Here is a 110,452-nt window from a genome sequence, read left to right as displayed (position 1 = left end):
CTGGGCGAGATGCACGTCGTAAGGTTTTGTCGGCTCCATCCAGACGCGTTCGGTGGCCTCGAACACCGCATCGAGCCGGTTCGACGCAGTCTCGTCCGGGCCCATGATGCGGAAGTTGCGGGCCTCGGTGTTGAGGCGGATGACGTCGCGCAGGAATTTCCCGAGCTCGCGGGTTGCCTCCGCCACGACGCCGCCCGGCTGCGCTACTTCGACGGCGAAACTGCGGAAGTCCGGCAGCTTCAGCTCCTTCTTCAGAAGGCCGCCATTGGCGTGCGGATTGGCGCCCATGCGGCGATTGCCTTCGGGCGCGAGCGCCTGGAGCTCGGCAATGAGCGCGCCGTTCGCGTCGAACAGCTTTTCCGGCTCGTAGCTGCGCATCCAGTCTTCGAGAATCTTCAGATGCGCTGGGTTCTCGCGACAGTTCGCGACGGGCACCTGATGCGCCCGCCAAAAGCCCTCCACCTTCTTGCCGTCGACTTCCTTGGGGCCGGTCCAGCCCTTCGGGCTGCGCAGCACGATCATCGGCCAGCGCGGACGTTCGACGCTCTTGCGGCCGTCGCGGGCGTGCTGCTGGATCGACCGGATGCTGACGAGCGCGACGTCGAGCGCGTCTGCCATGGCCCGGTGCATCAATTTGGGATCGTCGCCCTCGACGAACAGCGGCTCGTGGCCGAGCCCGCGGAAGAGATCGCGGATCTCGTCGTCGCGCATCCGGCCGAGCACGGTCGGATTGGCAATCTTGTAACCGTTGAGATGCAGGATCGGCAGCACCGCGCCGTCATGCGCAGGATTGAGGAATTTGTTGGAGTGCCAGGACGCGGCGAGCGGGCCGGTCTCGGCCTCGCCGTCACCGACGACACAGGCGACGATCAGGTCGGGATTGTCGAAGGCCGCGCCATAGGCATGCACCAGCGCGTAACCGAGCTCACCGCCTTCGTGGATCGAGCCCGGCGTTTCCGGCGCCGCGTGACTCGGGATGCCGCCGGGGAAGGAGAATTGCCTGAACAGCTTGCGCAACCCCGCGGTATCGCGCGCGATATCGGGATAGAGCTCGCTGTAGCTGCCTTCGAGATAGGTGTTGGCGACCATGCCGGGGCCGCCGTGCCCGGGACCGCAGACATAGATCACGTTCAGGTCCAGCGCGCGGATGACGCGGTTGAGATGGGCATAAATGAAGTTCAAACCGGGCGTCGTGCCCCAATGGCCGAGCAAACGCGGCTTGATGTGCTCGGGCCGTAAGGGCTCGCGCAGCAGCGGATTGTCGAGGAGATAGATTTGCCCAACGGAGAGATAGTTCGCGGCGCGCCAATAGCGGTCGAGCAGATCGAGGTTGCTGCTCGCTGCGGCCAATTGTTGTTGATTTGTCATGTTCTTGCCGACCTTCACCCAACGATCGTCATCAACCATGTTCCGCGACGATCGATCCCTCCCGTGATCAAACGGAATCGTGGTCACGCTGGTGTTGCGTGAAGTCAAAAACCCCCGCCCGAAATTTGGGCAGCTCGACTGTGCATGGGGTTGTTTTCACGTTTTTTGTTTGTGTTCTTGATTTGTTCCTTTGACATGCTATCTTGGCTTCATGAGTCCAGCATCCTCTCATGCTCTCAAGCACCCGCCGGTCACGGCGCCCTCCGAGCCGGCGGGTGCGCCTTCTGACTTCCCTGAGCTGGCGGTCGCCATCGACCGCCAGCGCAGGCGAGGCCGGGGCGCGCAGTCCAACGCCAGCGGCCGGTTTGAGGCCGAGGCGCGCGTCGCATTCGACGATGGCTGGCAGAGCCTTGAAGAACTGCCCCCGTTCAAGACCACGGTCGGGATCGACACCTCGCGCAAGGTGATCACCCGCAACGAATCTCCCGACATCGGCTTCGATCGTTCGATCAATCCCTACCGCGGTTGCGAGCACGGCTGCGTCTATTGCTTCGCGCGGCCGACGCATGCCTATCTTGGCCTGTCGCCGGGGCTCGACTTTGAGTCGAAGCTGTTCGTGAAGCCCGAGGCGCCGGCGTTGCTCGAGAAGGAGCTTGCGGCGCCGGGCTACGAGCCGCGGATGATCGCGATCGGCACCAACACCGATCCCTATCAGCCGATCGAGCGCGAGCGCAAAATCATGCGCGGCATTCTGGAGGTGCTGGAGCGCGCCGGCCATCCCGTCGGGATCGTCACCAAGTCGGCGCTGGTCGTGCGCGACATCGACATTCTCGCGCGAATGGCCAAACGCAACCTCGCCAAGGTCGGGATCTCCGTGACCTCGCTCGATCCGAAACTAGCGCGCACCATGGAGCCGCGGGCGTCCACGCCGCCGAAGCGGCTGGAGGCACTGAAGCAGCTTTCCGAGGCTGGCATTCCGACCACCGTCATGGTCGCGCCCGTGATCCCCGCGCTGAACGATTCCGAGATCGAGCGCATCCTGGATGCCGCCGCCCATGCCGGCGTCAAGGAGGCCTCCTACGTGTTGCTGCGGTTGCCGCTCGAGGTGCGCGATCTCTTTCGGGAATGGCTGATGGCGAACTATCCGGACCGGTATCGCCACGTCTTCACGCTGATCCGCGACATGCGCGGCGGCCGTGACTACGATGCGAAATGGGGCGAGCGCATGAAGGGCACCGGCCCGATGGCCTGGACCATCGGCCGCCGCTTCGAGATCGCTTGCGACAGGCTCGGGCTGAACAAACGGCGCGCCAAGCTGACGACGGATCATTTTGCCAAGCCGAAGCGGAACGGCGATCAGCTCAGCCTGTTCTGAGGGACGAAGTGAGAGAGGCGTCTATGAGTAAGGAACCGCCAGCTCCTATCCCGCGGCTGACCGTCATCACGCTGGGCGTGAACGACATCCGCGCCAGCATTGCCTTTTACGACGCGCTCGGTTTCTCGCGCCGGCTCAAGGTAACCGGCGAGACCGTTGCGTTCTATGACACCGGCGGTCCGGTGCTCGCGTTGTTTCCCTGGGATCAACTCGCGGTCGACGCCAAATTGCCTGATCATCCGAGGCCATCGACGTTCCGCGGCATGACGCTCGCCTGGAATTGCCGCGCGCGTGAGGAGGTGGATGCGGTGCTGGTCTTCGCCGTCAGCAAGGGAGCCGCGTTGCTGAAGGCAGCACATGAGACCGACTACGGCGGCTATTCCGGCTATTTCGCCGATCCTGACGGCCATCCCTGGGAGGTCGTGGTCGCGCCCGGCATCGACGTCGGCGAGGACCGGCGGGTGCATCTGGCGGAATAGGGCGGCTGGCTTGAATAACGGGAATTGTTCGAGGTTCCCGATTGCGCAGGCCATGCCGCTTGCGCACGATCCCGGCCATGATTCGGGATCAATCCGCAAAGAAGCCGGCCAAAGGCGCGCCCAAAAAGGCTGCGCCTAAGAGCGAGAAGGCTGCGCCTGAGAACAAGAAAGCTGCGCCCAAAAAAATCGCCAAGGCGCTGGCCGGCACAAAGAGCGCCATCATCGTTGCCCCAAGCTTCCGCCGTGAGCGCGCGCTGATCAAGCGCGGCGTTTGGCCGGTAGCGGGCTGCGATGAGGCGGGCCGCGGGCCACTGGCCGGTCCGGTGGTGGCGGCGGCGGTGATTCTCGATCCCGACCGCATCCCGCGCGGCATCGACGATTCCAAGCGCCTGACGGCCGAGGAGCGCGAAAGGCTGTTCGGCAAGATCTGCGCGACCGCCCAGGTCTCGGTGGCCGTCGCCTCGCGCTCCCGCATCGACCGCGACAACATCCTGCGCGCCTCGCTGTGGGCGCTGAAGCGCGCCGTGGTGGCGCTGCCCCAGCAGCCGCGGCACGTCTTCGTCGACGGCCGCGACCGGCTCGACACGGAATGCGATTGCGAGGCCGTGATCGGCGGCGACGGCATCGTCCTGTCGATCGCAGCGGCCTCGATCATCGCCAAGGTAACGCGGGACCGCCTGATGTGCGCGTTGGCGCAGGACTGTCCCGGCTACGGTTTCGAGCAGCATAAGGGCTACGCCGTGCCCGAGCACCTCGACGCGCTCAACCGCCTCGGTCCCACCGTCCACCACCGCAGCTTCTTCGCCCCCGTCGCCGCCGCACGCGCCAAGCACATGCCCTGGACGGTCGAGCCGGCGCAGGATCTGTTTGCGGTGACCGAGATCGAGCTGCAGGTGGACGCGAGCCTGGAAGTCGACGCGTCGGCAAATCTCTAGACGAGACTCAGTTGCCACGACGCGTCACGCCCTTTATCAAAACAGTCGTGAGCGAATAGGGCCGGCTTCACGGGTTGGCTGCATCTTTCGGACGTTGCATGCGGTTTACCTCCCTGGTCATCGAGCTCATTCGCGCGCGGCCGCGGCTGATCGTCTGGATCGCCGTGCTGCTCCAGGCCGCGATGTGGCTGTTCGTGGCGCTGGTGTTTTATCGCAGCCCGCCCGGCAGTCTCGCGACCCTGCTGGCCTTCGGCCGCGAATACCAGGTCGGCACCGATCTCGGGCCGCCCTTGCCGGTCTGGCTCGCCGACATCGCCTATCGCGCTGCCGGCGGCCACCTGTTCGGTGTCTACGTGCTGGCCGAGCTCTGCGGGATCGCGACGTTGATCACGCTCTATCATCTGTCCCGCGCGGTGGTCGGCCCCCAGCAGGCAGTGCTGGCCGTGCTGCTGACCATGACGCTGCTGGCCTTCTCCTCGCCCACACTCGACTTCGGCCCTCTGGTGCTGGCGCGACCGCTCTGGGCGCTGCTGCTGCTGCATTCCTGGCAGATCATCGGACAGCGCCGCGGCAACGCCTGGTTTGCCTGGTCGATCGAGGCCGGCCTCTTGCTGTTGACGACGCCGGCTGCGATCTTCCTGCTGCTGCTGATCGTCGTCTTCGCGCTCGCAACCGCGGACGGCCGCCGCACGTTGCGTGCCTTCGACCCGCTGTTTGCGCTGGTGGTCGTCGCCGTGCTGGCATTGCCCTATGCCGTCTGGCTGACGCGCGCCGAGGCGCTCGTCCTGCCGGCCCTGCCTGAGGTCGCCCAGCTCAATGCCCGTGCGCTGCACGCGGCCTGGCTGCTCGGGGGGCTCCTGCTCGGTGCGGCGGCGATCCCGGCGCTGACCGTCCTCAACACCGGCCTGTTCGTGCCCAAGAGCGAGGAGGCGCCGATCATCTACCGCCCGCCGGTCGAGCCGCTCGCACGTAATTTCGTCTATTTCTTCGCGCTGGCGCCGGCGCTCGGCGCGGTGCTGATCTCCGGCCTGCTGGGCCTCGACGCCGTCGTCGGCGGCGCCGGCGTCGTGCTGGTGTTGTCGGGGCTTGCCGTGGTCGTGGGGGCCGGCGATCTCATCGCGATGCGCCGCGCGAGGATGCTGCGGATGGTCTGGGCGGCTGCCGTCGTGGCGCCCGCAATCGGCGTCGTGCTCGCCGTCCTGCTGCTGCCGTGGACCGGTGCCAACGAGATCGCGACCTCGATGCCGGCCCGCGCGATTTCGGACTTCTTCGACGAGAGCTTTGCCCGCCGCACCAATCATCGCCTGCGCGCGGTCGCCGGCGAGACCCAGCTTGCGAGCTTGATCACGCTGCATTCCGGCCGGCCGCATCTCTTCATCGATGCCGAGCCCGCGCGTACACCCTGGATCAATCAGGCCAAATTCAGCGAGACCGGCGGCGTCGTGGTCTGGCGCGCTTCCGATACCGCCGGCACGCCGCCGCCGGACATCCTCGCGCGCTTTCCCGGCATCGTGCCGGAAGTCCCGCGCGCCTTCGAATGGCTGGTGACCGGACGCCAGCAACTCCTGCGCATCGGCTGGGCCATCGTGCGGCCGAAGGGGACTTAGTTGCTCGCTCTTTCGGTGGTCATTGCGAGGAGCCCTTGCGACGAAGCAATCCACAGCCGCCCCTCACGCCTCCGCCAGCACCTTCGCGATCGCGCGCAGATCCTGCCAGGCCAGCCGCTTGTACGACGGCGAGCGCAACAGATAGGCGGGATGGAAGGTCGGCAGCGCGCGAATGGTGCGCCCGCCCGTCTCGTAGTCGAACCAGCGGCCGCGGGTACGCATGATGCCTTCGCGGGTCGACAGCAGCGTCTGCGTCGAGGGATTGCCGAGTGTCACCAGCACCTCCGGATTCACCAGCTCGATCTGGCGCTGGATGAACGGCAGGCAGATTTGCGTCTCCTGCGGCGTCGGCGTGCGGTTGCCGGGCGGCCGCCAGGGAATCACGTTGGCGATGTAGGCCGTGGTGCGGTTGAGGCCTATGGCTCCTATCATCAAATCGAGCAGCTTGCCGCTGCGCCCGACGAAGGGCAGCCCCTCGATGTCCTCGTCGCGGCCCGGTGCCTCGCCGACGAACATGATGCGTGCCTGCGGATTGCCGTCGGCGAAAACCAAACGTGTCGCCGTGTGCTTCAGCGCGCAGCCGTCAAAGCTCTGCATCAGCTCGCGCAGCGCCTCCAAGCTTGGCGCGGTGCGTGCGGCCTCGCGCGCCGAGGCGATCGCGATGTCGGGCGCAGGTGCCGCCTCGCCGCGCATCACCGCGGGCGCGGCGACCGGCCGTGGGGCCTCGACTGGAGGTGGCGCGCGCGGGGCCGGAGGTGGAACATCCAATTCCGCCAGGCGGTCGATCGGTTCCTCCGCGAGCGTGCAATCGACTCCGGCCTCCAGATAGAAGGCGAGCAGCTCTCGGACCGTGGGTGCGGGTTCTGGGATCATCGGAAAGTCTGACTATTAGTCCAGTTTGGGGCGCCTTGCACCCCGGCGAAACGCATTTCCGAGGTTGTCCTACCCGGAAAAATCGGAAACAAGAGGGCGCAATCGACCAAGGACCGTCTCAAGGGCTGAGATCAGATGAGCACCGAAGAACTTCCCCCGCGCGAATCCATGGAATTCGACGTCGTCATCGTCGGCGCCGGTCCCTCGGGCCTGGCTGCGGCGATCCGGCTGAAGCAGATCAATGCCGATCTCAATGTCGTGGTGGTGGAGAAGGGCTCCGAGGTCGGTGCGCATATTCTCTCCGGCGCCGTGATCGATCCGGCCGGGCTCGACAAGCTGATCCCGGACTGGCGCGAGGATTCCGATTGTCCGCTCAAGACGCAGGTCAAGGACGACCGCTTCTTCTGGTTCACCGAGACCAGCGCGATCAAGCTGCCGAACTTCATCATGCCGCCGCTGATGGACAATCATCACTGCTATATCGGCTCGCTCGGCAATGTCTGCCGCTGGCTGGCGCGCAAAGCGGAAGCGCTAGGCGTCGAGATCTATCCCGGTTTTGCCGCGGCCGAAGTGCTCTATGACGACAATGGCGCGGTGCGCGGCATCGCCACCGGCGACATGGGGATCGGCCGGGACGGCAAGCCGAAGGACTCCTTTACCCGTGGCATGGAATTGCTCGGCAAGTACACGCTGTTCGCCGAAGGTGCGCGCGGCAGCCTGACCAAGCAGCTGATCTCGAAATACGCGCTCGACACCAAAAGTGAGCCGCCGAAATTTGGCATCGGGCTCAAGGAAGTCTGGCAGATCGATCCGGCCAAGCATCAGAAGGGCCTCGTGCAGCACGCGGTTGGCTGGCCCTTGAACAACAACACCGGCGGCGGCCTGTTCTTCTACCATTATGACGAGAACCTGGTGTCGATCGGTTTCGTCGTTCATCTCAACTACAACGACCCCTATTTGTCGCCATTCGACGAATTCCAGCGCGTCAAGAACCATCCGGCCGTCCGCGCGACGCTTGAAGGCGGCAAGCGGCTGGCTTACGGCGCGCGCGCCATCACCGAAGGCGGGTACCAGTCGGTGCCGCGGCTGAGCTTCCCGGGCGGTGCGCTAATCGGCTGCGCGGCCGGCTTCGTCAACGTGCCCCGGATCAAGGGCGTGCACAATGCCATGGGCACCGGCATGCTCGCGGCCGAACATGTTAACGTGGCTCTCGCTGCGGGCCGCGCCAATGATGAGCTGGTCGAATACGAGAACGGTTGGCGCGATTCCGTCGTCGGTAAGGACCTCTATCCTGTCCGCAATGCCAAGCCGTTGTTGTCGAAGTTCGGCACCTTCATCGGCGCCGGGCTCGGCATCTTCGACATGTGGTGCAACACGCTGTTCGGCGGCTCGCTATTTGGCACCCAGTCGCACGCGAAGCCCGATCGCGCGACGCTCGATCCGGCCAAGACCCACGCGCCGAGAACCTACCCGAAGCCGGACGGCAAGATTTCCTTCGACAAGCTCTCGTCGGTGTTCCTGTCCAATACCAATCATGAGGAGGACCAGCCGGTCCATCTCAAGGTCACGGACATGAACCTCCAGAAGACCTCCGAGCACGACGTGTTTGCCGGTCCCTCGAATCGCTATTGCCCGGCCGGCGTCTATGAGTGGATCGAGGAAGGTTCGGGCCCGCGCTTCCAGATCAATGCCCAGAACTGCGTTCACTGCAAAACCTGCGACGTGAAGGACCCCAACGGCAACATCACCTGGGTTCCCCCGGAGGGCGGCGGCGGTCCGAACTACGAGGCCATGTAGGCTGGGGTCAGCAAGTCACGATCCATGTGACCGAGGCCAATGTGACCAGAGTTGCGTGATCTTCGCCCTGTGACGCACGTTCGCGTGAGAACCCGGCCGCGGTCCCCGTGGTCACGATAAGGCCATACTGGCGGCGTCTTGGGGCGCTCTTGACGGGTCACTTGGCCGATTTGTGCCGTGCGGAGGGGATCGCCCGGCCCGAATCCTTGCGGTGAAGCGCCAAAAGCGGCATTGTCGGCCTGACGGTTCCGGGTCCCCATGCCACCGGCCGCGTTCGCTTGCGATACGGCCTTCTGCAAACCCAGGCACTACCAACTCAAGGCGAGCCCCGATGCTTTCAAATCGTTTCAACCGTTGGACTGTTGCCGCCATTGCCCTCATGGGCTCAGCGATGGCGACGGTCCCCGGCGCGGTCCGGGCGCAGACGCCGGACCATCCGTCCGACACGGCGGCGCAGTTTCCGACCCGAAACGATCTGAAGGCGCTGACCACCTCCGGCAGCTATCTCGCCGCCCGCCACGCCAGCGTCGAGCGCGACGCGGCCTCCGCCGCTGCATTCTATCGCTCGGCCCTGCGCACCGACCCCAAGAACAACGAGCTGCTCGACCGCGCCTTCATCTCCTCGGTCGCCGACGGTGACATCGACGAGGCTGTCAAGCTCGCCGAGCGCATCCTGACCATCGACAAGACCAACCGCGTTGCACGGCTCGTCGTTGGCGTGCACGATCTCAAGTTCAAGAAGTACGCGACCGCGCAGACCAACATCAACCAGTCGATCCGCGGTCCGATCACCGATCTCGTCGCCACGCTGCTGTCGGGCTGGGCCGCCTATGGTGCGGGGGATGCCAAGGGCGGCGTCGCCACCATCGACAAGCTGGCCGGTCCTGAATGGTATCCGCTGTTCAAGGATCTCCATGCCGGCATGATCCTCGAACTCGCCGGCAAGGAGAAAGACGCTGGCACCCGGTTCGAGCGTGCCTACAAGCTCGACGATTCCATGTTGCGTGTCACCGAGGCCTATGCGCGCTGGCTATCTCGCAACAAGGACTCGGCCGCCGCGACCACGGTCTACCAGGCTTTCGACAAGAAGCTCGCCCGCCATCCGCTGATCGTGGAAGGGTTGCGCGACACCAAGGCCGGCAAGAAGATGCCGCCGCTGGTCGATAGCGCGCAAGCCGGCGCCGCAGAAGCACTCTACGGCATCGGCGCCACACTGACCCGCCGCGGCGGCGAGGATCTGGCGCTGGTCTACCTCCAGCTCTCGCTCTACCTGCAGCCCACCCATCCCCTGGCGCTGCTCTCGCTCGCCGATCTCTATGAATCGGTGAAGCGGCCGCAGATGGCGATCAAGGTCTACGAGCGGGTGCCGTCGTCCTCTCCACTCAAGCGCAACGCCCAAATCCAGCTCGCCATCGATCTGGATTCCGCCGACCGCACCGACGAGGCGATCAAGATCCTCAAGGGCGTCACCACTGAGGATCCCAAGGATCTCGAAGCCATCATGGCGCTCGGCAACATCGAGCGCGGCCGCAAGAAGTTCGGCGAATGCGGCGCGACCTATTCGCAAGGCGTCGACGTGCTGCCGGCCGGCAACGATAAGGCCAACAGCGTCTGGTATTATTATCGCGGCATCTGCGAGGAGCGCTCCAAGCAGTGGGGCAAGGCCGAAGCCGACATGAAGAAGGCGCTCGAGCTGCAACCCGACCAGCCGCACGTCCTCAACTATCTCGGCTATTCCTGGATCGACCAGGGCATCAATCTCGACGAAGGCATGAAGATGATCAAGCGGGCAGTCGAGCAGCGCCCGGATGACGGCTACATCGTCGACTCCCTTGGCTGGGCCTATTACCGCATCGGCAATTACGAGGACGCGGTGAAGAACCTCGAGCGCGCCATTGATCTCAAGCCCGAGGATCCCACTATCAACGATCACCTTGGCGACGCCTATTGGCGCGTCGGCCGCACGCTGGAAGCCAAGTTCCAGTGGGCCCACGCCCGCGATCTCAAGCCCGAAGCGGATGAGCTTCCGAAGATCGAGGCCAAGATTGCAAACGGTATGACCGACGACAATTCGAACTCCTCGGCTGCGCAGGCGGAGAAGGAGAAGAAGAAGGACGACGGCAAGGGCGGCTGAGTGAGTTGAAGTTGGGGGCGTGTCGTCAATGCCGGCGTTGATTGAAGAAGGGCGCGCGAAGGTCAATCTGAGCCTTCGCGTGGTCGGCCGTCGTGCCGACGGCTATCATGATCTCGAAAGCGTGGTCGCCTTTGCCGACTGCGCCGACCGGCTCACGCTGGAGCCCGGCGGCGAGCTGAAGCTCACCACGACGGGGCCGCTCGCCGCGGCCTGCGGCAATATGGCCGACAACCTCGTGTTCAAGGCGGCCAAGCTCCTGGCCGAAGCCGTCCCGAACCTGAAGCTGGGCGCCTTCGCGCTCGACAAGGTGCTCCCGGTCGCCGCCGGCATCGGCGGCGGCTCGGCCGACGCCGCGGCGGCGCTGCGGTTGCTGGCGCGCCTCAACGATCTGTCGCTCGACGACGCCCGCCTCCAGAAGGTTGCGCTTGCGACCGGCGCCGACGTGCCGGTGTGTCTGTTCTCGCGCGCCTGCGACATGACCGGTGTCGGCGAGCAGCTGCTGCCCTTGATGCTGCCGAGCATGCCCTGCGTGATGGTCAATCCACGCGTGCCGGTCGCGACAAAGGACGTGTTCCAGGAGCTGGGCCTGCGCAACGGCGAACTCCTGGTCGGCGCCACGTCCGTCTTCGACGGCCCGGCCTGGCCAGGCGAGGGCGCCTCCATCGCCGACTGGATCGATACTCTCGAGACCGTCGCCAATGATCTCGAAGCGCCTGCGATGCGCATCAAGCCGGTGATTGGCGACGTGCTGGAAGCCTTGCGTGGCTCCGCCGGCGTCAAGCTCGCCCGCATGTCCGGCTCGGGGGCGACGTGCTTTGCGATCTATGGCGCATCTGCCGAGGCGCATGCCGCCGCCGAGAATATCCGCAGGGATCATTCCGGCTGGTGGGTGCACTCGGGAACGCTGAGCTAGATCTGCAATGACGCGGATGTTGCGGAGCTAGCCCGCAGCGTCCTCGCCAAGCCCGAGAAACCGCCGGATCTCACCCAACACCTCCTGCGGCTTGTCATGCTGCAGCCAGTGTCCGGCCCCTGCAATGGTCTCGACGCGCGCCTGCGGAAAGTAGCGCTCCAGCCCCGCGGCCCTCGCGCCAGCCAGAAAGCTTTCGCCGGCATTCAAGAGCAGCGTCGGACAGGTGATGCGCGACCACAGCGCGATGTGATCGTCCGGCCAGAGCCGGTGCGGCGCAGAGGCGCGCTGGTAGGGATCGAACTTCCAGCTATAGGTGCCGTCCTCGTTCTGCCGCGCGCCGTGGGTGGCGAGATGCAGCGCGAGCTCGCGAGACAGCCGCTTGTTGTGAAGGACCATCTGCGCCGCCGCGTCTTCGAGGGTCGAATAGCGGCGCGGTGCGCGGTCGTGCAACTTGTCGAGCTGACCGACCCACTTGCCGATCCGCTCATGCACCGGCGGTTTTGGTGTATCCGGCAACATCGTCACGCCGTCGAGCACGACCAGCTTCGAGACCTGTTCGGGGAATGCCCCTGTAAAGATCAGGCTGACCATGCCGCCCATAGAATGGCCGATGAGAGTGACTTGAGGCGCCGCGATGGCACGGACGAGCTGGGCCAGATCGTACACATACTCCGTCAGCGCGTAGCTGCCGCCCCTGGTCCGGTCGGAATCGCCGTGACCGCGCAGGTCCGGTGCGAGCACGTGAAAATGCGGCTGCAGCGACCGGGCGATGACGTCCCAGCTCCGGCAGTGATCGCGGCCGCCGTGAACCAGGATGGCGACCGGCGCGCCGTCGTTGCCCCAGTCGGCATAGTGCAGCCGCAGGCCGTGAGACTCGTAAATGCGGCTTTGCGGGGCGGGCATGGTGGCGCTATCCATTCACGGGCCGCCGCGCCAGTGCGAGCGACAGGCCGAGCCCTGCGATGAAGACGCCGGAGCCCTGGGTGAGACGTCGCATCAAATGCGGGCGTCCGATCAACTGCGTACGTGTCGCGGAGGCCATCAGCACCACCACGATATCGGCGAGCGTGTTCAGCGTCACCGAGAGCGCGCCCAACGTGATGAATTGCAGTGTCGGGTTCGATCCCGCCGGGTCAAGGAACTGCGGAATGAAGGCGAGGAAGAAGGCGGCGGTCTTCGGGTTCAGCGCCTCGACCAGCACGCCGTCGCGAAAGGCGCGCTTGTCGCCGACGGGCTTGCTGTCGAATGACGGCGCGCGGCTGGCGCTGCGAAAAGTCCTGATGCCGAGCCAGACGAGATAAAGTGCGCCGACGAATTTCACGGCGGCAAACAGCTCGGCGCTGGCAAGAATGATCGCGGAGATGCCGAAGCTGCCCGCGACCACATGAACCAGCCCGCCGAGCGCGGTGCCCGCGGTCGATGCAAAACCGCTGCCGCGCCCTTCCGATAGGGTCCGTGCCGCGACGTAGAAAATGCCGGGGCCGGGAACGGCGGCGATGAGACAAGCGGCGGCCAGGAACAGCAAGAAATTCGTGTTGATCATCCTGCTTTGGTAGCGATGCTTGCCGCGATTGCAAGGCCCGTCGACTAAGGCCCGTCGTTCAGCCCATCCGGCGGAAGATCACGCTGGCATTCACCCCGCCGAAGCCGAACCCGTTCGAGATCGCGTGCTGCATCGGCATCGGTCGCGCCACACCGGCGACGATGTCGATGCCGTCAGCGGCGGGATCAGGGTTTTCGAAATTGAGCGTCGGCGGTGCGATCTGGTCGCGCAGGGCGAGTACGGTGAAGATCGCCTCGAGGCCACCGGCTGCGCCGAGCAGATGGCCGGTGGCCGATTTGGTCGCGCTCACCGCGATGGAATTGTTGCGGCCGAACAGGGCGCCGATGGCGCCGAGTTCACTCTCGTCGCCGGCCGGCGTCGACGTCGCATGCGCGTTCAGATGCTGCAAATCCGCAGGCGCAAGCTCGGCCTGCCGGAGCGCGATCTCCATCGCGCGCCGGGCGCCGTCGCCGTCAGGCGGACCCGATGTCATGTGATAGGCGTCCGCGGTCGTACCGTATCCGACGATCTCGGCGATCGGCGTCGCGCCGCGCGCCAACGCATGCTCCAGCTCCTCGATCACCAGGATGCCGGCGCCTTCGCCGATGACAAAACCGTCGCGGTCGCGATCGAACGGGCGCGAGGCGCGCGCGTCGTTGAACCCGCTCGACAGTGCGCGGGCCGCGGCAAAGCCGCCGAGGCTGACGATGTCGATGCAGGCTTCCGCGCCGCCGCAGATCGCCACATCAACCTCGCCCGCGCGGATCATGCGCGCGGCATCGCCGATCGCCTGAACGCCGGCGGCGCACGCTGTGACCGGTGTGCCCAGCGCTCCCTTGTAGCCGTATTTGATCGAGACGTGGCCAGCCGCGAGATTGGCGAGGAAGGAGGGGATCGTGAACGGCGACAGCCGGCGCGGGCCGCGCTGTTCGGTGATGCGCACCGCCTCCGCCATGGCCGGAAAACCGCCCACGCCGGAGGCGATGATCGTCGCAGTTCGTTCCTGCGCCGCCGCGTCCTGCGGCGTCCAACCGGCCTGCGCAACCGCTTCCGCGGTGGCGAGCAGCGCGAACAGGATGAAGCGGTCCATCTTGCGCTGGTCTTTCGGCGCGGCGGCCTGCGCGGGATCGAAGCCGCCCTCCGCGTCATCGGCCTTGTCGGGCACGAGGCCGGCAATACGTGCGGGCAGCGCCTGCGACCATTCCGGCAGCGGGCGCAGCCCGCTTTGGCCGGCCAGCAGCCGGCGCCACGAAAGTTCGACACCGCAGCCAAGCGGCGACACCGCGCCCATTCCCGTCACGACGATACGACGCATGTCAGTCTCCAGCCGGCGCGACGGCCGGGTTCATGGCTTTGAGCGAGGTCAGCCGTTTACGCATGACACGGCTGGCGCGGGGGCCTGCGACGACGACCGCATTGGTGAGCGTGATCGGCTGCATGTCGGCGGCATCGACCACGACCGGATTGAACGGACGACAATCGTGCCGGTTCGCGAGCAGGATCGCTTCGCCCATCGGTGCGAGATGCTTGTTGCCCCAAGCGAGCAGGGTTGCGACCACGGGGAAGAAGTCCCGGGCCTTGTCCGTCAGCACATATTCGTAGCGCGGCGGCCGTTCATTGTAGCGGCGGCGGACGAACATGCCGCTTTCGGTGAGATGGGCCAACCGCCGCGACAGGATGTTCGGCGCGATCCCGAGGCTTTGCGAAAATTCGTCGAACCTCGTTGCGCCCTGGAATGCATCCCGCAGGATCAAAATGCTCCACCATTCGCCGACCGTCTCCACGGCGCGGCCGACCGGACATTCCTGAATGGAGGGGGATTTGGGCTGCATGAGGGGAAGGTAGGTGAGTAGCTTGCAAAATGCAAGTTAGTAGGCGAACCGTTAGAACACTCCGACGGAGGTGTGCCGCAAGATGGCGCACAGGATTTGAATGCAAGTTGGAAGGCGGCCCTCGCACACCTAGCTCGTCATTGCGAGCGAAGCGAAACAATCTAGAGTCCCTTTGCGGGAAGATTCTGGATTGCTTCGCTGCGCTCGCAATGACGCTGTTAATGCGGTGGTGGCGCGTATCTCAACGATGTCGTCCCGGCGAAGGCCGGGACCCAATAGCCACGACTGTTGTTGTGGTGCACGATGGTTGCTACAGGCGCTAAGACAACGCTGACCGAGGTAATGGGTCCCGGCCTTCGCCGGGACGACACTGAGGGTGTGGCTACCAGCAAGCGCTAAGGATGCAGGTAGCTAATGCGACCGAGCCAGGCAGAACGCCACGACCTGCTCCAGCGCGCTCTTCATCGGCGAGGACGGGAACAGCGCCAGCGCGTCCACGGCCATGGCGCCGTAGTGCTGGGCGCGGCTGCGCGTGTCTTCGAGCGCGCGATGCTTGTTCATCAACCCGATGGCGTGGTCGAGGTCGGTGTCGCCGATCTCACCGCGCTCCAGCGCGCGGATCCAGAAGGCGCGCTCGGTGTCGTTGCCGCGGCGGAAGGCGAGCACGACGGGCAGCGTGATCTTGCCCTCGCGGAAATCGTCGCCGGTGTTCTTGCCGAGCTTGGCGCTCTTGCCGCCATAGTCGAGCACGTCGTCGACGAGCTGGAAGGCGATGCCGAGATTCATGCCGACCGAGCGGCAGGCGGTCTGCTCCGCCTTCGGGCGGTTGGCGATCACGGGCCCGACCTCGCAGGCGGCCGCGAACAGCTCCGCGGTCTTGCCGCGGATTACGGCGAGATATTCGTCTTCGGTGGTCGCGGTGTTCTTGGCGGCGGCAAGCTGCATCACCTCGCCCTCGGCGATGGTGGCGGCGGCCGCGGAGAGAATGTCGAGCGCGCGGAGCGAGCCGACCTCGACCATCATGCGGAAGGCCTGGCCGAGCAGGAAGTCGCCGACCAGCACGCTCGCCTCATTGCCCCAGAGCATGCGCGCCGACAGCTTGCCGCGGCGCATCTCGCTCTCGTCGACGACGTCGTCATGGAGCAGCGTGGCGGTATGCATGAACTCGACGCTGGCGGCGAGTTTGATATGGCCGTCGCCGGTGTAGCCGGCGAGGTTGGCCATGGCCAACGTCAGCATCGGACGCAGGCGCTTGCCCCCGGAGGAGATCAAATGGTTGGCGACCTCCGGGATCATGGTCACGTCCGAACCGGTCCGCGACAGGATCGTGGCGTTGACGCGCTCCATGTCACCGGCGACAAGGGCAACCAGCTCTTCGATCGACGCGCCGGGGGTTTCGAAAGGTACGATGACGGCCACGCCGGTCTCCAATATTTGCCCCGGAAGGGCTATTCTGATGGAAAGACAATAGAAACTGGACGGGGATGCGGCAAGGGCCGTGGAACCATTGACATTTGGCGCTTAATCCCCGTCAGGCAGGAGGCTGTGTTTTGCGAGAACTGGTTCGGACCAACGATATGGTGCTGGTGTCGGCGATCGGCGCGCTGCTCGACGGCGCCAACATCCATCATCTCGTGCTGGACCAGAACATGAGCATCATTGAGGGCTCGCTCGGCATTTTGCCGCGGCGGATCCTGGTCCACGAGGACGACGCCATCGAGGCCCGGCAGCTTCTGACCGCGGCCGGCCTCAGCCACGAACTGCGCGGCGATGAGTGAAGCCCTGACAGACCTCACCGAGGACGCCTTTCTCGGCGGGCAATTGCGGCTGAAGCAGAAGCGGTCTGGCCATCGCGCCGGGCACGACGCCATTCTGCTCGCGGCGGCGACGGAGGCGAGGGCGGGCGACCGTGTCGTCGATCTCGGCGCCGGCATCGGCACGGCGGGCCTTGCGTTGGCTCGGCGCGTCGCCGGGATCAGGCTCGGCCTGCTCGAGATCGATCCGGAGCTGGCGGAGCTTGCGCGCGCCAATGCGGCCGCGAATGCGATTGCCGCCGAGACGATCGTGCTCGACGTCACCGCGGACGCGCAGGCCTTCGCAGCGAGCGGGCTTGCGCCCGACAGCGTCGACGTCGTGCTGATGAACCCGCCCTTCAACGATCCCGCTCGCCATCGCGGTTCGCCCGATCAGGCGCGCCAGATCGCGCATGTGGCGACGGATGAGACGCTGAATGCCTGGGTGCATGCGGCGCGGCGCATCCTCCGATCGCATGGCGCGCTGACATTGATTTGGCGCGCAGATGGGATCGCTGAGGTTTTGGCGGCGCTGTCGCGCGGCTTCGGCAGTCTCGCGATTCTGCCGGTTCACGGTGAAGCCGGGCGGCCCGCGATCCGCGTGCTGGTGCGCGCGGTCAAGGGCGGCAGGGCCCCGGCGCGATTGTTGCCGGGCCTCATGCTCAACGAGGAGTCACGCGTGTCGAAAAAAGAGGTGATGGATATTCTGGAGGGAAGGGCGGTTCTACCCCTGGTGGAACCGTGCTGAGCTATTGCGGAAGCGATTCCGACTGCTGCTCTTGCGGAGTCGTCAGGCGGATCGCCATGAACAGCGCACCGATCAGCAGCATCAGCAGATAGATTTTCATGGTGTTCTCCGCTGGCCCATTGCAGCCTCTCAACGGGTTTTCTGCAAAACACGTTCCGGGCCCTTCCAATGACAGTCGCGTGATAAGAAACGGTTAATCAGAGGTAATGGCATGGCCGAAAAATTGAACGATCGTGAGAGTTCCGGCCTGGCCGACAAGCTCATGCAATATCTGCCGGCGCGCTTCCGTCCCGGCACGGCCGTGGTGCCGGTGGTCCGGCTGTCCGGTGTGATCGGCGCAGTGACGCCGCTGCGCCCGGGCATGACGCTCGCGACGGTTTCGCGGGTTCTGGAGCGGGCGTTTTCGACGCGCAACGCCAAGGCGGTGGCGCTGGTGATCAATTCGCCCGGCGGCTCGCCGGTGCAGTCGCGCCAGATCTACCTGCGCATCAAGCAGCTCGCGGCGGAGAAGAAGCTGCCGGTGCTGGTGTTCGTCGAGGACGTCGCGGCCTCCGGCGGCTACATGATCGCGTGCGCCGGCGACGAGATCATCTGCGATCCGTCCTCGATCCTCGGCTCGATCGGCGTCGTCGGCGGAAGTTTTGGTTTCCAGGAGGCGATCAAGCGGCTCGGCATCGAGCGGCGCCTCTACACCGCCGGCGCGCACAAGGCGATGCTCGATCCGTTTCTCCCTGAAAACCCCGACGACGTCGCCAAGCTCAAGGCGCTCCAGCGCGAGATCCACCAGATCTTCATCGCGCTGGTGAAGGAGAGCCGCGGCGCGCGGTTGAAGGGCTCCGACGACACCCTGTTCACGGGCGAATACTGGGCCGGCGAGAGTTCGATCACGCTGGGGCTCGCCGACAGCATCGGCGATCTCCGCTCAACTCTTCGTGCCCGCTATGGCGAGAAGGTTCTCACCCCCGTGATAGCCCAGCCGACCGGTCTGCTCTCCGGCCTTTTGGGCCGGAAATCGCCCGGCGCGGGGCAGCTTTCGGCCATGGAATCAATGGCCAGCCTGCCGGACGACCTGATCTCGGCGGTCGAGACCCGCGCGATCTGGGCGAAATTCGGGTTCTAGACGGCGCCCCTCCGCGCCATTTGGCCCCAAGGAGACTTGAAGCCGTGCCAATTGCCGCGCGGCCCGGTCTGCGCAAGAATGCGCGTGGGGGCTGAGCATTGTGAACAAGGAATGACCGATGCCGCCGTTCGTCGCATTCGCGGGCGTCCTGGGCGGGCTTGCCGTGGTCCGCTGGGCCTACAAGACCGCCGTCAGGATCAACCAGGAGCTGGAGGAGATGCGCCTCTCGCGCGTCGCCGAGGCCGCCCATATGGGGGCCGTCCAGACGCTGAAGCAGGATCCCGTCACCGGAGCCTATCGGCCGGGTTAGCTGCTGCAGTCGTCATGGCCGGACTTGTCCCGGCCATCCACGCCTTGTCTCACCGCACGAAGAACGTGGATGCCCGGGACAAGCCCGGGCATGACGGAGAACTAGGCCCGAATCCACCCCCTTCACCTTGATTCCCACCCTTGCCGTCGATACGGTCCCGCGCGATTCAACCCCCCGCGAGAGCCCGATCTGACGATGGACGCCTCCTTGCCCGCCCATATGCGCCCGGAACGCTCGTTCCAGGGCTTTATCCTCGCGCTCCAGCGGTTCTGGGCCGAGCAGGGCTGCGTGATCCTGCAGCCCTACGATATGGAGATGGGTGCGGGTACCTTCCATCCGGCGACCACGCTGCGCGCGCTCGGGCCAAAGCCCTGGAATGCGGCCTACGTGCAGCCCTCGCGGCGGCCCAAGGACGGCCGCTACGGCGAGAATCCGAACCGGCTGCAGCACTACTACCAATTCCAGGTGATCATGAAGCCGTCGCCGGCGAACCTTCAGGAGCTGTACCTGAAGTCGCTCGCCGCGATCGGCATCGATTCCGCCGTGCACGACATTCGCTTCGTCGAGGACGATTGGGAGAGCCCGACGCTGGGCGCCTGGGGCCTCGGCTGGGAGTGCTGGTGCGACGGCATGGAAGTCAGCCAGTTCACCTATTTCCAGCAGGTCGCGGGTGTCGAATGCGCGCCGGTCGCGGGCGAACTCACCTACGGGCTCGAGCGCCTCGCGATGTACGTGCAGGGCGTCGACCGGGTCTACGACCTCAACTTCAACGGCCGCGACGGCGACGCCAAGGTCACCTATGGCGATGTCTTCCTGCAGGCCGAGCGGGAATATTCGAAGCACAATTTCGAAGTGGCCGACACCGCGATGCTGTTCGAGCAGTTCAAGATGGCGGAAGCCGCCTGCCGGAAATACCTCGATGCGGGTTGGAAAGATGGCAAGCGCGAGGCGCATCTGATGTCGCTTCCGGCCTATGACCAGTGCATCAAGGCAAGCCATGTGTTCAACCTGCTCGACGCGCGCGGCGTGATCTCCGTGACGGAGCGGCAGAGCTACATTCTTCGCGTGCGCGAACTGGCAAAAGCTTGCGGCGAGGCCTGGATACATACTGAAGCGGGCGGAGCGACCTGATGCCCGATCTTTTGCTTGAACTTTTCTCGGAAGAAATCCCCGCGCGCATGCAGGCCAAGGCGGCGGACGATCTGCGCCGCATGGTCACCGACAAGCTCGTCGCCGAGGGTCTCGTCTACGAAGGCGCGAAGGCGTTCGCGACGCCGCGCCGCCTTGCGCTTACCGTGCACGGCATCCCTGCGCGCCAGCCTGACCTGAAGACCGAACGCCGCGGACCGAAGATCGGTGCGGCCGACGCGGCCGTGCAGGGTTTTCTGAAAGCGACGGGTTTGACGTCGCTGGACGAGGCCAAGATCCAGCGCGATCCGAAGGGCGACTTCTACATCGCGCTGATCGAGAAGCCCGGCCGCGACGCCATCGACGTGCTCGCGGAAATCCTCCCCGTGATCATCCGCACTTTCCCTTGGCCGAAATCGATGCGCTGGGGCGCGCGCTCCGGCAAGCCGGGCTCGCTGAGCTGGGTGCGTCCGCTGCACGCGATCACCGCGACGTTCGGGCTCGAGACCGAAGAGCCCGATGTCGTCAAATTCTCGGTGGACGGCATCGAGGCCGGCCAGACCACTTACGGTCACCGCTTCATGGCTCCTAGCGCGATTTCCGTCCGCCGCTTCGAGGACTACGAAGCGAAGCTGAAGGCCGCAAAAGTCATCCTCGATCCGCAGGCGCGCAAGGACATCATCTTTGCCGACGCCAAGGAGCTGACCTTTGCGCAAGGGTTCGAACTGGTCGAGGATCAGGTGCTGCTCGATGAGGTTTCGGGTCTCGTCGAATGGCCCGTCGTCATGATGGGATCGTTCGAAGCGGAGTATCTCGCGATCCCCGACGAGGTGATCCGCGCCACCATCCGCAACAACCAGAAGTGCTTCGTCGTCAAAGATCCCAAGACGGGCAAGCTGACCAACAAGTTCGTGCTCACCGCCAACATCGAGGCGCCTGACGGCGGCAAGACCATCGTCGCCGGCAACGAGCGTGTGATTCGTCCGCGCTTGTCGGATGCGAAATTCTTCTACGAGACGGACCTGAAGACGAAGCTGGAAGACCGGCTGCCGAAGTTCGAGCAGATCGTGTTCCACGAGAAGCTCGGCACCCAGGCTGCGCGCATCAAGCGAATCGAGCGTCTCGCCGCAGAGATCGCGCCGCTCGTCGGCGCCGATGTCGCCAAGGCGACGCGCGCCGCGCATCTGGCGAAGGCGGATTTGCTGACCGAAGTCGTCGGCGAATTCCCCGAGGTGCAGGGCCTGATGGGCAAGTACTACGCGCTGGCCCAGGGCGAGGACGCCTCCGTCGCTGCCGCCTGCGAGGAGCACTATAAGCCGCAAGGGCCTGCCGATCGCGTGCCGACCGATCCGGTCAGCGTCGCAGTCGCGCTCGCGGACAAGCTCGACACGCTTGTCGGCTTCTGGGCGATCGACGAAAAGCCGACGGGATCGAAGGATCCGTATGCGCTGCGCCGCGCGGCGCTGGGTGTGATCAGGCTGATCGGTGAGAACGCACTGCGTATGTCGATCATGAAGATGGCGGCGTCCGCACTCGCCGGCTTGTCCTTGAAGCCTGCCGATGCGCAGAAGCTTCCGAGCGACCTGCTCGCCTTCTTCGCAGACCGGCTGAAAGTGCAGCTCCGCGAGCAGGGCGCGCGGCACGATCTGGTCGACGCCGTGTTCGCGCTCGGTGGCCAGGACGACCTTCTGATGATCGTCCGCCGCGTCGAGGCGCTTGGAAAATTCCTCGAGTCCGAGGACGGCAAGAATTTGCTCGCCGGCATCAAGCGCGCCAGCAATATCCTCGGCATCGAGGAGAAGAAGGACAAGCGCGCGTTCGAGGGCGCGCCCGATGCTGCGCTCTATGGCCTCGACGAGGAGAAGGCGCTGGCCAACGCGATCGGCGAAGTGAAGGCGGAGGCAAGCGCTGCTGTCGCGAAGGAAGACTTCGCTGCCGCGATGAGTGCGATGGCCAAGCTGCGTCCGCCGGTCGATGCGTTCTTCGAGAAAGTTCGCGTCAACGACGAGGATGCGAAGGTGCGTGAGAACCGGCTAAAACTGCTCAACGAGATCCGCAGCGCCACGCGTGCGGTGGCGGATTTCTCGAAGATCCAGGATTGAGCGCGTCTTGGCGCAACTGGACCCCGTCATGCCCGGGCTTGTCCCGGGCATCCACGTCCTTCTTCGCTCGCGGAGAGGCATGGATGGCCGGGACAAGCCCGGGCCATGACGACGGAGTTGGTGGCCGCAATTGCTGTGCGCGAAGAGTGCCCACACAAAAAGCCCCGCCCGGCGGGGGAGGACCGGGCGGGGCCTGATGTCCGACTATACTGCTCGCGTCAGCCTGATTGATGTGACGCGCCGGACACCTAGTTGATACCGGAAACGTTAGTCCATCACCTCGACGATGCGCCGCGAGCGCGGCTCAACCAGCACGGTCTCGCCGTTTACGACGGTGTAGCGATAGGTGGTGGCGCCGAAACGTTGCGGCACGTCATAATAGGTGACGCCGCTTTCAGGTAAGGTGGCACCGACCACCACGCGATCCGGGATGCGGAAAGCCGGCACACGTTGTTCGACGACATAGTCGCGGAAAGCCGGCCGCTGCTCGACCGCAATGGTCGGGCCGCTCTCGACGACGACGGGCGCGCGTCCCACGGTGACGCTGCTTTGCGCCTGCGCCGCAAGGGGCGAGCCGATCGAGGCCGCGAGCGCTGCAAGAGCAAGAATCCTGTTCCGCATGGGCAACTCCTTCGAGAAGGTTTTCGGGAAGCGCCACTGGCGCGACCGGTTGCCAATGCATGCGTCTCCGCGATGTTCCGGAAAACGCCCGCCGCATTCGCGGCATTTTCGGGCAGTTTTCGCGAAGCCGGGAACTCGCGCGCCCCGGTGCGTCTCTACCCGCGGAACCCAGTCCGCTATGATCCCGCCGCGATTCGCCCCACCCACGGAAAGAAAATTCATGCACATCACCGTCGCCCACATCTCGCCGATCCTGTCGCTGCTTGCGGGTGTGCTCATCCTGATCATGCCGCGCCTCCTGAACCTGATCGTCGCGATTTTTCTCATCATAAATGGTGCGATCGGGCTCGGATTGTTGAAGTGGCTCCATCTCTAGGCCTTCATTCTAGGGAACTCTTCGACTTGCGCGGACCTGCCCAAAGTGGTGTAAGGCGCGCAATTACCCATTCCTCTCGCAGGTTGTGTGCAAGCTATGGCCAAAGCCGCCTCGAAAACTCCAGCGAAAATTCCAGCGAAATCAAAGTCCTCCGCCAAGGCGAAAGCCGCGCCGGCGGCCCGCAAGGCACTTGCCAAGCGCGCCCCGAAGCCCGTGGCCAAGGCCGCTGCCAAGCCGGCTGTGAAGCCTGCCGCCAAGTCGGTTTCCAAGGCTGTTGCAAAGGCAGCGACGAAGCCGGTTGCGCCGAAGGTCGCCGCGAAGCCGGTACCGAGCAAGACTGCTTCAACCAAGGCTGCGCCTGTTGCGGCCAAGGCCGGCAAGTGGGTGTTCACCTTTGGGGACGGCAAGGCCGAGGGCAAAGCGGAGATGCGCGATTTGCTCGGCGGCAAGGGCGCCAACCTCGCCGAGATGGCCAATCTCGGCCTGCCGGTGCCTCCGGGCTTCACCATCCCGACCTCGGTCTGCACCTATTTCTACGCGCATGACAAATCCTACCCGAACGAATTGAAGTCGCAGGTTGAGAAGGCGCTCGACCATGTCGGCAAGTTGACCGGCAAGATCTTCGGCGATTCCAGGAATCCGCTGCTCGTTTCCGTGCGCTCCGGCGGCCGCGCCTCGATGCCGGGCATGATGGACACGGTGCTCAATCTCGGCCTCAACGACGAGACGGTGGAAGCGCTGTCGGAACTGTCGGGCGATCGCCGCTTCGCCTATGACAGCTATCGCCGCTTCATCACCATGTATTCGGACGTGGTGCTCGGCTTCGAGCATCATCATTTCGAGGAAATCCTCGATACCTTCAAGGACAGCCAGGGCTACACGCTCGACACGGATCTCACCGCCGACGACTGGGTCGATCTGGTCGGCAAGTACAAGGACGCGGTCGCGCGCGAAACGGGCAAGGATTTTCCGCAGGACCCGCACGACCAACTCTGGGGCGCGATCGGCGCGGTGTTTTCATCCTGGATGAACGCCCGCGCGGTGACCTACCGCAGGCTGCACGACATTCCGGAATCCTGGGGCACCGCGGTCAACGTGCAGGCCATGGTGTTCGGCAACATGGGCGAGACCTCGGCGACCGGGGTTGCCTTCACGCGCAATCCCTCGACCGGCGAGAGCAAGCTCTACGGCGAGTTCCTGATCAACGCGCAAGGGGAGGACGTGGTGGCGGGCATCCGCACACCGCAGGACATCACCGAGGAAGCGCGCAAGGACTCGGGCTCCGACAAGGCATCGATGGAATCGGCGATGCCGGAAGCCTTCAGGGAGCTGACGCGGATCTACACGCTGCTCGAGAAGCACTACCGCGACATGCAGGACATGGAGTTCACGGTCGAGCAGGGCAAGCTCTGGATGCTGCAGACCCGCGGCGGCAAGCGTACTGCCAAGGCGGCGCTGCGCATCGCGGTCGAGCTCGCCAATGAAGGCCTGATCACCAAGAAGGAAGCAGTGACGCGGATCGACCCCGCCTCGCTCGACCAGCTGCTGCATCCGACCATCGACCCCAACGCCAAGCGCGACGTGATTGCGACCGGCCTGCCGGCCTCGCCGGGTGCGGCCTCCGGCGAGATCGTGTTCTCCTCGGACGAAGCGGCCAAGCTTCAGGCCGACGGACGCAAGGTGATTCTGGTCCGGATCGAGACCAGCCCCGAAGACATCCACGGCATGCACGCCGCCGAAGGCATCTTGACCACCCGCGGCGGCATGACCTCGCATGCTGCGGTCGTCGCGCGCGGCATGGGCAAGCCCTGCGTCTCCGGCTGCGGCACCATCCGCGTCGATTACGGCCGCGGCACCATGAGCATCGGCTCACGCACCTTCAAGACCGGCGACGTCATCACCATCGACGGCTCGCTCGGCCAGGTGCTCGCCGGCCGCATGCCGATGATCGAGCCCGAGCTGTCCGGCGAGTTCGGCACGCTGATGAAATGGGCCGACCAGGTCCGCAAGATCGGCGTGCGCGTCAACGCCGACACGCCGGAGGACGCGCACACTGCGATCAAGTTCGGCGCGGAAGGCATCGGCCTCTGCCGTACCGAGCACATGTTCTTCGAGGAGACGCGCATCCGCACGGTGCGCGAGATGATCCTCTCCGAGGACGAGCAGTCGCGCCGCGCTGCGCTGGCAAAACTGCTGCCGATGCAGCGCGCCGACTTCGTCGAGTTGTTCGAGATCATGAAGGGCCTACCCGTCACGATCCGCTTGCTTGATCCGCCGCTGCACGAGTTCCTGCCGCACACCCATGCCGAGGTCGAGGAAGTGGCGCGCGCCATGAACACCGACCCGCGGCGCCTGGCCGACCGCGCGCGGGAGCTGTCGGAGTTCAATCCGATGCTCGGCTTCCGCGGCTGCCGTATCGCGATAGCCTATCCCGAGATCGCCGAGATGCAGGCACGTGCGATCTTCGAAGCGGCGGTCGAGGCCGAGAAGCGCACCGGCAAGGCCGTCGGCCTCGAGGTGATGGTGCCGCTGATCGCCACCAAGATGGAGCTCGACCTCGTCAAGGCGCGCATCGATTCCACCGCGAAGGCGGTGATGCGCGACACCAACACCAAGCTGACCTATCAGGTCGGCACAATGATCGAGCTGCCGCGCGCCTGCCTGCTCGCGGCCGAGATCGCGGAGAGCGCCGAGTTCTTCTCATTCGGTACCAACGACCTCACGCAGACGACGTACGGCATCAGCCGTGACGATGCCGCAAGCTTCCTCGGCACCTACGTGTCCAAGGGCATCCTGCCGATCGATCCCTTTGTCGCGCTCGACCAGGAAGGCGTCGGCGAGCTCGTCAAGATCGGCGTCGCACGCGGTCGCAAGACGCGCCGCTCGCTCAAGGTCGGCATCTGCGGCGAGCACGGCGGCGATCCCGCCTCCGTCGCCTTCTGTCACGCGATCGGCCTCGACTACGTCTCCTGCTCGCCCTACCGCGTCCCGATCGCCCGCCTCGCCGCCGCGCAAGCCGCGCTCGGCAAGGCGATCGCGAGCCAAGCGTAAGGTAAGCGGCGAGTTGAATGTTGAGAGCGAAAGAGGCGGGGCCAAAACCCCGCCTCTTTCTTTTGAGGCGACGTTCTTGCCACACATTCAGTGTCATCGCCCGCGTAAGCGGGCGATCCAGTATTCCAGAGGCGGTGACGTGATAGGGAAGGAGCCGCGGCGTACTGGATGCCCCGCCCTTCGCGGGGCATGGCGGCTGTGGTCGAAGTGGCGATGGAACCGCGCGCGTCCCGTAATGACACGTGCGCGCAAGAGTTCCTTCACCATTCGCGTTGACCAGTTGTTTACCCCTTCGCGTGAGGGCGCATTTACCAAGGCGCATCATCGCCCCGTGAAAACACCTGCGATTGCTTGCGTGTGCCGCATGCGCAACGCCGATTAACGCCCCAGCAACCTAAATTAGATACTCACGATAAAGATCGAATTGCACGGATGTACTGCGGCTCGATTTTTCTAGCGTAAGCGTAGCGTGAGCGTATCGATGTTTTTGTTGCGTACCCATCCGAAGGGCGCGCGGTTCGCGTCCTTCGGCATCGGTCTCTGCATCTTCGCATTGATGCCGAGAGAGACCGGCTATCAGGACATTGCCTCGCTGCTGGCGCGCCAACCCGGCGTCGCGGAGCGTTGGCAGAAGCAGGTATTCTCTGCTGCGTCCTCCATACAACTGGCCACTTACAGTTTTTCCCGGCCGATCGGCACTTCGGCTCCGCAGAGCGCGATGGTTCGTCTCGCGAGCCTCGACGGCCGCGACGTCACCGGCGCGATCAGCCGCAATCCGGCGCTGCAGGCGCCGCCCCGCTACCAGGCCGCCGATTTTCCCAAGGTCGATCGCTCCATGAAGGGTGACCGCCTCGCAACGGTCACACCGACGCAGGCTCCCGAAGCGGGCGCGCCGACGGCAGCGCCGACGCAGGAGGATCCCGCGACGTCGAACAGCTCGGTGTTCGGCGCCAAGACCGTCGCGCTGCCGCAGGCGATGTCGCCGGAATCCGCGGCCGCGCTGGATCCCGAACTCGCGGAGGCGCTGCGTGCGCCGCCGCTGCCGCAATACACCAATGCGCCACAAGCCAGCGACGCTGCGCGCTCGCTCGCGCTCCAGCCGCTCGAAGCGCTGAAGCAGGCCACCATTCCGGCTGCACCGCCGCGCGATCCGTTCCGGGTCAAGACCTCGAGCCTGTTCTTCGGCAGCTCCTCGCTCGGAGGCAACGTCGAGAGCATCGAGAGCTGGCAACCCGGTGCGGAGCCGCTGATCGTGATGCCCGACCCCGACATGAAGGTGACGGCGTCGCTATCGCCGCCGTCGGAGGATATTGCGAAGGATATCGAAAGCGGCGAGAGCGTCGCGCCGAAGGGTGAGGTCAACGTCGACAATCAGCGCGCCAGATCGCCGGCGGAACGGCTCGCGCTCGACGACAAGTCGCGCGCGAAGTCCGAAAAATGCCTCGCGGAGGCCGTCTATTTCGAGTCCCGCGGCGAGGCCGTGCGCGGTCAGATGGCGGTTGCGCAGGTGGTGATGAACCGCGTGTTCTCCGGCAAATACCCGGACACTGTGTGCGGCGCCGTCTATCAGAACAAGCACCGCCATCTCGCTTGCCAGTTCACCTTTGCCTGCGACAACAATGCCGACGTGATCCGCGAGCCCGAGATGTGGGACCGTGCGAAAAAGATCTCGAAGGCCATGCTCGACGGCCAGATCTGGCTGCCCGAGGTCGGCAAGTCCACGCACTACCACGCCTATTGGGTGCGCCCGTCCTGGGTCGCCGAGATGAAGAAGATGTACAAGACCGGCGTCCACACCTTTTATCGCCCACGCGCCTGGGGCGATGGCAGCGAAGAGCCGAGCTGGGGCACCCCGGCGCAGACCGCCGCGCTCTCCGCCGAGCTCACTCAGCAAGCCAAGAGCTCCGCCGAGATGGGCGCGACCGAGCGGCGGTAGCGCCTCACGCCTCGATATCCAGCGCGCAGTCGAAATTTGGCGCCGAATGCGTCAGCGCGCCGGATGAGGCGTAGTCGACGCCGGTCGCAGCGATGGCTGGGATCGAGTCCAGGGTGACACCGCCGGATGCCTCCAGCTTGAGGCGTCCCTCGTTGAGCCTGACGGCTTCGCGCAGCGTCGCAATATCCATGTTGTCGAGCAGCACGGCGTCGGCAAGGCCGGTGTCGAGCACCTCGCGCAACTGCGGAAGCGTGTCGACCTCGATCTCGATCTTGACGAGATGGCCGGCCTGGGCGCGGGCGCGCTCCAGCACGGGACGGATGCCGCCGGCGACCGCGATGTGGTTGTCCTTGATCAGGATCGCGTCGTCGAGCCCGAAGCGGTGATTGAAGCCGCCGCCGCAGCGTACCGCGTATTTCTCCAAGGCGCGCAGCCCGGGCGTGGTCTTTCGCGTGCAGCAGATTCTCATCCGGGTGCCCTCGGCGCGCGCAACGTAGTCCGCCGTGAGCGTCGCAACGCCCGACAGCCGGCCGACGAAATTCAGCGCGGTCCGCTCCGCCGTGAGGATGGCGCGTGCCGGCCCCGAGATCGTCAGCACCTGCTGCCCGCGGGCGACGCGCGCGGCGTCGCGAACATGTGCGCGTACCTCGATGTCGGGCGAAAGCTTTTGCAAGGTGGCGAGCGCCAGCGGCAAGCCGGCGATCACGCCGGACTGCCGTGCGACCAGGATCGCTTGCGCCTTCGTTGCCTCGGGGATCGTCGCAAGCGAGGTAATGTCGCCGGCGCGGCCGAGATCCTCATCGAGCGCGCGGAGCACGGCCTCGTCGATCGCGAGCGGGGAGAGAAAGGCGTCGGGATAGAGCAGAGAGGTCGGGGTGATCATGGCAGACTCCGTCAGGCGATCATGGGTTGTGCGGTGCGCGGTGTCGGGCGTTCGCTCAGGCTGTCCGCGACCTCGCGTACTGCTGCGAGCGTCGTCATCGTGCGCTGCGCGAGGGCGGGTACGTCCGCGGCATGGTCGGAGCGGAAATGCGCGCCGCGGCTCTCGCGCCGGTTCCAGGCCGACGCCGCCACGAGCAGGGCTGCCGTTGCCATGTTGCGGACCGCGATGCTCGTGGCCTCTCGTTCGAGCGCGGCGAAGCTGCGAACCGCGTCCGCAAGCCCGTAACCGTCGCGGATCACGCCGACATGCGCGCTCATCAGCATCCGCAGCCGCTTCACGGCCGCAGCATCCGGTGCGCCGCCGCGCGGCGTCGCCGCGTCCGCAAGGCGGGCGGGCGAGGGGCTGGTGCGGCCGGCGATGTCATCGGCGATGCGTGCGGCGTAGACCACGGCCTCGAGCAGCGAATTCGACGCAAGCCGGTTCGCGCCATGCGCGCCGGTGGACGACACCTCGCCGCCGGCCCACAGCCCGTCGATCGAGCTGCGGCCGCGATGGTCGACCGCGATGCCGCCCATGTGGTAGTGCGCCGCCGGTGCGATCGGGATGGCCTGCGTGGCGGGATCGATGCCAGCGGCCATGCAGCTTGCATGAACCGTCGGGAATCTGTCGCCAAAACGTGCGCCCAGCGCTTGCCGCGCATCGAGAAAGGCGCCGCGCCCGGCCGAGATCTCCGCGAACACGCCGCGGGCCACGATGTCGCGCGGAGCGAGCTCGGCGAGCGGATGGCGCGCCGCCATGAAATGCTCGCCACGGCCGTTGATCAGCGTCGCGCCTTCACCGCGCAGCGCTTCGGTGGCGAGCGGCGCGGGATCGCGACCGACCATGATGGCGGTCGGGTGAAATTGCACGAACTCGGGATCTGCAATCACCGCGCCGGCGCGTGCGGCGATCGCAAGGCCGGATCCGCTGGCCTCGCGCGGATTGGTGGTGACGGCATAGAGATGGCCGATGCCGCCCGTCGCGAGCACCACCATCCGCGCGGCGAGCAGGATCGGCTGTGCTGCCGCGTCGCCAGCTTCGCGCAATCGTAGGCCGGCGACCGCGCCGTCCTCGGTCAACAGCGCTTCGGCGACGAAACCTTCGATCAGCCGGATCGACGGCGTGCGCCGCACGGCTTCGCTCAGCGCCGCGATGATGGCGGCGCCCGCGCCATCGCCACGCACATGTACGATACGCCGCGCCGAGTGTGCGGCCTCGCGCCCGACTGCGAGCCTGCCTTCGAGATCGCGGTCGAACGGCACGCCATAGGCGAGAAGGTCGTGAATCCGCGGTGCGGCCTCGCGCGCGATCCCGAGTGCGACAGCTTCGTCGACGATGCCGCAGCCAACTGCAACCGTGTCCGCGGCGTGCGCTTCCGGCGTATCCCCTTCAGCCATTGCCGCGGCGATGCCGCCTTGCGCCCATGCGGACGACGCGCCCTGTCCGAGCGGCGCCGCCGAGATCAATATTACCGGCCGCGGCGCGAGCTTGAGCGCGCAGAACAATCCGGCAAGGCCGCCGCCGACGATGACGACGTCGTCGGAGCGGGGGAGGGTGTTGATGTTGTTTGTCATGGCTTTATCTCAGTTCTTCAAATTGATCATCCGCTCGACCGAGCGCCTTGCGCGGTCCGCGAGCGCGGGATCGATCGTCACTTCTTCGCGAAGCGTCAGCAGGCTCTCCAGAATGTTGGCGAGCGTGATGCGCTTCATGTGCGGGCAGATGTTGCAGGGGCGCAGCATCTCCACATCGGGCAGCTCGGCGCGGACATTGTCGGCCATCGAGCATTCCGTGATCATCACCAGCCGCCGCGGCCGCCGCTCGCGCACCCAGTTGATCATGTGCGCGGTCGAGCCCGTGAAATCGGCCTCGGCCAGCACGTCCGGCGGGCATTCGGGATGAGCGATGATCTGCACGGAGGGATCGGCCTCGCGGTAGCTGCGCAGCTCGGCGCCAGTGAAACGCTCGTGCACCTCGCAGGCGCCCTTCCAGGCAATGATCTTCACGTCGGTCTTCGAGGCCACGTAAGTGGCGAGATAGCGGTCGGGCAGGAAGATCACGGTTGGTGCGCCGAGGCTTTCGACCACCTGCACCGCGTTCGACGAGGTGCAGCAGATATCGACCTCGGCCTTCACCTCCGCGGAGGTGTTGACATAGGCAACGACAGGCACGCCGGGGAATTTTTCGCGGAGCAGGCGGACGTCGGCGCCGGTGATGCTGGCAGCGAGCGAGCAGCCGGCGCGCGTATCAGGAATAAGCACCGTCTTGTCCGGATTGAGCAGTTTCGACGTCTCCGCCATGAAGTGCACGCCGCACTGGACGATGATGCCGGCCTTCACCCTGGTGGCTTCGACCGCGAGCTGGAGCGAATCACCGCCGATGTCGGCGACGCAGTGGAAGATCTCCGGCGTCTGGTAATTGTGCGCGAGGATCACCGCGCCCCGGGCCTGCTTCAGCTCGTTGATCGCCTTGATCGTCGGGGCCATCAGCGGCCATTCGATCGGCGGGATGACACGTTTCACGCGCTCGTAAAGCGGTGCGGTGGCTCGCTCGACCTCCGGCGTCCATTCCAGTGAAGGCATCGGCAGCGAAGGTCCGGTTCGCGACTGCTTGGCCTGTGCCGGGGTGATGACGTGGCCCTGCGGCCGGTTGGCAAAGTCGTCGGGGCCGTAAATTCCAGTTAGCGGCATCCAAGCCTCCCGTGCATGTACTCATTTTGAGCATATATAAAGCCTGAGAAATCCGGCCGACAGGCCGGGGGATCATTCGATATGCTCGATATGAGCAAATATAAAATAACACGTCGTGTTGGGAGCCGCCAGATCTTGCCGCACACGTTTCCGTTAAGTCGCGCCCGGCGCGTCGGCTGAGGCCGCGAGGAAATGCAATGCTCCCGCGCCAGCTCTTCGCGGAATGCAATCGTTTTTGACTTGGGGTTTCCATGCAGATGCATTAAACGAGCTGGCTCGCGGCAGCCATTTGCGAATCCGCGACCACGCACGAGGAACAGCATGTCGATACAGATGGGTGAGCTCGGTTCGGTCTCCCGTTCCTCCTCCTGGCGCACGCCGGCGATCATCATTCTCTGCGGCTGCGCGATCGGGATGCTCGGGTTCGGCCCGCGCTCGGCGCTGGGCTTCTTCGTACAGCCGATGAGCCATGAATATGCCTGGGGCCGCGACGTGTTCGGCCTCGCGATCGCGTTTCAGAATTTGCTGTGGGGACTGGGCCAGCCCGTCGCCGGCGCGGTCGCCGATCGCTTCGGCCTGTTCCGGGTGATGTGCGTCGGCGCTCTGCTCTATGCCGGGGGCTTGCTCCTGATGCGCTACTCATCGACGCCGCTGTCGCTCAACATCGGCGCTGGTGTCATGGTCGGCTTCGGTCTCGCCGGCTGCTCGTTCAATCTGGTGCTCTCGGCCTTCACCAAGCTCTTGCCGGCCGAGAAGCGCGGCCTTGCGCTCGGCGCCGGCACTGCGGCGGGATCGTTCGGGCAATTCCTGTTCGCGCCGATCGGTGTGGCCCTGATCGACAATTTCGGCTGGCAGCAGGCGCTCACCGTGTTCGGCTTCCTGATGCTGCTGATCATCCCGTTGTCGCTGGCGCTCTCGACGCCGCCGGTCGCAAGCGCGGCAAATGCGGCGCCTGCGGACCAGCAGACCTTCACCAAAGCGCTCGCGGAAGCCTTCGGCCATCGCTCCTACGTGCTGCTTGTCCTCGGCTTCTTCACCTGCGGCTTCCAGCTTGCCTTCATCACGGTGCATCTGCCGGCCTTCCTGGTCGATAGCGGCATCTCCACGCAGATCGGCGGCTGGGTGATCGCGGCGATCGGCCTGTTCAACATCATGGGATCGCTCAGCGTCGGCTATCTCCAGAACAGCCTGCCCAAGCGCTACATCCTCTCGACCATCTATTTCACCCGCGCGCTTGCGACGCTTGCCTTCATCTCGTTTCCGATCACGCCGTTCTCGGCGATTGCGTTCGGCGCGGTCTCCGGCCTGACCTGGCTGTCGACCGTGCCACCGACCTCGGCACTGGTCGCGATCATGTTCGGCACGCGCTGGTTCGCCACGCTCTATGGCTTCGCCTTCGTCAGCCATCAGGTCGGCGGCTTCCTCGGCGTCTGGCTCGGCGGCATCGTGTTCGAGCGGTTCGGTTCCTACACGCCGATCTGGTGGCTCTCGATCCTGTTCGGCGTGCTCTCGGCGCTGATCAATCTTCCGATCGTGGAGAAACCGGTCCAGCGGACGGTTGCGCAGCCTGCCTGATCGGCTAAACATCCCCTGAAACAAGTCAGGGAGTTTTGCTGTGGCGACGTTCAAGGCGATCCGGATCGACAAGGCGGACAAGGGCACCACCGCGCAGCTCACGCAGTTCGACGAAGCCGAACTGATGGAGGGCGACGTCACCGTCCGCGTGGAATGGTCGACGTTGAACTACAAGGACGGCCTTGCGCTCACCGGCAAGGCGCCGGTGGTGCGCCGCTTCCCGATGATTGCCGGCATCGACTTCGCCGGCACCGTCGAGCAGTCCTCGCATCCGCAATGGAAGGCGGGCGATAAGGTCGTCTGCACCGGCTGGGGCATGGGCGAGACCCATCTTGGCGCCTATGCCGAGAAGGCGCGGGTGAAAGGCGACTGGCTGGTCGCTCTTCCGCAGGGCCTATCGGCGCGCGACGCCATGGCGATCGGCACTGCCGGCTTCACCGCGATGCTGTCCGTGCTGGCGCTGGAGAAGCACGGAGTGTCGCCGAACAGCGGTCCGGTCGTGGTGACGGGGGCTGCAGGCGGCGTCGGCTCGGTTGCGACCGCCGTGCTCTCGAAGCTCGGCTATCACGTCATCGCCTCCACCGGACGTGCGTCCGAAGCGGACTATCTGAAAGAGATCGGCGCGGCTGAGGTGATCGACCGCAACGAATTGTCGGCGGCCGCCAAGCCCATCGCCAAGGAGCGCTGGGCGGGCGGCGTCGACAGCGTCGGCTCGACCACGCTCGCAAACCTCCTGTCGATGACGAAGTACGGCGGCGCGATCGCGGCCTGCGGCTTGGCTGCCGGCATGGACCTGCCGTCTTCCGTCGCACCCTTCATTTTGCGCGGGGTGTGCCTTCTCGGCATCGATTCCGTGATGTGCCCGATCGAGCCACGGAAAGCTGCCTGGCAACGCCTGGCGTCCGATCTGGACCGGTCAAAACTAGCTGAAATTACTCACGAAATTCCGCTTTCTGAAGTTCCGGAGTGGGGCGCGAAAATCCTCGCCGGCCAGGTCCGCGGTCGCACCGTTGTAAAAATTGTCTAACGGCGTTCAGACTTTACCAACCATGCTGCTTCAATGTCGCCATGGTTAGTATGGTAAGCAGCAGGTAAAGAGATAAGGCATAGCCCGCTGCGGGGTTGGTTCGGAGTTGAGCATGCTTGCGCGTATTGTGTTGGGGGCGGTCACGGCGGTAGCGACGCTTACGCCGGCCATTGCTGGAAGCATGAACGCCGATGAGGCGCGCCGCTTCGTCGCCGGGAAGGTGTTTGCTTTCACCTGCTTTGACGGCACCCGGGGCGCGGGCCGCATCATGGACGACCTCGGCGCCGCCGGCGCCGTGCAGTTCTCGGGTGCAGGTCCGGTGAAACATCTCCGCCTGCCCGGCAACACGCTGCAGATCCGCGGCCAGAACGTCTGCGCCTCGATCAAGGGCATTCCGTTCGAGCCCTGTTTCAACCTTGAAAAGACCGACGATCGCAGTTTCCGCGGCTCGGTATCGGGGATGGGCTTCGCCTATTGCGACTTCCATCACCAGGGCGGCAACCAGATGCTGATGGCGCGGGCCGTCGCGCGGCCGCGCTCGCTGCGCACCTCGGAACACACGGGTTCGGTCGGCACGCCCAACACCGAAGTCGCCGCGCGTGTCGAGACCCCGCGCGTCGAGAGTAGCCGGCTCGAGCCGGTGAAGCCGCAGGTCAAATCGGAGCCCGCCAGGGACGACGCCCCGCTGGAGCTGCGCCGCTCCACCCAGTGAGTTGGTGCGCGGGACAGTCCGCGCACTTTGTCGTTGAGAGCTGCCATCAGACACGAAGCCGCCGCGCCGTAGTCATACGGACGGCGGCTTTCATGCGTTGGTAGCTGTTCGCGCCCCAGTTTGCGTACGGCCGGGGGCGCGGCCCGATAAAAGGGTTCAACGATGTCGCTGTACTTCTTCCGTATCAGCACGGGCCGCTATTCCGGTGCTGCCGACCAGCCATATGAGTTCGAGGACCGCGCCGCGGCCTGGACCGAGATGACCGAAGTCTGTGCCAATTTGCTCGGCGGCATCTCGCGCGGCCTGAAACAGGATGCCGAATGGCGCATGGAGCTGCTCGACGAGAACAAGGAGCCGGTGTTCCGGATCAGCTTGATTGGCGAGAGCCAAAAGGCCCTTGGTCGCACTGGCTAGAAATCGGGCATCCTACCGCCGCGTGTGGTTAACCTGTTAAGCGCGCGGACCGTGCCGTTTTTCAAGGGATTTTCCGGTAAGTCCGGTATTTGTCCGGGGGCGATCGTTAACCAGATCACCACACCTGAAGCTCAGTTTTTAGGCAAGGGCGATCAACGCCGAGGGCGGCCGACAATGACTTGGCCGCGCAACCCGGGAAACGCCCTCATGTCGAGACTCATCCAGAATCTGCAAATCGGTACCAAGCTCGCGCTCGCTTCGGCGTTCGGCGTTGTTCTCGTCGGCGCCATGATCGCGAGCCAGGTCATCGGCAACAACAACGTGGGGCATTCCAACCAGGCCGCGCTTGCGCAGCAGGAATTGGTGCGCGAGGCTACCGAAGCCAAGCTTGGGATACGCGGCTTGCAACTCGCCGTACGGGACATGCGTCTCGCCAACAATCAGGGTGACTTGCAAAAGGCGAGCGAGCTTCTGCTGGAGCGGTCGAAAGCACTGAACGGCGTTGTCGATTCCATGCTCAGGTTGTCGCACGCCCCGGAAAACCGCGCGCGGATGGAGAAGCTCAAGTCTACGTCGGCCGATTACCTGAAGGGCGCGCAGCAGAACGCCTCTGTTCGCAGCGAGGCCATTGCGGTTGCGGCCACGGACCCCGTCCGCGCCGCCAAGATTTCCGAGGAAGGCGCGCGCCAGATCCGCGAGGTGACGCTGCCGCTTGCCACACAGCTGGACAATTTGACCAGCGAGATTGCCGATTTCGCCAAGCACAAGAGCGATGAAGAAATCGCTGCCGCGAGCCAGGAGATGGCCGTGAGCGAGCGTCTCGGCATGGTGGTCGGTGCGTGCGCCGTGCTCGTCCTCATCGGTTCGTGGCTGATGTCCTTCCTGACCATCGCGCGGCCGATCCGCGCGCTCACGGTTGCCATGGACAAGCTCGCTGGTGGTGACTTCTCTGTTGTCCTGCCGGGTCTCGGCCGCAAGGACGAGGTCGGCGGTGTCACCGCGGCCGTCGAGAAATTCAAGGTCGTGTCGGAGCAGAAGGCGCGCCAGGAAGCGGAAGCCAAGATGCGGCAGGACCAGGTGGCGGCCGAGCAGCGCAAGGCCGATATGCGCAAGCTTGCTGATAGTTTCGAAGGCGCCGTCGGCGAGATCGTCGATACGGTGTCGTCGGCCGCGACGGAGCTCGAGGCTTCGGCCTCGACGTTGACCTCGACGGCGGAGCGGGCACAGGAACTGACGATAGTTGTGGCTGCGGCCTCCGAGGAGGCGTCGACCAACGTGCAATCGGTGGCGTCGGCCACGGAAGAGCTGTCGTCTTCAATTACGGAGATTAGCCGCCAAGTGCAGGAATCGGCGCGGGTCGCGAGCGAGGCGGTTACCCAAGCCCGAACCACGACCGACCGTGTCGGAGAATTGTCCAAGGCGGCGGCTCGCATTGGCGACGTGGTCGAGCTGATCAACACCATCGCCGGCCAGACCAACCTGCTGGCGCTTAATGCCACCATCGAGGCGGCACGCGCCGGCGAGGCCGGTCGCGGTTTTGCGGTGGTGGCTTCCGAAGTGAAGGCGCTTGCCGAGCAGACCGCGAAGGCGACCGGCGAGATCGGCCAGCAGATTTCCGGCATTCAGGCCGCGACGCAGGACTCCGTCGCCGCCATCAGCGCCATCAGCAACACCATTGAAAAGCTGTCCGAGATATCGTCCACGATCGCGGCGGCCGTCGAGGAGCAGGGCGCGGCGACGCAGGAGATCTCGCGCAACGTGCAGCAGGCGGCCGAAGGCACCCATCAGGTCTCGTCCAACATCACCGACGTGCAGCGCGGTGCAGGCGAAACCGGCTCGGCATCGTCGCAGGTGCTGGCAGCCGCGCGGTCATTGTCCGGCGACAGCAACCGCCTCAAGCTCGAGGTCGGCAAGTTCCTCGACACCGTGCGCGCCGCCTAAGAACCTCGTTCCAGACAGTTCGGAAGACGCCCTGCCTCCTCAGGCGGGCGTTTTTGCATCCTGATCTTCGCCGCGAACGTCTCGCGCATGACTTCGGCGAACGTCGGCTGCAAAAGCAAACAGTGGCGACCTCAAGCTGAAATTTACAACTTTCTGGCGAGATTATCTCTTCCATTTCAACTGTTTGGGTTGAAATCTCAGTATTTCTCCGAGCCCTCCCGTTAACCAGAATGAGTAACCCCAAGGAATAGATTCTCCGGCAAGGGCGATCAACGTCCATGCAGCCGGCAAGGACTTGGCTGCGTGTTTCCTTTGGGGGAAACGTACCATGTTGAGCCCTGCTCATCATCAGCAGGTCCGAACTCAGTCCGCCAGCGCGTGGAGTCGGCTCGGACATGTTCGGATCGGCACGATCTTGCCGATCATCATCTCTGCCCTGGTCTTGCTTGGGTTGGCCTCGGCCGGATTCATCGCCTATGAGGCCGTCCTCAAGAGGCGAGAGTCCGAGGCATTCCTGAAGGTCAATGCAGTTGCCCAACTGCTGCTGCGCAGCGCAGGACATTGGGCGATTGAACGCGGGCTGACCAACGCCGTGCTGAAGTCTCCTGATGTCGTCAGTGCCGAGCGCCGTGCGGAAATCGCAAAGGCGCGCGCGACGGCGGACGAGGCCTTTCGCCAAGCCGTCCTCGATATCAGCGCGATTCCCGAAATGACGGCGGGGCAAAGACAGATTGCGGACGCAGCGACGAAATTCGAGGCGCTGCGTCTCCTGCGTGAGAAAGCCGACGCGGGAATGTCGCGCTCGCGCGTTGAACGCGAGCCTGACCTCGTAGATGGCTTCGCGCCAACGATTACGGAGGTGATCGACGTCGCGAGCAACCGCTTGCGGCTGACGCTCGAAACACTCACCAGCCCGCCCGTGGCAAGGCTGGCCCAGCTCATCGGCTTGCGACATCTGACAGCTCAGATGGCCGAGAATGCCGGAAGGGAGCGGGCCCTGCTGGCTGGGGTCGTCGGTGCGCGCGCGAAGCTCGGGATGGAGGGCTATGAGCGCCTTTCGGCGCTGCGGGCCAAGGTCGAACTCGCATGGGACACGGTATTGCCGGTGCGGCTGCGTTCGGACCTCGCCCTGCAGATCGGCGAGGCGATGACGGAGGTCGAGAAATCCTATTTTGGTGCCTACGGTGAAACGCGGGTGACTGTGCTCGCCGGTGGCGAAGGCGGGGACTACAGAATCACGGGACCCGAGTACTTCACGCGGGCCACCGCCGGCATCAATGCAGTGCTGAAGCTCGGTGAAGCCATTGGCGCGGCCGCTGACCGCGAAGCCACGATGCAGGCAGAGGTCAGCACTCGTAATGTTGTTTTCACGGTCGTGTTGCTCTGCGCCTCGGTGATGCTCGCTGGCCTCAGTTTCTGGATCACCTTTGGCCGGATCCTCAAGCCGCTTTCAGCCATTTCGGTTGCGATGGGTGGGCTCGCCAATGGCGACTTCACGACGGTCGTGCCTGGCACCTGCCGAGGTGACGAGGTCGGCGAGATGGCGCGGACCGTTGAAGTCTTCAAGCAAAACGGGCTCGAAGTCGAACGCATGCGGGGCGATCACGCTGCGGCCGAGAGCCGGGCAGCCGAGCAGCGCAAGGCGGAGATGCGGAAGCTGGCCGACGGCTTCGAAGCCGCGATCGGGGAGATCGTCGACACCGTCTCCTCGGCAGCGACCGAGCTCGAAGCCTCGGCGTCGACCCTCACATCGACCGCGGAGCGTGGGCAGCAGCTCACGACCATGGTTGCTGCGGCCTCCGAGGAGGCGTCCACCAACGTGCAAGCGGTGGCGTCGGCCACCGAGGAGCTGTCGTCTTCTATCACCGAGATCAGCAGGCAGGTGCAGGAATCGGCCCGCGTGGCCAACGAAGCTGTCGGCCAGGCGCGTGTCACCACTGAGCGCGTCAGCGAATTGTCCAGGGCGGCGACGCGGATCGGCGACGTGGTCGAGCTGATCAACACCATCGCGGGTCAGACCAATCTCCTGGCGCTCAACGCGACCATCGAGGCCGCGCGCGCCGGCGAAGCCGGTCGCGGCTTTGCGGTTGTGGCCTCCGAGGTCAAGGCACTCGCCGAACAGACCGCGAAGGCCACTGGCGAGATCGGGCAGCAGATCGCCAGCATCCAGACCGCGACCGAGCATTCGGTCGGCGCAATCAAGGACATCAGCGGCACTATCGAGAAGCTCTCGGAGATTTCCTCTACCATCGCGGCTGCCGTGGAAGAGCAGGGCGCGGCGACACAGGAAATCTCCCGCAACGTGCAGCAGGCGGCGGAAGGCACCCATCAGGTCTCGGCCAACATCACCGATGTGCAGCGCGGCGCGAACGAGACCGGCTCGGCGTCGTCGCAGGTGCTGGCGGCGGCCCAGTCGCTCTCTGGCGACAGCAACCGCCTCAAGCTCGAGGTCGGCAACTTCCTCGATACCGTGCGCGCAGCATGACGCGGTCGCCGTCACCAATCATCGATCGACTACAACCGACGCGCGAAGACGCGCGGTGGTTCGCATGCGTTCGCAGTTGGATGTCGCGGCGCGATGAGCCGCACGGTTAACCTTCCGGAAAACCGATGCAGTCATGATCTCCGTAATATTCCGGGTGCCGAGTCGCCCTCCTCGTATTGCGTATCAATCGTATTGGAGCACATTCCATGAGTGGCCCTTCCATTCGTCTCACCCATAAGGTCATGACGATCGGACTGTTCGGATTGTTGGGTCTCGTCGCCTTCGGCGCGATCTACGAGATCGGCAGTCTCTCCCAGGACGCCTCCCGCGAGATTGCTAACCGCGCTCGTGCGATCGCTGACCTCGACAAACAGCTCTCGATCGAGATGCTGGAGGCCCGCCGCAACGAGAAGAACTTTCAGCAGCGCCGCAACGAGAGCTACGCCAAGGCACATGCCGAATTGATCGGGCCGATCAATCGCGACTTCGACGAGGTGGAGCGGCTGATGTCGGCCGGCGGCTTGGGCGCGCTGTCCGACCGGATGAAGCAGGCCCAGGACGGCTTCAAGCGATACGCGTCGGACTTCGGCGCATTGGTGGCCGCGGAGACCCGGCTCGGCCTAAACGAGACTCTGGGCCTCTCCGGCTCGCTCCGCGCCGCCGTGCACGACATTGAGGCCAAGCTCAAGGAGATCGACGATCCCAGGTCCACGAGCTGGATGCTGATGATGCGCCGGCACGAGAAGGACTTCATGCTGCGGCGCGACCCAAAATACATCGCCGAGATGAAGAAGGCCGCGGTCGAATTCTCCAAGGCGATAGAGGTCGTCGCAATCCCTACGGCAGTGATGAACGACATCACAGCCAAGCTGCAGAAATATCAATCCGAGTTCACGGCGTGGGTGGAGACGGCGCAGCAAACTGCGGCCCTCGACGCCAGCATGATGAAAACGTTCCGTGGGTTGGAATCGAGCATGATCGAGGTGCGCAACACAGTCGAAGACCTCTACAGGAAGGCCGACGTTGCGGAAGCTGCGACCCGCGATGCCGTGCGCATGTGGATGATGGTCGCCTTCGCCATTGCCGTCGTCGTGCTCGCCGCGGTGGGCTTCCTTCTGGGACGTTCGATCTCGAAGGCGCTTGCCGGCATGGTCGGCGCGATGACGCGGCTTGCGCGCGGCGAGCTTTCGATATCCGTTCCGGGCATCGGGCGCAAAGACGAGATCGGCGAGATGGCCGGTGCCGTCGAGGTGTTCAGGACCAATATGGCGGAGGCCGAGCGGCTGCGCACCGAGCAGGTCGAAGCTGAGGCGCGCGGGCGCCAGCAGCGCAAGGCCGACATGCACCGGCTCGCCGATACTTTCGAAGGCGCGGTCGGCGAGATCATCGATACTGTTTCGTCGGCGGCAACCGAGCTGGAGGCCTCGTCAAATACGCTGACGCAGGCTGCCGAGCGCGGCAACGGGCTTGCCACGGTCGTGGCGGCCGCCTCCGAAGAGGCCTCCGCGAACGTGCAGTCGGTGTCTGCAGCGAGCGAGGAAATGACCTCCTCGATCTCCGAGATCAGCCGTCAGGTGCAGGAATCGGCCCGTGTCGCCGACGTGGCGGTCGGGCAGGCCCAGCGCACCAATGCACGCGTCGCCGAACTGTCGAAGGCCGCCGCCCGCATCGGCGACGTGGTCGAACTGATCAACACCATCGCCGCCCAGACCAACCTGCTGGCGCTCAACGCGACGATCGAGGCGGCGCGTGCCGGCGAGGCCGGCCGCGGCTTTGCCGTGGTCGCTTCCGAAGTGAAGGCGCTCGCCGAGCAGACTGCGAAGGCCACGGGCGAGATCGGCCAGCACATCGGCGCGATCCAGACCGCGACGGAAGACTCCGCCGGTGCGATCAAGGAGATCGGCGACACCATCGCGCGGATGTCGGAGATCTCGTCAACCATCGCCGCCGCGGTCGAGGAACAGGGTGCCGCCACGCAAGAGATCTCCCGCAACATCCAGCACGCCGCGAATGGCACCTCCGAAGTCTCGGCGAACATCGGCGATGTCCAGCGTGGCGCAGGCGAAACCGGGGCGGCCTCGGCGCAGGTGCATTCGGCTGCGCAATCGCTGTCGCAGGAGAGCCACCGGCTGAAGAGCGAGGTCGCGCGCTTCCTGGATTCGGTACGGGCGGCGTGACAGCCGTCGCCTTCCGCACATTGCGTCGCAAGTGGACAGGTCGCGTCGCAGCATCAGTTGGCTGTGCAGCTGCACAGTTGGTTGCGGGAGAAATAACGACCGTCAGCGCTGTCCCGTAATTTTACGTAGGGCCCTGTTAACGCCTGCTTGCGACTATGTGTGCAATCTTACGGGACAAGAACCAGCCAGCATTGTTGAACTGACCTCCGTCTCGCCATCTTCGTGGCGGTTTGCGGCGCGGACAATTTGCGCGTTGCCAGGTAACATCGGGATTTGTCGTGATGTCGAAATTGTCGATCGTCTTCAAGCTTCTGGCCGTGTTGTCGGTCCTGGTCCTTTCGCTCGCCGGCGTTGGCGTGACGGCGATCGGCACCATGCAGAACATCAATTCCCATACGGTCGAGATCGCGGAGAGTTGGCTGCCCAGCGTGCGCGCGCTCGGCTCGCTTCGCGCCGACATCAACGAGCTGCGCGTCGCGCTCCGTCTGCATCTGATGCAGGACAGCGTTGAGGGCAAGGACGCCGCCGAGAAGCGCTTGGCCTCGCTGCGCGCGCGCATCGACCAGACCCGCAAGGTCTACGAGCCGCTGATCACTTCCGCCGAGGAGCGCTCGCTCTATGGGCAATGGAGCACGGCGTGGGCCGAGTATCTGAACGGCGTGCAGGACGTGATGGCACTGTCGCGCAAGGGCGTTGGCCGTTTCCCGGTCGACGCCAACGAGCTGCTGCAGACCAAGGTTGCGAAGATGGCCCAGGCCGCCGATCCCCTGCTCCAAAAGGGCATCGAGCTCAACAACCGCGGTGCCGAGCTTGAGACGAAGCAGGCCGCCGACAGCTACGCCATGATCTTCCGCGTGCTGGTCGGCATCATCGTGCTCTCGGTCGTAATCGCGATCGGCGCCGCCTATTATCTCGTGCGCGACGTTTCTCGCGGCATTGCCTCAATCATCCGCCCGATGCAGTCGCTCGGCGAGGGCGACCTCTCGGCCGACGTTCCGCATCGCGGCGAGAAGACCGAAATCGGTTCGATGGCAGATGCGCTGCAGATCTTCAAGGAGGCGCTGATCGCCAAGAAGGCCGCCGACGAGGCCGCTGCGCGCGACGCCGAAGTCAAGATCGAACGCGGTCGCCGCGTCGATGCCATCACCCGCAAGTTCGAAGCCATGATCGGCGAGGTGGTCGGGACCGTCTCCTCGGCCTCGACCGAGCTCGAGGCCTCCGCCTCGACGCTGACCAACACCGCGCAGCGCGGACAGGAACTCGCGACCGTCGTCGCAGCCGCCTCCGAGGAAGCCTCGACCAACGTCCAGGCGGTGGCATCCGCTTCGGAGGAGCTGTCGTCCTCCATCACCGAGATCAGCCGCCGCGTGCAGGATTCGGCGCGGATGGCGGCGGAGGCCGTCGAGCAAGCGGCGCGGACCAACGACCGTGTCAATGCGCTGTCGCACGCGGCGTCCCGCATCGGCGACGTCGTCGAGCTCATCAACACCATCGCGGGCCAGACCAATCTGCTGGCGCTGAACGCGACCATCGAGGCCGCGCGTGCCGGCGATGCGGGCCGCGGATTCGCGGTCGTCGCCTCCGAGGTCAAGGCGCTGGCCGAGCAGACCGCGAAAGCGACCGGTGAGATCGGGGCGCAGGTCTCGGGTATCCAGGCGGCGACGCAGGAATCGGTCAGTGCCATCCAGGAGATCGGCGGCACCATCGAGCGGCTCTCCGAGGTGGCTGCGGCCATTGCCGCCGCCGTCGAGGAGCAGGGCGCGGCCACGCAGGAAATCTCGCGTAACGTGCAGCAGGCCTCGGTCGGCACGCAGGAGGTCTCGTCGAACATCACCAACGTGCAGCGCGGTGCGATCGAGACCGGCGAGGCTTCGACCGAGGTATTGTCGGCGGCGAAATCGCTGGCGACCGACAGCACCCGTCTCAAGGTCGAGGTCGCGCAGTTCCTGGAATCGGTTCGCGCGGCCTGACGCTCACGTGCTCGTCTGCGGAGCCGGCGGCGGTGCGATCTGCCGCCGGAACAGGATACGCTGGTAGAGCCAGCCGATCGCGACCAGCACGATGCCGAGGCACATGAACGATAGCGCGCGGTAGACGCCCGTCAGCGTCGACATGTCGATGACGAATGCTTTCAGGATCGTCAACGCGATCACGACGGCCGATGCCAGCCGCGCCCGCTCCGAATTGACGAGAATGCCGACGCCGAGCAGCACCACGCCGAAGCCGAGCCAGCCGATCGAATAGGTATATTGCTCGGCGCCCGTCGTCGCCCCGGAGGAGAGGATCGGGCCGTGATAGAAGCGGCGGATCTCCAGCGTGACATAGGTCAGCGCGAACAGCAGCGCGCCGCCTGCAATCGTGTTGGCGTAGGCCTTGCCGCGTTCGCCGGCCACGGCATAGGACAAGAGCAGCATCAGCACCGCCGGCAGCGCGTAGCCGAGCAGCAGCAGGTTGAACACGGCGCCACCGACGTCGGTGCGCCATAGCAGCGGGTTCTCCAGGAGCAGGAGGCCGAACACGCCGACGAGCCCGCCGATCACCGTGAGCACGACCGCGCCGACATTGTGCACGACGCTGCGGCTGCGCAGTCGCAGGCGCTCCAGCCCGATCGCCAGGGCGAGCGTGATGCAGACCTGGAGGGCGAATTCGAGCAGAGAGGGTGCTGACGTCATGTTGCCGCCGGTCGCAAAATGGCGGATCTCCATGAAGGCGAGCAGCGCGGTGAACAGGATCGCGGCGCTCTCGAGCATGCGCAGCGGGGCGTCGTCGGCGCGGCGGCGCAGGAACAGGCTCGCCGCCCAGAACGATGCCGCCGGCAGGCCGTAACCCCACAACAGCCAGTTGAAGATCGGCGTGGTTCCGACGGCGTCGCCGACGATGCGCGGATCATAGCCGATCCGAGCGGTGACGAGGCCGGCGAAGATCGCGGCGAGCCAGCGCAGGAACGGGATCGGCCGCTGCATCGAGATCCAGGCGGTGCCGAGCGACATCAGCGCCAGTGCGATCGTGAGCCAGCCCTTCTCCAGCGCAAACGTCAGCGCCAGCGCCAGTGCACCGAGCGTGCCGGTCGCAAACAAGGCCGTGGAGATCATGGCGCCCGGCCGGGTCTCGCGGCGTGCAAGCGCTTCGGTGGCCGCGCCGAAGGCGGCGGCGAGCAGCACCGCGAGGATGGCGAACGGGATCGAGCGATCGAGATGCGCGATGCGTGCGTAGAGCGCGACCAGGATCGCGATCGGCGTCGCGACCCCCGCGACCGACCACACCACCGGAATGATCGCCGAGTTCGAACGTCCCTGCGCGAGGAAGCCCGCGATGCCGAAGCCGGCGGCGAAGATCGCCGCCATCACCAGATGCAGCGTCACCGCGCTATCGATCGCCGTCGGTGCGATGTCGGCCATGGGACCGCCCGGCAGCACGAGCATGTCAGGATTGGCGCGCACCGCCCATTCGGCGAACACGACGAAGACGGTCGCGGCGGCTGCGCCGAGCGCGCCGGTGGCCGCCGGCGCGCGCCAGGCGACAAGCAGCGTCGCGCCGACCAGCAGCGTGAAGGCCATCAGCGCCAGGTCCGCATGGGCGCTCGACAGCACGATCAGCATCGCGCCGAACAGATAGGCACCGAGTGAGCCCGACGAGACCGGCTCGATCTCACCGTCCTCGATCGTCGGGCCGAACATGAAGCCGCAGACCACGAGAAGAGCGGCAAGAACGAATCCTGCGATCACATGGAAAGCGTGCGGCGCGACCTGCAGGTCGCTGGTATCGAGCCCCGGAAAGATCCAGAGCACGGCGAAGGCGATTGTCGTGACCGCAAGCCAACGCCACAGCCGGATACGGGCAAGGCCGAAGCTCGCGGCGGTGACGACGGCGAGATAGATGTAGAGGGCCCAATAGTCCGGCTTGCCGCTGGAGACGAGGATCGGCGTCACGAAGGCGCCGACCACGCCGAGGCCGGCGAGCGCGGGCCCGTGCAGGAGCGCGGCAGCCAGCGTGCCGAGCGCGACGAGGCCGAGCAGCACGAAGGCGGTCGCGGGCACGAGGAAGCCATAGAGCGCGTACGCCGCGTAGATGGTCGCAAATGCCACCGCCGTACCGGCTGCGGTGAGGATAGCGGGAATGTTGGCGATCGGCAGCGCGGCGATGTTGGAGATGCTCTCCTTGCGCCGTGACCATTCGCCGGCGCCCAGCAGCGCCAGCGCGAACACGCCGCCAAGGAACACGCGCACGCCGGGGCCAAGGAGGCCAGCCTCGATCGAATAGCGCACCATGAAGAAGCCGCCGAGCGCGAGCGCCAGGCCGCCGATCCAGACTACCCAGCGCGTGCCGAGCCGTTCCTCGAACCCGGGCGCGGGTGCGGGCAGCGGCGGCGTCGCGTCGGCCTCGGTGCTCGCTTCGAGCGGAGGCGGTGAAATATCTTCGGTGACGAGCGGGGGCGGCGCCTCGGCTCTGGCTTCGGCTTGGGGCACAAGCGGCGGTGGCGCTGCGGAAGTTGTGGGGGGCGCGTCAGCCCACACATCTGCGGGGATCAGCGGCGGCTGCACGGGCCGTTGCGCGCGGAACATCTCTTCGAGCGAGCTTAGCCGTCGTCGCAGTTCAGCCGCCTGGCTGGAAGCCTTGATCGCGATGATGAAGGCGATGATCGCAATGATCAGCGCGAAGACGTCAAACGGGCCGTCAGACATAAAGCCTCCAGGCAACCGGCGGGCAGGGGCCGATCACGCATATCTCGGGTTAGCGCCGGGAGCGTACGCGCAAGCCCGGCGCGGGTCGCTCCTGAAGCACGTCGCGACGGAAGCGGTAGAGCGCCGCCGGACGTCCGCCCGTCTGTGTCGACATCACCCCGGTCGGTTCGACCAGGGCTTCCATTTCGACCAGGCGGCGGAAATTTTGTTTGTGCAGGTGTCGGCCGGAGATCGCCTCCACCGTATACTGCAATTCGGTAAGTGTGAATTCGGCGGGCAAAAGTTCAAAGACCACAGGACGATACTTCAGTTTTGCACGCAGTCGCGCGACCGCTGTCGCAAGAATCCGGCGGTGGTCGAAGCGCATGGATGTGCCGAGCGCGGACAGCGCCTTGCGCGCTAATGCCGCAGGGCGACCGTCGCGCCGCGCTTCCTCGACCAGCCCTGCCTCGTACAGGAGCTCGTAGCGGTCGAGCACGCGCTCCTCGTCCCAGGACGCGCCGTCGAGACCGAAATAGAACCGCACCCGATCCTTGCGCGGCAATGCGCGCGTCGTCTCCGGCGTCTCCTCTTCGGCCCAGCCGGTCAATGCCGGGATGATGTCGTCCGCGATGATCGCGGGCGGCCCCTCGCGCCAGTCCTCCCAAGGCAGGAAGCGATACCACGGCGCGAAGCTCGCACTCGTGGCTGCCAGTTCGCCGCCGAAGGCGCGCGTCAGTGCGAGATAGCCGATCGACACCATGTGCGCGCCGGTGTCGCCAGCCTCGGCATGCCGGCCGCGATCGCCGAACGTGTAGAGCTGCTCGACATAGCCGAGCCGCAGGCCCGTCTGTTCCTCGACCCACGCCCGCAGCCCGATCTCGAAAGTGCGATGGCTCGGCGCATCGAACGGGCCGAACGGCAGGCCGGCCAGGCCGTCACTGTCGCGCGCGGTGAGGATCAGCGGTTCGTGATCCTCGATCGCGACGATCGCGGCGGTCAGGCCGATCTCGATCGGCGTCAGCAGCTTTTCGCTCATGCGATGGCGATCGCCGGTGCGGCCATGACGATGTGGAGGCGTCTGCGTAAAGGCTCGCATGCGATTGCTCTGCTCGCAAGCGGGCGAGGGGGCACACCTGTGCTGTGGTGCGCAACTGTCATTCGAGCTCGATCACGAAGGGGCGGCCCTCGACCATCATCGCGCCCGGGCCCATCTCGTCGAGTGCGCGCAGCATGCGGCCGTTGCGCCCCAGCGCACGGTCGGCAAGGCCGACGATGCGGCGGTTCGGTGAGGCGATCGGGGACGCCGCCCGGATCTTCTTCGCGATCTCGGTCTCGTCGCGATTCGGATTGAGTGCGCACACGGCGGCAAAGGCGCTCGCGGTGGAGCGGCTGATGCCGGCATAGCAATGCACCACCAGCGGCGCGTCGCGGTCCCAGCCGCGCACGAAGTTCAGCACCTGCTCGATATGCGTTTCCGACGGCGCGACGAAGCCGTCCATCTCCTCGGTGATGTCGTCCATCGACACCTTGAGATGGTTGGCCGGCAGCACCGACACCGGCCGCGCCACCTGTTCGACATTGGCCATCACGGTCAGCACGTGGCTGGCCTTGGTGAGGCGGACGGTTTCGGGAAGGGCGGCGAGGGAGCAGACGTGGATCATGGCGGACCTTTTTCCGCAGATTATAGCGAGCGTTGGCGGGGTGGGCAAAGCGAAGCGTACCCACCACTTTCGTCTCATTGCGCAAAACAGTGGGCGGCAAGGGCCCCTTTGCCCGCCCTGCAGGACTCTAACCCACGACAACGATCACGCAAACACGGCGCCAAACCGCTCCAGAAACTGCTTCTCGGCCCGGGCAGCCGTCCAGGGGGTGAGATAGTCGCGCCGGACGCTGTCGGACAGGCCGGGATCCTTGCCGAACAGGCGCTTGGCCTCGCTCTCGCTGAAGCCGGCAAGCGTCGTTGCCTCCAGATAGGCCGCGCCGCGATCGGCGGCCTTGATCGCCAGCGTGATCTCGTCCGGCAGTACCGGCGGCAGGCCAAAGCGGATGTGAATCGCGCCGAGCAGACGTTTCTCGACCGCCTTGTAATGACCGTCGAGCACGGCCTTGAACGGCGAGATCATGTCGCCGATCACATATTCGGGCGCGTCATGCAGCAGCGCGGCAAGCCGCATGCGCTGATCCACGCGGGGATTCTCGTGCCGCATCACGGTTTCGACCAGCAGCGTATGCTGCGCGACAGAGAAGATGTGTGCGCCGATGGTCTGGCCGTTCCAGCGGGCAACACGCGCCAGCCCATGCGCGACGTCGGCGATCTCGATATCGAGCGGGGAGGGATCGAGCAAATCGAGCCGCCGGCCCGACAGCATGCGTTGCCAGGCGCGGGTGTCGGCGCCGCGGTCCGTCTTCTTCGCGCTCATTTGGCTTTGAGGCGCGGCTTGCGCTGCGACTTGCCGCAGCTCGCGTGACAATGGCAGTCGACGAGATGATCGTTGACCATGCCGGTCGCCTCCATGAAGGCATAGACGATGGTCGGGCCGACGAATTTGAAGCCGCGCGAGGCCAGCTCCTTGGAGATCTGCATGGAGAGCGGCGTCGAGGCAGGCACGCTCGCGGTGGTCTTGAAATGATTGACCTTGGGCCTTCCGTCCATGAAGTCCCACAGGAATTTCGAGAAGCCGGGGCCCTTCTCCATGATGGCGAGATAGGATTTCGCGCTTGATATCGCGCCGTCGATCTTGGCCTTGTTGCGCACGATGCCGGCATCGTTCATCAGCGCGTGAACCTTCTTCTCGTTGTAGCGTGCGATCTTTTCCGGCTGGAAATCGTCGAAGGCTTTGCGAAAATTGTCGCGCTTGCGCAGGATCGTGATCCAGGACAAGCCGGCCTGGAAACCGTCGAGGATCAGCTTCTCATAGAGCGCGCGGTCGTCATATTCCGGCACGCCCCATTCAGTATCGTGATAGGCGACGTAAAGCGGATCTTCGCCGGGCCAGGGGCAACGCGTCTTTCCGTCGGGATGCAGGCGAGGGGCACGGCTCATGCGATGGGTTGCTTCGTTGGAATGCGCACGACGTCTGGTTCCGCAAGCCTCACAGCGAGCCCACCGGCAGTCAGCGCCTGTCCCGCATCGAGCGCATCGGCGACGCGGTCGATGCGCACCAGCGCGATACCCTGTCCTTTCGCCGACGAGCCCATCGTGCCGACCGGCTTGTCGCCGGCCATGACGCTGACGCCGGGCTCAGGCGAGAAATCCTCGAGCAGCACCTTGACGCTGCGGGTGCGCGCGGTGCCGCGATGCTGCATGCGCGAGACGACCTCCTGGCCGACATAGCAGCCCTTGTCGAAATCGACGCCGGAAAGGCGGTCCATGTTGGTCTCGTGCGGGAACGCATCGCTGTACGTGAAATCGAGCCCGCCGCGCGGCACGCCGAGCGCGATGCGGTGGGCCTCGTATGCGGCGGCGTCGACGAGCTCGGCGCCGATCAGATCGGACAGCTTCTGTTTGAGATCTTCGGGGATGAGGATGCGGTAGCCGAGGTCCCCATTGCGCGGATCGGCGAAGGCGAGGTCGGGCTGGGCCGCGGGCTTGCCGTCCCAGGCCGCGAGCACGCCGAGATCGTCGGACAGGTTTTCCACCGTGACCTTGGCGCGCAGCTTGTAGAATTTCAGCTTGGTGGCGAGGCCGTCGGCAAGCGGCTTCGGGCAATCGATCAGGAACCCGCCGCCATGGCCGGCAGGCGCTTCCGTGATCAGGAAGTCCACGATGATCTTGCCCTGCGGCGTCAGCAACGCGCCGAATCGGCCCAGGCCCGGCTTCAGCTTGTCGACATCGGTCGTGACGAGGCCATTGAGGAAGTTGCGCGCATCCTCGCCCGCGACCTTGATCACGCCCCGGTCCGGAAGAAACGCTGATTTCATACGAAAATCTCTTGCGACATGTTGCTCCGGAACGTAAGCCCGCAAGGCAAAAACGACAAGACCTCAAGCCCTGCGCTTGGGGACGAGAGAGGCCTTCAGCCATGACCCAGCGTTTCGACGTGATCCTCAAGGGCGGCACTGTCGTCAACCAGGACGGCGAGGGGACCCGCGATGTCGGCGTCGTCAACGGTCGCATTGCCGAGATCGGCGCGCTGTCGCAGGCTTCCGCCGCGGAAGTGATCGACTGCAAGGGCCTGCACATCCTGCCCGGCGTGATGGATACGCAGGTGCATTTCCGCGAGCCCGGGCTGGAGCAGAAGGAAGACCTCGAGACCGGCTCGCGCAGCGCCGTAATGGGCGGCGTCACCGCCGTGTTCGAGATGCCAAACACCGCGCCGTTGACCGTGACGGAGGCCACCTTCACCGACAAGGTGAAGCGCGCCCATCACCGCATGCATTGCGACTTCGCCTTCTTCATCGGCGGCACCCGCGAGAATGTGCAGGACCTGCCGGTGCTGGAGCGTGCGCCCGGCTGCGCCGGCGTCAAGGTGTTCATCGGCTCCTCGACCGGCGCGCTCTTGGTGGAGGATGACGAAAGCCTGCGCCGCATCTTCCAGGTGATCCGGCGCCGCGCGGCGTTCCACGCCGAGGACGAATACCGCCTCAACGACCGCAAATCGCTGCGTATCGAGGGCGACACGCGCTCGCACCCGGTGTGGCGCGACGAGACCGCCGCGCTGATGGCGACGCAGCGGCTGGTGAAGCTCGCACACGAGACCGGCAAGCGCATCCACGTGCTGCATATCTCGACCAAGGAAGAGATCGAATTTTTGCGCGACCACAAGGACGTCGCCTCCTGCGAGGCGACGCCGCATCATCTCACGCTGGTTGCGCCCGAATGCTACGAGCGGCTCGGCACGCTGGCCCAGATGAACCCGCCGGTGCGCGGCGCCGATCACCGCGCCGGGATCTGGCGCGGCATCGAGCAGGGCATCATCGACGTGCTCGGCTCGGACCACGCCCCGCATACGCTGGAAGAGAAACAGAAGACCTATCCGGCCTCGCCCTCCGGCATGACCGGCGTGCAGACGCTGGTGCCGCTCATGCTCGACCACGTCAATGCGGGTCGGCTGTCGCTGGCGCGTTTCGTCGATCTCACCAGCGCCGGCCCCGCGCGCCTCTACAACATGGCCTGCAAGGGGCGGATCGCCGCCGGCTATGACGCCGACTTCACCGTCGTCGATCTCAAGCGCAGCGAGACCATCACCAACAAATGGGTCGCGTCCAAGGCCGGCTGGACCCCCTATGACGGGTTGCGCGTCACCGGCTGGCCCGTAGGCACCTTCATCCGCGGCCGCCGCGTGATGTGGCAGGGCGAGCTCGTGACGGCCGCGCAAGGTGAGCCGGTGCGGTTTCTGGAGACGCTGAGGGAGGAGTGAATGACCGAACCGACACCCCTCATCACCACCGAGCAACTTGCAGCCCAGCTCGGCGATCCCAACCTGCGCCTCTACGACTGCACGACCTACAACGAGCCGGTGCCGCCAGGCAGCGATGTGCCCTATCGCGCCGTGCCGGGCGATAAGACGTTCGAGGCCGGCCATATTCCGGGGGCCGATTTTCTCGACCTGCAAGGCGAGTTCTCCGACGCCTCTGCGCAGCAATTCTTCATGATGCCTGATGTGGCCCAGCTGGAGGCCGCCTTCGGCGGCCACGGCCTCGATGCATCCAAATCCGTCGTGCTCTACAGCATCGGCACCATGATGTGGTCGACGCGGTTCTGGTGGATGCTGCGCTCGCTCGGCGTTGAGGCGCGGGTGCTCGACGGTGGCCTCGACAAATGGAAGGACGAGGGACGGCCGGTCTTAACAGGCGCCCCGAAGGGCTATCCGGCCACGACCTTCAAGGCCACACCGCGCGCAGGCCTCTTCGTCGACAAGAATGCGGTCAAGGCACGGCTCGGAGATCCCGCGACTGTTATCGTCAACGCGCTCGGTCCCCAGTTTCATCGCGGCCTCGAGCCGAGCCGCTACGGGCGGCCCGGCCGCGTTCCCGGCAGCGTCAACGTATCAGCGGCAGCGCTCGTCAATGCGGACAAGACGCTGACGACGCTCGCCGATGCCGAGGCCAAATTCGACGCGGCAGGCGTCACCCGCGACAAGAATGTGATCCTGTATTGCGGCGGCGGCATCTCGGCGACGATCGACCTGCTGCTGCTGACGCAACTCGGCTACGACAAGCTGACGCTGTACGATGCCTCGATGGGGGAGTGGGCGAAGGATCCGGCGCTGCCGATCGAGACGGATTAGGACATTCCTTGGCCCCTCCCCCAGGGGAGGGACAGAAAGTTGGGAACCTTTCCCTTGGGGCGGCATCCAATGTCCGGAACGAAGCCAAACGAGCAGGTGACCGCCATGCCACGGATCGCAGCCGGCCTGTCCGCCGGCGCCAAGACTCCAGAAATCAGGACATTGGAAGCCGAACTGGTCGAGCGGGCGCGGGGCCGTGACGAGGCCGCGCTGCGCGAGATCATGCAGGCCAACAACCGCAGGCTCTATCGTCTGGCGCGCGGAATTCTGCGCAGCGACAGCGAAGCCGAGGATGTCGTTCAGGAAACCTATGTCCGCGCTTTCACCCATCTCGACGGATTCCGCGGCGAGTCCGGACTGTCGACGTGGCTGTCGCGCATCGCCATCAACGAGGCACTTGGCCGGGCGCGAAGCGCCAGGCCGCAGGTCGAGCTCGGCTCGGTGCCCGAAGCGACGCTCGAGGCGCAGATCATCAAATTTCCCGCTTCTCCCCCAGGCGATCCGGAAAGGACCATGGCCCAACGTGAAATCCAGCGCGTCGTCGAGCGCGCCATCGATGAATTACCGGATGTCTTCCGCATGGTCTTCGTCGCCCGCGTCATGGAAGGGATGAACATCGAGGAGACCGCCGAGCTGCTCGGCGTCAAGCCCGAGACCGTGAAGACGCGGCTGCACCGTGCGCGGACCATGCTGCGCGACAACGTCGAAAAGGAGATCGGTCCGGTGGTGATGGATGCGTTCCCGTTCGCCGGGTGGCGCTGCGAGCGGCTGACCGTGTCAGTGCTGAAGCGGCTTGGCATCGGCGGCTGAATTTTTCGGGAACGTTTGCGCGAGAATTCCATCCAACGCCTGTGAAGCAACGCGCCGGCAAAACGTCCGGCACCACAGGAGTGTCAAACCATGTTCGTTCGTTGGACCACGGCGATCGCCGCTGCAATTTTGTTGTCGAGCCCCGCGCTGCTGCAAGGCGCCAGAGCAGCCGACAAGCTGACCGATCCGCAGATCGCCCATATCGCCTACACCGCGGGCGTGATCGACATCAACGCAGCCAAGCAGGCGCAGAAGAAAGCCAAGAATAAGGACGTGAAGGCGTTTGCCGAGGACATGCTGCGCGACCACGAGGCCGTCAACAAGCAGGCGCTCGCGCTGGTCAAGAAGCTGAACGTCACGCCTGAAGACAACGACACCAGCAAAGCGCTGTCAAAGCAGGCGAGCGAGAAGCTCGCCGAACTGGACAAGCTGAGCGGTGCGGCCTTCGACAAGGCCTATGTCGCGAACGAGGTCGCCTACCACAAGACGGTCAACGGCGCGCTGGAAACCCAGCTCATTCCGTCCGCCAGCAATGCTGAACTGAAGAGCCTGCTGCAGACCGGCCTGAAAATCTTCCAGGGCCATCAGCAGCACGCCGAGCACGTCGCGGCGGAGCTGAAATAGGGAGGCGATGATGCTGGGACGATTGTCCGCGATCGCGACAGCGGTCCTGCTCGTGGCGGTGGCCGTCCCGGCGCACGCTGCGACCGTAGAGATCACGATGGAGAATCTCGAAGTGTCGCCGAAAGACGCTTCGGCCAAGGTCGGCGACACCATTGAATGGATCAACAAGGACGTCTTCGTCCACACCGCGACAGCCAGGAACGGCGATTTCGACGTCAACCTGCCGGCGAAAAAATCAGGGACGTTGGTTCTGAAGAAGGCGGGCACGATCGATTATTACTGTCGCTTTCATCCCAACATGAAAGCGACGCTCAAGATCGAGCCGTAACGGGCTGGGAGCGTATTCCCGACCGTAGCGGAAGCTGGCCCCGCCTACGTGGCGGGGTCATTTTCGGCAAGGCTTACTGCCTGGAGAAAGGCTTACTGCCTGGAGAAAGACTTACTGTCTGGAAATGTCGACCGAGAATTCGCCGTTGCGGATGCGGCCGGGAAAGCCTTCGACGAACTTCGCCACCGCGTCCTCGCCATAGGTGCCGACGAGCTCGGCAAGGGCCGCAAACAGGCTCGCCTGCGCCAGGCAGTCGCCGTCGACGCCATCATGGCGCGCTTCGGCCCAGGCCTCGTTGAGATAACTCAGTGCGGCCTGCTTCTGCTCGTGATCGGGCAGCGGCGCGCGTGCGGGAGCGTAGGACACTGGATGGCTCATGAAACTCGTCGGGGCTGGGGCGCAATCCACGGCGATGCGCTGTGCGAGAGGTGTAGCACGCACGTTAACGCCCGCTAGGCCACATCTTTAGGAACGGTTAACGGCTGTGTACAAAGTCGATGACAGGGTTCCCGCCGCTGTCTCAGTTCGCGTAACGCGCCGTGAGATCGCGCGAGATCTTGGCGCCTTCCTCGATATAGCGGCGGATCGCCACCGTCGCGGCCGGCGTGCAGCTCCGGTAGGTCTGCTGAAAACCGTTATAGCCGCGGTTGAAGCCGGCGATCATGCGGGTGCGGCGTTCGCCGGCGGGGGTTTCGGCATCGATCAGCGCCTGCATCTCGCTGCGCCATTTGTTGCCCTCGTTGGACCCGCAGATGCCGCGCAGATAGTGCAGCCCGCCGAGGATCTCCGCCAGTCGCTGCAAATCGCCGTCAAACGGCGCTGCCCCGTCCTGAGCCCTCGTGGGCACCGAGGCGCAGGCGAGAATCAGGGCAAAAATGGCCAGAAATCGCGTCGACATCGGCCGGGTGTATGCCTCCTCGGGGCGATAGACGCAAGGCGGGGCCGTCAGGGGCCCATCAGCCGGTGAGCGGACTGGATGACCTCTTCCAGCCCGCCGGTCAGCTTGAGGTCGCCAAGGCTCGCCAGGGCCTTTGGGGCGATCCAGCGGTAGTCGTCGAGCTCGTCGTTGAGAACCGGCTCCCGGGCCACCCAGCGGGCGGCAAAGGACATGATCAGGTAGTGGCCGGCGCCGGCCGCGGCCGGCAGCACTTCGCGCCAGCCCGCGAGGCCAATGATTTCGATATCTAGCCCGGTCTCCTCGTCGATCTCGCGCGCCAGCGCTTGGTGCAGCGATTCGCCGAACTCGACCCGGCCGCCCGGCAGCGAATAGAACCCCTTTGCCGGCGAACGTGCGCGACGGGTCAGAAGCACCTTGCCGTCACGAAAAATCGCGGCACTGACCGCGATCTGGGGACGGGTGGGCTGAACGATCGCAGCCATGACTTCACCTGCTCGGGCTCAGTTCGCCATGATGTTGTCGACGTCGGCTTCCGCGCCGCCATTGATGATGCCGCCGCAGGCCGCGATCAGCGGCTTGACCCAGTGGGCGGCCTGCTCGGCGAGGCGAACGCGGGTCGTGTCCTTCTCGACCTCGCGCATGGCCGAGCCGACCGCCGTCAGGATCGAGGTCATGGTGTCGGTGAGGTGGTCGAACTGGGCGCGCACGTTCGGGTCGGCCTTTTCATAGGCCTCGATCGCCAGATCCCGGGCCTTGAAGTTCGAGGCGGTGAAATGCTCGGCATAGGACAGCGGCGACCAGGTCAGAAAATCTTCCGCGCATTCCGGCATGTCGGGGACCATTTCCAGCAGCATCACGGCTTCATTGAAATGGTTGAGATAGTCGGTGGCAAGCCCGGTCCGCGGGTTGATGTTGGCCACGCGCAGCCGCTCGGCCCAGGCTGCAGCCTCGGGCCCCGTCTGTCCATGCATTCGCGCCGGCTGGGAGACCGTTGAGCTCATCTGCCGCAGTGTTAACGTTCGGGGTTAAAAGGACCTGAACGGACCCTATATAGGCCCTCAAGGATGTGTGGACGCTTCGTCATAACTTCGGCCCCCGCGGCTTTGCGGCAACTGTTCGGCTACATTGAGCAGCCGAACTTCCCGCCCCGGTTCAATGTGGCCCCGACACAACCGATTCCGGTCGTGCTGGGCGAGAACGGCGCGCGCCATTTTCGCCTGATGCGCTGGGGTTTGCTGCCGGGTTGGGTCAAGGATCCCAAGGGATTTTCGCTCCTGATCAATGCCCGTTCCGAGACGGTGCTGGAGAAGCCCGCTTTCAAGAACGCGATTCGCCGGCGCCGCGGCCTGATTCCGGCCGACGGCTATTACGAATGGAAGGCGGAGGGTGGCCGCAAGCAGCCCTTCTTCATCCATCGCGCCGACGGCGCGCCGCTCGGCTTTGCAGCGGTGTTCGAGACCTGGGTCGGGCCGAACGGCGAGGAGCTCGACACGGTCGCGATCGTCACGGCGGCGGCGAGCGAGGATCTCGTCACGCTGCATGATCGCGTGCCCGTCACCATCAGCCCGCGCGATTTCGAGCGCTGGCTCGACAGCCGCAGCGATGACCTCGATGCGGTGTTGCCGCTGATGACCGCCCCGCGCATCGGCGAATTCGCCTGGCACCCGGTCTCCACCCGCGTCAACCGCGTCGCCAATGACGACGACCAGTTACTCCTGCCGATCAGCGCGGAGGACATGGAGGCGGAGGCGCCGAAGAAGAAGGTGGCGCGGAAAGCGGCGGCCGGGCCGGCCGATGACGGGCAGGGGTCGTTGTTTTAGGCGCTTCGCCCTTACACGATCTCCCGCGCCCGTAGTGCCGCGATCTCCGCTGCGTCAAATCCCAGCTCGCCCAGCACCGCATCCGTATCCGCACCGAGCTCCGGCGCCATCCGGTCGAGCCTGCCGCCGCCATGCGCGAGCTTGAATCCGCTGCCGGCGAAACGAAGCCGGCCGTAGGGCGTATCGAGTTGCTGGATCGCGCCGCGCGCCTTGATCTGCGGATGGTCGATGACTTCCTCGACTTTCCAGATGCTGGCGCAGGGCGCGCCGGCGTCTTCCAGAATGGTCTCCCATTCGCGCGCAGGCCTTGCCGCGAGCGCCTCTTCGATGATGGCGCGCAGCGCCGGCTCGTTCTCGTTGCGCGCAAACCAGTCGGCAAAGCGCGGATCGCTGAGCGCGTCCTCGCGGCCGAGCGCAGACATCAGTGCGCGATATTGCTTCTCGTTGTTGACGGCGAGCAGGATGTGACCGTCGCCGCATCTAAACAAATTCGCCGTGGTCCTGCGGCTGACGGCCTGATTCCCCGACAGCTGCTGGCGATGGCCCGCGACCGACCAGTCCGCGATCTGCCCCGACAGGAACGCCATCGTCGCCTCCAGCATGGAGACGTCGATGAGCTGGCCCTTGCCGGTGCGGTCGCGCTGGTAAAGCGCGCTCGACACGCCGAACGCAGCGGTGGCGCCCGACAGCACGTCGCACACCGCAAAGCCGGCGCGGGTCGGCCCAGTCTCGGGATGACCCGTGATCGCCATGATGCCGGACAGCGCCTGCATCTTGCCGTCATAGCCGGGGCGCAGCCGGTCCGGACCGGTCTGGCCGAAGCCGGACACCGCGCAGTAGATCAGCTTCGGATTGATCGCGGACAGCGCCTCGTAGCCGATGCCGAGCCTGTCCATCACGCCGGGGCGGAAATTCTCCATGACGACGTCGACTTGCGCGGCGAGCTTCTTCACGATCGCGATCGCATCGGGCTTTTGCAGATCGAGCGTCAGGCTGCGCTTGTTGCCGTTGATGGCCTGGAACGCCGGCGCCAGCCCGCGCTCCGCCCATCCGCGTGACAGCGGCGTGCGGCGCATGTCCTCGCCCTCGCGCCGCTCGACCTTGATGACGTCGGCGCCCAGCAGCGCGAGCTGGTAGCTCGCATAGGGGCCGGCCAGCACTTGCGTGAAGTCCAGGATCTTCACGCCCTCGAACGGTCGCGTCACGTCGCTCTCCCTGTTTGTTTTGGTTGTCGGAGGACGTCAGGCCGCGCGATTGCCGCGCGCGATCTCCTTCTGCTTGTCAAATTCGGCACGGCGGCGCGCCAGCTCTTCGGCTGAGAGCTGCGCGACGTTGTTGTAGTCGAGCTTCCAGGAAGCGTCCTCGCTCCAGCGCAGCGGCGACTGCATCGTGGTCTGCGGGCCGCTCGCGGTCTCCAGCAGTCTGAGCGCCAGCTCGAGCGTCTGCGCCTGCGAGGCGATGTCGTGCGGCTTGCCGGCGGAATTGCCGAGCGGGAAATCCGAGAACAGGAAGCGCGGCACGCCGGCGTGCTCGATGATGTCCTTGGCGCAGCCCATGATCACGGTCGGAATGCCGTTCGCCTCGAGATGCCGGGCCACCAGCGCCGTGGTCTGGTGGCAGACCGGACAGTTCGGCACCAGCACGGCGACATCGACCTTGTCGGCAAGGCAGCGCGCCAGAATTTCCGGCGCGTCGGTGTCGAGGGTGACGCGATGACTGCGGTTGGTCGGCGCGCCGAAGAAGCGCGGCGCCACCTCGCCGATGCGCTCCGCCGCGCTCGCCTTCAAGAGTTGCGGCAGCGGAAACCAGGTGCCGTTGTCGGTGGCCGTGGTGTGCTTGCGGTCGTAGCCGATATGCGAGATGCGAAGGTCGTGGGGCTTCGCCGTGTCGCCCTCATAGACCTGGTAGAATTTCGCGCCGCCATTATACGCCGCGCTCGGTCCCTGGTCGCCCTTGGTGGGGTCGTATGGCGCGGCGGTCGTGATGATGGTGACGCTTGATTGCGACAACGGCTTCTTTAGCGGCTGGAACGGCGCCTCGGTGTAGTGAGCCCAGCGATACGCCGTGGTGTAGCCAATCGCGGCGTAATAGTCCCGCGTGCGCTGCATATAGGGAACGGGGGCGTCATAGTCGGGCGCAAAGCCGAATTCGTCGTCGCGCGAAGCGGACATGGGGCGCGTCTCCTGGTTCTTGTTGGCGACAGACTAGAGATAGTCGGGGGTGAGCTCAACGGGGGGCGGGGCAATGCAGGTCAGAATTGCACTGATAGAGCCAGGTCCGCTTTTTCCCCTCTCCCCTTGCGGGCGAGGGTGGCTCGCCGCGAAGCGGCGAGACGGGTGAGGGGTCTCTCGCGTGCTCAACTGCATGAGATGCGCGCGCGGACAGAAACCCCTCATCCGCCGCTTCGCGCCACCTTCTCCTGCAAGGGGAGAAGGAAGGAAGACAACCTACCGAAACACATGCAGCGCCACATGCTGCAGCAGCATGATCGCCTTGGCGTCGATGATACGCCCGTCCGCGATCATCGCCAGCGCCTCGTCAATGCCGAGCTCCAGCACCTCGATGTCCTCGCCTTCGTGTTCGAGGCCGCCGCCGTCGCTGACCCGCATCTCCGGCTCGTACTCGGCGACGAAGAAATGCAGCTTCTCGGTGATGGCGCCGGGGCTCATAAACGCTTCGAACACCTTGTGGACGTGGTGCAGGCGATAGCCGGTTTCCTCCTCGGCCTCGGCGCGGATGCGCACCTCGGGCGAGGCGTCGTCGAGCACCCCGGCGGCGGCTTCGATCAGGAGATCGTCGTAACCGCGGATGAAGGCCGGCAAGCGGAATTGCTTCACCAGGATCACCGTGCGCCGCGCTCGGTTGTAGGGCAGCACGGCGGCGGCGTTGTCGCGCTCATAGGTCTCGCGGTGCTGCGTCTGCCATTCGCCATTGGCGCGCCGGTACTCGAACGTGGTGGTCTTGAGGGGGGTCCAGCCGTCCGAGAGCACGCGGACGTCCTTGATGCGAACGCGGTCGGATATGGTCATGCTTCGATCTCAGTTGCTTGGCGTTGTGGTGCGGCCGTCGATCCACTTCTGGAACATCACCGAGGTCGATTCCTCGAAACCCAGCGACTGGTAGAACGCATTGGCCTGCTCATTGCCGCGCCGGACCAGCAGCTGGAGCTTCAAAATTCCAGCCGCGCGCAGCCAGTCTTCGGCCGCGGCCATGATCACTCGGCCGTAGCCACGCTTCCGGCTATCCGGATCGACCGCAACGTAATAGCCCCAGCCGCGATGGCCGTCATGGCCGACCATGACGGTGGCGACGATGGCGCCGTTGTCGCGGCCGAGCAGGATGGTGGAATTGTCGCGCCGTCGCGCCAGCGCGATGTCGGCATGCGGATCGTTCCACGGCCGCGTCAGCCCGCAGCGCTGCCACAGCGCGACCACGGGCTCGACATCGGCCTCGGTGATCGCGTCGATCTTGAGCGCACTCACAGCACTTTTCCCGGGTTCATGATTCCAAGCGGATCGAGCATCGCCTTGAGCTGTCGCATCAACTCAATTGCGGTCTTGTCCTTCACGTCGGGCAACTCGTCGCGCTTGAGCACGCCGATGCCGTGCTCCGCCGAGATCGAGCCGCCCATACGCAGCACGATGGCGAACACGACCGCGTTCATCTCGTGCCAGCGCGCCAGATAGTCCGCGGTGTTGGCGCCGATGGGCTGGCTGACATTGTAGTGCAGATTGCCGTCGCCGAGATGGCCGAACGGCACCGGCCGCGCGCCGGGAATCAGCTTCACCACGGCTTCATTGGCCTCGGCGATGAAGGCCGGCACGGTGGCCACCGGCACGGAGATGTCGTGCTTGATCGAGCCGCCCTCCGGCTTCTGCGCCGACGACATTTCGTCGCGCAGCTTCCAGAAGCCGGCGCGCTGGGTCAGATTGGCCGCGATCACCGCGTCGTCGACGATCTCGTCCTCCATGGCGCGGCCGAGGATCGTTTCCAGCGGCGTCCGGGCGTCATCGCCGGGCGACGACAATTCCATCAGCACGTACCAGGCATGCTTTTGCGCGAGCGGATCGCGCACGTCGATGCCGTGGCGGATCGAGAAATCGACCGCCATCTCCGAGAGCAGCTCGAAGCTCGTCAGCGCATTGGCGGCCTCGCTTTGCGCGATCGCCAGCAGCTTCAGCGCGGCGTCCGGCGACTTCAGCCCGACGAAGGCGGTCTCGATCGACCGCGGCTTCGGAAACAGCTTCAGCGTCGCCGCCGTGATGATGCCGAGCGTGCCTTCGGCGCCGATGAACAGGTTGTGCAGATTGTAGCCGGTGTTGTCCTTCTTCAGCTTCGACAGCACGTTGAGCACGCGACCGTCCGCCAGCACCACCTCGAGCCCCAGCGCCATCTCGCGCGCGACGCCATAGGCCAGCGCGGCCGTGCCGCCGGCATTGGTCGAGAGATTGCCGCCGATGGTGCAGCTGCCCTCCGCCCCCAGCGACAGCGGAAACAGCCGGTCCACGTCCGCGGCCTTCTGCTGCGCGATCTGCAGCACGACGCCGGCCTCGCAGGTCATAGTGTTGGAGGCGGTGTCGATCTCGCGGATCTTGTCGAGCCGGCGCAGCGACACCACCACCTCGCCATTGTGCGGGGTCTGGCCGCCGACGAGCCCGGTGTTGCCGCCCTGTGGCACCAGCGCGATCTTGTGCTCGGAGGCGAGCTTGCAGATTGCGGCGACTTCCGCGGCCGAGCCCGGGCGCAGCACCAGCGGCGAGCGGCCGTGGAATAGATTGCGCTCTTCGGTGACGTAGGCCTCGATGTCGGCTACATCGGTGATGGCGTGCCTCTCGCCGACGATCTTGCGGAATTGTTCGATCAGCTCGGGCGCAAGCGGAGGGGTGGCGGGATGATTAATGTTCATTGTCTTGTCTCTTGCTTCGCTCTTATCGCGCCACAGCCGCCCGGCGCAGCCGGTCGTTGATCGCTTCGCCCAGATCCTCTTCGGGGATCGCCATCACGGCGATCGCCCGCGGCCCCCTAGCATCGAGGGCGCGAAGATAGCCGAACAGATTGGCGGCGGCTTCATCGAGATCGCCGGTGGGCGACAAATTCATGACGGCGACGGCGGCCTCCAGACCAGGCAGGCGCGCCGGGCCGAACGCCAGCAGCGCTTCGCCCGGCGCGACGTCCAGCGCATTGAGCCGCACATGGGCGTGTGGCGCGTAATGCGAGGCCAGCATGCCCGGCGCCAGCGGCTGGCTGTCTTCGCTGTCGGTCTCCGCGGGCAGTCGCGCCAGCGCTGCACCAAGCACGGCCTCGATCCGCTCGCGAGACAGCCCGCCGGGCCGCAGCAGCATCGGCGCCGCAAAACAGCCGACGATCGTCGATTCGACGCCGACCGTAACAGGCCCGCCGTCGACGATCAGGTCGATCCGCCCCGCAAGGTCGCTCTCGACATGGGCCGCCAGCGTCGGCGAGACGTGGCCGGAGATGTTGGCGGACGGCGCCACCACCGCCCCGCCAAAGGCGCGCAGGATCGCCTGCGCCACCGGATGGGCCGGAATGCGGATCGCGACCGTGTCGAGGCCCGCGGTGGCAAGCTCGGCCACCGGGCAGTTTTCCGTCTTCGGCACCACCAGCGTCAGCGGCCCCGGCCAGAACGCCTCCGCAAGGCGCAAGGCGCAGGCGTCGAATCGTCCGATCCTGCGCGCGGCCGCGAGGTCGGCGACATGCGCGATCAGCGGATTGAAGGCCGGCCGCCCCTTGGCGGCGTAAAGATGGGCGATGGCACTGGCATTTCCGGCGTCCGCCCCGAGCCCGTAGACCGTCTCGGTCGGGAACGCGACCAGCCCGCCGGCTGCCAATGTCCGGGCGGCAGCTTCCGCGCCGGTCTCGCCGGCCGGTAAAATCAGCGTTTCAAGACCCGTTTTCACAGGGATAAGATTCCTCAGCTCGGCCGCTTGCGGTGCGCCAAACCCGACGCTATAAGCCGGCCTCTTGTCGGAGTGTGGCTCAGCCCGGTAGAGCACTGCGTTCGGGACGCAGGGGTCGCAGGTTCGAATCCTGCCACTCCGACCATTCTTCCAAAAGTCGACGTTTTTCTAGAGGCTCGTTCCCAAGCTTGGCGGACCAGCCGCCGGCGCCCGGGAGCGTCTTCTTGCAACGATTTTCAGGGCGGGTCCACGGCCGATTTGGCCGGACAGGGCGGTCTGTCGCGGTGGCATGGCTCGGCATTGCCTGTTTCGATAACTCGGCGTTGCAAGCTAGGTCAGAGGACTACCGCCTCGCCACCAGCACGCCGACCATAAACGCAATCATCAGCGCCGGCAGCGGCGCCTCACGCACCATGCCGCGAACGACGTGGGTCCAGTGCTGCTCCGGGACGAGGTTCGGAGACCTGATCTCCGGCGTTGGCGTGATGCCCCATTCGGAGGCGAGTTCGGCAATCTCGCTTGAGGCAAGCCGGACGCCGTCGCGGACGCGGAAGATGGCGGCATCCGCGCGCTCGCGCGGCGCAAGCAACATCATCGTCGTGACGGCCGTACGCAGGGTCATCTCGCCGTAGCCTTGCAGCCTGACCGATTCCTCGGGGTCGGACGTCATCGAAAATACCTCACAGCGCCAAATGCCTTACAAAGCGAAGTGGCGCGCGATGGTGAATGCCATCGTCGCGCACAGGACCAGCGTGGATACCGCGCCGGCCACGCTGCGCGCGAGATCGGCCCGCGTCAGGTGCCTGGTCATGATTTTGCTCCATGCTCGGCATGGCAATGGCGGGGAGGCGGCGTTGGTTCCTGCGCGACGGGCGAATCGCGAATGCCGGCTATTTCCGCAGCAGCTCGCTCAGCGCCGCCGTCGCCTCGGCGCAGCGGATGTCGTCGATCTCGCGCGACAGGCTGAGCGCAGTCGATCTGAGCTCTTCGACCTTCCAGCTCTCGGGGTGCTGAGTCTCGAGTTGACCGAGCCGCTTGTTCAGATCGTCCAATCTGGTTTGCAACTGTTCGACGCTGGCGGCCCCATTCACCACCCAGACTCTTTGCGCACGCATCGTCGTTCCCCTGCTCGTCTCACGGCGTTGTGAGAGGGGTTCGTGGCCGCAATGGGAATTTCTTTTGTCCGGCTTCAGACGGACGGGAACCGTTGCAGATCGGCAACGGGAGTTCCTTCGCGTTAACCTGGGTGCGACGGGAGCCAATCGCCGTCGCCGCATCAGGCCGCGCGCGGCCGCTCCGTCGATCGCTTTTCGAGGCGGCTTTCGAGAATCGCGATGCTCACCCGGATATTGTCGCGCCGGGCCCGCAGGTTCTGCGCTAGCATGGGGTAGGCGAGGTTTTGGGGATCGGAGATTCCGGCCTTCCGTTCTTCCTCCAGAATGTCGGCGTCGATCATTTGCAAGCGCCAACGCAGATCGGAGATCAATGCGTGGAGCTGTGTCGGCATGGTCGCTTCGAAACGGGACGTCGGGTGCATGATCGCCTCACGATGAGACAGACCCACTGCGGGTCTGAGGGATTTGACTCCCGTGCAGCAAGCGGAATGCCAGTGGGCGGCTGAGCGTCTCCCGCGATTGCTCGACAGCGCACCGGAACGATTGCCACTCTTTCCCGTTGCTGCAGGGGCCTCGACAACGAGGCGATCGAGGGACCCATGCCGCTCATCCGCTATTTCGTCTTCACCGGCGGCGCTCTGCTCGCCCTCCTTTTCCTCGCCGACCGGTACATGACCGCCCCCGTGAGCGCCGCCGCGCCGGCCGAGCCAGATCGGTCGATTGTGCGCGTTCATTCCGCGCAAACCTGGCCTGAGAAGATCGTCCTCGACACCAGCGTACGGCAAATATCGCTGTCCAAAGCCGAGTCGGTTCCGCCGACTCCCGCGCCTGCCGTCGCCGACGCGCTGCCCACGCAGGAGAGGCCCCGCCAAGCTTTTGCAATGGTGGCGCAGCCTGATGCGACGCCGAAGCAAGCAGCTCGGACCGTTTCGAACAAGCGCAGTGCGGAGAGGCACCGTCGACGCCAGCCCTCGCGCATGGCGGCGCGCGATCAGACGATGTTCTTCAACGAACCTGCATCGGCGGGTTGGTAAGTCGCGCTCCGTGAGATGCATCTTCCCCCCGGTAGGCGTGTAGCTGCCCATGCTCGATCGCCTGAGCAGCACGAGCGGGGGTTTGCGAGATTATCTGTTCTCGGTACTTTCCACGTGACGGTCGGGCTGCCTCTCGGTTGGGCACCGTGCCGGACAGCGAGGCTGTGCGCGCGGCGCATCGCGCGATAGTCTCTGCCGCGACCTGACCCGGGAAGCGGACGAGGGAAAGATTCGTGACGAGATTTGTGACGATCGCAGCCGGCCAGCTTGGCCCTGTCGCGCGGACCGAGACGAGAACCGCGGTCGTGGCGCGCCTGATGGCCTTGATGCGCCAGGCGAAGGCCAACGGCTGCGACCTGATCGTCTATCCCGAGCTCGCGCTGACCGCGTTCTTTCCGCGCTGGTATTTCGAGGATCAGGCTGAGATCGACAGCTTCTTTGAGCGCGAGATGCCGGGGCCGGAGACAAGAGGCCTGTTCGATCTCGCGCGCGAGATCGGCATCGGATTTTATCTTGGCTATGCCGAGCTGACGGTCGAGGCCGGAATTGTCAGGCGCTACAATACCTCGATCCTGGTCGAGAAGAGCGGCGCCATCGTCGCGAGATATCGCAAGGTTCATCTGCCCGGGCATGCCGAGCATGAGCCGTGGCGCGAATTCCAGCATCTGGAAAAGCGCTATTTCGATCCAGGCGATGGCTTTGGCGTGACCGAGGCCTTTGGCGGCGTGATGGGGATGGCGATCTGCAATGACCGCCGCTGGAGCGAGACCTACCGGGTGATGGGCCTGCAGGGCGTCGAGATGGTGATGATCGGCTACAACACGCCGGTGCACAATCCGCCCGCACCCGAGCATGACGATCTCTCGCTGTTCCACAATCATCTGGTGATGCAGGCCGGCGCCTACCAGAACGGCACCTTCGTGGTCGGCGTCGCCAAAGCGGGTGTCGAGGAGGGCGTCGACCACATCGGCGGAAGCTGCGTCATCGCGCCCTCCGGCGAGATCATCTCGCGATGCACGACCAAGGGGGACGAGATCGCGCTCGCCCGTTGCGATCTCGATCTCTGCAATTCTTACAAGCGCACCACTTTCAATTTCGACGTTCACCGTCAGCCGCACGCCTACGGGATGATTGTCGAACGGAAGGGAGTGACACTCATGGCCGACGGAACGCCGGTGCGAACGAAGCGGTGAGCTCTCGTAGCCCGGGTGAGCGCAGCGACACCCGGGACCGCTGTCGCTTGTGGCAAGACTCCGGATGTCGCTTCGCTCATCCGGGCTACCGGACCTCCTCTGTGTCGCCCCCGTCAATCCGCCGCCGCAAAAATATTCCACTTTACCGAAATTCGGAAATGACGTATGTGTCGTGCATCCCGGCTCATCCTTGAGGGGCGATCTTGTGGTCGTCATGTTCGCGAGCCGGGCTTGCGGTGGACGCGGCAGCGTTCGGGGCGAGAGGCCAAGGGCAGGGCGGATTGCTCTCCGTGAGCTCAAGGCTGCGTTCCGACGAGCGGCGCTGCTAGGCTTCGTCTCGTCTGTAAGTTTCCGGCTCCGTCGACAGGGCTGGAAAAACTGCGGCGAAATGGCGAGCCGTGCGTACGGCAAAACCGTGTGGTCCTGGCCGTCGTTGCTACGGTCAAGCCCTGGCGAATGCGGCATCTGCGTCAACCGGCGCGGTGCCGGTGACTTTCGCAGGGGTGAGGGAGGCCAAAAGGAACTCGGCTCCCGGGAGAGCACGGCATAAGCCGTCCAACCATCGCGCAGGGAAGGCCGAGTGATTGGCTACACCTGTATGCTGCTGTGCGGTTTCCTTGCGCTACATTTTCGCGCAGCGGACCGCGGGTGCCAGCCGGCACCCGGCCTTCCCTGCGCCCTCTTGGACAAGAGGGTGAAGCGACGAAGCAAAGCTCGGGCGGAATCAGCCGCGAGGATGAGAAGGCATGTCTGCAAGTTGAAATGTGCGCAGGACCGCGATGTGGCCTGCGCCGTGGCGATGCCCGGCAGTCAGGCATAACAACCTCAAATGTCGTCGTGGCGAAGGCCAGGACCCATACCGCGAGGTCTATCGATTTAAGGCGATATCAATCCCACCGAACGAATGTCCGCCCAACCCCTTCCCTGGGATAATGGGACTTGGCCTTGGCCAGGGGCGACGCCGGAGTTAGTGGCCCTACCGCCCCAATCACAACCAAGTGTCTTTGTTTGGAAACAAACATTCCCTATTATCCTGCAATGCAAAAAGCGGCCCGCAAATCCCCGCCCATTGGCCGTCCGCCTGGCCGTCCCCGGGAGTTCGACATGGACACCGCGCTCGACAGGGCCGTCCGCGTGTTTTCCGAGCGCGGTTATCATGCCACCTCGATCGGCGATCTCACCGCGGCGATGCGGCTGGCGACCGGCAGCGTCTACAAGGCGTTTCGCGACAAGCATGCGGTGTTTCTCGCCGCCTTCGAGCGCTACGCCGCGCTGCGCCAGGAGCAGACGCGCAGCGCGGCGGCAAAAGGCGACAATGGCCGCGAGCGGCTGCGCAACATGCTGCTGTCGTATGTAGAGCATTCCCAGGGCAGCGAGGGGCGGCGCGGCTGCCTCGTGGTCGGCAGCGCGGTCGAATTGTCCGCGGTCGATCCGGTGGTCGCCGCCCTCGTCAGCGCGCGGCTCGAGACCAACGAAGGCTTCATCGCCGGCCTCATTCGCGAGGGGCAGGCCGACGGCTCGATTCCCCGCCATGTCGCCGCCGCCGACACCGCGCGCCTGATGATCTGCATCACGCAAGGCCTGCGCGTCGTCGGCAAGGCGGGCCTTTCGCTCGACGGCAAGCGCCTGGTCGCCGTCGCGATGAAGCTGCTCGCCTGAATTTATTGTCATATTAGGAAACAGACGTTTCCTATAGCTGGAGACCGTGTGAATGACGATGAATGCCACGATCGAGACTGCTCCCGAACCGGATGCGGTGTCGCAGCGCCTGACGTTCGTGCTTGCCGCGGCCTGTGGCATGGTCGCCGCCAATATCTACTATGCCCAGCCGCTGATCGCCCCGATCAGCGCCGCGCTGGGCCTGTCGCATGCGGCCGCCGGGCTGATCGTTACCATGACGCAGATCGGCTACGGCGTGGGGCTTCTCTTCATCGTCCCGCTCGGCGACCTCGTCGAGAACCGTACCCTGATTTGCTCCGTCATCACGCTCGGCGCGGCAGCCCTGCTCGCCGCGGGGTTCGCGTCCCACGCGCTGCCCTTCCTGATCGCCGCGTTGTTCATCGGACTCGGCTCGGTCGCGGTGCAGATCATCGTTCCCTATGCGGCGCATCTTGCGCCGGCAGCCATTCGCGGCCGCGTCGTCGGCAATGTCTCGACCGGCCTGATGCTCGGCATCATGCTGGCGCGGCCGGTGTCGAGTTTCGTCACGGCGATGCTGTCGTGGCATGCAGTGTTCTTCTGCTCGGCCGCGTTGATGATCGTGCTCGCAGCGGTACTCTGGATGACGCTGCCGAAGCGCAGGCCGGTCGCGCGGATGCATTACGGCGAGTTGCTGCTGTCGATGCTCCATCTGGTGCGGACCACGCCGCTGCTGCGCCGCCGCGCGCTGTACCAGGCCAGCCTGTTCGGCGCCTTCAGCCTGTTCTGGACCGTGACGCCGCTGCTGCTCGCGAGCGAATTCGGCTTCACCCAGCGCGGCATCGCGCTGTTCGCGCTTGCCGGTGTCGCCGGCGTGTTCGCAGCCCCGATCGCGGGACGGCTTGCCGATCGCGGCCATAGCCGCATGGCCACGCTGGTCGCGCTGCTACTCGCGGCCGTAGGATTCCTGATTACGCATGTCGGCGCGCCCGGATCGGTGCTGAACCTCGCCTGCCTGGTCGTGGCTGCGATCGCGATCGACATCGGCGTGCAGGGCAACGTCGTGCTCGGCTTCCGCGCGATCTTCGCGCTGGGGCATGAGCACCGCAGCCGCCTGAACGGTCTCTACATGGCGACCTTCTTCACCGCGGGCGCGGCGGGCTCGGCGGTCGGCGCGTGGGCGTTTGCACAAGGCGGCTGGACGCTCGCATCGGCCTTTGGGCTCGCGCTGCCCGTCGCAGGCCTGGTCTATGCGGCCACCGAGTAGAGGCTGGTTGCTCCAATTAGCGATCCGGCCCGTTTACCAAGGCCGCCGGGTCGGCAATTTCCACCTCGCAGTTTCCCTGCCGCTGTAGTACTTTGGTCGCAAGCGAGCCTGGTTAACGGGCGGCAGGGGGAGGCTGATGAGGCGTGCGGGGCTGGTTGGCGTACCGCGGGTACGACCATGGTCGTGGCAGGCGTTCCTGCTTGGATTCATCGTTGTCGCAATGTCGGCTGCGCTCCAGGGCGGCTGTGTCGCGCTCGGCGCAAAACTCTATTTCGCGGCGTTCCTGCCCAGCCTGTTCGTGCTCGGCATTATTGCGGGCGCACCGGCGGCGGCGTTCGCCGCACTACTCACCATTCCGCTGGTATGGTGGGCATTCATGCCGCCCTTCTTCGAGTTCAATTCGCTGACCAGCGCGCATGCCGATTCCATCAAGCTGTTCTGCCTGCTCGCCGTGCTGGTGATCGGCCTTGCCGATCTCTGCCGCGAGATCATCAGCCGCGGTGGGTTGAAGCCGCGGGGCGAGAGCGCGGCGACGAATTCGCAATAGATCGGCCTTGTGCGGCCGCGCACGTTGCGCGCGGGCAACAGTCCGGAAACCATTCGCACGCTTGCTGTGCGGCGCTAACTTTTCGAAAAAGATTTGGCCGCAATTTCTCCCTCGGGAATGACGAGGGAGTTTTCGGACATGAACGGCCAAATCACCGGTCACGCCATCTTGGAGAACGTGCGCCGCTACCGCGGTATCGCATCGCTCTATCGCCAGACCGCTGCATTCCGCCCGGACCAGAGCTGGTCGCTGCTCGAGCAGGCGAAGGATTGGGAAGCGCGGGCGCTGCTGGAGCTGGAAGCCTATTTCGCCGCGCGGATGGACTACGCCCCTACACGCGCGGCCTGATCGTTAACCATCGGCGCGGCCTTGCGCAGGCCCGCCGAAGGGCCGGTCGTCGGGTCGTGCACGGAAAACACGGGGCGATTACGGAGTTATCTCGTCGCCCGTCTGTGCTAGCAACGTCCCGACCGAGACATCCCAATTCGGCCGGGGCAAGCGATGACCACCTTCAACCGCATCTTCACGACCGAGCGCCTGCTCCAGATCATCGTCATTCTCGCGGCTACGGTCGCGATGAAGCTGATGGGCTGAATTTCGACGGGCTATCGCGCGCCGAATTCGGGCACGTCGGGAAGATAGTTCGACCCCTCCGATCCCAAGAAATCGAACATCGCCTGCGCCGGCGGCAACAGCACCTTGTCGCTGCGGCGGATCACGTACCATTGCCGCACGATCGGCAGGCCCGCGACGTCGAGCACGATCAGCCGGCCCTCGGTGAGCTCGTGCGCCACGGTGTGGGCCGAGATGAAGGCGATGCCGAGCCCGGCGATGACCGCCTGCTTGATGGTCTCGTTGCTGCTCATCTCCATGCCGATGATCGGCTCAAGATCCGACCTCTGGAACATGCCTTCCATCAGTGTCCGCGTCCCCGAGCCGGGCTCGCGGGTGAGGAAGGTCTCGTGCACGAGGTCGGTGAGGTTGAGGCCGGAATCCTTCTCCAGCCAGTGCCCCTTGCGCGCGACGATGATGTGCGGATTGCGCCCGAGCTGCCGGACGTCGACGCTGACATCGGCCGGTGGCCGACCCATCACCGCGAAGTCGAGGTCGTAGCCGTGCATGGCCCCGCGGATCTCCTCGCGATTGCCGACCGTGAGCTTGATCTCGATCTTCGGATACCGCTTCGAGAATGCCGCGATCGCGTGCGGCACGAAATATTTCGCGGTCGAGACCGCGCCGAGATGCACCGTGCCGCCGGTTCGCCCCGCAAGCAGGTCGAGCGAACCCTGGCAGTCCGCGATTGCGGCCTCGACGCGCTCGGCGAGCGCCAGCACCTCCTTGCCGGCTTCCGTCAGCAGCATGCCGTCGCCGGTCCGCTGCAGCAGCGGCAGTCCGGCGAGATCCTGCAGCTGGCGCAATTGCTGGGTCACGGCCGGCTGCGTCAGGCCGAGCTGGGTCGAGGCTGCCGTGACGCTGCCTTTTGCCGAGAGCGCCGCAAGCGAGCGAAGCTGCCGGATCGTGAGATGCCGGAGCTGTGCCGCCGAATGGACATTATAAGATAATTCTTTGGCGCTCATTATGAATAGAAATTTTCCTTATTAAGCCGCCCCTGTCAATCTCGTCGTTGTTGGCACTGACCGCACCGACCTCCAGCGAGGAGGGAACTGGATGCGGCGCCTGCAAAGGGATGGACGCAGATGACCGGGCAACTCAGGCTGGACGACCACCTTCAGCGGTATTCCGAGACGGCGCCGCATGCGCTGGCCGTAGCGGCCGCGGTCGATGCCATCGCGGCGGCCGCGATCGAGATCGCCGATCTTATCGCCACGGGAGACCTTGCGGATGCGTCGGGCCTGACCACCGGCCGCAACAGCGACGGTGACGTGCAGCGCGATCTCGACGTGCAGGCGGATGCGATCCTGCGCCGCTGTCTCGGCAAGCTGCCGATCGCGGCACTGGCGTCGGAGGAGATGCGTGAACCGCAGATCGGTGACCGCGCGGCGAAGATCTGCGTCGCGATCGATCCGCTCGACGGCTCCTCCAATATCGACATCAACATGACCGTGGGCACGATCTTCTCGATCCTGCCCGCGCCCGACGATCTCGCGCTCGCCTTCCATCAGCGCGGCTCGGCGCAGCTCGCGGCGGGATTCGTCACCTACGGCCCGCAGACCTCGCTGGTGCTGACGCTCGGCGAGGGCGTCGACATCTTCACGCTTGACCGCGGGTCCGGTTGCTTCCGTCTCGCGCGTAGCGCCGTGCAAATCTCCGAGACCTGCGAGGAGTTCGCGATCAACGCCTCGAACCGCCGGCATTGGGAACAGCCGGTGCGCGCCTTCGTCGACGAATGCCTCGCCGGTGTGGAAGGGCAGGCCAACCACAATTTCAACATGCGCTGGGTCGGCTCGCTGGTGGCCGAGGCCTATCGCATCCTTACCCGCGGCGGCGTGTTCCTCTATCCCTCCGATTCACGGCCCGGCTATGGCGATGGCCGCCTGCGCCTCGTCTACGAGGCGCACCCGATGGCTTACATCGTCGAGCAGGCCGGCGGCTCGGCTTCGACCGGGCGCGAGCGTATCCTCGAACTCTCGGCGCAGAGCCTGCATCAACGCGTGCCGCTGATCATGGGTTCGAACAACGAGGTGCAGCGCGTCGAGGAACTGCATTGCGATCCCTTGCTGGTCGCCAGCGTCTCCGCACCGCTGTTCGCGCGGCGCGGCTTCTTCCGGCTGTGAGCGAGGCGCCCCGATGTCCAGGAAGCATCCGATCATCTCCATCACCGGCTCTTCCGGCGCCGGAACCACGTCGGTCAAGAAGACCTTTGAGCAGATCTTCTTCCGCGAGAAGGTCAACGCCGCCTACATCGAAGGCGACGCCTTCCATCGCTACGATCGCGCGGAAATGCGCACGCAGATGGCGAAGGAGGCCGATCGCGGCAACAGGCATTTCAGCCATTTCAGCCCCGAAACCAATCTGTTCGAGGAGCTGGAGCGGGCGTTCCGCGACTATGGCGAGACCGGCACGGCGACGACGCGGCACTACGTCCACGACGCCGAGGAATCCGCGCTGCATGGCGCCGCACCCGGCACCTTCACCGAATGGAAACGGCTGCCGGAGAGCTCCGATTTGCTGTTCTACGAGGGCCTGCATGGCGCGGTCGTCACCGACAAGGTCAACGTCGCGCGCTATGCCGACCTCAAGATCGGCGTCGTGCCCGTCATCAATCTTGAATGGATCCAGAAGCTGCACCGCGACCGGAGTGCGCGAGGCTATTCGACCGAGGCCGTCACCGACACCGTTCTGCGGCGGATGCCCGATTACATCCACTACATTTGCCCGCAATTTTCCGAGACCGACATCAACTTCCAGCGTGTGCCGACGGTGGACACCTCCAATCCGTTCATCGCGCGCTGGATCCCTACGCCGGACGAATCGATGGTCGTGATCCGCTTCAAGAATCCGCGCGGCATCGACTTCCCCTACCTACTCTCGATGCTGCCGCAAAGCTGGATGTCGCGCGCCAATTCGATCGTGTGTCCCGGCGCGAAACTCGATCTTGCGATGCAGCTGATCCTGACGCCGCTGATCATGCAGCTGATCGAGCGTAAGCGAAACCTGAAGTGAACGAGGGGAGGATCCGATGAACATCTCCGTCCACGCCGACGCTGACCTCACGGCGGTATCGCATAGCGATCTCGCCAATGCCGTCCGCTTCCTCGCAGTCGACGCCATCGAGACTTCGCAGTCCGGCCACCCCGGACTGCCCATGGGCATGGCCGATGTCGCCACCGTGCTGTTCTCGCGCTTCCTGAAGTTCGACTCGGCTCACCCCCATTGGCCGGATCGCGATCGCTTCGTGCTGTCGGCGGGCCATGGCTCGATGCTGCTCTATGCATTGCTCCATCTCACCGGCGGCGACGTTAGCCTCGATGACATCAAGGCGTTCCGGCAATGGGGCTCGAAGACGCCGGGCCATCCGGAATATGGCCATACGCCGGGCGTCGAGACGACGACCGGTCCGCTGGGGCAGGGGATTGCGACCGCGGTCGGCATGGCACTCGCCGAGCGCATGGCCAATGCGCAACATGGCGACGGCCTCGTCGATCATTTCACGTACGTCATCGCCGGCGACGGCTGTCTGATGGAAGGCATCAGCCAGGAAGCGATCTCGCTCGCCGGGCATCTCGGGCTGGGCCGCCTGATCGTGCTGTTCGACGACAACGGCATATCCATTGACGGCCCGACCTCGCTTGCGACCTCCGATGACCAGCTCGCGCGCTTCGCTGCCTCCGGCTGGTCGGTGCGCGGTGTTGACGGGCACGATCCCGAAGCAGTTGCGCAGGCGATTGCCGAGGAGCGTGAGAGCACAAGACCGTCGCTGATCGCCTGCCGCACGGTCATCGGCTTCGGCGCGCCGGATCGTCAGGGCACCGAGAAGGCGCATGGCGCGCCGCTCGGCACGGAGCAGACGGCCGCGGCGCGGCGAACGCTCGGCTGGGACTATCAGCCCTTCGTGGTGCCTGTCACGATCCTGAAAGCATGGCGGATGATCGGGCAGCGCGGGCAGGTCGAGCGTCTCGCCTGGCTCGATCGCTATGAATGCGCGACGCCCGAGCAGCGCGACCTGTTTATCGAGGGCAAGGCGGTTGCCCTGCCGAACGCCTATGCCCAGGCCTCGGCGAAATTGCGCGAGCGCTTTGCCACCGAGCGTCCGAAGCTCGCGACGCGGCAGGCGTCGCAACAGGTGCTCGACGGCATCGCCGAGACGATTCCCGGATTTGTCGGCGGCTCGGCGGATCTCACGCATTCGAACCTGACGCATGCCAAGGCGCAGACCCCGGTCAAGCGCGACGCGTTCGCCGGCGATTACATCCATTACGGCATCCGCGAGCATGGCATGGCGGCCGCGATGAACGGCCTCGCGCTGCACGGGGGCTTCATTCCCTATGGCGGCACCTTCCTCGCGTTCTCCGATTACAGCCGGCCGGCGATCCGTCTTGCGGCCTTGATGCGGATCCGCGTCATTCATGTGATGACCCATGACTCCATTGGCCTCGGTGAGGACGGCCCCACGCACCAACCGGTCGAGCATCTCGCAGCGCTCCGCGTCATTCCGAACCTGCTTGTTTTCCGGCCGGCCGACGCGGTTGAGACGCTGGAAGCATGGGACTGCGCGCTCCAAGCTGAAAATCGTCCCTCCGTGCTGTGCCTGTCCCGTCAGGCGCTGCCGACCTTCCGCAGCGATGTCCGCGGGAGGAACCGCGTCGCACGCGGCGCCTATCTGATCGTTTCGCCGGACGGTGGCCGCGACGTGACGCTCATCGCAACCGGTTCGGAAGTGTCTATTGCGCTGGAGGCGGCCCGCCTGCTCGCTACCGAGCACGTCCGTGCGGCCGTGGTCTCCGCGCCCTGCTTCGCGTTGTTCGAGGAGCAGCCGGAGGATTACCGCGCCGCTGTGCTCGGCACCGCGCCGCGGGTTGGCATCGAGGCGGCAGTCGTCGGCGATTGGCACCGCTGGATCGGCACCGAGGGCGAATTCGTCGGTATGCGCGGCTTCGGCGCTTCGGCGCCGGCCCCGGTGCTCTACCGCGAATTCGGCATCACGCCGCAAGGCGTTGCGGAAGCCGCCCGGCGGGCGATGGCCCGCGCCTGCAAGCAATAACAGGAGGATTTGTCGTGGCCCGTATCACTCTTCGTCAGCTGCTCGACCACGCCGCCAGTCACGGCTACGCGGTGCCGGCGTTCAACATCAACAACATGGAGCAGGGCATCGCGATCATGCAGGCGGCGGCCGAGGTCGACGCGCCCGTCATCATCCAGGCGTCGCGCGGCGCGCGCAGCTATGCCGGCGACTTCATGCTCTCGCATATGATCGACGCGCTGGAGCGGACCTATCCGGACATCCCGCTTTGCATGCACCAGGACCATGGCAATGACGAAGCGACCTGCGCGTCCGCGATCGCCCATGGCTTCACCTCGGTGATGATGGACGGCTCGCTCAAGGCCGACGCCAAGACCGCGGCCGATTACGACTACAACGTTGCGATCACCCGCCGCGTCGTCGATCTCGCGCATTGGGTCGGTGCCTCCGTCGAAGGCGAGCTCGGCGTGCTCGGCTCGCTCGAGCATGGGGGCGGCGAGCAGGAGGACGGTCACGGTGTCGAAGGCACGGTCAGCCATGATCAGTTGCTCACGGATCCTGACCAGGCGGTCGACTTCGTCCGCGCCACCAAAGTCGATGCGCTCGCGATCGCGATGGGCACCTCGCACGGCGCCTACAAGTTCAGCCGCAAGCCGGACGGCGACATTCTGGCGATGCGGGTGGTCGAGGAGATTCATCGCCGGCTGCCGAACACGCATCTCGTGATGCACGGCTCTTCCTCTGTGCCGCAGCCGCTCCAGGACATGTTCAACCAGTTTGGCGGCGAGATGCCGCAGACCTGGGGCGTGCCGGTCGAGGAGATCGTCCGCGGCATCACGAGCGGCGTGCGCAAGGTCAATATCGACACCGACTGCCGGCTGGCAATGACCGCGGTGTTCCGGAAAGTGGCCGCGCAAACGCGCTCCGAGTTCGATCCGCGCAAATTTCTCAAGCCCGCCATGGATGCGATGCGCGAGCTCTGCCGCGAGCGCTTCGAGCAGTTCGGCACCGCAGGCCACGCCAGCCGTATCAAGGTCGTTCCCTTGAGCGAGATGGCGCGGCGCTACCGCGCCGGCGATCTCGATCCGCGCGTCGACGCCCGCGAGCCCGTCGCGGCCTAATCATTCAGAGAGAGAAGAGCAGGAGAGAGCCATGAATGCACATGCAGGAACCGTCCGCGGCAAGGAAAGATATCGATCGGGCGTGATGGAATACAAGCGCATGGGCTATTGGGAGCCCGACTACGTGCCCAAGGACACCGACGTCATCGCGCTGTTCCGCGTCACGCCGCAAGAGGGCGTCGATCCGATCGAGGCGTCGGCCGCAGTCGCCGGCGAATCCTCGACCGCGACCTGGACGGTGGTGTGGACCGATCGGTTGACCGCCGCCGAGAAGTATCGCGCGAAATGCTACCGCGTCGATCCGGTGCCGGGCACGCCAGGCTCGTACTTCGCCTACATCGCCTATGACCTCGACCTGTTCGAGCCGGGCTCGATCGCCAACCTCTCGGCCTCGATCATCGGCAACGTATTTGGCTTCAAGCCGCTGAAGGCGCTGCGGCTGGAGGACATGCGTTTCTCCGTCGCGTATGTGAAGACGTTCCAGGGACCGGCCACCGGCATCGTGGTCGAGCGCGAGCGGCTCGACAAGTTCGGCAGGCCGCTGCTCGGCGCGACCGTCAAGCCTAAGCTCGGCCTCTCGGGCCGCAATTACGGTCGCGTGGTCTACGAGGCGCTGAAGGGCGGGCTCGACTTCACCAAGGATGACGAGAACATCAACTCGCAGCCGTTCATGCACTGGCGCGACCGCTTCCTCTATTGCATGGAGGCGGTGAACCGGGCGCAGGCGGCCTCCGGTGAGGCCAAGGGGACCTACCTGAATATCACCGCGGGAACCATGGAGGATATGTACGAGCGCGCCGAGTTCGCGAAGGAGCTCGGGTCCTGCATCGTCATGATCGATCTCGTGATCGGCTACACCGCAATCCAGTCGATGGCGAAATGGGCGCGGCGCAACGACATGATCCTACATCTGCATCGCGCCGGTCACTCGACCTATACGCGGCAGAAAAGCCATGGCGTGTCATTCCGCGTCATCGCCAAGTGGATGCGGCTTGCCGGCGTCGACCACATCCATGCCGGCACCGTGGTCGGCAAGCTCGAAGGCGATCCCAACACCACGCGCGGCTATTACGATGTCTGCCGCGAAGACTTCAACCCGGCCAGGCTCGAGCACGGCCTGTTCTTCGACCAGTCCTGGGCGAGCCTGAACAAGATGATGCCGGTCGCCTCCGGCGGCATCCATGCCGGGCAGATGCATCAACTGCTCGACCTGCTCGGCGAGGACGTCGTGCTCCAGTTCGGCGGCGGTACCATCGGCCATCCCATGGGCATCGCGGCCGGCGCGATCGCCAATCGTGTGGCGCTGGAAGCGATGATCCTCGCCCGCAACGAGGGCCGCGACTACGTCCACGAAGGACCGGAGATCCTGGCCAGGGCGGCCGAGACCTGCACGCCGCTGAAAGCTGCGCTCGAGGTCTGGAAGGACGTCTCCTTCAATTATGAATCCACGGACACGCCGGACTTCGTGCCGACCGCGCTCGAAACCGTTTGAGGAGATTTGACATGAAGCTGACCCAAGGCTGCTTCTCGTTCCTGCCCGATCTGACCGACGACCAGATCACCAAGCAGGTGCAATATTGCCTGACCAATGGTTGGGCCGTGAACATCGAGTTCACCGACGATCCGCATCCCCGCAACACCTATTGGGAGATGTGGGGCCTGCCGATGTTCGATCTCCAGGACGCCGCCGGCGTGATGATGGAGCTCGCCGAATGCCGCAGAGTGTATGGCGACCGATACATCCGCCTCAGCGGCTTCGACTCCAGCCATGGGTGGGAATCGGTGCGGATCTCGTTCATCGTCAACCGCCCGCCGCAGGAAGCCGAGTTCGAGCTGGTGCGGCAGGAGGTGGGCGGACGCGCGATCCGCTACACCACCGTGCGCCGGCAGCCCGCGCACGCACCAACCTAAGTCATTCTCCTCCGCGCGGAGCACTCCCTGCTCCGTTTCCTTGGCGGACCACTGCTTCGCCGCTCCCCGCGGCGAAGCCCTTTTCTTCGAGGTGCCGATGCTGGATGTTCCCCACGCAATGACCACTGAGCCCGGCGAGACCAGTTTCGATCTCCGCAAGGAGGCCGAAGAGGCTGGAATCACGGGCACGCTGCAGCAGCTCGAGCAGGAGCTGATCGGATTGAAGCCGGTGAAAAGCCGCGTGCGCCAGATCGCGTCGCTCTTGCTGATCGAACGTATTCGGCAGCGTGCGGGATTGGCTTCGTCGCCACCGACGCTGCATATGTCGTTTACCGGCAATCCCGGCACCGGCAAGACGACGGTCGCGCTGCGCATGGCAAAGATCCTGCACGGCCTCGGTTTCGTGCGGCGCGGGCAGGTGATCTCGGTGACGCGCGACGATTTGGTCGGCCAGTATATCGGCCACACCGCGCCGAAGACCAAGGAGATCCTGAAGAAGGCGATGGGCGGCGTGCTGTTCATCGACGAGGCCTATTATCTGCACCGTCCCGACAACGAGCGCGACTACGGCCAGGAGGCGATCGAGATCCTGCTCCAGGTGATGGAAAACCAGCGCGAGGACCTCGTCGTGATCCTTGCCGGCTATGGCGAGCGGATGACGAGCTTCTTTGCCTCTAATCCCGGCTTCCGTTCGCGGATCGCGCATCACATCGACTTTCCGGACTATGCGGAAGCCGAGCTGCTCGTCATCGCCGAGCTGATGCTGAAGGAACGGGGTTATCGCCTCTCGGCGGCGGCGCGCGAGGCGTTCGAGAAATACATCGCGCTACGTCGGACCCAGCCGTTCTTCTCCAATGCGCGCTCGATCCGCAACGCCGTCGACCGCATCCGCCTGCGGCAGGCCGATCGGCTGGTGTCCGATCTCGACCGCATGCTCGATATCGCCGACCTCGAAACGATCGATCCCATGGACGTCCTGGCGAGCCGCGTCTTCAGCGGCGGTGCGGACGCGCAGGGGAGTGCGAAGCCATGACGAGAGAAATCCTCATCGCGCCGTCAATCCTGGCTGCGAATTTCGCCCGCCTCGGCGAGGAGATCGTGGCGATCGATGCGGCGGGTGCCGACTGGATTCACTGCGACGTCATGGACGGGCATTTCGTCCCGAACATCAGTTATGGCGCGGACGTCATCAGGGCGATCCGGCCGCTGACGAAGAAAATGTTCGACGTGCATCTCATGATCGCGCCCGCCGATCCCTATCTCGAAGCGTTCGCGAAGGCCGGCGCGGATGTCATCACGGTGCATGCCGAAGCCGGTCCGCACCTCGATCGCTCGCTCCAGGCCATCCGCGCGCTCGGCAAGAAAGCCGGCGTCAGCCTGTGTCCCGCGACTCCCGAAAGCACGATCGAATATGTGCTCGATCGCCTCGACCTCGTCCTGGTGATGACGGTCAATCCGGGCTTTGGCGGCCAGTCCTTCCTCGAATCCCAACTCGAGAAGATCGGGCGTATTCGAAGCATGATAGGCGACCGGCCGATCCGGCTCGAGGTTGACGGCGGCATCACGCGCGACAATGCCGCCGCCGTGGCCGCTGCGGGCGCCGATACGCTTGTAGCGGGCTCCGCAGTGTTTCGCGGCAAGAGCAGCGCGGACTATGCCGGCAACATCGCGGCCATCCGCGCCGCTGCGGAAGCCGGCAGGGTTCCGATGCTGCAACATAGTTCGGCGCAGACAATGCGTGCCGGTGAGCCCGCGCTCATCCGGTAGACTGCCGGATACAGGCGGGCGAGCCGGCACCGCAATGGGGTGTGCCAGGGCGTGCCCCTTTGCACTGCAGACATACGAGAATGACCCACAACCCTAGCCCTGGCCTGCGGTAAGGTCAGAAGCGTTGAGTCGCGCTGATTGGAACTTTCGCCTCGATACGCGTTTGCCTAGAAACAAGCGAGTCAAGCGCGCGGCGGGCGCAGCAAATCTTTTGCACAACCGCCATCGCCCTGACGCAAATAAGGGCAATAAGCTCTGTGAATGCGAGGGAGGGTCTCATGGACAACGTACGTCGCTACCGCGCGCTAGCGTCCCTCTGTCGTCAGCAGGCCGCCTACCGGCCGCTCCAGAGCTGGGAACTGCTCGGCCAGGCCGAACATTTCGAACATCTCGCCGAAGTCGAACTCAAGGCGCATTTCGACGCGTGCAATGCGCAACAAGACGAGGACGGCGTCGAGGCCACGGCGTGGGAGAGACCCGCCGCGGCGTGACGGTCCAACGTGTTCGAATATGACCTGAACTTGCCGACGCCGGCACCGCTCAAGGACGCGGTTGTCAGCCCGAACGACAAGGCTTGTGACCGGCCCGACCTGGATAAGCCCTCGATTAATGCGACATCAGCGTCGGGACGGTCATGGCTTCCAGCATGGCGCGGGTGACGCCGCCGAGGAACCGCTCCTGCAAACGCGAATGGCCGTAGCCGCCCATGATCAGAACATCCAGGTTCTCATCGGCTGCCAGCGACAGCATGGTCGGCTGAATGTCAGAGCGCGCCGCCGACAGGTTGACCGTGCGGGTCGACAGTCCGCGCCGGCCGAGATGCCTTGCCAGATTGCGCGTCGAGACTTCCTCGGGAACCATATCTGTTTCGTTGATCGCAATGATCACGATCTCCTCGGCGCGGGCCAGGAATGGTGCGGCGTCGCGCATAGCGCGCGCGGCGAGGCGGCTGCCATCCCAGCAGATGCCGATCCGTTTCGCCTTGAACGCTCCATGGAAGGTGTAGGGCAGGAAAAGCACCGGGCCACCCGCCTGGAACAGGATCTCGCCGGGCACATCGTTGTCGAGTGAGCCTTGCGCCGGATCCGGCTGGAGCACGATGCTGAGATCGTGCAGCCGCGCCATCTCGCCGAGCAAGCCGACCGCATCCCCCGGCATCGCCCCGAGTGGGTGGCATGTGTAGGAAATGCCGGCGTTCATCGCTTTGCTCTTGAATACCGCGAGCGCCGCCTCGGCCCGCTCCACTGCACTCTCGCGCTCCATCTCGAACACCGCCGCCACCGCAGCGCCGCCCTCCATGATATAGGCCGCACTGGTTGCCACATAGCCAACCGCGACTGCATCGAGATGGGCGTTGAGGCCCGCTGCGAGCGAGATCGAGCCGTCGATCACCGGGCGGATCGGCCGCTCGGTGGGGATGTGGACGAGAATGTCTTTGTACATGACGTGCCTCCGATGGACATCATCCGGTGGCCGCAGTCTTCCACGGTGCGCATGGCCCGCGTTGAGCTGCATCAAACGTGCAGCCTTGACCTTTGGCCGTATCGCCGGCCCGGCTACTTTGCCAAGATTTAATCGCGTGGACGGGACGCTGTAAGGTGGCGACCACCATGTTGGGTGCAAGGCGACTTACCCAACATGGACATATCGACATGAGCGATCACGTCAATTCCGACACCACAACGTCCCGCAAGGTCCTGAGGCCGCGCCGGCTCGCGCTGCTCGGCACCGTGGCCGCGCTTGGCGTGGCCGTGCTGGCGACTGCTCCCGGCTCTTCGCCGTTCAGCGCGACCTCCTTCATTGCGCCCGCCCAGGCCGCGGAGACCGCCGCGACACCGCCGGGCTTCGGCGACCTCGTCAGCAAGGTCAAACCCGCCGTCATTTCGGTGCGGGTCAGGATCGACCAGGACAATGATAAGAGCGCGATGCTGCAACAGAACCGGATGGATTCGGACGAGGCGACGCCGTTCGACCAGTTCTCGCGGCAATTCGGCTTCCGCGGCCCGGGTGGCATGGAGGGCATGCCGCGCCAGCGCCGCCAGATGATCACGGGTGAGGGCTCCGGCTTCTTCATCTCCGCCGACGGCTATGCCGTGACCAACAACCACGTCGTCGATCACGCCGAATCGGTGCAAGTGACGATGGACGACGGCACCATCTACAGCGCGAAAGTGGTCGGCACCGATCCGAAGACGGATCTCGCGCTGATCAAGGTCGAGGGCAAGAAGGATTTTCCGTTCGTCAAATTCTCCGACCAGAAGCCGCGTATCGGCGACTGGGTGGTCGCGGTCGGCAATCCCTTCGGCCTCGGCGGCACCGTGACCGCCGGCATCGTCTCGGCCAGCGGCCGCGACATCGGTAATGGTCCCTATGACGACTTCATCCAGATCGACGCGCCGATCAACAAGGGCAATTCCGGCGGGCCGGCCTTCGACATGAACGGCAACGTGATCGGCGTGAACACCGCGATCTTCTCGCCCTCCGGCGGCTCGGTCGGCATCGGCTTCGACATTCCGGCTTCGACCGCAAAGCTCGTCGTCGCACAGTTGAAGGACAAGGGCGCGGTCACACGCGGCTGGCTCGGCGTGCAGGTGCAGCCGGTGACGTCGGATATCGCCGACAGTCTCGGCCTCAAGGAGGCGCGCGGTGCGATCGTTGACAATCCGCAGGACGGCAGCCCGGCGGCGAAGGCGGGCATCGAGGCGGGCGACGTCATCACCGCCGTCAATGGCACCGCGATCAAGGATTCCCGCGATCTCGCCCGCACCATCGCCACCCTGGCGCCGGGCACGTCCGTGAAGCTCGATGTCGTCCACAAAGGCGACAGCAAGACGGTGACACTGGCGCTTGGCGAGTTGCCGAACGAGCGGCAGGCTAGAGCCGACGAGGGCAAGTCGCAGCCAGATGCCGGCATGCCGCCGCGTCTCGGGCTCAGCCTGGCTCCGGCGGGCGACGTGCAGGGCGCCGGCCAGAAGGGCGTCGTCGTCACTGAAGTCGATCCGCAAGGCCCGGCCGCGCAACGCGGCATCCAGACCGGCGACGTCATCCTCAACGTGGGCGGCAACGCCGTCGCCAATATCGGCGATGTCCGTTCGGAGCTGGCGCAGGCGAAATCGTCCGGCAAGCGCAGCGTGCTGCTGCAGGTCAGAAGCGCGCAGACGACCCGGTTCGTGGCGGTGCCGCTCGCATAAGGCGAACGTCGATCGGCGCAACTCCAAAAAGGCGGCCTTCGGGCCGCCTTTCCCGTTCGCCTTCAGGATTTCCGCACATCGCCGATAACATTCTCGTTAACGGCAGGGAGGATGACCCGGTTTCGTCCGAAAAAGCCGTGTTCGCTCATCACAATTGCGGATCTCGTACGGACTCGGCGGCAATGAAGCCGCCGACGATTGCAAGCGTGGAACTTCGAACTTGCCGCCGCTGAGCCGGCCGGCAATTCGTATTTGATCGGTGCCGACATGGATCGATTGAAGCTCTCGCTGAGAAGTGCGCTGCTTGTGGCGCCGTTGGTAGCGCCACTCGTGCTATGGGGTGGAAACGCTCTCGGGCGCGACGACGGCCGCTACGCGGACTCACCTCTCAAGCCGTGGTTCGACGGCCTGCGCAGCCATCTCGGTCCGTGCTGCTCGGATGCGGATGGGTTTGCGGTCGCCGATCCCGATTGGGACTCGCACAATGGACATTACCGCGTGCGGCTCGACGGCGAGTGGGTCGAGGTACCGGACGAAGCCGTGATCACCGAGCCGAACCGGGCCGGCCGCACCATGGTGTGGCCGGTGAAGACCGCGTTCGGCGTTTCGATCCGCTGCTTCATGCCGGGCAGCATGATCTGACTGAGGTCAGCGCGACCGTTTGGAGGATTTGCGCTTCGACGTCTTCTTCGAACTCTTTCTCGAAGTCTTCTTGGATGTTTTCCGAGATGTCTTCTTTGACGTCTTCTTGGACGTCTTTCGTTTCGCGGCCTTCTTCGGGACCTTCTTGCCCTTCTTGCGCGCTTTCGACAGGCCGATCGCGATTGCCTGCTTGCGGCTCTTCACGCGTCCGCCTCGACCGCCCGGTCCGCTTTTCGCGGTCCCCTTCTTGTAGCGCTTCATCTCGCCTTCGACATCGCTGCCGGAGCTGCGCGAGTAGCGGCGCTTCTTTGCCTTGCGTGCCATGCATGTTCTCCCTTGGCCTGGGAAAACAATCCGGGACAGGCATGGTTCCGAAAGTGCAAGCAACGTTCCGGATAGGCGACCTAGCCTAGAACGAATCCGCCAGCTCGATCTCCGCTTCCAGCACCTGAATGCGCCGTGCTGCCTCGCTGGAGGACAGATCCCGCGCGTATTGCGCGGGCTGATACGCCTCTTCGCTCAGCCGTTTCAGCCGGAGGCCCTGCGCCCGCGTCATCTGCTCGGTGAGGAAAGACTTGGCATCGTATTTACCTTGAACCTGCATGTCGCTTCTCCCTTCTGAAATCGTGACTTGACTATATGTTCTTATTTTGTTCTAACAAGCCATGGACAACAGAATTAATGAAATTCGACGTAAAATCAGCGCCTTGAGGCTGGAAATGGCCGATGTCGAGGCGGCCGTACGCGAGCTCGTCGAGCGCGATCGGGACTGCACGGAGAAGGCCCTGGCGCAAATGGATCTGCGCCGGAAAATCAATCTGCTGATCGGCGAATGGAAGGCTGCAGGTGGCGGCGATGTCCTGCCGAATGTCCGCGATAGGATGCGCCTTCGTTCCGCGAAGACATCAGGTAGTCCTCTGCGCGTGATCGCGAGCCGCTGAGAGCCTTGGGAGCGCACGGTGGAGGAAGTCCCGGATGCATACCGGATTCTAAAGCTGCGCGCCGAGATTCTCGAACTGGGCTCTGCCATCCGGCAGCTGCAACGCGAGGGGCTCGACGACGCCGCGGCCCAGCTCTTGATCGCGCGCAAGCGCGCACGACTCGACCATCTGGTGAAGTCAGATCCTGCAGGCGTTCATCCTGACATCCTGGGCAGCCATCGTAGCTGAAGCCTGCGCGCAACGCGAGGTGCGGGGCTCGTCGATACCGCATGTTGACGAAGCGGCCCGAGAGAAGTCTGTTCGAATCCCAAAGCAAAAGGCCCCGCGATCGCGGGGCCTTCGTGTTTTCGCCGAACGCCTACTTGGTGTTGCTCATACCGGCCTTGTTGTTCGTCATGGTGCCGCCCTGGTCGGAGCCGGGGCCGGAGCCGCCCTGACCGGAGGGATCAGCACCCTTGGAGGACTTGGTGTTGGCGCCCGTGGTGGTCTGCGACGTCGACATCGATGATCCGTGTTTTGCCTTATGCGACTTGGCCTGCACTGCGAACGGTGCGGCGGCGAGGCCGGTTGCCAACATCACGGCAAGAGCGAGCTTGGTGGTCTTCATCTGCGGGAACTCCCTGAGTTGAATTGACGCAGGCAGCAAACTGCCATTCGTCGCAGGAGTTCCGAACGAAGAAATTCCGGTAAAGCACGCATAGTTCAAGATTGCTTGTCCTCGGCGAGGATGAATACGACGCCGGTCAGTGTCGCGCCGATCGCGAACGTCGTCACCAAGGTGAGGGCGAAAACGACCACGGCCTGCCTTCCGCCGTGACTCAGCAAATTGGCGACGCCGGGATTGGACAGCACGAGCAAGAGGCTGAAAGCGAGTCCTAAGGCTGCGCCCATCATCGCGTGCGTCATCAGCTTGACGAGCCCGCTGGGAGAGATCAGGTCAGACGACTTCTTCGCGCGCATGGAACTCTATCCCAATCTCGCATGCAACGCCTGCGACACGCGCCGGTTCCACCCGCATGAAGGAATTGTCATCATCCGCTTCATCCGACGTTCATGCCGGGTGGGCGAGAATGACCGCGCAACACGGGAACATTCGATATGGGTAAGGTGGTCTTTCTCTATCGCTCTCTGGCTTATCGTAACGCCGCTGCGGACATCCTCCGCAAAGCGCGCAAGCTGCCCCGCGGCGCGGAGCGAAGCGCGGCGTGCCGCTATGCCAAGGCTCTGCGCGATCTCGCCCAAACAGAAGCCTGGCTCGAAGGACGGGTCGCGCGCGAGCCGCAAACGACGCAGCGCAGGAAGAGTGCGGCCTCCGGTTAGCCGGAAGCGCGCTGCAATTCGGCGGAGCTGGCGGCTTCGAAGTTGCCGGGCGCGGTCGTCGCGGCAGTCTTGCGGACCAACGGCACCTCGAGCCGACACAGCAGACCCTCGGCGCGCCAATCGAATCGCGCCTGCCCGCCGAGCTGGGACTCGACGCTCGCAAGCAGGCTACGCGTACCAAAGCCGCGGGATTTTGGCGTCATGACGAGCGGGCCGCCGGATTCCTCCCAGGTCAGCGTGAGCAGCTCGTCCTCGACCTGCCAGCCGATTGCGAGCCGTCCCGTCCGCGTCGAGAGCGCGCCATATTTCGCCGAGTTGGTGAAAAGCTCATGCAGCGCCAGCGCCAGCGTCTGGGCGGTTGCCGGCAGCAACTGAACTTCCGACCCCGCCAATTTGATCTGGCCGCCGAGGGAATAGGGCGCAAGCTCCTCGTCGATCAGCTTCGAGAGTTCGGCGCCCTGCCAGCTCGATAGCGACAGGATCGTGTGCACGCGCGCCAGTGCATTGATGCGTCCCTCGACGGCGCTGACATAGGCTTTGACCTCGTCGGCGCGGGTGAGGCGCACGATCGATTGCGCCAGCGCCAGCGCATTCTTGGCGCGATGATCGACTTCCCGCGCCAGGAGAGTCTGCCGTTCCTCGGCGCGCTTGCGTTCGGTGATGTCCACCGTCACGCCGCTGACGCGCATGACCCGACCGCTATCGTCAACCGTGGCGGCGGCCGTGCCGACACACCAGCGCACATCGCCGTCGGGCCGCACGATGCGGAACTCCGTTTCATAGGAGCGCGTGCCCTTGTTGAATTCGGCGATCGCCTTGCGCAACTGATCGACGTCATCCGGATGCAACAGCGCCTGAACGTTGGCCGGATTCACCTCGAAGCTCTCCGGGCCAACACCAAAGATGCGGTATTGTCCCTCGTCCCACATCCAGTCGCCGGTGATCCAGTCCCAGTCCCAGGAGCCCATCTTGCCGGCGGCGATCGCCATGCTGCGCCGCTCTTCGCTCTCGCGCAGCTTTGCGGTCGAATTCTCCAGCTCGGCGGTGCGTGCACGCACGCGGTCCTCGAGATCCTGGTTCAGCCGTTCGAGCTCGCGCGTCTTGCGATAGAGCTCTGCAAACACCTTGACCTTGGCGCGCAGCACCTCCGGCACGACCGGCACCGGGACGTAGTCGACGGCGCCCATCTCGTAGCCGCGCAGGCGGTCGATGTCGCTGACTTGAATGGCCGAGATGAAGATCATCGCGGTCTTCTGGAAGCGCGGATGCTCGCGGATCATCGCGGCGAGCTCGAAGCCGTCGAGCTCGGGCATGCAGACGTCGACCAGGATCACCGCGATCTCGGTCTTGAGCAGCACCTCCAGAGCCTCGCGACCGGACGAGGCGATCACGAGGTTCTGGCCGAGATCCTTCAGGATCACCTCATAGGCGAGCAGCTTGGCCGGCTGGTCGTCGACGAGGAGGATGTTGACCTTTTCGTGGTCCATACGGGCATCCAACTCAGCGGTGCAGCCACATGCGGATTGCAAGCAGCAATTGATCGGTGTTGACGGGTTTGGCGAGATAGTCGGACGCGCCGGCCTCGAGGCATTTCTCGCGGTCGCCCTTCATGGCCTTGGCCGTCAACGCGATGATCGGAAGACGGGCGAAGGTGGGGTTTTCACGAATGACGCCGATGGTCTGATAGCCATCCATCTGCGGCATCATGATGTCCATCAGCACGATGGCGATCTCCGGGTTGGATTCGACCAGGGCCACCGCCTCGTTGCCGGTCGTGGCCGTCAGCACCTTCATGCCGCGCCGCTCCAGCACGCTCGACAGCGCGAAGATATTGCGGGCGTCGTCGTCGACGAGCAGGGCGGTCTTGCCGATCAGGTCTTCGTCGGAACTGTTCAGCTTCTCGAGCATGCGCTGCTTCTCGATCGGCAACTCCGTGATCACGCGGTGCAGGAACAGCGCGGTCTCGTCGAGCAGGCGCTCCGGCGATTCCACGCCCTTGACCACGATGCTCCGCGCCATGGTGTGGAGCTCCGCATCTTCCTCGGCCGACAGCTCGCGGCCGGTGAAGACGACCACCGGAACGTTCGAGAGCGCCTCGTCATTGCGGATCTGGTCTAGCACCTCGAAGCCGGTCATGTCGGGCAGGCGCAGGTCGAGCACGACGCAATCACAGGGGTTCTCACGCAGCATCGAGAGCGCGTCGGCACCGGTGCCGGTCGTCACGATCTCGATGTCGTCGTGATGCAGGAGCTCGCGGATCGAGAGCTGCTCGGCCTCGTTGTCCTCGACGATGAGCAGCCGCTTGCGCCGCGGTCGCGCATATTCCTTGATCTGGGTCAGCGCGGCCGAGACACCCTCGGTCGTCGTCGGCTTGTTGACGAAGGAGAAGGCGCCGCGCGCCAGCGCATGCTGGCGGTCCTCGTCGAGCGTGATGATCTGCACGGGGATGTGGCGGGTCAGCGGATTGTGCTTGAGCTGGCTCAACACGGTCCAGCCGAGCATATCCGGCAGGAATACGTCGAGCGAGACAGCCCTCGGCTGGTACTGCTTTGCAAGCTCCAGCGCCTCCGCGCCGCGGGCCGCGACCAGCACCTTGAATCCCTTGTCGCGGGCGAGGTCGACCAACACGCGCGCGTAGTGCGGGTCGTCCTCGACGATCAGGAGGATGCTATCGCCGGGTTCGAGGTTGAGTCGGTCGTCGGGAAGCTGCTCGATCACGCGCTGCGGTTCGGCTGTCGCGGGCTGCAGCGCCGGCGGCTGGCTCTGTTGGGGCGTTGCGCGGGGCGCGAGCGTCGGGCCGGAATATTTCAGCGGCAGGTAAAGCGTGAAGCACGAGCCCTTGCCCGGCAAGCTGCGCAGGTGGATCTCGCCGCCGAGCAGGCTTGCGAGTTCACGGCTGATCGCAAGGCCGAGGCCGGTACCGCCATATTTGCGGCTGGTGCCGGCATCCGCTTGCTGGAACGCCTCGAAGATCAGCTTCTGCTTCTCCAGCGGAATGCCGATGCCGGTATCGGACACTTCGAATGCGATCACGGCCGGCGCCGAGTTCAGCACGGGATGATCCGTGCCCCAGCCGCCGACCGCGGCGGCGACCTTCAGGCGCACCTCGCCTTCGGCGGTGAACTTGAAGGCGTTGGAGAGCAGGTTCTTCAAAACCTGCTGCAGGCGCTTGGAATCGGTGACGAGGCTGCGCGCAAGATTCGGATCGACGTCGATCTTGAACGACAAATTGCGGTTCTCCGCCTCGTGACGGAACGGCCGCCCGACCGTCTCGAGCAGATTCGCGGTCAGGATTTCCTCGGCGTCGACCGTCACCGTACCGGACTCGATCTTGGAGAGATCGAGAATGTCGCTGATGAGATTGAGCAGGTCGGTGCCGGCGCCATGGATGGTGCGGGCGAATTCGACCTGCTTGCCGGTAAGATTGCCGTCCGGATTGTCGGTGAGCTGCTGGCCCAGGATCAGGATCGAGTTCAGCGGCGTGCGCAGCTCGTGGCTCATATTGGCGAGGAATTCGGACTTGTACTTCGAGGTCAGCGCGAGCTCGGTTGCCTTTTCCTCCAGTGCGCGGCGGGCCTGCTCGATCTCCTGGTTCTTGCGCTCGACTTCGACGTTGCGCTCGGCGAGCTGCTGCGCCTTCTGTTCGAGCTGGTCGTTGGTCTGCTGCAATTCGCGCTGCTGGGTCTGGAGCTCGCCGGCGAGCTGCTGCGACTGCTTGAGCAGACCTTCGGTCTGCATCGTCGCCTCGATCGAGTTGAGCACGATGCCGATCGAGTCCGTGAGCTGCTCCAGGAAGGTCATCTGCGAGGTCGTGAAGGAGGTGAGCGAGGCGAGCTCGATGACCGCCTTGACCTGGCCTTCGAACAGCACCGGCAGCACCACGAGGTTCTTCGGCGCGACGCGAAGCAGCGCCGAATTGATCGGCACCACGTCGGGCGGAATGTCCGCGATCACGCGTGGGCGCCGGTCGAGCGCGCATTGGCCGATCAGGCCGTCGCCGAATGGCAGCACGCGCGGATACGGATAGACGCCGTCGCCGGCATAGGAGGCAAGCAGCAGGAGCCGCGGATTCTCTTCATTCTCGACCTGGTAGATCACGCCGGTATGCGCGTTCACCAGCGGCGACAATTCGGTCAGCAGCAGGCGACCGACGGTGGTGAGGTCGCGCTGGCCCTGAAGCATGTTGGTGAATTTCGCCAGATTGGTCTTCAGCCAGTCCTGCTCGGTGTTCACGTCCGTCGTAAGACGGAGGTTCGTGATCATCGTGTTGATGTTGTCTTTCAGCTCCGCGACCTCGCCGCGGGCGTCGACCTGGATCGACCGCGTCAGGTCGCCCTTGGTCACGGCGGTCGCCACTTCCGCGATCGCGCGCACCTGCGAGGTGAGGTTGGCTGCCAGCAAATTGACGTTGCCGGTGAGGTCCTTCCAGGTGCCCGCGGCGCCAGGCACGTCGGCCTGACCACCGAGCCTGCCCTCGACGCCGACCTCGCGCGCCACCGACGTCACCTGGTCGGCGAAAGTCGCGAGCGTCTCGGTCATGTTGTTGATGGTGTCGGCGAGCGCCGCGACCTCGCCTTTCGATTTCACGGTGAGGTTCTGCTTGAGATCGCCGTTGGCGACCGCGGTCACCACCTTGACGATGCCGCGGACCTGCTCGGTCAGGTTCGCCGCCATGAAGTTGACCGTGTCGGTGAGATCCTTCCAGGTGCCGGCGACGCCGGGCACCTGGGCCTGGCCGCCGAGTTCGCCTTCGGTGCCGACCTCGCGGGCAACGCGCGTCACTTCGCCGGCGAAGGCATTGAGCTGGTCCACCATGGTGTTGATGGTGTTCTTGAGCTCGAGAATTTCGCCCTTCACGTCGACGGTGATCTTGCGCGACAGGTCGCCGCGCGCGACGGCGGTGGTGACTTCGGCGATGTTGCGGACCTGGGTGGTGAGGTTCGCGGCCAGCAGGTTGACGTTGTCGGTGAGGTCCTTCCAGGTGCCGCCGACGCCGGGCACGACGGCCTGGCCGCCGAGCCGGCCCTCGGTGCCGACCTCGCGCGCGACGCGCGTCACTTCGGCGGCGAAGGAGCGGAGCTGCTCGACCATGGTGTTCAAGGTGTCCTTGAGCAGCAGAATTTCGCCGCGCACGTCCACCGTGATCTTCTTCGACAGGTCGCCGCCGGCGATCGCGGTCGCGACCTCGGCGATGTTGCGGACCTGCGCCGTGAGGTTCGAGGCCATGAAGTTGACGTTGTCGGTGAGATCCTTCCAGGTGCCGGCAACGCCGGGCACCTCGGCCTGGCCGCCGAGCTTGCCTTCGGTGCCGACTTCGCGCGCGACGCGCGTCACTTCACCGGCAAAGCCGTTGAGCTGGTCCACCATGGTGTTGATGGTATTCTTCAGCTCCAAAATCTCGCCACGGACGTCGACGGTGATCTTGCGCGAGAGGTCGCCGCGCGCCACGGCAGTGGTGACTTCGGCGATATTGCGGACCTGGGCGGTGAGGTTGCCCGCCATCGAGTTGACGCTGTCGGTGAGGTCTTTCCAGGTGCCGGCGACGCCGGGCACGTTGGCCTGGCCGCCGAGCCGACCTTCAGTGCCGACCTCGCGCGCCACGCGCGTCACCTCGCCCGCGAAGCGGTTGAGCTGGTCGACCATCGTGTTCAGCGTGTCCTTGAGCTGAAGGATCTCGCCGCGCACGTCCACGGTGATCTTGCGCGACAAGTCGCCGCCGGCGATCGCGGTCGCAACTTCGGCGATGTTGCGGACCTGGGCGGTGAGGTTGCCCGCCATCGAGTTGACGCTGTCGGTGAGGTCCTTCCAGGTGCCGGCGACGCCGGGGACTTCGGCCTGGCCGCCGAGCTTGCCTTCGGTGCCGACTTCGCGCGCGACGCGCGTGACTTCGCCGGCGAAGGCGTTGAGCTGGTCCACCATGGTGTTGAGCGTTTCCTTCAGCTGAAGGATTTCGCCTGACACGTTGACGGTAATCTTCTTCGACAAATCGCCCTTGGCCACCGCGGTCGCGACTTCGGCGATGTTGCGGACCTGGCCGGTCAGGTTCGAGGCCATCGAGTTGACGCTGTCGGTGAGATCCTTCCAGGTGCCGGCGACGCCGCGCACCTGGGCCTGGCCGCCGAGTTTGCCTTCGGTGCCGACCTCGCGGGCAACGCGCGTGACTTCGCCGGCAAAGGCGTTGAGCTGGTCCACCATGGTGTTGATGGTGTCTTTCAGCTCGAGGATCTCGCCGCGGACATCGACGGTGATCTTTTTCGACAAATCGCCGCCCGCGACCGCGGTCGTCACCTCGGCGATGTTACGGACCTGCGCGGTGAGGTTCGAGGCCATCGAGTTGACGCTCTCGGTCAAGTCCTTCCAGGTGCCGGCGACGCCGAGCACGTTGGCCTGGCCGCCGAGCCGGCCCTCGGTGCCGACCTCGCGCGCGACGCGCGTGACTTCGCCGGCGAAGGCGTTGAGCTGGTCGACCATCGTGTTGAGCGTTTCCTTCAACTGAAGGATTTCGCCCGAGACGTTCACCGTGATCTTCTTGGAGAGGTCGCCGCTCGCGATGGCGGTGGCAACGTCGGCGATGTTGCGGACCTGCGCGGTGAGGTTCGACGCCATGAAGTTGACGTTGTCGGTGAGGTCCTTCCAGGTACCGGCGACGCCCGGCACCTGGGCCTGGCCGCCGAGCTTGCCTTCGGTGCCGACCTCGCGCGCGACGCGCGTCACTTCCGAGGCGAACGAGTTGAGCTGGTCCACCATGGTGTTGATGGTGTCCTTCAGCTCCAGGATTTCGCCGCGCACGTCCACCGTGATCTTGCGCGACAGGTCGCCGCGGGCCACGGCGGTGGTGACGTTGGCGATGTTGCGCACCTGTGCGGTGAGATTGCCGCACATCGCGTTGACGCTGTCGGTGAGATCCTTCCAGGTGCCGGCGACGCCTGGCACGATGGCTTGGCCGCCAAGCTTGCCGTCGGTGCCGACCTCGCGCGCCACGCGCGTCACTTCCGACGCAAAGGAGCGGAGCTGGTCCACCATCGTGTTGATGGCTTCCTTGAGCTGAAGGATCTCGCCGCGGACGTCGACCGTGATCTTCTTCGAGAGGTCGCCGTTCGCAACTGCGATCGTCACCTCGGCGATGTTGCGAACCTGGTTGGTCAGGTTGTTCGCCATCGAGTTGACGCTCTCGGTCAGATCCTTCCAGACGCCGGTCACCTCAGGCACCTGGGCCTGGCCGCCGAGCTTGCCTTCGGTGCCGACCTCGCGCGCCACGCGCGTCACCTCGGAGGTGAACACGCCGAGCTGCTTGATCATGGTGTTGACGATGGTCGCCGACTGCAGGAATTCGCCGCGCAGGGGGCGTCCATCGACGTCGAGCTTGACGGTCTGGAGCAGGTCGCCCTGCGCCACGGCTGCGACCGCGCGCGTCACCTCGCGCGTCGGCCACAGCAAATCGTCGATCAGCGTATTGACCGAGCCTTCCATGTCGGCCCAGGAGCCGGAGGCCAGCCCAAACTTCACGCGCTGGCGGGTCTTGCCCTCGCGGCCCACCACCTGGCCGACCAGTTCGAGCTGCTGCGCCATGCGCTGATTGGCGGCGATGATGTCGTTGAAAGTGTCGGCGAGCTTGCCGTCGATGCCGAGATAGTCGCCGCTCATGCGCACGGAGAAATCGCCGTTGCGCATGGCCTGCAGGGCGAGCAGCAATTCTGCCCGGGAATCGGGCTCCGACATGCCGTTGGTTTTTGGCTTTGGAACGCGACGACCGGAACGTGATGCAGATCCGGGATCGAGGTCGCTCATAATTTGTCCCCCGCAGGCGTCAGCCGATTCCCAGGCAAGACGCGGATTGTCAAAATAGAGCGTCAGCCAAATTCGAAATCAAGCGCCAACGTTACGGCGCCAGGACGTGGAACCTGCTTTGCTCAGCCCGATTAACATAATAGCGATACCTCGGAATGGTTCCATTGGGTTCCTGATTTCTGCCGAGGGAAGACACCTTGGGGGCCCGTTCGGGCCTCGGTCATCGCTTCCGGAACTGACCGCTGGTCCTGCTGTTAGCCTCGAATACAGGGAGAGCGCACATGAAAGCAGGATTTGCCGTGATCGGCACCGTGATGTTGTTGGCTGGATCGGCGTTCGCACAAGGCGGCGCGCCCAGCGGCCGTGGTGCGGTGACCGGCGACCCCGCCGCAAGCTCCGCCACCCCACGCGCGGACACACCAACTACGGGTGCGTCGACCCGGTCCAATCCCAGCGGTAGCGGCACCTCGACTTCGGGCGGCAAGGATGACAATGGGGATGCCGGCCGGGACCGGATGCCGGAGAGCGACCGCACCGTGCGGCCGGAGAGCCAGCAAAGTCGTCCGAACAATAAATAAACGGCTACTTGTCTGCCATGGTGCGCTCGGCTTCTTTGACCTGTGAGCGCAACAGTGGGAGCTGCTCGCGCGCGAATGTTGCAAGCGCGGCATTGTCGGGCGCCTTCAGATAGCGCTCGAGCAGGTCGATCACCGATTCATACTCGGGAATCTGCGCGGCATAGAAGCTTTTGACGAAAGTCGGTCCGTCCGAAGTTTCGGGCTCGACCAGGCTCGCGCTCGCCGAGGTCGTCTTGGCGACGCGCGGTTCGGTGCCGATCGTCTCCTGAATCTGTTTCAGGGCCTTGTCGCGCCGGGCTGCTTCTTCGGCGCGCAGGGCGGCGAGGTTCTTGACCTCGGCATTGCCCTTCAGGTCGGTGCTCTCCAGCAAGCCCTGCTGAAAGCGGCTGAAAGTGTAGAGGTCGCTGATGGTCTCGGTTGCGGTCGGCGTGCTGCCGGTCGGCCGTCGCTCTCCGGTGCTGTCGGCAAGCGGTGCAGTGCTGATGAACGCCAAAACCATCGCGAGAAGAATCCGCATGGACGTCCAATGGCGGACGGCGGTCGAAAGTTCCGCAGATGTTACGATCCGGTAAGGGCGGTTGCGACGCGTCGGTTCCGTCCCCAATTCATGTTGATGAAACAGTCCGAGATCTTCAGGGATAACGCCGACAACTGCCTCCAGCTCGCCGAGAGGGCCGAAGCACAGCCGGCACACAATCGTTTTCTGCGCATGGCGAATGCGTGGACGGCACTTGCCGACGAGCAGGATTGGCTCGACGGCGAGGTGCCGCCCGTTCCAACGCGCAGGCCTCAAAAGCAGGATGCGTAGTTCTGTCGTGTTCGTGGATCTGCGTGTGAGACTGCGCACGGACAACAAGCAGGATCATTCGTAACAGTCGATCGCGTTGATTTCCTATTTCAGGAGGTTTTTGCAATGGCTCCACGTCTGGCTCTTCTTTCGCTCATCCTCGCCTTTGGCGTGTCGGTCGCGTTCGCCACCGTGACGACAGTGCGGCAGGTGCATCACGAAAATGCATCGACCCCGGTGCACTCAGCGCACAGTTAGCAGTCTGATCTCGCGGGTCGGAACCTTCGACGCTCCGGCGCGTAAGCGCTTCGAGACAGCAAAGAGGCAAGAGCTATCATGGCCCATTCCGACCAAGGCATCATCAGAGATCAGCGCGGTGAACAGCAGCCGCGGGACAAGCAGCGTGCGCAGACCGTGCACAAGTCGGAGCCAAAGGGCTCGCCCTCTCGTGAGGCCACGCGCGATCCCAAGCTGAACGACAACAGCAAGACGCCCGGTTCCGGCATGGCGCCCGATGATTCCGGCGACGCGCCGAGCGGCTAATTCCTTCAGGAACGAATTCGCACGCGAAGAGTCGAGGGATTGCTTCCGGTTGTCATGCCCCCGGTGATCCGGAAGTAATCTCCAAGGACGGCCCTGGCACCCCGTGCCGGGGCCGTTTGCTTGAGCATCAGGCTGGACTAATCCTCGGAGCCGCGCTCGGGATGCGGTTGCGTATGGCCGTCCGGGCCGCGCCCGAAAACTCCGAACCTGCTCGATTTGACATTCGCCCCTGCATCGACTGCGGCGGTGGCCAGTCCGAGCTTCAGGAGCTCGCGCACGGCCGCGGCTCGCGTCGGCATGCGATGTTTGAACCGGAAGTCGTCCACCGCGGCCAGTTCTTCCGGTGACAGCATGACCTGGAGCCGCTCGGCGCGAAGGTCGTTCATGATCAATCACCCAAAATGAGCAAGTTGAGTAGTTTACTCAACGAACTCATTCGGCCGCGGTTCCACAAGATGCGGCTATGACGCCAAGTTAGCCAGAAAATATAATTAAATCAATAACTTATGTGATGCAAGGATCCTTTGACAGGTGTATACTCCCGGCAAATGGGAGAGACGTCATGACGAACGAAGTCAGATTGCCCCGCACACATGTCGAAGAGAGCGAAGCACCCAGGCCGGTGCGCCCCAGCCACCAGAAGGTCATCGAGCAGGTCGAGCGCTGGGCCAACAGCCCGGGCCTTCAACCGCCGAGATTGCAGCCGTCAATGCATGCCAAAGCGGGCTAACGCTTCGTAAGGGGAGAACCCTTTGCTGATGGCGAATGGGCTGACCGGGGCGGTTTGCGGGAGACGATGCGCAGCTTGCGCCTGAGCCCCCAGGCCAATACCGAAACCACGGCCCAAGCTATCAACGCGGCGGCGAAAGCGCCCAGAACGCTTGCGGCCACGGTAACATGAAAGACGGCGGCGAATGCCAGGAGACCGATGCTTCCCCAGGCGGCACCAGCCGCGTCGAGCCCGGCGGCCTCTTGTCCGCGGCGCGTGCCGCTGAGGCCGGCCTTCTCCTTGGTGCGGCGTTCATGGCTTTCGACCAGCGTTGCGCTCGCGCAGAAAATGGCGGGAAGCGCAAGGAAAAGTCCGCCGACGGAAACACCGAAGCGCGCTCCCAGAACCCCCGTGAGCACGGTCGCCAGGCCACCGAGCAGGAAACGAATGCCGTATTCGTACCAGCGCGTCTGCTTCAGCGCGGAGAGCGACAGCTTGACCGGCATCAGGCCGCACCTCCGAAGCCGGCGAGCAGGCCGAAGGCGACAGCAAACCACACGATAATAGCAAGGACGGTCGCCGGCAGTGCGGACACACAGTACCTGATCAGCAGATGGCAGACGACGACGCTGTAGCAGCCGAGCGCGACCGCGCCATAGATCATCGTCCAGCTTTCTGCCGAGGCATATTGCGGGCCGTGCTGGACGACGGCGATGCCGAGCGTCGCCAGTGCAACTGACGGTGCTGCGCCGAGCAACCCCGCAAAGCTTTTGGGTTTGAGCATATCGCCCAAGATCGCAAAAGCGGAGACGATGATGCCACCGGCGATGAAGCGCACGACATATTCGGTCATGGCCGTTTCCGCCAAGTGAGCTGCTTGCGCAACGATTGTGTCAGTGTCCATGGCCGCAAGAGTCTCTCTACGGCCGCGCCCAGCGCAAAGCCTGCGACGACGTCGCTTGCCCAATGCGCGAGTACCGCAATCCGTGTCAGCGAAAGTGCGACCGCAATCGCACGCACCAACCGACGCGGCGTTTTTGGCAGCAGGCCTGCCGCCGAGGCAAGTGCGCCCATATGGACCGCGTGACCGGACGGGAAGGCGTCGCGCGCCTGTCCTGAGATGGGTACTCCATGTCGGTGTCCGCGTATGGTCAGCCGGTCTGGCCTGGTCTGATCGAATATGGATTTCAGGACATGCGGGAGGACGGCAGTCGCCAGCGACACGGCCAGAACGTGATTTGCAACGGGGCGCTGTTGGGGCTGCCAAATATGAGTGTAGAGCCACCCAGCCGCGGCCAGCGCGAGCAGCACGTGCTCGTCGGCAGCCCAGGTCAATGTCTGCGCCGTGTGCTCGATGCCTGAATTGGTGTGATCAGCGATCGTATCCGCGATCGCGGTGTCGATCCGGCTAGGTTTGACCTCTACTAATGCCATCGGTCTGCAAGCGTGATGTCCTTCATGACAGATTTGTAAAGCCCGGAGACAAAGAAGGTTCCTGGGCTCTGCCTCGTGGCATAAGTCTGCCGCGCCGACTACGGCTGTCCCGATCCCACCAGCGGACCCATACACCTAGCCGGTCGCATAACTCGCGTCGGCCGCGGCACGCTGCACGTAAATCGAGGCCAGTTCGGCGGGCTGGCCGGAACGCCGAGCGGCGTCATGCCGCCGCTGGCGAAGAGGCCAGCGAAGCAGCAGCGAGCGTTGCGCTCGCCGCTTGGACGACGTGCCGGCGGGATTGTCGTGATGTGTCATGACGATCTCCGCGATCTTCGATCTCACTGCGCGGAGACAGGCATCGTTGCAAAACGAGAGGACGCCGGCAGGGCCGGCGTCCTCGTAAGATGTTTACTTGGTCTGACCGACGCTCGGCGCCTTGCCGAGCTCCTTGGCCATGTCGAGATGGTGCTTGAGCGCCGGCAGCGTCTTGCCGGCCCAATCCTTCAGGTCGGAATTGTCGCCGCCCTTGGCGTAACGCTCGAACAGCGAGACTGCGTCCTCATGGGCGCTGACCTGGTACGAATTGTAATCCGAACTGAAGTCCTTGCCATTCGCGCTCTTGAGCTTGTCGAGTTTGCTCTGATGCGAGCTGTCGAGTGCTGTCGGCAGGGTCGCCTGCACCTTGCCGCCGCTGACAAGGCCCTTAAGTTCGCTGCTGGTCTTGGTGTGGTCGGTCACCATCTGTTGCGCAAAGGTCTTCTCCTGCGCGTTGCCTTTCTGCTCGGCGAGCTTGCTCGACTCGATCTCGAACATATCGCTGATGGCGACTTCCTTGACGAAGTCGGCAGTGGCGGGCGCGACGCCGAGCGCCGAGTTGACGCCGGTTTTCTCGCCGAGCGACTGGGCGAGTGCGGGGCCTGCGAGCAGCACGCAAGCAGCTGCGATAATCATTCGTTTCATGGTCCGATCCCTCCGAATGGGCGCGCAGCCTCTCGCCGCGCGACGTTGCGCCCACCAACACACTGCAGCGGCCGGAGTTCCTAACGGCTAATCCGTCGGTCTCCGCCCGCTCCGCGGGTTGATTGGATCGGTAGGCTTGCGCCGAAGCCGTTCGGGCAGAAATGGCTCGCTCGGCGTGGCAGTGGCCTCGGCACGCACGTCTGCATGGCGTTGTGCCCGTTCATGCGGCGTCCGGTTGTCGTTGATCTGCCGCTTCACGTCGAGGCCATCCACGGGATCGTTGACGCCGTGCTGGATATCGCGGAAATCGCTCATGCTTCACCTCATTCGTTTCCAGGTAGGATCTTTTCCAGCACCTGCCGCGCCGCCCCCTTGATCACTCCGCTCTCGTTGGGATCGCCCTTCAGCAGCGCAAGCGAGAAGTTCTTGGCCTGCTGCAAGGTGATGTGAGGCGGCAGCGGCGGCACTTCGGGATCGGTCTTCACCTCCAGCACCACCGGCATCTCGCTCGCCAGCGCCTGCTCCCAGGCCGAGCCCAGCAGCCGCGGGCTGTCGACATAGATGCCGGAGAGGCCGATCAGTTCGGCAAAGCGCGAATAGGACACGTTTGGTATGCGCTGCGATGCCTCGAATTTCGGATCGCCGTTGATGACGCGCTGCTCCCAGGTCACCTGGTTGAGGTCTTCGTTGTTGAAGACGCAGACGATGAAGCGCGGATCCTTCCAGTCGCGCCAATACTTGGCGGCGGTGATCAGCTCCGCCATGTTGTTCATCTGCATCGCGCCGTCGCCGACGAGGGCGATCACCGGGCGGTCGGAATGGGCGTATTTCGCGGCGAGCGCATAGGGCACCGCGGCACCCATCGAGGCGAGCCCGCCTGAGAGCGAGGCCATCATGCCGCGGCGCATCTTCAGGTCGCGCGCGAACCAGTTGGCGCAGGAGCCGGAATCGCTGGTGACGATGGCGCGGTCGGGCAGGCGCGGAGACAGCTCCCAGGCGACGAGCTGCGGATTGACCGGTGCTGCGGGCTGATGTGCCCGATCATCGAGCGTCTTCCACCATTTCGCGACGTCGTCCTGGATACCCTGGCGCCAGGCGCCATCGCTCTTGGGTTTCAGTCGCGGCAGCAGGGCGCGCAGCGTCTCGGCGGCATCGCCGACGAGGCCGACCTCCATGGGAAAGCGGATCGACATCATGCTGGCGTCGATGTCGATCTGCACGCCGCGCGCCGCGCCTTCCTTCGGCAGGAATTCGGCATAGGGAAAGGCGGAGCCGACCATCAGCAGTGTGTCGCATTCCATCATCATGTTGTAGCTGGGTTCGGTGCCGAGCAGGCCGATCGAGCCGGTGACCCACGGCAGATCGTCGGGGAGCGCCGCCTTGCCGAGCAGCGCCTTGGCGCAGCCGGCGGACAAGCGGTCGGCGACCGCGATCACCTCCTCGGTGGCGTGGAGCGCGCCGGCGCCGATGAGCATCGCGACCTTCTTGCCGGCATTGAGCACCTCGGCGGCACGGTCGAGGTCAGCGTCACGAGGCTTGATGCTTGGAGCGCTATAGCCAATGCCGGAGTGCAGAGTGCCGTGAGCGCGCGGCGGGTCCTCGTAGGGCTCCTCCTGGATATCGTTGGGCAGGATGATCACCGTTGGCGTCCGCCGGGCCAGCGCGATCCGGATCGATCGATCGATCAGATGCCGGATCTGCGCCGGCGAGGAGGCCTGCATGACGTAGGCGCCAGCCACATCCTTGAACATCGAGACGAGATCGAGTTCCTGCTGATATTGCCCGCCCAGCGCATTGCGTGCCTGCTGGCCGACGATCGCGAGCACGGGCTGGTGATCCAGCAGGGCATCGTAGAGCCCGGTGATCAGATGCGAGGCGCCGGGGCCCGAAGTTGCGATACAGACCCCGAGTTGGCCAGAGAACTTCGCATAGGCGCTCGCCATGAAAGCGGCCATCTCCTCATGCCGGGTCTGAACAAAGCCGATCTTGCCCTCAGCACGCTGAAGGGCTCCGAACACGCCGTTGATGCCATCGCCAGGATAGCCAAAGAGGTGGCGCACGCCCCATTGATGCAGACGTTGAACGATGAAGTCGGAGACGGTCTGGGACATCAAGGGCGGCCCTTCGTTTTCCGGTATTTGGTTTCCGGGATTCGAAGTTGAGAGAACCACCCGTTTCCGGCGATGTTCCTCAAGTCTGACGGAACATGCCGGAACGATCGCGCACCTCTTCGGGTTGTCTCCACAACTGGCTGAGTGGAGAATTGAGATGTTGAATCAGGGTGAACTGGACCAAAACGAGATGGGTCGGTTGATCGGCAGCGACAAGGTCGAGGGAACATCGGTCTACGGTGCCGATCGCAACAAAATCGGCTCGATCGAACGCGTGATGATCGACAAGATCAGCGGCAAGGTGTCCTACGCCGTGCTCGGCTTCGGCGGATTTCTGGGCCTCGGCAACGACCACTATCCGCTGCCGTGGCAGTCGCTGAAATACGACACGGAGCTCGGCGGTTACGTCACCGGCATCACCACCAAGGAACTGGAAGGCGCGCCCAAATACGGCGAACGGAGTGATTGGAACTGGGGTGATGACGCCGCGGTTCGCGGGATCAACTCCTATTACGGTGTCCCCTTCGCGTAAGCGTTTCCAACGAAAGGAAGCTCGATGAGCAAGGAATGGCCTAACGACGATCCCCGGCAGCAGAGCGACTGGGGTTCGCACAAGCAGACGGACAAGCCTTGGAAGGGCACTCCGGAAAAGGAGCAGGGATCGGACGAGGTGAAACCCGATCTCGAGAAATGGCACGCGACGAAGACGCACTGAGACCGGGTGCGCTTCCCATGAGATATCGAGGCGAGCGCGGCATGCACTGTGCCGCGCTCGCTTTTTGGGCAGGGCGTTCACGAACGCGATGGTGCTCGCAACAAGCGGAACCATGATCAGGAGTTGCAGTTGGGCTCGCGGCGCGTGTGCCGGCCTTGGCGGCTCTGCCGCCAGTTTGATCCCCGAGAAAGGTGTTCACCGTGGATGCTCAAACACGGGAGCGTGGACCGTCCGCGGAGCAGCCGCAGAGGGCGAAGGAAGCTCCGAAGATATCTCCTGATCAGGCCCGTGACGCCACGGACTCGAAGCCGGCCAAGGCGCCGTCGCTGCGAGAGCGGATTCGCGAGCATTGGTTGCTGGCAAGCGTTGGCACCATCGTCTTGCTCGCGGCCCTTATCGGCGGAGTGCTCTATTGGCTCCAGGTGCGCCACTATGAATCCACCGACGATGCCTTCGTCGCCGCGCGGAGCTTTTCCGTGGCCTCCAAGGTTGGCGGCTACGTGACCGACATACCCGTGACGGACAACCAGCATGTCAAAGCCGGGGACCTTCTCGCCAAGATCGACGAGCGCGACTATCGCATCGCCATCGATCAGGCCAATGCGCAGGTCGCGGTCGCCAGGGCGAACATCGCCAATGTCGAGGCGCAGATCGTCTCCCAGCAGGAGCAGATCAAGCAGGCGGAGGCGCAGCTCGAACAGGCCCAGGCCCAGCTTCAGTTCTCGCAGGAGGAATTCGCGCGCGCCCAGGATCTGGTCGAGAAGGGCGCCGGCACCGTGCAGCGCCAGCAGCAGACCCGCTCCGATCTTCAGGCGCAGCAGGCCAACACGGAACGCGCGAAGACCGCTGTGACGGCCGCGCAGGTCGGCATCAAGACGCTGCAGGCGCAGCTCGAGGGCGCCCGGGCGCAGCTCCAGCAGTCGCAGGCGCAGCTCGATCAGGCCAAGCTGAACCTGCAATATACCAGCGTGGTTGCGGCGCAGTCCGGCCGCGTCGTCAAGCTCAGCGGCGCCAAGGGCACTTTCGTGACAGCCGGACAGAGCCTGATGATGTTCGTGCCTGACGAGGTCTGGATCGTCGCCAACTACAAGGAGACGCAGCTCAACGACATGCGGCCGGGTCAGCCGGTCGAGATCCGCATCGATGCCTATCCCGCGCGCAAGCTCACCGGCCATGTCGACTCCGTGCAGCCGGGCTCCGGCACCGCGTTCAGCCTGTTGCCGGCGGAGAACGCCACCGGAAATTACGTCAAGGTGGTGCAGCGCGTGCCGGTGAAGATCGTGGTCGACAGCTGGCCGGCCGATCTGCCCGTTGGTCCCGGCATGTCGGTCGTGCCCTGGACCAGGGTGCGATGACCGACACGGCGCAGGGCAGTGCATCCGCGGGCGGCTGGTCGCCGGAGCGCTCGGCGGCGGGCGGTCATAATCCCTATCTCATCGCGTTCGTCGTCTCGATCGCGACCTTCATGGAGGTGCTCGACACCACCATTGCCAACGTTGCCTTGCGCCACATCGCCGGTGGGCTTGCCGTCGGCATCGACGAGAGCACCTACGTCATCACCAGCTATCTCGTCGCCAACGCCATCGTGCTGTCGATCTCGGGCTGGCTGTCGACCGTGATCGGCCGCAAGCGCTTCTACATGATCTGCGTTGCGATCTTCACGGTCTCCTCGCTTTTGTGCGGCTTCGCTTGGAATCTGCAGGCGCTGGTGCTGTTCCGAATCCTTCAGGGCCTTGGTGGCGGCGGCATGGCGACCAGCGAGCAGGCGATCCTCGCCGACTCCTTCCCGCCGCACAAGCGCGGCCAGGCGTTCGCGATCTATGGCGTCGCGGTCGTGGTCGCGCCCGTGGTCGGTCCGACGCTCGGCGGCTGGATCACCGACACCTACACCTGGCACTGGGTGTTCCTGATCAACGTCCCCATGGGATTGCTGTCGCTGTTCCTGGTCGGCACGCTGGTCAAGGAGCCCTCGGGCGCGGAGGAGGAGAGGGAGAAGCTGCTGAGCAAGGGCCTGCGCGTCGACTATGTCGGCTTCCTGCTGGTCGCGATCGGGCTCGGCTCGCTCGAATACGTGCTGGACGAGGGCCAGCGCAACGACTGGTTCGGCTCGAACATGATCGTGTTCTTCGCGGTACTTTCGGCCATGTCACTGCTTGCGCTGATCCCGTGGGAGCTGACGCGGGAGGATCCCATCGTCGATCTCCGCCTGCTGGGCCGTCGCCAGTTCGCCGCCTGCTTCCTGGTCATGCTTGCGACCGGCGCGGTGCTGATCTCGACGACACAGCTTTTGCCGCAACTGCTCCAGAGCGATTTGAACTACACCGCCATGCTGGCCGGTCTCGCTTTGTCGCCCGGCGGCGTCGCGACCTTGGTGCTGATGCCAGTGGTCGGCCGCCTCGTCAGCAGCGTGCAGCCGAAATATCTCATCATGTTCGGTGCCGCCATCGTCGCCTTCTCGATGTGGCATCTCACGGGCCTTACCGGCGATATCACCTACGGCTATGCCGCGATGTCGCGGATCTTCCTCGCGCTCGGTCTTCCTTTCCTGTTCCTGCCGGTCACGACCGCGTCCTATGACGGTGTGCCGCCCGACAAGACCAACCAGGCGTCGGCGCTGATCAACGTCGCCCGCAATATCGGCGGCTCCATGGGCGTCGCGCTGGCGCAGACAATTCTGGCGCAGCGCCAGCAATTCCACCAGAGCCGCCTGATCGAGCACGCCGCGCCATCGGACCTCGGCTATCAGCAGACCATCGAGACGATGACCCGCTTCTTCCAGGCTCAGGGCTCGAACGCGAGTGATGCAGCCTCGCAGGCGGTCGCCTGGGTTGGGCGCACCTTGCAGCAGCAGGTCGATTTGCTCGCTTATATCGACGTGTTCTGGACGCTCGCGATCATCGCGGTGCTGATGATCCCGACCGCCGCGGTGCTGCGCCCGATCAAGCTGGGCGCTCCCGCGCGGGGGCATTGAGCCTACGGCCGTTCTGAGAGAAATGGCGAGAGAGAAAGGATGACCGCGGCGCAAAAGTCCGGCTAGACTGGCGCGAACGTCAAGCAAAAGCCCGGGAGGTAGTTTAAGTGAAGACCGCGATCACCGAACTGTTCGGCATCGAGCACCCCATCATCCAGGGCGGCATGCATTTCGTCGGCTTTGCCGAGCTGGCGGCTGCCGTCTCCAATGCCGGCGGACTCGGCATCATCACCGGTCTCACGCAGAAGACGCCGGAGCTGCTGGCAAAAGAGATCGCACGCTGCCGCGATATGACCGACAAGCCGTTCGGCGTGAACCTCACTTTCCTGCCGACCTTCGCCGCGCCGCCTTATCCGGAATACATCGCCGCCATCGTCGAAGGCGGCATCAAGTCCGTGGAGACCGCCGGCCGCAGCCCGGAAGCCTACATGCCGGCGCTGAAGGCTGCCGGGATCAAGGTCATCCACAAATGCACCTCGGTGCGCCACTCCCTGAAGGCCGAGCGCATCGGATGCGACGCCGTCAGCGTCGACGGCTTCGAGTGCGGCGGCCATCCCGGCGAGGACGACATTCCCAACATGATTCTGCTGCCGCGCGCGGCGGAGGAATTGAAGATTCCGTTCGTCGCGTCCGGCGGCATGGCCGACGGCCGCAGCCTCGTCGCGGCGCTGTCGCTGGGGGCGGCCGGCATGAACATGGGCACGCGCTTCATCGCCACCAGCGAAGCGCCGGTGCATCAGAACGTCAAGAACGCGCTGGTCGCCGCGACCGAGCTCGACACCCGCCTCATCATGCGGAGCCTGCGCAACACCGAGCGCGTGCTGAAGAACGCCAATGTCGACCGCCTGCTCGAGATTGAACGCGAGAAGGGCGACAAGCTGAAGATCGACGACATCCACGACCAGGTCGCGGGCGTCTATCCCAGGATCATGCTGGACGGGCAGATGGACGCCGGCGCCTGGAGCTGCGGAATGGTCGCAGGCCTCATCCACGACATCCCCACCTGCAAGGAACTCGTCGACAGGATCATGGCTGAGGCGGAAACCATCATCCGTACCCGTCTAATGGGGTTTCTTGAAGAGACGGGTGCACCGCGAAAGGTCGCCTGACACCGCCAAACTTCTTAACCACGGCGGCAGCTGACCGCTGGAATTGCGCGCGACGCCTCCTAAATAGAGGTAAATTACCTCTTAACAATCAATTTCAGGAGGCGTCCGTGATTCTGAAGAGCGCTCCTTTTGCAATGGCCGTTGCCCTCGTGCTCGCATGGGGCGGCGTTGCGCGCGCTGACGACTACAAGCCCGACGACTATCTCGGCCTCGATCTTTCGAAGGCGGTGTTGTCGCCCAAGCGGCTCGGGCCCGAAACCCGGTTCGCGCCTGTCGCGCTGGAGGCGCGCGGTGGCAACGAGGCGCAGGCGCGCGCCGAGCCGGTCGACGTGCCGAAGAAGGTCGCCGCCGAACGCGTGCGCGTGTCGGAGCCGAAGGTCGCGCACGTCAAGCCCGCGCAGCCACGCGGCGCGGCACGCACCAAGCTCGCGCATCGCCACGGCAATCCGCTCGACGCGCAGGCGATGGACACCCGCATCCAGACCTGGCCGTGCCGCAGCGGCGGCATCTGCAACTGGAAGCACTAGGTCAGCTCCGAGCCGTCATCCGGCACGTTGCAAAACCGTAGGCCCGCGGTCAAGAAACCGTAAGCCGGGGGACGGTGAGGAAGCACCTAACCCGATCTTGATTGGCCGCCGTGCGTCTGCCGCACTATGCTGTCCGCTCCCGCCACCTCTTTTCCATCCCCGAAGAGTCTGCTCACGCAGCATCGCTGCTGGCCTCCGGCGGGCCGAACGATGTCAGGAACTTGTTCATGGATAATCTCAAGACACAGGGCATCAGCATGCCCAAGCTCGGCCTCGGGACCTTCCGCATGCAGGGCGATACCTGCCGCGCGGCGGTCGAGAGCGCACTGTCGATCGGCTATCGCCATATCGATACCGCCGAGATGTACGGCAACGAAGAACCGATCGGCGCGGCGCTCGCCGCGGCCCGGCTGCCGCGGGGCGAGCTGCACGTCACGACGAAAGTCTGGCACGAGAACCTCAGCCCCGACGCCATCCGCCGCTCTTTCGACGCCAGCCTGACCAAGCTCAGGCTTGACCATGTCGACCTCTATCTCGTGCACTGGCCGTCCAAGGCGGCGAACTGGGGTGCTGTGTTCGAGATCTTGATGACGCTGAAGCAGGAGGGGCGGACGCGGGCGATCGGGGTCGCCAATTTCACCACGGCGCTGCTGAAGATCGCGGTCGAGGACATCAAGGCGCCGATCGCATGCAATCAGATCGAATACCACGCCCTGCTCGATCAATCGAAGGTGCTGGCCTATCTCAACGCCAAGTCGATCCCGCTGGTCGCCTATTGCCCGCTGGCGCAGGGACGCATCGCGTCAGATGAGGTGCTGGCCGAGATCGGCGCCAAGCATAATGCAACTGCGGCGCAGGTCGCGCTGAAATGGCTGCTGGACCAGGACGGTGTGGCCGCGATCCCGAAAGCCTCGCGCCGAGAGAGCCAGCAGGCCAATCTCGACGCGCTGAAGATCACGCTCGACGATGCCGACCGCAACAAGGTCGCCGCGCTGCCGAAGGACAGGCGCTGCGTCAATCCCGGCTTCGCACCGGCATGGGACTGAGAGTCGACGCTGGGCCGCACCGCCGGACCCTCTCCCCTTGTGGGAGAGGGTGGCTCGCCGCGCAGCGGCGAGACTGGTGCGGGGTCTCTCTCCGCGCGCACATTTGTCAGTTTGAATTCGCCGAGGGATACCCCTCATCCGGCGCTTCGCGCCACCTTCTCCCACAAGGGGAGAAGGAAGAAGGCACGCAAAGAAAATGGCCCCGTGAAGGGCCATTTCCATATTGCGTTGCGCATTAGTCCCAATGATGACGGTGACCACGCTTGATCACGACGACGCGGTCGCGATGGTGCCAGCCGCGATGCCAGCCGCGATCGCGATGCATGCCGTATTCGGCGCGGGCGCCATACATGCCGTGATGATGACCACCGCGCTTGATCACTACCGTCTCCGCGCTGGCGAGCGTCGGCAATGCAACCGCGAGCGCGCCGACAGCGGCAAGCACATAACCAATCTTCTTCATGATGTCCTCCTCCAATGGAATGCAAATCTAAACGGCGCATTCGCGGGAACGTTCCGGAGGAATCGCAGGAGAATTCTGAACGCCTGTTCAGGTGAGTTAATCGCAGCGCTGTTGTGCAGGTGTTGGCGCGCCGGTGGCGACGTATTTGCCGTCCCTGATCGTGTACTCGCCGCGCTCACTGCGATTGTAGATTGCGCGCAAGCTGCCTTGCTTCGAGAGTAGGAGGCCGAACTCGCGGGTCTGCTGCAGCAAGGGGAAGTACACCATCACATTGAGCAGGCCGTCGGCGCTGACCATCGCCGATACCACTTCGTTTTCGTCCTTGGCCTCGCCGAAATTGCGCCGGTACATCACCCTTCCGTCCTTCCGGATCTCGTAAGTCAAGAGCGCTCCCTTATCGCGGTCGGGCCGGGCCGCGCAATCGATCGCCCATGAGCCGAGCAGGCCCCATTGCTCGATGGTCGCCGCAAGCGACTCGGCACCGGCCGCGGGCGTGAACGCAACCCACAGCGCTGCTGCCGCGATCGAGCGGCTCAAACAACGTCTCATGTCCTGAAAGGCCCCACCTGCAAAGAATTCCGAAGTGTAGCATCCCGCGCGCCATCGTCCACGCTGACCGCCATTCGCGCGCGAATTTGATCCGCGTCAATGAGGCAGTCCGTTTCCCCGGTAGGATGGCGTTCCCCAAGGCGGAATTGGATAAACCGATGCTGAATCAAGTCAGGGATTTCGCAGGCGAGGTGCTGCCGGGGAGCTGCGCCGTGCCGCCTTATTCCGAGAGCGCGTTTCTGGCCGAGCTGGGCGACCGCTTGAAGTCCTCGCGCATGCGCTGCGGCCTGTCGCGGCGGGAGCTCGCCCGCCGCTCCGGGATATCCGAGCGCTACATCGCCCAGATCGAGGCCGGCAAAGGCAACGTCTCGATCGTGCTGCTGCTGCGGCTGGCCTCCGCGATCCACGGCAGCCAGCCCCAGATCGTCTGAAGGCTCAGGCTCGCTTCTCCACATTGGCGCTGCGGGCCGGGACGCCGAACTCCCTGCGGCAGACCTCGGCCAGCACGGCGACGCCCTCGCGGATCTGCTGATGCGAGGGGCTCGCAAAGCACAGCCGCAGTCGCGATCTGGAGTGGTTTTTGTCAGTCGACCATTCCGGCCCGGGATTGATCGATACGCCGGCGGCAAGCGCGGCCTGATACAGCTTCAGCGTATCCACCTGATCGGGCAGCTTCACCCACAGGAAGATCCCGCCCTTGGGCTCCTCGAACTCGGCGGCCGTCCCGAACTGCTCGTTGACGGCCTCCATCAGCGTATCAAGCTTGGTCCGTAGCGCCTTCGTCAGTGCCGGCACGTGGGTCGAAAAATGCGGCTTGCAATAGGCAGCGAGCACCATCTGCTCCAGCGCGCCTGAGCCGGCGTCCGTCTTCAGCGCCAGCATCCGCGACATCACATCCCAGGGCGCGACGATGAAGCCCACGCGCAGCGCCGGCGCGATCGACTTGGAGAACGAGCCGATATGGATCACGCCGCCGTTCGGGCTCATCGCATGGATCGCCGGCGGCCGCTGTCCCGACCAGACCAGATCGGCATAGCAATCGTCCTCGAAAACAGGCACGCCGTAGTCTGCCGACAGCCGCAACAGCTCGGTGCGGCGGCCCTCCGGCATGATGCTGCCGGTCGGGTTCTGCACGGTCGGAATGGTGTAGATGTATTTCGGACGGATGCCGCGGCCCTTGAGGTCGGCCAGCGTCGTGGCCAGCACGTCCATGCGCATGCCGTCGTTGTCGAGGGGAATGCCAATCACGTTGACTCCGAGCCGTGCCAGGCGGTTCAGCGAGCCCTGATAGCTATCCTGCTCGAAGATCACGGTGTCGCCGCGCGTCAGCAGCGTGGCGTTGACGAGGTCGAGCGCCTGCAGCGAGCCGGACACGATCAGGAGATCGTCGACCGTGCAGTTGATGCCGGCATCGCGCTTGAGTTTTGCCACCAGGAATTCGCGCAAGGGCAGATAGCCCTGGGGACCATGTGCCAGCCCGTAAGTGGCGAGCGAGCGGCCTTCGCGTTGCAGAGCCAGATTGGCCGCCTCGATCAGATCATCGAGCGGCACCTGC

At 64.8% G+C, this 110,452-nt stretch carries 111 protein-coding genes, 1 tRNA gene and 1 pseudogene (2 of these 113 cut by a window edge); 63 read left to right on the top strand and 50 right to left on the bottom strand.

Annotated features, from left to right (window positions below; all coding sequences use genetic code 11):
* Positions 1 to 1,368, bottom strand: the 5' portion of a protein-coding gene (locus tag BcanWU425_RS29895; protein WP_204514106.1) for a phosphoketolase family protein. 1,047 nt of this gene lie to the left of the window's left edge; only the first 1,368 of its 2,415 coding nucleotides appear in the window; its start codon is at positions 1,366 to 1,368; its stop codon lies off the left edge, out of view.
* 211 nt (positions 1,369 to 1,579) lie between these two features.
* On the opposite strand from BcanWU425_RS29895, the gene BcanWU425_RS29890 reads away from it, so the two are divergent.
* The 4 genes from BcanWU425_RS29890 to BcanWU425_RS29875 all read left to right on the top strand — a co-directional run bounded on the left by BcanWU425_RS29890 (position 1,580) and on the right by BcanWU425_RS29875 (position 5,764).
* Positions 1,580 to 2,743, top strand: a complete 1,164-nt coding sequence (locus BcanWU425_RS29890) for a PA0069 family radical SAM protein (RefSeq protein WP_018454912.1) — start codon at positions 1,580 to 1,582, stop codon at positions 2,741 to 2,743.
* Positions 2,744 to 2,766: 23 nt separating this feature from the next.
* Positions 2,767 to 3,222: a VOC family protein gene (locus tag BcanWU425_RS29885; protein ID WP_018454911.1), complete on the top strand. Its 456-nt coding sequence runs from the start codon at positions 2,767 to 2,769 to the stop codon at positions 3,220 to 3,222.
* A 77-nt stretch (positions 3,223 to 3,299) separates the two neighbouring features.
* Positions 3,300 to 4,157, top strand: coding sequence for a ribonuclease HII (locus tag BcanWU425_RS29880; protein ID WP_204513850.1), 858 nt, complete (start codon positions 3,300 to 3,302; stop codon positions 4,155 to 4,157).
* 98 nt (positions 4,158 to 4,255) lie between these two features.
* Complete coding sequence (locus tag BcanWU425_RS29875) at positions 4,256 to 5,764, top strand: glycosyltransferase family 39 protein (protein WP_018454909.1); 1,509 nt, start codon at positions 4,256 to 4,258, stop codon at positions 5,762 to 5,764.
* Between the two features lie 63 nt (positions 5,765 to 5,827).
* Here BcanWU425_RS29875 and BcanWU425_RS29870 read toward each other — a convergent pair whose 3' ends face one another.
* Positions 5,828 to 6,637, bottom strand: coding sequence for a uracil-DNA glycosylase (locus tag BcanWU425_RS29870; RefSeq protein WP_018454908.1), 810 nt, complete (start codon positions 6,635 to 6,637; stop codon positions 5,828 to 5,830).
* Positions 6,638 to 6,772: 135 nt separating this feature from the next.
* Between BcanWU425_RS29870 and BcanWU425_RS29865 the strand changes: the two genes are divergently transcribed.
* The 3 genes from BcanWU425_RS29865 to BcanWU425_RS29855 all read left to right on the top strand — a co-directional run bounded on the left by BcanWU425_RS29865 (position 6,773) and on the right by BcanWU425_RS29855 (position 11,481).
* Positions 6,773 to 8,434, top strand: coding sequence for an electron transfer flavoprotein-ubiquinone oxidoreductase (locus tag BcanWU425_RS29865; RefSeq protein ID WP_018454907.1), 1,662 nt, complete (start codon positions 6,773 to 6,775; stop codon positions 8,432 to 8,434).
* Between the two features lie 331 nt (positions 8,435 to 8,765).
* The gene (locus BcanWU425_RS29860; RefSeq protein WP_026232840.1) at positions 8,766 to 10,568 is read left to right on the top strand and encodes a tetratricopeptide repeat protein; all 1,803 of its coding nucleotides are present in this window, start codon (positions 8,766 to 8,768) and stop codon (positions 10,566 to 10,568) included.
* Between the two features lie 28 nt (positions 10,569 to 10,596).
* Positions 10,597 to 11,481: a 4-(cytidine 5'-diphospho)-2-C-methyl-D-erythritol kinase gene (locus tag BcanWU425_RS29855; protein WP_018454905.1), complete on the top strand. Its 885-nt coding sequence runs from the start codon at positions 10,597 to 10,599 to the stop codon at positions 11,479 to 11,481.
* A 27-nt stretch (positions 11,482 to 11,508) separates the two neighbouring features.
* Here BcanWU425_RS29855 and BcanWU425_RS29850 read toward each other — a convergent pair whose 3' ends face one another.
* From BcanWU425_RS29850 to BcanWU425_RS29830, 5 genes are all read right to left on the bottom strand, one after another.
* Positions 11,509 to 12,384: an alpha/beta fold hydrolase gene (locus BcanWU425_RS29850; protein WP_204513851.1), complete on the bottom strand. Its 876-nt coding sequence runs from the start codon at positions 12,382 to 12,384 to the stop codon at positions 11,509 to 11,511.
* Between the two features lie 7 nt (positions 12,385 to 12,391).
* Positions 12,392 to 13,024: a LysE family translocator gene (locus BcanWU425_RS29845; protein ID WP_085352617.1), complete on the bottom strand. Its 633-nt coding sequence runs from the start codon at positions 13,022 to 13,024 to the stop codon at positions 12,392 to 12,394.
* A 58-nt stretch (positions 13,025 to 13,082) separates the two neighbouring features.
* Entirely contained in the window at positions 13,083 to 14,339 is a 1,257-nt protein-coding gene (fabF, locus tag BcanWU425_RS29840; protein ID WP_204513852.1) for a beta-ketoacyl-ACP synthase II, read from the bottom strand.
* A gap of 1 nt (position 14,340) precedes the next feature.
* Complete coding sequence (locus BcanWU425_RS29835; protein ID WP_018454901.1) at positions 14,341 to 14,856, bottom strand: winged helix-turn-helix transcriptional regulator; 516 nt, start codon at positions 14,854 to 14,856, stop codon at positions 14,341 to 14,343.
* 411 nt (positions 14,857 to 15,267) lie between these two features.
* Positions 15,268 to 16,275, bottom strand: coding sequence for a polyprenyl synthetase family protein (locus BcanWU425_RS29830; protein ID WP_007594965.1), 1,008 nt, complete (start codon positions 16,273 to 16,275; stop codon positions 15,268 to 15,270).
* 131 nt (positions 16,276 to 16,406) lie between these two features.
* Here BcanWU425_RS29830 and BcanWU425_RS29825 point away from each other — a divergent pair, with 131 nt between their 5' ends.
* The 6 genes from BcanWU425_RS29825 to glyS all read left to right on the top strand — a co-directional run bounded on the left by BcanWU425_RS29825 (position 16,407) and on the right by glyS (position 22,057).
* The gene (locus BcanWU425_RS29825) at positions 16,407 to 16,634 is read left to right on the top strand and encodes a putative signal transducing protein (protein ID WP_204513853.1); all 228 of its coding nucleotides are present in this window, start codon (positions 16,407 to 16,409) and stop codon (positions 16,632 to 16,634) included.
* Entirely contained in the window at positions 16,627 to 17,397 is a 771-nt protein-coding gene (locus BcanWU425_RS29820; protein WP_204513854.1) for a tRNA1(Val) (adenine(37)-N6)-methyltransferase, read from the top strand. Before BcanWU425_RS29825 ends, BcanWU425_RS29820 begins: the two co-directional genes overlap by 8 nt.
* 211 nt (positions 17,398 to 17,608) lie before the next feature.
* The gene (locus BcanWU425_RS29815; protein WP_018454897.1) at positions 17,609 to 18,517 is read left to right on the top strand and encodes a S49 family peptidase; all 909 of its coding nucleotides are present in this window, start codon (positions 17,609 to 17,611) and stop codon (positions 18,515 to 18,517) included.
* Between the two features lie 118 nt (positions 18,518 to 18,635).
* Positions 18,636 to 18,827, top strand: a complete 192-nt coding sequence (locus BcanWU425_RS29810) for a hypothetical protein (RefSeq protein ID WP_085352613.1) — start codon at positions 18,636 to 18,638, stop codon at positions 18,825 to 18,827.
* A 195-nt stretch (positions 18,828 to 19,022) separates the two neighbouring features.
* Positions 19,023 to 19,958, top strand: a complete 936-nt coding sequence (locus BcanWU425_RS29805) for a glycine--tRNA ligase subunit alpha (protein ID WP_204513855.1) — start codon at positions 19,023 to 19,025, stop codon at positions 19,956 to 19,958.
* On the top strand, positions 19,958 to 22,057 hold the full coding sequence (gene glyS / locus BcanWU425_RS29800; protein WP_204513856.1) for a glycine--tRNA ligase subunit beta: 2,100 nt from the start codon (positions 19,958 to 19,960) through the stop codon (positions 22,055 to 22,057). Before BcanWU425_RS29805 ends, glyS begins: the two co-directional genes overlap by 1 nt.
* 267 nt (positions 22,058 to 22,324) lie before the next feature.
* Here glyS and BcanWU425_RS29795 read toward each other — a convergent pair whose 3' ends face one another.
* The gene (locus BcanWU425_RS29795) at positions 22,325 to 22,678 is read right to left on the bottom strand and encodes a DUF1236 domain-containing protein (protein WP_018454893.1); all 354 of its coding nucleotides are present in this window, start codon (positions 22,676 to 22,678) and stop codon (positions 22,325 to 22,327) included.
* A gap of 220 nt (positions 22,679 to 22,898) precedes the next feature.
* Between BcanWU425_RS29795 and BcanWU425_RS29790 the strand changes: the two genes are divergently transcribed.
* From BcanWU425_RS29790 to BcanWU425_RS29780, 3 genes are all read left to right on the top strand, one after another.
* Positions 22,899 to 23,054 carry a DUF3096 domain-containing protein gene (locus BcanWU425_RS29790; protein WP_007594951.1) on the top strand — a complete coding sequence of 52 codons (156 nt, stop codon included), beginning with the start codon at positions 22,899 to 22,901 and terminating at the stop codon, positions 23,052 to 23,054.
* 96 nt (positions 23,055 to 23,150) lie between these two features.
* Positions 23,151 to 26,105 (top strand): pyruvate, phosphate dikinase, encoded by a 2,955-nt coding sequence (gene ppdK / locus BcanWU425_RS29785; RefSeq protein ID WP_204513857.1) that lies wholly within the window; start codon positions 23,151 to 23,153, stop codon positions 26,103 to 26,105.
* Between the two features lie 481 nt (positions 26,106 to 26,586).
* Positions 26,587 to 28,041 carry a cell wall hydrolase gene (locus BcanWU425_RS29780; RefSeq protein WP_018454891.1) on the top strand — a complete coding sequence of 485 codons (1,455 nt, stop codon included), beginning with the start codon at positions 26,587 to 26,589 and terminating at the stop codon, positions 28,039 to 28,041.
* A 4-nt stretch (positions 28,042 to 28,045) separates the two neighbouring features.
* Here the strand turns inward: BcanWU425_RS29780 and nadC are convergent, their stop codons facing one another.
* From nadC to nadA, 3 genes are read right to left on the bottom strand one after another with little or no spacing between them, the layout of a single operon-like run.
* A complete protein-coding gene (gene nadC, locus BcanWU425_RS29775; RefSeq protein WP_085352608.1) occupies positions 28,046 to 28,924 on the bottom strand; it encodes a carboxylating nicotinate-nucleotide diphosphorylase in 879 nt (292 codons plus the stop codon).
* Between the two features lie 11 nt (positions 28,925 to 28,935).
* Positions 28,936 to 30,537, bottom strand: coding sequence for an L-aspartate oxidase (locus BcanWU425_RS29770; RefSeq protein ID WP_085352607.1), 1,602 nt, complete (start codon positions 30,535 to 30,537; stop codon positions 28,936 to 28,938).
* Positions 30,538 to 30,546: 9 nt separating this feature from the next.
* Positions 30,547 to 31,653, bottom strand: coding sequence for a quinolinate synthase NadA (gene nadA, locus BcanWU425_RS29765; RefSeq protein ID WP_204513858.1), 1,107 nt, complete (start codon positions 31,651 to 31,653; stop codon positions 30,547 to 30,549).
* A 321-nt stretch (positions 31,654 to 31,974) separates the two neighbouring features.
* Here nadA and BcanWU425_RS29760 point away from each other — a divergent pair, with 321 nt between their 5' ends.
* The 8 genes from BcanWU425_RS29760 (at position 31,975) to BcanWU425_RS29725 (ending at position 43,954) form a co-directional block, all read left to right on the top strand.
* On the top strand, positions 31,975 to 33,228 hold the full coding sequence (locus BcanWU425_RS29760) for an MFS transporter (RefSeq protein WP_085352605.1): 1,254 nt from the start codon (positions 31,975 to 31,977) through the stop codon (positions 33,226 to 33,228).
* 40 nt (positions 33,229 to 33,268) lie between these two features.
* The gene (gene acuI / locus BcanWU425_RS29755) at positions 33,269 to 34,255 is read left to right on the top strand and encodes an acrylyl-CoA reductase (NADPH) (protein WP_085352604.1); all 987 of its coding nucleotides are present in this window, start codon (positions 33,269 to 33,271) and stop codon (positions 34,253 to 34,255) included.
* 112 nt (positions 34,256 to 34,367) lie between these two features.
* Positions 34,368 to 34,967 (top strand): hypothetical protein, encoded by a 600-nt coding sequence (locus BcanWU425_RS29750; RefSeq protein WP_026233672.1) that lies wholly within the window; start codon positions 34,368 to 34,370, stop codon positions 34,965 to 34,967.
* Between the two features lie 162 nt (positions 34,968 to 35,129).
* Positions 35,130 to 35,381: a DUF6894 family protein gene (locus BcanWU425_RS29745; RefSeq protein ID WP_007594936.1), complete on the top strand. Its 252-nt coding sequence runs from the start codon at positions 35,130 to 35,132 to the stop codon at positions 35,379 to 35,381.
* A 207-nt stretch (positions 35,382 to 35,588) separates the two neighbouring features.
* A complete protein-coding gene (locus BcanWU425_RS29740) occupies positions 35,589 to 37,322 on the top strand; it encodes a methyl-accepting chemotaxis protein (RefSeq protein ID WP_231188787.1) in 1,734 nt (577 codons plus the stop codon).
* Positions 37,323 to 37,650: 328 nt separating this feature from the next.
* Positions 37,651 to 39,807, top strand: a complete 2,157-nt coding sequence (locus BcanWU425_RS29735) for a methyl-accepting chemotaxis protein (RefSeq protein ID WP_231188785.1) — start codon at positions 37,651 to 37,653, stop codon at positions 39,805 to 39,807.
* Between the two features lie 206 nt (positions 39,808 to 40,013).
* On the top strand, positions 40,014 to 41,984 hold the full coding sequence (locus BcanWU425_RS29730; protein WP_204513859.1) for a methyl-accepting chemotaxis protein: 1,971 nt from the start codon (positions 40,014 to 40,016) through the stop codon (positions 41,982 to 41,984).
* Between the two features lie 281 nt (positions 41,985 to 42,265).
* Entirely contained in the window at positions 42,266 to 43,954 is a 1,689-nt protein-coding gene (locus BcanWU425_RS29725) for a methyl-accepting chemotaxis protein (RefSeq protein WP_085384908.1), read from the top strand.
* A 3-nt stretch (positions 43,955 to 43,957) separates the two neighbouring features.
* On the opposite strand, the gene BcanWU425_RS29720 is transcribed toward BcanWU425_RS29725, so the two are convergent.
* The 6 genes from BcanWU425_RS29720 to ygfZ form a co-directional block, all read right to left on the bottom strand.
* Complete coding sequence (locus BcanWU425_RS29720; RefSeq protein ID WP_204513860.1) at positions 43,958 to 46,666, bottom strand: DUF2339 domain-containing protein; 2,709 nt, start codon at positions 46,664 to 46,666, stop codon at positions 43,958 to 43,960.
* Positions 46,667 to 46,715: 49 nt separating this feature from the next.
* The gene (locus tag BcanWU425_RS29715) at positions 46,716 to 47,684 is read right to left on the bottom strand and encodes an NUDIX hydrolase (protein ID WP_085352597.1); all 969 of its coding nucleotides are present in this window, start codon (positions 47,682 to 47,684) and stop codon (positions 46,716 to 46,718) included.
* Positions 47,685 to 47,802: 118 nt separating this feature from the next.
* Entirely contained in the window at positions 47,803 to 48,309 is a 507-nt protein-coding gene (locus BcanWU425_RS29710) for a tyrosine phosphatase family protein (protein ID WP_007607206.1), read from the bottom strand.
* 144 nt (positions 48,310 to 48,453) lie between these two features.
* The gene (locus BcanWU425_RS29705; protein ID WP_085352596.1) at positions 48,454 to 49,068 is read right to left on the bottom strand and encodes a YfbR-like 5'-deoxynucleotidase; all 615 of its coding nucleotides are present in this window, start codon (positions 49,066 to 49,068) and stop codon (positions 48,454 to 48,456) included.
* Positions 49,065 to 49,691 carry a DNA-3-methyladenine glycosylase I gene (locus BcanWU425_RS29700; protein ID WP_085361347.1) on the bottom strand — a complete coding sequence of 209 codons (627 nt, stop codon included), beginning with the start codon at positions 49,689 to 49,691 and terminating at the stop codon, positions 49,065 to 49,067. The genes BcanWU425_RS29705 and BcanWU425_RS29700 overlap by 4 nt, the downstream gene beginning before the upstream one ends.
* Positions 49,688 to 50,569, bottom strand: a complete 882-nt coding sequence (gene ygfZ / locus BcanWU425_RS29695) for a CAF17-like 4Fe-4S cluster assembly/insertion protein YgfZ (RefSeq protein WP_204513861.1) — start codon at positions 50,567 to 50,569, stop codon at positions 49,688 to 49,690. Before ygfZ ends, BcanWU425_RS29700 begins: the two co-directional genes overlap by 4 nt.
* A 101-nt stretch (positions 50,570 to 50,670) precedes the next feature.
* Between ygfZ and BcanWU425_RS29690 the strand changes: the two genes are divergently transcribed.
* From BcanWU425_RS29690 to BcanWU425_RS29670, 5 genes are all read left to right on the top strand, one after another.
* Entirely contained in the window at positions 50,671 to 52,008 is a 1,338-nt protein-coding gene (locus BcanWU425_RS29690) for a dihydroorotase (protein ID WP_018458826.1), read from the top strand.
* Positions 52,009 to 52,878 (top strand): sulfurtransferase, encoded by an 870-nt coding sequence (locus BcanWU425_RS29685; protein WP_204513862.1) that lies wholly within the window; start codon positions 52,009 to 52,011, stop codon positions 52,876 to 52,878. It begins immediately after the preceding gene.
* A gap of 105 nt (positions 52,879 to 52,983) precedes the next feature.
* Positions 52,984 to 53,688 carry an RNA polymerase sigma factor gene (locus BcanWU425_RS29680; RefSeq protein ID WP_204513863.1) on the top strand — a complete coding sequence of 235 codons (705 nt, stop codon included), beginning with the start codon at positions 52,984 to 52,986 and terminating at the stop codon, positions 53,686 to 53,688.
* Positions 53,689 to 53,778: 90 nt separating this feature from the next.
* Positions 53,779 to 54,312 carry a DUF4142 domain-containing protein gene (locus BcanWU425_RS29675; RefSeq protein WP_085352592.1) on the top strand — a complete coding sequence of 178 codons (534 nt, stop codon included), beginning with the start codon at positions 53,779 to 53,781 and terminating at the stop codon, positions 54,310 to 54,312.
* Positions 54,313 to 54,322: 10 nt separating this feature from the next.
* Positions 54,323 to 54,640 (top strand): cupredoxin domain-containing protein, encoded by a 318-nt coding sequence (locus BcanWU425_RS29670; RefSeq protein ID WP_204513864.1) that lies wholly within the window; start codon positions 54,323 to 54,325, stop codon positions 54,638 to 54,640.
* A 111-nt stretch (positions 54,641 to 54,751) separates the two neighbouring features.
* On the opposite strand, the gene BcanWU425_RS29665 is transcribed toward BcanWU425_RS29670, so the two are convergent.
* The 4 genes from BcanWU425_RS29665 to BcanWU425_RS29650 form a co-directional block, all read right to left on the bottom strand.
* Complete coding sequence (locus BcanWU425_RS29665; RefSeq protein ID WP_007594892.1) at positions 54,752 to 55,018, bottom strand: hypothetical protein; 267 nt, start codon at positions 55,016 to 55,018, stop codon at positions 54,752 to 54,754.
* 142 nt (positions 55,019 to 55,160) lie between these two features.
* On the bottom strand, positions 55,161 to 55,538 hold the full coding sequence (locus tag BcanWU425_RS29660; protein ID WP_007607220.1) for a TIGR02301 family protein: 378 nt from the start codon (positions 55,536 to 55,538) through the stop codon (positions 55,161 to 55,163).
* Between the two features lie 47 nt (positions 55,539 to 55,585).
* Positions 55,586 to 56,020, bottom strand: coding sequence for an NUDIX hydrolase (locus BcanWU425_RS29655; protein WP_085352591.1), 435 nt, complete (start codon positions 56,018 to 56,020; stop codon positions 55,586 to 55,588).
* An 18-nt stretch (positions 56,021 to 56,038) separates the two neighbouring features.
* Positions 56,039 to 56,539 carry a hypothetical protein gene (locus tag BcanWU425_RS29650; RefSeq protein ID WP_085352590.1) on the bottom strand — a complete coding sequence of 167 codons (501 nt, stop codon included), beginning with the start codon at positions 56,537 to 56,539 and terminating at the stop codon, positions 56,039 to 56,041.
* Between the two features lie 63 nt (positions 56,540 to 56,602).
* Between BcanWU425_RS29650 and BcanWU425_RS29645 the strand changes: the two genes are divergently transcribed.
* Positions 56,603 to 57,358: an SOS response-associated peptidase gene (locus BcanWU425_RS29645; protein WP_204513865.1), complete on the top strand. Its 756-nt coding sequence runs from the start codon at positions 56,603 to 56,605 to the stop codon at positions 57,356 to 57,358.
* An 11-nt stretch (positions 57,359 to 57,369) separates the two neighbouring features.
* Here BcanWU425_RS29645 and BcanWU425_RS29640 read toward each other — a convergent pair whose 3' ends face one another.
* The 6 genes from BcanWU425_RS29640 to BcanWU425_RS29615 form a co-directional block, all read right to left on the bottom strand.
* The gene (locus tag BcanWU425_RS29640; RefSeq protein WP_204513866.1) at positions 57,370 to 58,563 is read right to left on the bottom strand and encodes a CaiB/BaiF CoA transferase family protein; all 1,194 of its coding nucleotides are present in this window, start codon (positions 58,561 to 58,563) and stop codon (positions 57,370 to 57,372) included.
* A gap of 36 nt (positions 58,564 to 58,599) precedes the next feature.
* A complete protein-coding gene (locus BcanWU425_RS29635) occupies positions 58,600 to 59,529 on the bottom strand; it encodes a glycine reductase (RefSeq protein WP_204513867.1) in 930 nt (309 codons plus the stop codon).
* A 276-nt stretch (positions 59,530 to 59,805) separates the two neighbouring features.
* Complete coding sequence (locus tag BcanWU425_RS29630) at positions 59,806 to 60,387, bottom strand: NUDIX domain-containing protein (protein ID WP_085352586.1); 582 nt, start codon at positions 60,385 to 60,387, stop codon at positions 59,806 to 59,808.
* Positions 60,388 to 60,396: 9 nt separating this feature from the next.
* Positions 60,397 to 60,840, bottom strand: a complete 444-nt coding sequence (locus BcanWU425_RS29625; RefSeq protein ID WP_204513868.1) for a GNAT family acetyltransferase — start codon at positions 60,838 to 60,840, stop codon at positions 60,397 to 60,399.
* A complete protein-coding gene (locus tag BcanWU425_RS29620; RefSeq protein ID WP_204513869.1) occupies positions 60,837 to 62,264 on the bottom strand; it encodes an FAD-binding oxidoreductase in 1,428 nt (475 codons plus the stop codon). The genes BcanWU425_RS29625 and BcanWU425_RS29620 overlap by 4 nt, the downstream gene beginning before the upstream one ends.
* A 22-nt stretch (positions 62,265 to 62,286) precedes the next feature.
* On the bottom strand, positions 62,287 to 63,276 hold the full coding sequence (locus tag BcanWU425_RS29615) for an L-threonylcarbamoyladenylate synthase (protein ID WP_204513870.1): 990 nt from the start codon (positions 63,274 to 63,276) through the stop codon (positions 62,287 to 62,289).
* Between the two features lie 68 nt (positions 63,277 to 63,344).
* Between BcanWU425_RS29615 and BcanWU425_RS29610 the strand changes: the two genes are divergently transcribed.
* Positions 63,345 to 63,421, top strand: a tRNA-Pro gene (locus tag BcanWU425_RS29610).
* Positions 63,422 to 63,619: 198 nt separating this feature from the next.
* Here the strand turns inward: BcanWU425_RS29610 and BcanWU425_RS29605 are convergent.
* From BcanWU425_RS29605 to BcanWU425_RS29595, 3 genes are all read right to left on the bottom strand, one after another.
* The gene (locus BcanWU425_RS29605) at positions 63,620 to 63,946 is read right to left on the bottom strand and encodes a hypothetical protein (protein WP_085352582.1); all 327 of its coding nucleotides are present in this window, start codon (positions 63,944 to 63,946) and stop codon (positions 63,620 to 63,622) included.
* A gap of 220 nt (positions 63,947 to 64,166) precedes the next feature.
* The gene (locus BcanWU425_RS29600; protein WP_026233665.1) at positions 64,167 to 64,391 is read right to left on the bottom strand and encodes a hypothetical protein; all 225 of its coding nucleotides are present in this window, start codon (positions 64,389 to 64,391) and stop codon (positions 64,167 to 64,169) included.
* 161 nt (positions 64,392 to 64,552) lie between these two features.
* Positions 64,553 to 64,732, bottom strand: coding sequence for a hypothetical protein (locus tag BcanWU425_RS29595; RefSeq protein ID WP_371258555.1), 180 nt, complete (start codon positions 64,730 to 64,732; stop codon positions 64,553 to 64,555).
* A 258-nt stretch (positions 64,733 to 64,990) separates the two neighbouring features.
* On the opposite strand from BcanWU425_RS29595, the gene BcanWU425_RS29590 reads away from it, so the two are divergent.
* The 6 genes from BcanWU425_RS29590 (at position 64,991) to BcanWU425_RS29565 (ending at position 70,418) form a co-directional block, all read left to right on the top strand.
* A complete protein-coding gene (locus tag BcanWU425_RS29590) occupies positions 64,991 to 65,425 on the top strand; it encodes a hypothetical protein (protein ID WP_018458810.1) in 435 nt (144 codons plus the stop codon).
* Positions 65,426 to 65,658: 233 nt separating this feature from the next.
* On the top strand, positions 65,659 to 66,618 hold the full coding sequence (locus tag BcanWU425_RS29585) for an N-carbamoyl-D-amino-acid hydrolase (RefSeq protein WP_026233664.1): 960 nt from the start codon (positions 65,659 to 65,661) through the stop codon (positions 66,616 to 66,618).
* A gap of 1,038 nt (positions 66,619 to 67,656) precedes the next feature.
* Complete coding sequence (locus BcanWU425_RS29580; protein ID WP_039799656.1) at positions 67,657 to 68,277, top strand: TetR/AcrR family transcriptional regulator; 621 nt, start codon at positions 67,657 to 67,659, stop codon at positions 68,275 to 68,277.
* A 52-nt stretch (positions 68,278 to 68,329) separates the two neighbouring features.
* Positions 68,330 to 69,523 (top strand): MFS transporter, encoded by a 1,194-nt coding sequence (locus BcanWU425_RS29575; RefSeq protein ID WP_231188783.1) that lies wholly within the window; start codon positions 68,330 to 68,332, stop codon positions 69,521 to 69,523.
* A gap of 136 nt (positions 69,524 to 69,659) precedes the next feature.
* Complete coding sequence (locus tag BcanWU425_RS29570; RefSeq protein WP_026233102.1) at positions 69,660 to 70,070, top strand: hypothetical protein; 411 nt, start codon at positions 69,660 to 69,662, stop codon at positions 70,068 to 70,070.
* Positions 70,071 to 70,208: 138 nt separating this feature from the next.
* Entirely contained in the window at positions 70,209 to 70,418 is a 210-nt protein-coding gene (locus BcanWU425_RS29565; RefSeq protein WP_018456179.1) for a hypothetical protein, read from the top strand.
* 257 nt (positions 70,419 to 70,675) lie between these two features.
* Here BcanWU425_RS29565 and BcanWU425_RS29560 read toward each other — a convergent pair whose 3' ends face one another.
* On the bottom strand, positions 70,676 to 71,647 hold the full coding sequence (locus BcanWU425_RS29560) for a LysR family transcriptional regulator (RefSeq protein ID WP_018456181.1): 972 nt from the start codon (positions 71,645 to 71,647) through the stop codon (positions 70,676 to 70,678).
* 120 nt (positions 71,648 to 71,767) lie between these two features.
* On the opposite strand from BcanWU425_RS29560, the gene BcanWU425_RS29555 reads away from it, so the two are divergent.
* The 9 genes from BcanWU425_RS29555 to BcanWU425_RS29515 all read left to right on the top strand — a co-directional run bounded on the left by BcanWU425_RS29555 (position 71,768) and on the right by BcanWU425_RS29515 (position 81,001).
* Positions 71,768 to 72,805, top strand: coding sequence for a class 1 fructose-bisphosphatase (locus BcanWU425_RS29555; RefSeq protein WP_085352578.1), 1,038 nt, complete (start codon positions 71,768 to 71,770; stop codon positions 72,803 to 72,805).
* A gap of 13 nt (positions 72,806 to 72,818) precedes the next feature.
* Positions 72,819 to 73,694, top strand: a complete 876-nt coding sequence (locus BcanWU425_RS29550) for a phosphoribulokinase (RefSeq protein WP_063993396.1) — start codon at positions 72,819 to 72,821, stop codon at positions 73,692 to 73,694.
* A 16-nt stretch (positions 73,695 to 73,710) separates the two neighbouring features.
* Positions 73,711 to 75,732 (top strand): transketolase, encoded by a 2,022-nt coding sequence (gene tkt / locus BcanWU425_RS29545; RefSeq protein WP_204513872.1) that lies wholly within the window; start codon positions 73,711 to 73,713, stop codon positions 75,730 to 75,732.
* 14 nt (positions 75,733 to 75,746) lie between these two features.
* The gene (gene fba / locus BcanWU425_RS29540) at positions 75,747 to 76,832 is read left to right on the top strand and encodes a class II fructose-bisphosphate aldolase (RefSeq protein WP_204513873.1); all 1,086 of its coding nucleotides are present in this window, start codon (positions 75,747 to 75,749) and stop codon (positions 76,830 to 76,832) included.
* Positions 76,833 to 76,863: 31 nt separating this feature from the next.
* On the top strand, positions 76,864 to 78,324 hold the full coding sequence (locus tag BcanWU425_RS29535; RefSeq protein WP_204513874.1) for a form I ribulose bisphosphate carboxylase large subunit: 1,461 nt from the start codon (positions 76,864 to 76,866) through the stop codon (positions 78,322 to 78,324).
* An 11-nt stretch (positions 78,325 to 78,335) separates the two neighbouring features.
* On the top strand, positions 78,336 to 78,743 hold the full coding sequence (locus BcanWU425_RS29530; RefSeq protein ID WP_007594833.1) for a ribulose bisphosphate carboxylase small subunit: 408 nt from the start codon (positions 78,336 to 78,338) through the stop codon (positions 78,741 to 78,743).
* A 97-nt stretch (positions 78,744 to 78,840) separates the two neighbouring features.
* On the top strand, positions 78,841 to 79,776 hold the full coding sequence (gene cbbX / locus BcanWU425_RS29525) for a CbbX protein (protein ID WP_018456188.1): 936 nt from the start codon (positions 78,841 to 78,843) through the stop codon (positions 79,774 to 79,776).
* Complete coding sequence (rpe, locus tag BcanWU425_RS29520) at positions 79,773 to 80,510, top strand: ribulose-phosphate 3-epimerase (RefSeq protein ID WP_018456189.1); 738 nt, start codon at positions 79,773 to 79,775, stop codon at positions 80,508 to 80,510. Before cbbX ends, rpe begins: the two co-directional genes overlap by 4 nt.
* Before the next feature lie 278 nt (positions 80,511 to 80,788).
* Positions 80,789 to 81,001, top strand: coding sequence for a hypothetical protein (locus tag BcanWU425_RS29515; RefSeq protein ID WP_018456190.1), 213 nt, complete (start codon positions 80,789 to 80,791; stop codon positions 80,999 to 81,001).
* A gap of 115 nt (positions 81,002 to 81,116) precedes the next feature.
* On the opposite strand, the gene BcanWU425_RS29510 is transcribed toward BcanWU425_RS29515, so the two are convergent.
* Positions 81,117 to 81,953 carry a universal stress protein gene (locus BcanWU425_RS29510; protein ID WP_166517578.1) on the bottom strand — a complete coding sequence of 279 codons (837 nt, stop codon included), beginning with the start codon at positions 81,951 to 81,953 and terminating at the stop codon, positions 81,117 to 81,119.
* Positions 81,954 to 82,162: 209 nt separating this feature from the next.
* Here BcanWU425_RS29510 and BcanWU425_RS29505 point away from each other — a divergent pair, with 209 nt between their 5' ends.
* Both BcanWU425_RS29505 and BcanWU425_RS29500 read left to right on the top strand, forming a co-directional pair.
* Positions 82,163 to 83,701: a Do family serine endopeptidase gene (locus BcanWU425_RS29505; RefSeq protein ID WP_204513875.1), complete on the top strand. Its 1,539-nt coding sequence runs from the start codon at positions 82,163 to 82,165 to the stop codon at positions 83,699 to 83,701.
* A 267-nt stretch (positions 83,702 to 83,968) separates the two neighbouring features.
* Entirely contained in the window at positions 83,969 to 84,343 is a 375-nt protein-coding gene (locus tag BcanWU425_RS29500) for a hypothetical protein (RefSeq protein ID WP_026233103.1), read from the top strand.
* Positions 84,344 to 84,349: 6 nt separating this feature from the next.
* Here the strand turns inward: BcanWU425_RS29500 and BcanWU425_RS29495 are convergent, their stop codons facing one another.
* Complete coding sequence (locus BcanWU425_RS29495; RefSeq protein ID WP_018456194.1) at positions 84,350 to 84,667, bottom strand: DUF6496 domain-containing protein; 318 nt, start codon at positions 84,665 to 84,667, stop codon at positions 84,350 to 84,352.
* A gap of 85 nt (positions 84,668 to 84,752) precedes the next feature.
* The gene (locus BcanWU425_RS29490) at positions 84,753 to 84,947 is read right to left on the bottom strand and encodes a DUF3072 domain-containing protein (protein ID WP_018456195.1); all 195 of its coding nucleotides are present in this window, start codon (positions 84,945 to 84,947) and stop codon (positions 84,753 to 84,755) included.
* Positions 84,948 to 85,062: 115 nt separating this feature from the next.
* Here BcanWU425_RS29490 and BcanWU425_RS29485 point away from each other — a divergent pair, with 115 nt between their 5' ends.
* Both BcanWU425_RS29485 and BcanWU425_RS29480 read left to right on the top strand, forming a co-directional pair.
* Positions 85,063 to 85,284: a hypothetical protein gene (locus tag BcanWU425_RS29485; protein ID WP_085352573.1), complete on the top strand. Its 222-nt coding sequence runs from the start codon at positions 85,063 to 85,065 to the stop codon at positions 85,282 to 85,284.
* Positions 85,285 to 85,302: 18 nt separating this feature from the next.
* Positions 85,303 to 85,512: a hypothetical protein gene (locus BcanWU425_RS29480; protein ID WP_085352572.1), complete on the top strand. Its 210-nt coding sequence runs from the start codon at positions 85,303 to 85,305 to the stop codon at positions 85,510 to 85,512.
* A 130-nt stretch (positions 85,513 to 85,642) separates the two neighbouring features.
* On the opposite strand, the gene BcanWU425_RS29475 is transcribed toward BcanWU425_RS29480, so the two are convergent.
* Positions 85,643 to 85,891: a hypothetical protein gene (locus BcanWU425_RS29475; protein ID WP_085352571.1), complete on the bottom strand. Its 249-nt coding sequence runs from the start codon at positions 85,889 to 85,891 to the stop codon at positions 85,643 to 85,645.
* Between the two features lie 95 nt (positions 85,892 to 85,986).
* Entirely contained in the window at positions 85,987 to 86,244 is a 258-nt protein-coding gene (locus BcanWU425_RS29470; RefSeq protein ID WP_018456199.1) for a hypothetical protein, read from the bottom strand.
* A gap of 138 nt (positions 86,245 to 86,382) precedes the next feature.
* Between BcanWU425_RS29470 and BcanWU425_RS29465 the strand changes: the two genes are divergently transcribed.
* On the top strand, positions 86,383 to 86,604 hold the full coding sequence (locus BcanWU425_RS29465; protein ID WP_018456200.1) for a hypothetical protein: 222 nt from the start codon (positions 86,383 to 86,385) through the stop codon (positions 86,602 to 86,604).
* On the opposite strand, the gene BcanWU425_RS29460 is transcribed toward BcanWU425_RS29465, so the two are convergent.
* Entirely contained in the window at positions 86,601 to 88,091 is a 1,491-nt protein-coding gene (locus BcanWU425_RS29460) for an HWE histidine kinase domain-containing protein (protein ID WP_085352570.1), read from the bottom strand. The genes BcanWU425_RS29465 and BcanWU425_RS29460 overlap by 4 nt on opposite strands.
* Before the next feature lie 13 nt (positions 88,092 to 88,104).
* On the bottom strand, positions 88,105 to 94,392 hold the full coding sequence (locus BcanWU425_RS29455) for a HAMP domain-containing protein (protein ID WP_231188781.1): 6,288 nt from the start codon (positions 94,390 to 94,392) through the stop codon (positions 88,105 to 88,107).
* 281 nt (positions 94,393 to 94,673) lie between these two features.
* Here BcanWU425_RS29455 and BcanWU425_RS29450 point away from each other — a divergent pair, with 281 nt between their 5' ends.
* Positions 94,674 to 94,970, top strand: a complete 297-nt coding sequence (locus BcanWU425_RS29450; protein ID WP_026233105.1) for a hypothetical protein — start codon at positions 94,674 to 94,676, stop codon at positions 94,968 to 94,970.
* 4 nt (positions 94,971 to 94,974) lie between these two features.
* Here the strand turns inward: BcanWU425_RS29450 and BcanWU425_RS29445 are convergent, their stop codons facing one another.
* On the bottom strand, positions 94,975 to 95,487 hold the full coding sequence (locus BcanWU425_RS29445; RefSeq protein WP_204514107.1) for a DUF4142 domain-containing protein: 513 nt from the start codon (positions 95,485 to 95,487) through the stop codon (positions 94,975 to 94,977).
* Positions 95,488 to 95,583: 96 nt separating this feature from the next.
* Here BcanWU425_RS29445 and BcanWU425_RS29440 point away from each other — a divergent pair, with 96 nt between their 5' ends.
* Complete coding sequence (locus BcanWU425_RS29440; RefSeq protein ID WP_026233106.1) at positions 95,584 to 95,778, top strand: hypothetical protein; 195 nt, start codon at positions 95,584 to 95,586, stop codon at positions 95,776 to 95,778.
* Between the two features lie 315 nt (positions 95,779 to 96,093).
* On the top strand, positions 96,094 to 96,300 hold the full coding sequence (locus BcanWU425_RS29435; RefSeq protein ID WP_007594775.1) for a hypothetical protein: 207 nt from the start codon (positions 96,094 to 96,096) through the stop codon (positions 96,298 to 96,300).
* A gap of 137 nt (positions 96,301 to 96,437) precedes the next feature.
* On the opposite strand, the gene BcanWU425_RS29430 is transcribed toward BcanWU425_RS29435, so the two are convergent.
* On the bottom strand, positions 96,438 to 96,686 hold the full coding sequence (locus tag BcanWU425_RS29430) for a hypothetical protein (protein ID WP_018456205.1): 249 nt from the start codon (positions 96,684 to 96,686) through the stop codon (positions 96,438 to 96,440).
* A gap of 176 nt (positions 96,687 to 96,862) precedes the next feature.
* Between BcanWU425_RS29430 and BcanWU425_RS29425 the strand changes: the two genes are divergently transcribed.
* The gene (locus tag BcanWU425_RS29425; RefSeq protein ID WP_162847273.1) at positions 96,863 to 97,030 is read left to right on the top strand and encodes a hypothetical protein; all 168 of its coding nucleotides are present in this window, start codon (positions 96,863 to 96,865) and stop codon (positions 97,028 to 97,030) included.
* On the opposite strand, the gene BcanWU425_RS29420 is transcribed toward BcanWU425_RS29425, so the two are convergent.
* From BcanWU425_RS29420 to BcanWU425_RS29390, 7 genes and pseudogenes are all read right to left on the bottom strand, one after another.
* Complete coding sequence (locus BcanWU425_RS29420) at positions 97,027 to 97,515, bottom strand: DUF3147 family protein (protein WP_204513877.1); 489 nt, start codon at positions 97,513 to 97,515, stop codon at positions 97,027 to 97,029. The genes BcanWU425_RS29425 and BcanWU425_RS29420 overlap by 4 nt on opposite strands.
* A complete protein-coding gene (locus BcanWU425_RS29415; RefSeq protein WP_204513878.1) occupies positions 97,515 to 97,862 on the bottom strand; it encodes a DUF3147 family protein in 348 nt (115 codons plus the stop codon). Before BcanWU425_RS29415 ends, BcanWU425_RS29420 begins: the two co-directional genes overlap by 1 nt.
* Complete coding sequence (locus BcanWU425_RS29410) at positions 97,859 to 98,443, bottom strand: phosphatase PAP2 family protein (protein WP_018456209.1); 585 nt, start codon at positions 98,441 to 98,443, stop codon at positions 97,859 to 97,861. The genes BcanWU425_RS29415 and BcanWU425_RS29410 overlap by 4 nt, the downstream gene beginning before the upstream one ends.
* Before the next feature lie 135 nt (positions 98,444 to 98,578).
* Positions 98,579 to 98,676 (bottom strand): annotated as a pseudogene (locus tag BcanWU425_RS29405) (SDR family oxidoreductase); the annotation flags it as partial.
* A 178-nt stretch (positions 98,677 to 98,854) separates the two neighbouring features.
* On the bottom strand, positions 98,855 to 99,406 hold the full coding sequence (locus BcanWU425_RS29400; protein WP_085352563.1) for a DUF4142 domain-containing protein: 552 nt from the start codon (positions 99,404 to 99,406) through the stop codon (positions 98,855 to 98,857).
* Between the two features lie 87 nt (positions 99,407 to 99,493).
* Positions 99,494 to 99,721, bottom strand: a complete 228-nt coding sequence (locus BcanWU425_RS29395) for a hypothetical protein (protein WP_018456212.1) — start codon at positions 99,719 to 99,721, stop codon at positions 99,494 to 99,496.
* Positions 99,722 to 99,729: 8 nt separating this feature from the next.
* Positions 99,730 to 101,517 carry a thiamine pyrophosphate-requiring protein gene (locus tag BcanWU425_RS29390; RefSeq protein ID WP_204513879.1) on the bottom strand — a complete coding sequence of 596 codons (1,788 nt, stop codon included), beginning with the start codon at positions 101,515 to 101,517 and terminating at the stop codon, positions 99,730 to 99,732.
* A gap of 157 nt (positions 101,518 to 101,674) precedes the next feature.
* Between BcanWU425_RS29390 and BcanWU425_RS29385 the strand changes: the two genes are divergently transcribed.
* From BcanWU425_RS29385 to BcanWU425_RS29355, 7 genes are all read left to right on the top strand, one after another.
* Positions 101,675 to 102,049: a PRC-barrel domain-containing protein gene (locus BcanWU425_RS29385; RefSeq protein ID WP_007594753.1), complete on the top strand. Its 375-nt coding sequence runs from the start codon at positions 101,675 to 101,677 to the stop codon at positions 102,047 to 102,049.
* Positions 102,050 to 102,073: 24 nt separating this feature from the next.
* On the top strand, positions 102,074 to 102,232 hold the full coding sequence (locus tag BcanWU425_RS29380; RefSeq protein ID WP_204513880.1) for a hypothetical protein: 159 nt from the start codon (positions 102,074 to 102,076) through the stop codon (positions 102,230 to 102,232).
* A gap of 200 nt (positions 102,233 to 102,432) precedes the next feature.
* Positions 102,433 to 103,587 (top strand): HlyD family secretion protein, encoded by a 1,155-nt coding sequence (locus tag BcanWU425_RS29375; RefSeq protein ID WP_026233108.1) that lies wholly within the window; start codon positions 102,433 to 102,435, stop codon positions 103,585 to 103,587.
* Positions 103,584 to 105,203 carry a DHA2 family efflux MFS transporter permease subunit gene (locus BcanWU425_RS29370; protein WP_204513881.1) on the top strand — a complete coding sequence of 540 codons (1,620 nt, stop codon included), beginning with the start codon at positions 103,584 to 103,586 and terminating at the stop codon, positions 105,201 to 105,203. Before BcanWU425_RS29375 ends, BcanWU425_RS29370 begins: the two co-directional genes overlap by 4 nt.
* A 107-nt stretch (positions 105,204 to 105,310) precedes the next feature.
* Entirely contained in the window at positions 105,311 to 106,312 is a 1,002-nt protein-coding gene (locus tag BcanWU425_RS29365; protein ID WP_085361362.1) for an NAD(P)H-dependent flavin oxidoreductase, read from the top strand.
* A 107-nt stretch (positions 106,313 to 106,419) separates the two neighbouring features.
* On the top strand, positions 106,420 to 106,839 hold the full coding sequence (locus BcanWU425_RS29360; protein ID WP_026233109.1) for a hypothetical protein: 420 nt from the start codon (positions 106,420 to 106,422) through the stop codon (positions 106,837 to 106,839).
* 227 nt (positions 106,840 to 107,066) lie between these two features.
* Entirely contained in the window at positions 107,067 to 107,885 is an 819-nt protein-coding gene (locus BcanWU425_RS29355; RefSeq protein ID WP_204513882.1) for an aldo/keto reductase, read from the top strand.
* Between the two features lie 235 nt (positions 107,886 to 108,120).
* Here the strand turns inward: BcanWU425_RS29355 and BcanWU425_RS29350 are convergent, their stop codons facing one another.
* Positions 108,121 to 108,348 (bottom strand): hypothetical protein, encoded by a 228-nt coding sequence (locus BcanWU425_RS29350; protein WP_204513883.1) that lies wholly within the window; start codon positions 108,346 to 108,348, stop codon positions 108,121 to 108,123.
* A gap of 96 nt (positions 108,349 to 108,444) precedes the next feature.
* Positions 108,445 to 108,897: a hypothetical protein gene (locus BcanWU425_RS29345; RefSeq protein WP_204513884.1), complete on the bottom strand. Its 453-nt coding sequence runs from the start codon at positions 108,895 to 108,897 to the stop codon at positions 108,445 to 108,447.
* A 158-nt stretch (positions 108,898 to 109,055) separates the two neighbouring features.
* Here BcanWU425_RS29345 and BcanWU425_RS29340 point away from each other — a divergent pair, with 158 nt between their 5' ends.
* On the top strand, positions 109,056 to 109,328 hold the full coding sequence (locus tag BcanWU425_RS29340) for a helix-turn-helix domain-containing protein (protein ID WP_204513885.1): 273 nt from the start codon (positions 109,056 to 109,058) through the stop codon (positions 109,326 to 109,328).
* A gap of 4 nt (positions 109,329 to 109,332) precedes the next feature.
* Here BcanWU425_RS29340 and BcanWU425_RS29335 read toward each other — a convergent pair whose 3' ends face one another.
* Positions 109,333 to 110,452, bottom strand: the 3' portion of a protein-coding gene (locus tag BcanWU425_RS29335) for an aminotransferase-like domain-containing protein (protein ID WP_204513886.1). It continues 113 nt past the right edge of the window; 1,120 of the gene's 1,233 nt are visible here — the last part of the coding sequence; the start codon falls outside the window, past its right edge — the gene reads right to left on this strand; it ends in the stop codon at positions 109,333 to 109,335.

Source organism: Bradyrhizobium sp. WU425, assembly GCF_021052305.1.
In the GTDB taxonomy this organism is placed as follows: Bacteria; Pseudomonadota; Alphaproteobacteria; order Rhizobiales; family Xanthobacteraceae; genus Bradyrhizobium; species Bradyrhizobium canariense_D.
The sequence above is the reverse complement of the archived record's forward strand: the minus strand, read 5'-3'. Positions and strand labels throughout refer to the sequence as shown.

Bases quoted from the DNA above. Each gene is read 5' to 3' on its own strand.
- BcanWU425_RS29890 (WP_018454912.1), top strand. From the start codon at position 1,580: ATGAGTCCAGCATCCTCTCATGCTCTCAAGCACCCGCCGGTCACGGCG.
- BcanWU425_RS29885 (WP_018454911.1), top strand. From the start codon at position 2,767: ATGAGTAAGGAACCGCCAGCTCCTATCCCGCGGCTGACCGTCATCACG.
- BcanWU425_RS29880 (WP_204513850.1), top strand. From the start codon at position 3,300: ATGATTCGGGATCAATCCGCAAAGAAGCCGGCCAAAGGCGCGCCCAAA.
- BcanWU425_RS29875 (WP_018454909.1), top strand. From the start codon at position 4,256: ATGCGGTTTACCTCCCTGGTCATCGAGCTCATTCGCGCGCGGCCGCGG.
- BcanWU425_RS29870 (WP_018454908.1), bottom strand. From the start codon at position 6,637: ATGATCCCAGAACCCGCACCCACGGTCCGAGAGCTGCTCGCCTTCTAT.
- BcanWU425_RS29865 (WP_018454907.1), top strand. From the start codon at position 6,773: ATGAGCACCGAAGAACTTCCCCCGCGCGAATCCATGGAATTCGACGTC.
- BcanWU425_RS29860 (WP_026232840.1), top strand. From the start codon at position 8,766: ATGCTTTCAAATCGTTTCAACCGTTGGACTGTTGCCGCCATTGCCCTC.
- BcanWU425_RS29855 (WP_018454905.1), top strand. From the start codon at position 10,597: ATGCCGGCGTTGATTGAAGAAGGGCGCGCGAAGGTCAATCTGAGCCTT.
- BcanWU425_RS29850 (WP_204513851.1), bottom strand. From the start codon at position 12,384: ATGCCCGCCCCGCAAAGCCGCATTTACGAGTCTCACGGCCTGCGGCTG.
- BcanWU425_RS29845 (WP_085352617.1), bottom strand. From the start codon at position 13,024: ATGATCAACACGAATTTCTTGCTGTTCCTGGCCGCCGCTTGTCTCATC.
- fabF (WP_204513852.1), bottom strand. From the start codon at position 14,339: ATGCGTCGTATCGTCGTGACGGGAATGGGCGCGGTGTCGCCGCTTGGC.
- BcanWU425_RS29835 (WP_018454901.1), bottom strand. From the start codon at position 14,856: ATGCAGCCCAAATCCCCCTCCATTCAGGAATGTCCGGTCGGCCGCGCC.
- BcanWU425_RS29820 (WP_204513854.1), top strand. From the start codon at position 16,627: ATGAGTGAAGCCCTGACAGACCTCACCGAGGACGCCTTTCTCGGCGGG.
- BcanWU425_RS29815 (WP_018454897.1), top strand. From the start codon at position 17,609: ATGGCCGAAAAATTGAACGATCGTGAGAGTTCCGGCCTGGCCGACAAG.
- BcanWU425_RS29810 (WP_085352613.1), top strand. From the start codon at position 18,636: ATGCCGCCGTTCGTCGCATTCGCGGGCGTCCTGGGCGGGCTTGCCGTG.
- BcanWU425_RS29805 (WP_204513855.1), top strand. From the start codon at position 19,023: ATGGACGCCTCCTTGCCCGCCCATATGCGCCCGGAACGCTCGTTCCAG.
- glyS (WP_204513856.1), top strand. From the start codon at position 19,958: ATGCCCGATCTTTTGCTTGAACTTTTCTCGGAAGAAATCCCCGCGCGC.
- BcanWU425_RS29795 (WP_018454893.1), bottom strand. From the start codon at position 22,678: ATGCGGAACAGGATTCTTGCTCTTGCAGCGCTCGCGGCCTCGATCGGC.
- BcanWU425_RS29790 (WP_007594951.1), top strand. From the start codon at position 22,899: ATGCACATCACCGTCGCCCACATCTCGCCGATCCTGTCGCTGCTTGCG.
- ppdK (WP_204513857.1), top strand. From the start codon at position 23,151: ATGGCCAAAGCCGCCTCGAAAACTCCAGCGAAAATTCCAGCGAAATCA.
- BcanWU425_RS29780 (WP_018454891.1), top strand. From the start codon at position 26,587: ATGTTTTTGTTGCGTACCCATCCGAAGGGCGCGCGGTTCGCGTCCTTC.
- nadC (WP_085352608.1), bottom strand. From the start codon at position 28,924: ATGATCACCCCGACCTCTCTGCTCTATCCCGACGCCTTTCTCTCCCCG.
- BcanWU425_RS29770 (WP_085352607.1), bottom strand. From the start codon at position 30,537: ATGACAAACAACATCAACACCCTCCCCCGCTCCGACGACGTCGTCATC.
- nadA (WP_204513858.1), bottom strand. From the start codon at position 31,653: ATGCCGCTAACTGGAATTTACGGCCCCGACGACTTTGCCAACCGGCCG.
- BcanWU425_RS29760 (WP_085352605.1), top strand. From the start codon at position 31,975: ATGTCGATACAGATGGGTGAGCTCGGTTCGGTCTCCCGTTCCTCCTCC.
- BcanWU425_RS29750 (WP_026233672.1), top strand. From the start codon at position 34,368: ATGCTTGCGCGTATTGTGTTGGGGGCGGTCACGGCGGTAGCGACGCTT.
- BcanWU425_RS29745 (WP_007594936.1), top strand. From the start codon at position 35,130: ATGTCGCTGTACTTCTTCCGTATCAGCACGGGCCGCTATTCCGGTGCT.
- BcanWU425_RS29740 (WP_231188787.1), top strand. From the start codon at position 35,589: ATGTCGAGACTCATCCAGAATCTGCAAATCGGTACCAAGCTCGCGCTC.
- BcanWU425_RS29735 (WP_231188785.1), top strand. From the start codon at position 37,651: ATGTTGAGCCCTGCTCATCATCAGCAGGTCCGAACTCAGTCCGCCAGC.
- BcanWU425_RS29730 (WP_204513859.1), top strand. From the start codon at position 40,014: ATGAGTGGCCCTTCCATTCGTCTCACCCATAAGGTCATGACGATCGGA.
- BcanWU425_RS29725 (WP_085384908.1), top strand. From the start codon at position 42,266: ATGTCGAAATTGTCGATCGTCTTCAAGCTTCTGGCCGTGTTGTCGGTC.
- BcanWU425_RS29720 (WP_204513860.1), bottom strand. From the start codon at position 46,666: ATGTCTGACGGCCCGTTTGACGTCTTCGCGCTGATCATTGCGATCATC.
- BcanWU425_RS29715 (WP_085352597.1), bottom strand. From the start codon at position 47,684: ATGAGCGAAAAGCTGCTGACGCCGATCGAGATCGGCCTGACCGCCGCG.
- BcanWU425_RS29710 (WP_007607206.1), bottom strand. From the start codon at position 48,309: ATGATCCACGTCTGCTCCCTCGCCGCCCTTCCCGAAACCGTCCGCCTC.
- BcanWU425_RS29705 (WP_085352596.1), bottom strand. From the start codon at position 49,068: ATGAGCGCGAAGAAGACGGACCGCGGCGCCGACACCCGCGCCTGGCAA.
- BcanWU425_RS29700 (WP_085361347.1), bottom strand. From the start codon at position 49,691: ATGAGCCGTGCCCCTCGCCTGCATCCCGACGGAAAGACGCGTTGCCCC.
- ygfZ (WP_204513861.1), bottom strand. From the start codon at position 50,569: ATGAAATCAGCGTTTCTTCCGGACCGGGGCGTGATCAAGGTCGCGGGC.
- BcanWU425_RS29690 (WP_018458826.1), top strand. From the start codon at position 50,671: ATGACCCAGCGTTTCGACGTGATCCTCAAGGGCGGCACTGTCGTCAAC.
- BcanWU425_RS29685 (WP_204513862.1), top strand. From the start codon at position 52,009: ATGACCGAACCGACACCCCTCATCACCACCGAGCAACTTGCAGCCCAG.
- BcanWU425_RS29680 (WP_204513863.1), top strand. From the start codon at position 52,984: ATGCCACGGATCGCAGCCGGCCTGTCCGCCGGCGCCAAGACTCCAGAA.
- BcanWU425_RS29675 (WP_085352592.1), top strand. From the start codon at position 53,779: ATGTTCGTTCGTTGGACCACGGCGATCGCCGCTGCAATTTTGTTGTCG.
- BcanWU425_RS29670 (WP_204513864.1), top strand. From the start codon at position 54,323: ATGCTGGGACGATTGTCCGCGATCGCGACAGCGGTCCTGCTCGTGGCG.
- BcanWU425_RS29665 (WP_007594892.1), bottom strand. From the start codon at position 55,018: ATGAGCCATCCAGTGTCCTACGCTCCCGCACGCGCGCCGCTGCCCGAT.
- BcanWU425_RS29660 (WP_007607220.1), bottom strand. From the start codon at position 55,538: ATGTCGACGCGATTTCTGGCCATTTTTGCCCTGATTCTCGCCTGCGCC.
- BcanWU425_RS29655 (WP_085352591.1), bottom strand. From the start codon at position 56,020: ATGGCTGCGATCGTTCAGCCCACCCGTCCCCAGATCGCGGTCAGTGCC.
- BcanWU425_RS29650 (WP_085352590.1), bottom strand. From the start codon at position 56,539: ATGAGCTCAACGGTCTCCCAGCCGGCGCGAATGCATGGACAGACGGGG.
- BcanWU425_RS29645 (WP_204513865.1), top strand. From the start codon at position 56,603: ATGTGTGGACGCTTCGTCATAACTTCGGCCCCCGCGGCTTTGCGGCAA.
- BcanWU425_RS29635 (WP_204513867.1), bottom strand. From the start codon at position 59,529: ATGTCCGCTTCGCGCGACGACGAATTCGGCTTTGCGCCCGACTATGAC.
- BcanWU425_RS29630 (WP_085352586.1), bottom strand. From the start codon at position 60,387: ATGACCATATCCGACCGCGTTCGCATCAAGGACGTCCGCGTGCTCTCG.
- BcanWU425_RS29620 (WP_204513869.1), bottom strand. From the start codon at position 62,264: ATGAACATTAATCATCCCGCCACCCCTCCGCTTGCGCCCGAGCTGATC.
- BcanWU425_RS29605 (WP_085352582.1), bottom strand. From the start codon at position 63,946: ATGACGTCCGACCCCGAGGAATCGGTCAGGCTGCAAGGCTACGGCGAG.
- BcanWU425_RS29600 (WP_026233665.1), bottom strand. From the start codon at position 64,391: ATGCGTGCGCAAAGAGTCTGGGTGGTGAATGGGGCCGCCAGCGTCGAA.
- BcanWU425_RS29595 (WP_371258555.1), bottom strand. From the start codon at position 64,732: ATGATCGACGCCGACATTCTGGAGGAAGAACGGAAGGCCGGAATCTCC.
- BcanWU425_RS29590 (WP_018458810.1), top strand. From the start codon at position 64,991: ATGCCGCTCATCCGCTATTTCGTCTTCACCGGCGGCGCTCTGCTCGCC.
- BcanWU425_RS29580 (WP_039799656.1), top strand. From the start codon at position 67,657: ATGCAAAAAGCGGCCCGCAAATCCCCGCCCATTGGCCGTCCGCCTGGC.
- BcanWU425_RS29575 (WP_231188783.1), top strand. From the start codon at position 68,330: ATGACGATGAATGCCACGATCGAGACTGCTCCCGAACCGGATGCGGTG.
- BcanWU425_RS29570 (WP_026233102.1), top strand. From the start codon at position 69,660: ATGAGGCGTGCGGGGCTGGTTGGCGTACCGCGGGTACGACCATGGTCG.
- BcanWU425_RS29565 (WP_018456179.1), top strand. From the start codon at position 70,209: ATGAACGGCCAAATCACCGGTCACGCCATCTTGGAGAACGTGCGCCGC.
- BcanWU425_RS29560 (WP_018456181.1), bottom strand. From the start codon at position 71,647: ATGAGCGCCAAAGAATTATCTTATAATGTCCATTCGGCGGCACAGCTC.
- BcanWU425_RS29555 (WP_085352578.1), top strand. From the start codon at position 71,768: ATGACCGGGCAACTCAGGCTGGACGACCACCTTCAGCGGTATTCCGAG.
- BcanWU425_RS29550 (WP_063993396.1), top strand. From the start codon at position 72,819: ATGTCCAGGAAGCATCCGATCATCTCCATCACCGGCTCTTCCGGCGCC.
- tkt (WP_204513872.1), top strand. From the start codon at position 73,711: ATGAACATCTCCGTCCACGCCGACGCTGACCTCACGGCGGTATCGCAT.
- BcanWU425_RS29535 (WP_204513874.1), top strand. From the start codon at position 76,864: ATGAATGCACATGCAGGAACCGTCCGCGGCAAGGAAAGATATCGATCG.
- BcanWU425_RS29530 (WP_007594833.1), top strand. From the start codon at position 78,336: ATGAAGCTGACCCAAGGCTGCTTCTCGTTCCTGCCCGATCTGACCGAC.
- cbbX (WP_018456188.1), top strand. From the start codon at position 78,841: ATGCTGGATGTTCCCCACGCAATGACCACTGAGCCCGGCGAGACCAGT.
- rpe (WP_018456189.1), top strand. From the start codon at position 79,773: ATGACGAGAGAAATCCTCATCGCGCCGTCAATCCTGGCTGCGAATTTC.
- BcanWU425_RS29515 (WP_018456190.1), top strand. From the start codon at position 80,789: ATGGACAACGTACGTCGCTACCGCGCGCTAGCGTCCCTCTGTCGTCAG.
- BcanWU425_RS29510 (WP_166517578.1), bottom strand. From the start codon at position 81,953: ATGTACAAAGACATTCTCGTCCACATCCCCACCGAGCGGCCGATCCGC.
- BcanWU425_RS29505 (WP_204513875.1), top strand. From the start codon at position 82,163: ATGAGCGATCACGTCAATTCCGACACCACAACGTCCCGCAAGGTCCTG.
- BcanWU425_RS29500 (WP_026233103.1), top strand. From the start codon at position 83,969: ATGGATCGATTGAAGCTCTCGCTGAGAAGTGCGCTGCTTGTGGCGCCG.
- BcanWU425_RS29495 (WP_018456194.1), bottom strand. From the start codon at position 84,667: ATGGCACGCAAGGCAAAGAAGCGCCGCTACTCGCGCAGCTCCGGCAGC.
- BcanWU425_RS29490 (WP_018456195.1), bottom strand. From the start codon at position 84,947: ATGCAGGTTCAAGGTAAATACGATGCCAAGTCTTTCCTCACCGAGCAG.
- BcanWU425_RS29485 (WP_085352573.1), top strand. From the start codon at position 85,063: ATGGCCGATGTCGAGGCGGCCGTACGCGAGCTCGTCGAGCGCGATCGG.
- BcanWU425_RS29475 (WP_085352571.1), bottom strand. From the start codon at position 85,891: ATGAAGACCACCAAGCTCGCTCTTGCCGTGATGTTGGCAACCGGCCTC.
- BcanWU425_RS29470 (WP_018456199.1), bottom strand. From the start codon at position 86,244: ATGCGCGCGAAGAAGTCGTCTGACCTGATCTCTCCCAGCGGGCTCGTC.
- BcanWU425_RS29465 (WP_018456200.1), top strand. From the start codon at position 86,383: ATGGGTAAGGTGGTCTTTCTCTATCGCTCTCTGGCTTATCGTAACGCC.
- BcanWU425_RS29460 (WP_085352570.1), bottom strand. From the start codon at position 88,091: ATGGACCACGAAAAGGTCAACATCCTCCTCGTCGACGACCAGCCGGCC.
- BcanWU425_RS29455 (WP_231188781.1), bottom strand. From the start codon at position 94,392: ATGAGCGACCTCGATCCCGGATCTGCATCACGTTCCGGTCGTCGCGTT.
- BcanWU425_RS29450 (WP_026233105.1), top strand. From the start codon at position 94,674: ATGAAAGCAGGATTTGCCGTGATCGGCACCGTGATGTTGTTGGCTGGA.
- BcanWU425_RS29445 (WP_204514107.1), bottom strand. From the start codon at position 95,487: ATGCGGATTCTTCTCGCGATGGTTTTGGCGTTCATCAGCACTGCACCG.
- BcanWU425_RS29440 (WP_026233106.1), top strand. From the start codon at position 95,584: ATGAAACAGTCCGAGATCTTCAGGGATAACGCCGACAACTGCCTCCAG.
- BcanWU425_RS29435 (WP_007594775.1), top strand. From the start codon at position 96,094: ATGGCCCATTCCGACCAAGGCATCATCAGAGATCAGCGCGGTGAACAG.
- BcanWU425_RS29430 (WP_018456205.1), bottom strand. From the start codon at position 96,686: ATGAACGACCTTCGCGCCGAGCGGCTCCAGGTCATGCTGTCACCGGAA.
- BcanWU425_RS29425 (WP_162847273.1), top strand. From the start codon at position 96,863: ATGACGAACGAAGTCAGATTGCCCCGCACACATGTCGAAGAGAGCGAA.
- BcanWU425_RS29420 (WP_204513877.1), bottom strand. From the start codon at position 97,515: ATGCCGGTCAAGCTGTCGCTCTCCGCGCTGAAGCAGACGCGCTGGTAC.
- BcanWU425_RS29415 (WP_204513878.1), bottom strand. From the start codon at position 97,862: ATGACCGAATATGTCGTGCGCTTCATCGCCGGTGGCATCATCGTCTCC.
- BcanWU425_RS29410 (WP_018456209.1), bottom strand. From the start codon at position 98,443: ATGGCATTAGTAGAGGTCAAACCTAGCCGGATCGACACCGCGATCGCG.
- BcanWU425_RS29400 (WP_085352563.1), bottom strand. From the start codon at position 99,406: ATGAAACGAATGATTATCGCAGCTGCTTGCGTGCTGCTCGCAGGCCCC.
- BcanWU425_RS29395 (WP_018456212.1), bottom strand. From the start codon at position 99,721: ATGAGCGATTTCCGCGATATCCAGCACGGCGTCAACGATCCCGTGGAT.
- BcanWU425_RS29390 (WP_204513879.1), bottom strand. From the start codon at position 101,517: ATGTCCCAGACCGTCTCCGACTTCATCGTTCAACGTCTGCATCAATGG.
- BcanWU425_RS29385 (WP_007594753.1), top strand. From the start codon at position 101,675: ATGTTGAATCAGGGTGAACTGGACCAAAACGAGATGGGTCGGTTGATC.
- BcanWU425_RS29380 (WP_204513880.1), top strand. From the start codon at position 102,074: ATGAGCAAGGAATGGCCTAACGACGATCCCCGGCAGCAGAGCGACTGG.
- BcanWU425_RS29370 (WP_204513881.1), top strand. From the start codon at position 103,584: ATGACCGACACGGCGCAGGGCAGTGCATCCGCGGGCGGCTGGTCGCCG.
- BcanWU425_RS29355 (WP_204513882.1), top strand. From the start codon at position 107,067: ATGGATAATCTCAAGACACAGGGCATCAGCATGCCCAAGCTCGGCCTC.
- BcanWU425_RS29350 (WP_204513883.1), bottom strand. From the start codon at position 108,348: ATGAAGAAGATTGGTTATGTGCTTGCCGCTGTCGGCGCGCTCGCGGTT.
- BcanWU425_RS29345 (WP_204513884.1), bottom strand. From the start codon at position 108,897: ATGAGACGTTGTTTGAGCCGCTCGATCGCGGCAGCAGCGCTGTGGGTT.
- BcanWU425_RS29340 (WP_204513885.1), top strand. From the start codon at position 109,056: ATGCTGAATCAAGTCAGGGATTTCGCAGGCGAGGTGCTGCCGGGGAGC.